Here is a 110784-nt window from a genome sequence, read left to right as displayed (position 1 = left end):
TGTATGAAGAAGTGCTTGATGATGAAGACTTAATGTCTTCTTTAGGCGATCTTCCTCCGGCGGAAAAAGACCCGTACACAGAACGAAAATAAACTTCTTGTATGCCAGCTGTTCATGAGACAGCTGGTTTTTATTTCCACAATTATTTTTACAGGCTATAATAAAAAAAGCTTATGCTGCAAAGGAGCTGGACAATGCACAGAGAAACCCACGCTTTTATTCAATAACTCATCTTGCATGTGGAGGGGAAAAAGATTGCTGATTGATTTCTTTGAAACGAAGCGGCTCATACTCCGCAAAGTAACAGAAGCAGATGCTGCTTCTCTGTTTTCACTCTGGTCTGATCCAGCCGTTACAAGGTTTATGAACATTGATACTTTTACTAATGTGGAACAGGCGGAGCAAATGATTCGTTTTTTAAACCAACTGGCAGACGAAAACAGAGCTGTCCGGTATACTTTAACCGAGAAGAAAACGGGCCAAGTCATCGGCTCATGCGGGTTTAACAGCCTTGATTTCGAAAATGCAAAAGCTGAAATTGGCTATGATCTTGGCCGGCCTTATTGGGGAAACGGATATGCGGGAGAAGCGATATTGTGTTTGATTGATTACGCATTTCATCATTTACAATTGATGAGAGTGGAAGCAAAAGCAGAGCCTGAAAACCTTTCTTCTATTAGAGTGCTGCAAAAAACAGGTTTTTCATTTGAAGGCATCCTTCGAAAAAGCGAAAAGTCAAAAGGAACATTTATTGACCTTGCTCTTTATTCACGTTTAAAAACAGATTGATTGCGGCTAATCGCTGTCCTCATCTCCTGATGAGGCGGCGATTGATAATCCGTCATAAAACATCCGTGTACTACTTGTTATCCTTCATCCCCTTTATCACTTTTTTATTTGAGACGGCTCCTTAGATTTGCCGAATGTACTTTCCTCCTCGAAATCCTTCCATTACATGACTCGTTTTCTTCGAATGAAATCCTGCCCTATGAATAAAACGAACAGGTCTCTGCCATGATAACGACTGAACAACCAATACGAAGAAATGAGGCAGGGATATATGTATTATTACAAGGAAGAATTAATCAATATTGTAGCACCAGACCAGCCCGATCCCGCTGCTGCAAAAGTGCTGCAGGAAATATTAGGCGGACATTTCGGGGAAATGCGGACAATGATGCAGTTTTTCTTTCAAAGCTCCAATTTCAGAGGCAAGGCCGTTCAATACCGAGATCTTCTTCGCGGTATTTTTCTTGAAGAAATTGCCCATGTAGAGCTTGTACAAAACACCATTAACCAGCTGCTCAATGGCTCCGGTGAGTCTCCTATGCCAGGCAATTCCGGAGCAGATGGAGCGCCGCTCGGTGACGTAGTCAAGCATGCGAATCCGCATCATTATATTATCGGCGCCCAGGCTTCTCTTCCAGTAGACGCAGCAGGAAATCCGTGGAATGGCTCCTGGGTGTACAGCCACGGAAACCTGATTGGGGATTTGCTTGATAACCTCGTTCTCGAATCAACGGGTGTTCTCCAAAAAACACGTATTTACGAAATGAGCAGCAACCAAACATTTCGTGAAACGCTGGCTTTCCTTATTGTCCGGGATAATGCCCATCAAAATGCATTTGCCAAAGCACTTGAAACACTGGGAGTTGATTGGGGCAAGCTGTTCCCGGTTCCAAACTACGATATCAATAAATACCCAGAATGCCGGAAGTATGTAGAAATGGGCTACCACAACGCGCTGTTTAACTTCAGAATGGATGAAACAAAAATAGCCCAAATTTTCCAAGGCGAGTCTCCAAGCCGAAATGATGGGACGCTTTCGGTTGTCGATCCTCCGGCAGGCTTCCCTGTTCCCCTTATGCCGGAGATGCCAAATGAACACAGCCCAGGAACAAACGACTTGAACGCTTAATCCATCATCATACACCTACACCCCGTGTTCAAACAAACCCGGGTTGTAGGTGCTTTTTTACTTGGTTCGGTCACTGTACGTATTGAATACAGATTTACCGTTAAAACTGTAAACAAACTTTCGGAACAGGAGTGAAGAAATATGTTAAAGCTGCAAACAGAGCTGGAAGGAAAAACGGCCCGCTTTGGCGATATAAGAGACAAAATGAATGAGCTTGGATACGACTTGGGCGGAAATTGGGAGTATGACGCTGGCAGCTTTGATCATACATTATGGAACAGTAAAAACGAAACCATTTATATTCGCCTTCCATTTACGGTACTCGACGGTATGCTTGATGAGTATGATGCTTTTATTTCGTTTCAATCTCCTTTTATTATTAAACATGTGATCAATATGGGCTTAGAAAAAGACGAGCATTCTTTACTGACAGCATCCGGCTGGAACCAATTTCAAGATCCCGTTTCTTCTGACGCGCCCATCAATCAAAAAAACAAATGGGAAGAAGCAGGAAAAGAAGCAGTCAGCCGGCTGATTCAATATTTGGAAAAAGGGCTAAGCGCCAGTTGATGTCCATAATGTTACTTATATTAATATGAATATTAGTACGATTTCTCCCGTTTTGCAGCAGCCTTGAATAAACTAAAGGGTCAAAGCAAAAAAGGGGGAATCACGTGATTCATACTGTAAAACGCGGGGAAACACTTTCCTCGATCGCAGGAGACTACCGAATTTCATTAGCTGCTCTCATTGCCAGCAATCCGGGTATTACACCCAATTTGATTTATGTGGGACAGCGCATTACCATTCCAGGCTTCCCTTCTCCCGCAAGCCTTCCTTTTTCCATTGTGGTCTCTCTTTCGAATCGGACTTTAACGCTATTTTACCGGGGCCAAGTCAGAAAAGTATACCCGGTTGGCGTTGGCAGAATGCTGCATGAAACACCTGTAGGAGATTTTATCATTATTAATAAAGCACCCAACCCGGGAGGGCCGTACGGAACGATGTGGATGAGTTTGTCGAAGAAAAGTTATGGCATTCACGGCACAAATGATCCTTCTTCTATCGGAAAGTATGTTTCTAGAGGCTGTGTTCGAATGCACAATAAGGATGTGGAAGAGCTTTCCCGGACGATTCCTATCGGGACTCCTGTGTCCATTCGGCCTTAGTATACTGAACTGAAAAAGCCTAGCTTGTGAGCTAGGCTTTTTCAGTTGATGTTCATTTGTTATTCATGGACGGTCGGAAGCTCGATTACAAAACACTTTCCTTTATTGACTTTGCTTGTAACCTGGATTCTTCCACCTAAACTTTGAATAATGCTAAAAGAAACCATCATGCCGAGACCGGTTCCATTTGCTTTTGTGTCATTCCTTTTCCCTGATCGCAAATACGGATTTTAGCAAGATGATGTTCATATGTTGTTTTGATCCTTATTTTACCGCCGTTCGGCATGGTTTCGATTGCATTTTTAATGATATTGATTAAAGCCTGCTCGAGCTTTTTTCGTTCGCCAAGAATATAACAGTGCTCTTTTTTTCTACAGACACGTCGAGCTCTATACTGTTCATATTGGCCAGCGGCATTAACACGTTCACAGCATGATTTATTGTTTCGTGAAGAATAATGGCTTCTGCCTCAGCGGGAGCGGGTTTTGCAAATGTTAAATAATCATTAATAATGCCAGTAGCCGTGTCCAGTTCCTGAATGGAAATCAGAATTTGCTCTTTTGTTTCCGATGGTATGTCACTTTCATAGGTAAGCTGCATAAATCCCCGGCTGGCCGTCAGCGGATTTCGCACTTCATGTGAAATGCTGGCGGCAAGGTTACTGACAATCTCTAATTTCTTCGCTTTCATCAGCTTTTGCAATACATCAAAATTGGTTTTAATCACCTCTAACAAAACGGCAGCAGTCAGTATAAAAACAATATTAAGTATGTAAAAGATCACCCACATACTTACCGTCATATGCATATCATATATTTGCCCGGCCACGTACGTTGTAAGCAGCAAAAAAGAGGGTAAGCACGCCCACCGAAGGGAGTTTTTGTTTTAACGGCATCTTTAAATAGTACTTCGAGAAAAACATCGCCAGCACGGCAATAGGCGTGAAGGTAAAAAGGGTATAAAAAAGCCGGATCCTCCTATAAAAAAGCGGGCAGCAAGCAAAGCCGGAAGCAGCCATGCAGCGAATCCCGGCCCTCCATATAAAATCCCCAGCAGAAAAGGAACCCGGCGAAAGTCAAAGTTAAATCCGTCTCCAAATGAAAAAGGAAACAGCATACATAAAACAAAAGATATAATCGCAAACACAACAAACCATGATGCCTTTACTTTTTCAAGACGGTATAAACAGGAAACAAGGTAAAGCATTTGCATAAAAAAGATCGGAAGAAGAACAAATAAAAAATTAATGAGTAGATCTTTTATGATAAGCTCCATCAAGGCACCGACCATTCTTGAATGTATAAAATCGGCTCATTCATGTTATTTTTTTAGAAATAATCGATCCTTCGCTGGAACTGCAACTGCTTTTCAAAAGCGTTTTCTACTTCTCAATAATCACTGCATTGATAGCCGGTGTCCCATCTTTCGCTTTTTCCACTGCCACTATTCCATACACCGTAACGCTCTCATCGATTTCGACTTCCGTCTGTGTGGCATTCATAATCACATATGTGCCATCCGATGCCTGAAGGGAAAATGAGCCCGTTAAGCCGGGTTCGATCACTTCCGTAACGCGTCCTGTCGCAGCCACTTTTTTACCGACTGGCGGCTTGTCAGCGTTTAACTCCGTAAATTTCGCCGGCACGGCTTCCTCTTTCATCTGTTCGGCCAACTCTTCCTCTGACGGCTCTTCAATAATTGATTCCGTCCCTTCTGAAAACGTGCTTTGAACCATTTCTTCTTCTGCCGAACAGGCACTTAATACGATAGCCGCTGCAGCCGCTGCGATCCATTTTTTCATTACAGCACCCTCCTTTTTTTCTGCTTGTCCTACATTATGAGCGAGCTAAGCCGGAAAGTACACGAAGGCAAGGTGTCACTCCGCCAATGAACGCATACTGTAACTATATAAAGGAGTGAAATCGATGGTACGGGAATATCCAAAGCCGCTTCAACACTCGCTGTTACCGCCAGGACATTATTTGTATTCTCCCCAATTTCCAGCCATTATGCAGCAATTATCACCGGTTTATACCGTAACAGCAGAACCCGTCTTTCTCGACCACCTTCTAATGCATAGCGGTAAAACGATTCAAGTATCCACAACTGGCGGGTTATTGACCGGAAAGCTGACTGGAGTGGCCATTGATCATCTTCAGTTAACCATCAATGATGTTCATCATCACATTCGATATCCGCACATTATTTCTTTCAGCATGGCACAACCGAACCAAAAACCTGAAAGTTTCCACTTTCAGGTTTTTGGTTAAACATGTTTTTAACGCTTGTGTATAAACTTCTTTTAAAAGGTCATCCTGCATGTATAACTGCGTTTGTTTATTTTTCAGCCGCTATCACCTTGATCGGCCCGCTTTTTTATGAAGGCTTCAGCCCAAACAGCAAATTAAATGCACCAGAGGAACAAAACCAGGAAGCAGACCATCTGCCCAACTGACGGCCGATGCCTTCTTCCAATTAAGTCGTTTGCGTCTTTCAAAAAACGGGTACGCCGGATATACATTCTCTTATCTGCTTTTTCCAACACATTTCTCCACTTTTTCAGATAAAAGAGAATAAAGAGTGGGAGGCGATCATATGAGGAGAGTTCAGAGCATTCCCAGCTTACTCACACATGAAGAGGTTGAGGATTTAATCCGAAAAAGACAATTTCCTCATAGAAAGCTGATGAACGGGGCGATGATCTTTGACTTAAATCATATTGACTAGTGGTTATCAGAAAACCGGATTTCAAAGAACAGTTGATTACATTGGGTTTGTATCATCTGCAATTTTATGAAAGCGAACTGATCTTCCCAAGTTACATAGCCGGATTCTTTCAAGCCGTCCGAATGGCCTTTTACAGTTGAAACAGATTTTAGTTCTACCGCTTCGCCAATCTCACGTACCGTAGGCGGATAATTTTTCGTGCGGACAAACTCATTTATATAAAGAAGCATTTTCTGCTGGCGGACGGAAAGCCGATTAAGCATATGGTTTTTCCTCCTTTTCGCAGGATTTCTTCGGCTGACACTCAAATAGCAGGACAAAAATGTTTTACTTCTTAACATGTAAAGCGATACATGTTTATATAATTCGCTTGATCTCCTCCTTTTTTTACCAAAACGAACAAACGTTTTTTTTAAATAAAATCCAACTGCATATTTCCACAATTAATGGAAAGCCCCCGCTTTTAAACAAAAAAAGCTCCCTTCATCAGGAGCTTTTCTTTGTTTTATATTCCCGGCTTTCATATATGGCTTGAAGCTTATCTTCGGCTTCCTGGGGACTCATCGATAAACCCGTTAAAAAAGCCAATAGGTCATCACGCTCTGAAAGCTTTCTCATAGAGTAAAACGCGATCGGCTTATGTTCTTTTAAAAGTGTCATAATTTCAATCGCAGGCAGTACTTCCCGCTGGGAGCAATCCCTTAAAAAAGAGCGTAAAAACCGCACAAAAACTAAAGCTGAATCTGTACTGTCCGGATATTTTTTCAATAAAACAAAAAATTTTTCTACATGTGCTTTTACGTCGTTTGATTTTCTCCGCATGTTTCCTCCTGCTTTAAACAGTTATTCAACCAAATACGGAGAAGCTTCCCCATTTGGCAACCCGGCTGTCGTTTTTCACTGGCTGAAAAGTAGACCCGTGGCTTTGCGTCCTTCCCTTTCGGAGAAGTTTGCCTTTATCTTTAGTCCCATTAAATCATGTCGAATTATGTCAAGTCAAGCCAAAATGAACTATATTCCAAACCTGATTAGCTTTTTATACCTATATATTATTCAACCTTTTGACTCAATGGCCGTCTGCCTTAACCTGTTCTGGTTAGCATAAATAGCGGATTCGTTTTGCCTGCCAAAAATTCTTTCGTTATCCTGCTCTTTTTGTTTACTTCTTCATACACTGGGCATGCTACCATTGACGACAACTTACTTAAAGGAGAATGCACACATGAAATTGACCGGCACAAAAGAACTTCTTGTCAGCGGACTAACGGCTTTGTTCGTACTCGGGCTGGCTGGCTGCGGCGGCGGACAAAATGACGACAACAATAATGAGCAGGATCAAATGCAAGAACAAAACAATACCGATACCCAAAATCAAACTGAACAAGATGAAACAGAAGGCGATTTAGATACCGAACTAAGAGATGAAAACGACAAAGGAAACGGCGTCAACGATGGGACGGATCAAGAAAACGGCGGCAACAACGAAGATGCTAACGGGATCAATGACGGAAAAGATCAGGATAACGGTATCGATGATGGAACAACCGATGACCAGCTGGACCCTGAAAATAATCCAACGGAAAACAATCAATAACATAGAAAATCCCGGCCTATATGCGGCCGGGACTTTCTTTTCCCAAAGGGTGTCTTAATCTCTTGAAGTGAAAAAGTTCAGCACCCGCAAAATATCCAGGAAGATATTAATAAAATTCAAATACAAATCAAAGACCGCTGCTGGCACGTCCGCTTCTTTAAACCCTGACTCCTTCATCCGGGAAATATCATATAGCATATAGCCGGAGAAAATAAGGATTCCAGCAAAAGCAAGACCAAGGTCCATAAAGCTGGAACCAATAAAAATGTTGGCAATGCTAAGCAGGATCAGTGTAAGCAGTGCAAAGAAGAGCATACCGCCCAAAAAGGAGAAATCTTTTTTCGTAAAGTATGTGTAAACAAACAATCCGCCGAATAGAGCGGAAGCAATACCGAACGCTGCTACAACGAGCGCCATCCCCATCGCATCGACATATAGATCGATAGCCGGATAAATAGAAAGTCCAACCAGCAGCGTAAACACGTACACGAGCCACATAGGAAGCCTCAATCCATACGTACTGAGTCCTTTCTTTCTTTTTCTTCCTGATGAAAATGATTTTATTAAAAGCAGCAGCAGTACAAGGATCGGAACCAGGCCTAAAGCAAGTGCTACTGTTTCTGGAATAAACATTCCGCCAGCTAATGTACCGATAAACGAAAGCAAAAGCGCACTGAAAAACCTCGGCAGCACATGGGACGTAATTAATGATTTTCCTGATTGCATGATAACCAGTCTCCTTCTCTTTGTTCATTTTTTTCTACGGATCAACCCCTCCTTTTGTTTCATTGTTTTTTTACTTTCTCTATCACTTAATGTTCCATTTCCGTTTTTAATAACCGGTAATAAAGCCGGTCAGCTGCACAAAAAAAGCTTCCTTTTTTATAAGGAAGCTTCAGGCTTGTAAAGGCAAAGTTAGAAGGCAGGCTGAGAGCAAGAGCATCCGAATGGATGCTCTTTTTGTTACGAGTGCTTCTGCTGAACGAGCTGCTGCCGCTCATGGTATTCATCAATTTCTTTCATGAGCTTTTTTTCAATCCACTGCCGGGTGCTGCTCTCTAGATTGCCAAATGAAGTGTTTAAACTATCTGCGACAACCTCACGTTTGTTTTTATTAAATGTAATAGTCCCATAAATAGGCACTGGCTTGATAAAAGGCTGATCCCGGTCTCTTTGTTCTGCCACAATGGCAAAACGGTAAAACGGACGGTTTAAAATTTCAATTAACATAATGTGCCCGGACAGCATCATGCGGCTGTTTGTTATCATCGTTTCACCACCTGTATCCGTCAGTATGGTCCATTTATTATTTTTTATTCAATAAAAGCCGCTTTTTTTAACCCGTTTAAAAAAACAAAGCCGCCTGCCTCTTCCATTGACAGACAGCTTTTCTCCTGTTTTGATACCCCTTTCATCAGAAGACGGAAATAAGCGGCGAAAAAAAGACCTCTCTTTTAAGGGACCGCATATAATGAGTTCGTCCGGAACGTGTTCTTGGCAAACAGGAATCACTGCATTCGTTTCTAGATAAGTGAACAGAAAGTCACTGCAGTTTCAAGGATGTATACTTATCGCTAGACAGAAACGGAGAGGATTTTATGCACTGGTTTCGATTTGTTCCAGTTGTGTTTTTTCTTTCTCCAGCCTGTGTTTAGTTGCTCTGCAATTCAAAGAAATTATGCGTTCTATTCGAGAAACGATGGCATTTTTACAAAAAGAAATTATCCTAGTCAAGCGCTGGTCATCCTCAAGGCAGAAATTCATGCTGATTCTGCCTCCTTTTTATTTCGCACACAATTGTTTGAATGTTTTCCTTCCTCTTCACATAAAATTTAAAAATAACCATTTTTATTTTTTGTCCTTTTCAACCTCTCCATGTTCACAGACAGTATGTAAAATGGGGAGAATTTATTTAAAGGAGAGTGTTTGCTCTGAAAGAGGTTGCCCTTCTTTTATCTGTTGAACTGGAAAGGCTCGTTGATGACTATTTAAAATGTCCTGATTTAATCATTAAAGAACAGATTCAAGATGATATCCAGCTTTTAAGCAAAGCTATAGTACAATGTAAACAGCCGATATAAAAAAGTTTTTTATTTTTATCTGGATGTATGGTAATCGAAACGAGCGGTGTCTGCTTCTGTGCGGGCTCGACCCGTTCATGTCGATAGATTGATGATAAAAAGTACGGCCCGACTCATTTGATCATTTCCCCATTTTATTTTAAACTCTTTATACAAGAATGGTTATAGCAGGAAGCCTTTTTCAAAAGGCTTCTTTTTCATCTTCATGGTATATTTAGGCACCTATTGGAGAAAATATCCTTTGTTCATTTTAACTTGTACAAAGGAGGATGTTCGATGAAAAAAGCATCAATGTATTTGGCGGCTTGTATGACTATCTTTTTCTTGGCCGGATGTATGAATAATAATGACGAAACGGCAGACAAAGCAGACAATAATGCAGCTGAACAGGATTCACAGAATGAGCAGACAATAAATGACGAAGGTAATAATGAAGCTCGCCTGTCTGTATTGGATAAAGCAGAGGGCAGCCTTGAGGACATGGATAAAGTAGAAGACGCCACTGTTCTGGCAACAGGAGAGCGTGCTTATGCCGCCGTTCAGTTAGAAAATGGCACTCAAGTAACGGACGAACTGAAAAAAGACATGGAAGACAAAGTAAAAGAAGCAGATACGTCCCTTGAAGAAGTGTATATTTCGGAAGACCCGGACTTCACTACTCAAATGAAGGATTATGCTGAGCGGATTGAAGCAGGCGAGCCTGTAGAAGGACTTGTTGATGAATTTAACGATACCGTTCGCAGAGTGTTTCCAAGCGAATAACAGATCATTTTTCACCCGGCTGGGCAGCCGGGTTTTTTTGTTTGATTGAAGGCATTTTTTTATTTTTCACATTTTTCACTAATCAAATAGAAGAAAAAAGCTCCTTCCATGTTATGATAAAAAACGTATCAGAGCTGGAGTGAAAAATTCCTTCACCTCTTACCACCTTACACGACTGGAGTTGCAAGATTAGATATTCTTCTTACTAATATTCAAAGCTTCTTATTAAACACTCTTTTGATTTATTTCGGTTTTATAATTTATTTTAAATTCCTGGAACGGAAAGTAAACCAGATTGCACATACCCTGATTATTATATTGATTTGTGGGATATCGATTGTGTTTTCAATGAGTTTTCCTATAATTATTTTAAAAGAAATACCCATAGACTTCCGCCAAATTCCTTTGATCATCGGAGCATTATACGGAGGACGCCGGGTTGTCTGCATTCTGACAGCCATTTTACTCGTCTATCGTTTTGTACTGGGAGTTCCAGACTTTCTATCCGCCCTCTTCGTTTATTCTCTGCTGCTGCTTTTATGGGTTGTGGTTCTGCCTTTTTTCAAAAAAACAGCCGTTCTTAAAAAGAAACTATGGATTGCTCTATGCATCTCCTTGACTGCAGCCCTATCTACACTGGCTCTTAATATACTTTTATTTCCATTAGCTGTTACGGCAACGTTTATTATGTTTGCTGTTTTGATCATAGTGCTTCAAACAATCGGCCTCCTCCTTTGCGTATGGATGATTGAAAAAGCAAAAAAGAGATGATATTGTCCGAAGAAATAGCGAAGCTCGAGAAATTAAAAACCGTCAGCACCATTGCCGCCAGTATTTCTCATGAAGTGCGAAATCCGTTAACCGTCACGAAAGGTTTTCTTCAGCTGCTGCGCGACCCGCAGCTTTCCAATCTAGAAAAGCACTATTACATCAGCACGGCTGTAGAAGCCTTAAACAAAGCAGAGTCAATCATTACAGACTACCTTACCTTTGCCAAGCCTTCATTGGAAAATGTAGAAATGCTAGATCTGGAGCATGAATTAATGAACATCTCACATTTTGTGGCGCCTTACGCAGCTATAAATGATGTAGAAATCAAAACAAATTTCCAGAAAAACAGCTTGCTGGCTGGAGAAAAAGAAAAGTTTCATCAATGCATCCTTAATATTGCAAAAAATGGAATTGAAGCCATGCCCGGTGGCGGCACTCTGACAATCGAATTGAACCGCTTTAAAGATCATGCAGTTATTACTGTAGCGGATACAGGCATTGGAATGAATAAAGAACAAATTGAACGGCTGGGAAACCCTTTTTTCACGACAAAGGATCTCGGTACAGGACTTGGGACAATGGTGGTCTACAGTACCGTCAAGTCTATGCGCGGCAGCGTTCAAGTAAAAAGTGAGCCTGCAAAAGGTACACGCTTTATTCTTTCCTTTCCTGCTGCTGAGCAGTCAGGCTCCGCTGGCTAGCCTGTCCCGTTTTTCTTTTAAAGCGGACATTCAAGAGGAAAGCGAAACGTTTTTTGGCTTTTTTGTATAAATTTTTATGGAGAGGTTCATAATAGGACTGTTAGTTCCCAACCCCAACTCCTACAAGTGAACATGACTTTTCAGCCAGGCATTGCCTGGCTGCTTTTTTTTTGCGTACATTCTGCTGCTGATCTGGAAAAGGCGGTATTACTCTTTCGTTTTTTCCCTTTCTGCTTGATATTCTTCGGCAGACACCCACCTTATCCCGTAACCAGACATCATAAATGCGTGAGCAGCCATATTAAAGTTTTGCCCCTTGCCTCGAAATGTTGCGACAACCTTATTGTCCTTCACAACAAAGCCATACTTCACGCATTCTGCTCCTTTCATGATTCCTCTAACATTTTTTGTTTCACTATGACCATTCGCACAAGAGCCGCCTTTACTTTCTCATATTATATGGAAAAGGAGGTGATCATGATGGGCTACAAAAACGGTGATGGATATGGATCTGGCTTCGCGCTGATTGTTGTTCTGTTTATCCTTCTTATTATCATTGGTGCGTCTTACGTTGGCGGAGGATTTTAATAGGTATTAAGAGAGTATGCACAAGATTTGTTTACATGACTCCTGCTTTTGCTTTGTGACCGGTTTTACCCGCCAAATCACTATGTTAACAGCTGTATGCCTGGTCATACAGCTGCTTTTTACATGCAGACAAAAGCCTTGCTGCTTCGCACACTGTGCCGATTTCTGCATACAATGTGAACGGATATACGCTTATTCCATTGGGAGAGGAGGCACATAGTGAATCAGCGTTATGTAAAAGCAGCTCAACAGGAAAACTCCTCGGCGTCTCTTGAAGTGAATGCAGCCAAGCTGACGGTTCTTGCTACAGCCCTTACAACCCTCGCGGATGCGGTTGCCACATTTGCCGCACTACTCGCTTTAGAGGAAGCAGCAAGCGCTGAGTCTTCAGCACCACGGCAGACAGATTCGATTCAAAAGCAATTAACAGCCATGCAAAAACAGCTTGATTTTTTAACAAGTGAAGCAGCTAAAAGACGGTAGACTTCCATCAAAACGCATGGTGTTTATGATACAATGCCAAAAAACACTCTCGTCCAGGAGTGCTATTTTTCCTTTTTAATCAAATTCTTTGTCGTTAAATTTCTTTGTTATATAAGCATGAAGGCCCTTTCTGCAAGCGGCTGACAGAGAAGACTTTTGGGGATGAATGCTGTCTCCAAACGGCCTGCCCCTTAAAAACTTAATGACTTCCTCGAATGCCTTCCCCTTTTCGGCATCGAAGCCCGCTGCTTTTACAAATAAAATGTGCTGCCCTGTCCATTCATAATCAACAATGTAAAAGGTGCTCTCCTGTTTATCGCTCATATAAAGATTCCTCCTATGTACTGTTTTTAGCTAACACTGTTCAAAAGAAAATAGCAACCTTTATCTATTATAAATATTGTTATGATTTGTCGGCTTAAAGGGCTGGCTTTTCTTTGTTTTTTGGATGAAATAAACATAACTATGTTCCCTCGTCAGCTGCCCGCTTCCAGCCCGGGTGTGAATTCACGGAAAATCACAGCTCGCTTGAAAGAAGGGATCGCTTGATTTTAGTTAGCCTGCTCGGACTTATTTTAATCGTTTTTGCTTGTTTATATTTTCTTTTTCACTTTTTGTGCAGCTTATTCAGCAGGAAGCATCGTGTGTTAAAGCGCATCTTTTACCCGGCACTTTTTGTGGGGATTTTTCTTGTTGCGCTGGCGATGCTTGGAAATGAAAACCATGATTTTGAAGCCGCTTTGGATGAAAACAACCGGCTTAAACAGGAAATTACGATATTGGAAGAAGAGATAAGCACATTAGAGGGAAAGATAGCGGGTGCCAAACAATACAGCATGGCTTTGGAGAAAGCCAATGCAGCGGCTCTTTCAGAAAAAAGATCATAACGGAAGACATCGCCGCGTTTAAACAGGAAGTGGCCCGTTTTAAAAAAGAAAACGAAGCACTTTCCGCCGAGCGGGACAGCCTCATAAAACAAAAAGCGTCTAATGAAGCCTAAAAGTAAGCCCGCCTTCAGCTAGTGGAGTGGCGGCTGCTTTCATACATGAGATTATCCACGATAGCAGGTAAATGGCTTACCTATGCCGGATCATTCACATACCGTAATCCTTTAAAGAAGTTTTTGTTTGAATGGATCAGGCGTTAAAAGATCTTTTAGCTATGGCGAACTTGTATGGCGTGTCTGCAAAAAAGTACGAGTATAATGACCAGCTTCATTTTCAATATGCTAATCAGGTGGAAAGGCATTGAAGGATGATGGAAAAGCCGTACCTTTGCCTTCATTATGGGACGTATTCAAACAAGCCGCGTGAACTTCTGATACACCCCTCCTCGTTTTACGCAGTCAAAACATTGGCAGCAGATACACTTTCGTTCACTTCACATCCGGCAGAATAAGGAACGCTTTTTAAGTAAACGTTAAAAGTGTTATCAAACAAAAGGAGGCCACAATGATGAATTTACGACGAGCTCAGGAAATCGCCGCTTCTCCTGTAATGGCTGACGTAACGTTTAACGAATTACCTATTTATATCCAACATGTAGACGAAGACAATGAGATGGCTCGTATTTATCCTCTGGATGAGCCCGAAAAAGAACAAAGTGTTCCCCTGGCTGCTTTAAAAGAGCATTAATTTCTTTGTGTTATCAGAAAAAGGTGTATCTGTGCGGGGTCAGATACACCTTTTCATTAGTTGTCGGCAAGCTCCTTTCCAGCTTACGAACCTTGTTCATTTGTTTCAGTTTCGCCATCATTCGGATCGACTTCTACTTGATCGTCTTCATTCGTGCCTGTATCGTTCTCTTCGCCCATTCCTTCATTAATGTCACTATGATTGTTTTGCTCAACTTCTTCCTGCTCAGTCGACGGATTTTCTTCGTTTCCACAGCCAGCCAGTCCAAGTGTAAACAGAACCGCTATTCCACTCATAAGCATTTGTTTTTTTCGGCTTACGCCCATTTTCAAGTCCCTCCTTAACGAGTTTCTTACTCAGTAGCATGTCCTTTCCCTTTATCTTCAACCCAAAAACATATCGATCCATACAGCTCCTTGAAAAAAGCACCTGGCCGACTGATAAATAATTTTTTTTCGTTTGTGCACGATAAAGCTCGGGAGGTGAAAAAGATGGCGAATCAAAATCAAAATCAAAACCAAAACAACCAGCAGAATGGAAACGGCCAGCAGAACGGCGGTATTTTAGAAACGATTGGCAAAGGCATCGAAAATGTTGTGGACACATTAACGGGCAATAACCAAAACCAAAACAACCAGAACCAAAACGGCCAAAACCAGCCGAAAAACCAAAACAACAATGAAGGCGCCCGGTATCAAACGAGCGGTCAAAATGTAAGCCGCAAGGGTCAAGGCGACAATCAACAAAACGGCTCCTACAGCAGCCAGGGTTCGCAGCAGCAGAACGGCAAGCAGCAATTTGGCGATGCCAATACGATACGGGTAGAGTAAACGTGCCAAGTCCTTTTTAAATGTTTGTATGTGAAACAGGCTTTATTTTTTCATCTGACCCTACTCCGTTAAAAAAGTGGTGATCATATGCTCCATTCCCGAGCAAAATGTATACTCTTAGGCGGTACGATCTTATCAAGTCTGTTAAATATTGTAATTTTAATTTTAACCGTTAATCACCATATAACCATTCAAGAACAGATGGATGACTTAAAAAAGAACAGCCGTTAAACTCATGTTTAAAATGGCAGCTGCCTTATGTATACGCAGCTGCCATTTTACATGGATCATTTAAAAATTGAATGACCAGGTATATAGCTGGGCCCAACAGGGTAAAAAGGTTTATATTCACTCATTTGATCCTTTACACAAGTTTTTCTCTCCCAAGCCTGGAGAAATATTTGTGGGAGGTGATGAAATGAGAAGAGTTCAAGGAATACAGAAATTAATCTCCTATCTTGAGTCGGTAAACTATCCAGTTGCTGAAAAGGATATTTATGATCTAACCACAAATAAGAAGCTTCCTCATAAAAAAGTTGGTTTAGACATCATTATTTTTGATTTAGATCAAATCGACTGGTGGATCGAACAAGATCAAACATAAAGTTGACAGAAGAGCCCCTCGTTATCGAAACAGGCGCTTATTCCTGTTGGCCATGTAAATAGGCAGAGAAGCACCTCGTTATGAGTTCGACTAAATAAAAAAAAGGAGGAACACCCGCCGATGGTGTTCCTCTTTTATTGATAAAGTTCCTTGTAAGCCAGCACTTTTAAAGCCTGTATTTCATCTTCAGTCAGCTTGCTCTGGAGTGTCTCTAATAATGCTTGTTTCTTTTCTTCTGTCAGGCCGCCTTGCACGGTCGATTGAATGTCTTTAAGCTCGCCTGGGCTGAACTTTTTCACCATTTCCCTTGCCGCTTCTTCTTTTGTCGTAAACGGCAGAGAAGAAGTGTCGGCATTGGCGCCTTCTTCCACCAGCTTTTTCAGCTCTGGATTGTTGTTAATTTGCTGCTTAATCTGTTCCACTTCTCCGCTGTTTTCAATCTGTTGTGCTACTTCATCCATTATTTTATCAGAGGCAATTTTGGTTCCGAAGTAATACAGTCCCGCTCCTAGAAGAGCCACAAGCAATGCCAGTCCGATGAAGAGCTTGAATAATGTCTTCACTTTATATCCTCCCAAATGTACATCATGCTTTTATTAACATAACAAATTTCTCTTTCTTTTCCCAGTGCTTTAACAGCTTTCAACCATGTCTTTTGTTCAAAGACCTTTTACATTTTATATAAATAGGTTTCCCCCCTTTCTTTTTTGGGTAACTGAACCTGCGAAGTACATAAGCTGCTGGCTTCCGCGGTTCAGTTCTATGGACTTTCTAGTGCAGAAGCGCTTTATTACAGTGAAGAATTAAATACATTAATTCTTCATGCCCAGCTTCAAAACAGGCAGGTGCTTCTTGTATAAGATTTTTTCAAATGGACATACTAGAACTGTTAGTTCCAAATCCTACTCCTATAAGTAAACCTTGTATCAGCCAGGTTCTCACCTGGCTGCTTTTTTATGCGCTCCCAGCCCTCCGGATCATTGAAAAACCAGACCGAAGCTTTTTAAGCTGAACCTTATTGGCTTTCTGCTGTCATAATGGAGTCAGGCCCTGCTGATGGTTCATCATAGCATTTTCTTTTTCGGCGGCCGGCCCAATGAGTTTTTTATTAAAAACCGGTCTGTTCATTTGCTTCATAAAATATAGGTAATTACAGCTAGTATATTAAACCTATTTTAGGTAAAATTAAATAAGGATTACGTAAAAACCTTTATCTAGGAGCGTTTACTATGGAAGATCTATCCATCATCCTGTCTAATGAGCTGGGAAAATTAATTAATGACTATTACCGATACGATGATCCAGAGATTAAAGAACTGATTCAAAGTGACATTCAGTTATTAAACGAAGCTATTTCTTTGTGTGAGCAATCAACGTAGGGCAGCCCTTTCGGCTGCTTTATTTTTTTGAATTTTGTACATTATTAATTTTACTTACTCCTTTGCTTGCAGTGTAGGGTATAAAAAAAGCAGCCGCCTCTTCGGTTCTTTTCTTTCGTATTGTACAATAGCTTTATACTTTCACAATAAGTCCTGTTATTGGAGATGAGCGGCTATAAAAATCTATAAATCGAATATGTACCTTTTTGTCCCCCTGCTTGCAGCACTTTCCTGTTTTTTGCTGCTTTTGAATGTTTTTTTAACAGACAAACTAGAGCAAAAAACCGAAGACGTAACAGCTGAACAAACCGAAACAATCGCACCGGAAAAGGAACAGCCTGCTGCCTCAAATGAAAACGATACACCAAGCAATGAAACAAAACAGGAAAAAGAAACAACATCCCAGACGTCTGAAAAGAAAGACGGCTATGTATCCGATTGGTTTAACCAAGCAAATACACAAAAAAAGGAGAAAGTGGATTCTACAGCTGACAGTAAAACGCTGAATCAAGCAAATAATGAACTGGCTGACCGAGAACAAACGGATCGGGAAACGAACGAGGCGGATACAACCTTATCTGATAACCAAATGAGTGACGAAGCGAGGGCAGAACAGCCTGTCCTGCAGCCTATTCTCCCGGCCCGGCCAGAGCAGCCTGAACTTTCCTTCGAAAAATAAGTTTTTTCAGCCAATAAAAAAGCACTCACGCCCTGTGAGTGCTTTTATTATGTGCGTACTATTTCGAAATGGATACTTTATATACACGGCTTACCAAACCATACTTTAGTGTACCCGTTGCAGCTGCTCATTAAACTGCCCCAAAGTCATGTACCCTCAATTCCTTATCTCTTTCCAATTTTTAAAAATGGGCGGTGTCCCCTTTCTTGCTCTTTCAAAGAATTCAGTGATCATACACAGCATCAAGCTTGTGATTACACCCCCTGTTGTTACAGGCTGATCGCCGGGAAGATTTCATACGGGCGTTCATTCTTTTAAATGTGTGCTGAAAGACCATTCGGGGTACATAATGAGTATAGCAGTTTCCTGCTCAAACGAATGCAGGTAACAATCAAAAAAGAAGGTGTTTGTATGGGATTTTGGAAAGGTGCTGCTTATATAGCAGGTGGAGTGGCAGCTGCAGCAGCCGCTCCGCTGGCTGCTAGCGCGATTGCCGCGACGGCTGCAGGAGCCGCCATCGCCGGCACCGCTGCTGCTGTCACAGGTACTGCTGCTGCAGCTGGAACGCTTGCAGCGACGGCGGCTGCAGCGACTGGAACGGCCGCTGCCGGAGCTGTGACCACAGCCGGGGCAGCCGTCGCTGGCGCAGCTGCGGCTGCCGGTGCGGCCGGATTAGCCAGTGCGGTAACCACTGCCACCGGAGCCGTCTCGGGAGCCGCGGTCACAGCCGGAACAGTGGCTGCCGGAACTGCTGGTGTTCTTGCAACGATTGCAGGAGCGGCTGGAGCAGACATATTGATGGAGCCTATTTCACCAAAAGGAATCCGAAAAAAGGGATTAAAAACCGTTATAAGTGGTGTTCAGGAAATGCATGCCTCCTGGAAAGAGAGGCATGCAGAAAAAGACACATCCGCCTAAAAACGTGAAAAGCTGTGTTTGTTAAAAGAACAGACACAGCTTTTTTATGGAGGTTTTATTTATGCTTCTTTAAAAAAGGGTTATTTTCCTTTTCCCGGCCAATCGTTGTCACACTATCATGACCCGGCAGTACATATGTATCGTCCGGCAGCGTTAAAAGCTTTTGACGAATGCTTTTCAACAGCTGGGTTTCCTCCCCGCCTTTTAAATCCGTACGGCCGATGCTTCCTTCGAACAGGGTATCCCCTGCAACAACAAAGCCTCCCTCTTTAAAATAAAAGCTGACACTGCCGGGAGAATGTCCCGGAGTTTCGTACACATCAAAAAAAAATCTGCCAATCGAAAGCCTTCCTTCCCTTGTGAACAGCTGATCAGCGGGGTTTACTACAATAGGCTCTATTCCCTCAAAAAAAGCCGATCCGTTCAAAGCCGGATTGAACAACCACTTTTTTTCAGCGTGATGAAGGTAAACCGGTATACTGTATTCTTTCCGAAGCGGTTCCACTGCTCCGATATGATCAAAATGGGCGTGTGTTAAAAGAATGGCTTCCGGCTGCAATTTTTTCTGCCGGATAAACCGCCGAATTTTATTCCCATCTCCGCCTGGATCGATCAGTAAGGCTCTTCCTTTCTCGTAAATCACGTATGCATTCGCTTGAAGCGCCCCTGCCGGCAGCCCAATCCATTCCATGTCTATCACCCCTTCTCCTCATTTTATCATGAAAGAACGGCTGTCCTTTTCCGGATGTGCTGCCCAGCAAAAAAGCGCCCGGATAGGCGCTTACACTTTTCCTGATTGTTTCCTGCGAAAATCGGCTATTTTTGATTCAACATCCATATAAATGTTTCTTGCTTCATCAGCGGAAATATTAAATTCACGGCTCACAAGTGCGGTAAGCTGAGGATCCTGAACTTTAGCATCATATGCATCACCGTAGCTCACCGTTCTTTCGTATTCGTCTCTCATAAAACGATACACGTCTTTTTCGTGCTGACTAAGCCCATCAATAACATTTTCTGTTCCGGAATTTATTTTCATTTTATTCACTCTCCTTTTTTAGCTTTATTCTTTATGTTCCCCCAAAAAGGGCAAAATTCACTTCTATTTTGCCGGCGCAAGAGAAAACCTTATACATAGCCGTTTTAAGTGTACAGTCAAAGAACAGGCATACGGCTTATACAAAGATTCCGTATTTGAATATCTTAAGGTAACTCTTTAAAGGAGGCTTTTTTTTTGAGATGATGGACCAAACCTTAAAAGATCTTTTGGATATGGCGAGTTTGTATGGCCTGCTGGCAAAAAGATATGAGTATGTAGATCCGCAAAAGCATATGCACTTTGAATTGCTTCACCTTAAATACGTCGATCAGTTAGAACGGAATTCCAAAATATAAAAAAAACCATGGTCCGTCTTCTTTTTCCTTTTCGCCTCATCCTAATACCATGTACTAATAAACAAGCAAGCCGGACAGGAGAACGGCTTGCTTGTTTTGTTTATTTCTCACTTAAGCCTTTAAAACGACGGCTCCATAATCCTTTTTACTTTTCTCAAGCAATAATTTTTTCATTTTGAAGATGTTGAATAAACTCCGTGTACTGGCGCTCATAGCTTTCCGGAAACTCATTCGTAATTGAAACGGCCACCTCTTTTATAAGCGGGATCTGGCTCTCGTCTACTGTATAAAAAATTTCGTTTTCTGTTTCCTCGGTGCTTAAAATATTCGTCAAGCCTATTTTTCTCTCCTCTTCAGAAGCAAGCTTTTCATAATGCTCAATATATCGGTGATAACACATTCCTCCGCCAATATCGATGGGCGGATCCAATGTTTCCGCTGCTGCAAACGCAATATGGTCCCCTGCCCGGTGCGCTTTTTTGTTAATTTGCAAAATACACTGTGTCATTCACAGCCGTCTCCTTCCTTACTTGTACAGTTCGTTTGTATTATTCACTTTCATGTCCATATTTTTCACCATTCGTTTTAAAATAAACAAAAACTCTTTCATTCACCACAGGGAACATGTCTTTTATCGCATTGAAGAAGCTTCCTTCTCCAATAAATGAATTTTTTATATATTTACGCATATTTTTTTGAGATCAGGGTATAAACATATAGGTTTGACTATTTTACTCTTTAGTAGTTTGATAGATATCACCCACACGTTCATCTGTCCCGCACCTTGGAAAAAACAAATTACCCAAAAAGGAGTGCTCATTCTGGAAGATACGATCATTCTTCTTTCCGCTGAATTGGGTCGTTTAATAGATGATTATAACCGGTGTCGCAGCTTGCGCCTTAAGAAATTAATAGAAGAAGATATCCAGCTTTTAAAAGATGCACTGCTGGAGTGTGAGCAACCAGTTTAAAAATATATTGGTTGTTCTTTTTTATTTCTTTATTTGAAATTTGCACATTGTAAAATATGTAATTTTTAAAAACACTATTTTTTACTGTGTTTAAAGACGAATATGTCCCGTGCAGGATGGGAAGAAGCAGCTGTATTCATTCTTTTCTTGAAACCATACATACTGGATACCCATCTAATAGGAATTGTCACTTTTTATAAGCCAGGGATTAAAAATTTGAATATTCTATTTACTTAATACTTTTTTGTTTACTTTTGTCATTCTATTTACTTTACATTTCTAAAAATAGAACAAATAATTTAATAAACATCCTTGTGATTACACTTTTTCTTTCAAGCCAAAAAAACCGTTCATCACGAACGGTTTTTTTGATTTGAAAAACGATGTATTGTTTTATGCAGGCAGTTAGCCAATCAGCCATGCGGCAATCAGCGCGGCCGATAAACAAACACCGCCTAAGCCGTTCTCATGGATTTTATCGAACTTATCAACGTTGAGCCTTAAGATTTAACTTTTAAGAGCTTTGATCTTTCACCTTTAAGGTTTGAACGTTTAACTTTGAGCTTTCAGCCTGATAACGCTCGCTCGCGTTTAAGTTTCCTGTATCCTCAAATGGATGAATGAAAAGTTAGCGGCTGTAAGGCCAAAGCCGCCGGCACCTGTTTAGTTTTGCTGATTTTCGACTGGCTAACCGCTTTATCTTATTCCGGCACTTCAATTTCCGTCAAAGTATTCGAGGTAGACAGCACAAAATCGACTTCTGATAAAAATTCATCAATTTCCTGCTCCAGTTTCTCGTATGTATGGCGGATTTTCAGCGGATCGATCATTTTAGCTTCGTTATCGTTTCGGTAGCTTTTCACAAGCTCATTGTTTTCGTCCACTTTCGTTTTTGCTTCGCGCCCGTACAAAGCATCGAGCTTTCGATTCAATTCTTCTTTGACTTCCTCATTTATTCTTTGAATGTTGTTTACCGCTTTTGTATACTCGTTTTTCATTTTTTGCATAAGCTGCACTTCATATTGAATAGATGTTTTTCGCTCGATGGCTTCCGCTACCGTATATTCTTTGTCCGCAATTTTCACCCTTGTCATGGCATTGGAAAGAACAATCGCAGACTTAATATCATTGCGTCGTTTCATCAAATCTTTCACAGACTGATAAGCTGATTGCACTTTATCCTCATATTCTTTGTTCGATGTGTATCCGTTCACCGCTTTTTCACCGATGGCAAAGTCAACGAATGCAGCCGAGTTCATTACTGTCTTGATACGCTTGTCCAGCAGCTTCAATTCTGCCAGCCCCCGGGTCACAGACATTTTCATACAAAAAAACCTCCATTTTTTCTCTCCTTTTATAGTAACACAAGCAGAGAAAAGAAGCTTTCTTTTCGCGACGGACTTGATCATACAAAAAAATCCTCCTGCAAAGAAATAAATTCGGCTGTTGTATACAAAAAAGCTGCATCAGCTGAATCGCTGATACGGCTTTTTTCGCTTCTTTTCTTTCTCTTGCTGTTCAGTTTATCTCTTTTTGTACAAAACACTTTTATTCAATGAGCCGGGCCTGGCGACAGGTATTCGACTACTTTTAATCCCGAGAGATCGGGCGCTCTGTATGGATTGGTCACTTCATACCTGGCCAGAAGCATTTTCACGGGAGTTTTGTGCAAAATCGATTCTTTCATCAGCTCTCTGACCCGGTCATTTAATGCTCTTTCCTCATCTGACGTTAGGGCTCTTTTTTCCTTTTGCACAAAATCAGCGGTGAGGGACCGGCTGATGGCAGCAAAGTAAAACCAATACTCCGTTGAACGTTGATCATGCGGCTTTCCCATTACAATATGATCCGGTACAACACCGATAATCTCGCCCGCTTCTCCCCAGTATTTTTTGTCGTCCCATTGCCAGCCGGATGAGTACTGAACGAGTGATTCATTAAAAGGAACTGCTTCACTCATAAGTCTGCCGCTTTCCTTATCTTTTCTTCGCCATTTACAGCAGCTTTCTCACCGATTCCGTTTCTGCCCACTTTTTTCATCCTTTCTTTACCAAGTTTCCATGTACGTTTCTACTTCGGCCATACAGCGGCGCAGCACACAGCTTGAGCGGATAGTATCACCGCTGCAGCCGAGCCATATTCATCGATCAGTGCTTAAGAAAAGCAACAAATAACGGCGGATTCATATGATAAAAGTACTGCATATGCCATTATCCAGTATCCGCTTTTTTGCGGCTGGCTTTTTAGGAGGGGTGTTTTAATGAGAAACTCACAAAAGCAGGAAACCACCCAAAAAAAGAATTTCTCTTTATTTTCTTTTATACATGGAGCAGATCTGACTGTTGTTTTCAGCCTGTTTTCTGTTCTGTCGGTTGCTTTTATGTATTTTTATACGGAAAGTCAATTCAGGTATTACGGTGTGCCGGCTGAACTGATTGAAATTAAATTGATTAACTTCACCGGGACCTTATTTTACCTGCTTATTTTATGCCTCGTGCTAGCACATTTTATTTCCCTATTTTCCTCATCAAAAGCTTATTCAAAAATGTATTCAAAAAGATGGTACACTAGAATCCTTTTCGTTTTTTCCTTCCTTATTACAGCCCTGCTTGTGCTTTCTAAATCCACTGATTTTTTTGTGACATCGGAATACGATAAAGCCTTTACCTTTCTTCTAACAATCGGCACGATCATTGTATTTCTGCTTATTTTCTCTGAAATCACCTATCTTGTAAGGCGAAAAAATTCAGGTACACACAATCAATCGGTTTGGTATTTATCAGCTGGAATTGGAGTGTTAATGTTAAGCAGCGCGCTCGGCTATTTTCAAGCTTATTTTAAAACGGCTTACTACGTAACGACAGAGGAACCCCGCCAGGTGGTGGTAGGAAAGTATAATGGCCATCTTATTGTAGCGCCCGTTGATTTAAAAAAAGGGGTAATCAAACGGCAGTATGGCATCTTGAAAATGGAGTCAAAGGACGGAAAGCCTATTCTAGAAAGTATGCACACAGGAAAATTAAAAGTAGAGGAACCGAGGATAAAATAAATCCCGCCTGGATGACCAGCGTTTAACTTCACTTCTCTTCCCTCTCATTTCTTGTGAATGTTACTTCAGACACTTCCCTTCACTTTCGTCAGATTTCCTCACAAACAACTGTTTCTTTTCTATGCAAAATATCCTATAATCAAGTTAGTTCCTATTCTTTTTGACAGGAGAATGCATATGGATACGAACCAGCCAATTCTTGAAGAATTATCATTCCAAATTAAAAAACTGCGCCATCTAATGATTCTCGCTGCTGCTATTTATGGATTCGGAAGTGAGGAAGTGCTAGGATACAGCCAGGAATTAGATAAATTAATTATCGAGTATCAGCTTCAAACGAGCTGACTATTTATAAAGCCGGAAAAATTCCCGGCTTTTTTTTTGCGTGTTTACCCGACATAAACTTATCTTTTTTCTCCTTTCCCTATAGCACCTCCGAATATTTCCGGGCGTTCAACAAACTCTATATAGAGGAGGTGACAACATGAAAAAGCAAGGGCAGGCGAAAAAAACGGGACAGAAAGATGAATCCATTAAAACCATGGATCAAGGGCTTAACTTGATTGTTCAAGCGGTTAACAACGCGACAGACATAGATAAAAGCAATGATGGAAAAAAGAATAAAGAAGGGTAAAGCGAGCGCCTTTTATGGCGTTTACCCCTTTTTTCTCCAAGCTTCAAAAAAAGCCACCTATAAAAGTGACTTTTGCCTTACTGAATAAAACCGAGTGGAATTTTTGGTTCTTTAGGGTTCGGCCTGGGCATGGCCATCAGCAAAAAATTAAGCTGCGATACGTGCTGAATCAACTGTACTTCCAGCCCACTCTCCGTAACGCCGCCAAAAATGATTAAACTCGGATCGCAATACCCTAATGCCGTGACCTGGAAAGTAACCGACTGTCCGGATGGAATCAGTTTCACACCCACCCCCTGGGTGCCATCCAGTTTGTTGTCAAAATCTTCAGCTCTCTTTTTTAAATGCTTATACACTTCACTTGCCAGGTTTTTTTGTCCCGGTGTGCTCATCGGTATAGGCAGCTCATTGCAAATGTCACTGTCGTTCATTGGTTGAAGTGAATCTGGCTTTTGTTCCACTTTATCATCTCCTTCTTCGAACCGGGTAAATCTGCTTTACATCCCGTTTTATTATCTCCTTTTTCGTAAAATTATTACCCGAGTCCTCAGAAGCGTTCTTCCCCTTTTAAACCGCTCGATATGAAAAAGCCTGCCGATTCAGTCGGATCAGTCGCCGTTGTGCAGAACAAAGGCCGCCTTATCCTGTAATAAGCAGCCCTGTGTTACTTCCTCCAAAGCCGTGTGTCGTCACCGCAACCGAGGAAACCGGCTTTTCTTGTTTTTCGGTTACAATCGGCAGTGATTCAAAGCCTTTTTTATCGGTTCCATATGTGGCAGGAATAAAGCCTTCCCGAATGCTGATAATGGAAGCAATCGCCTGTGTTACACCCGAGGCTCCGAAGGTATGGCCGAACAGCCCTTTTATAGACGTGATGGGAACACTGCCATCGAAGCAGTTTCGATAAGCGATGGCCTCCACCCGGTCATTTTCCTCTAAACCTAAAGCCTGGCTGTTCACGTATGACGGCAGGCGGCTGCCGCATATTTCCCGCAGCACTTGAGTCATGTTTTCTCCGGTTTGATCGGATTGAAACACTGAAATATTATCATGATTGGAAAAGCCTTTTTCGATAAAAGCATAAATGTCTGCCTCTCTTCGCACAGCATCTTCTTCCCGCTCCAAAACAAGCGCCCCAGCCCCTTCGGACACAACAAATCCTTGAGTCGATGTTGAAAACGGCATACCTGCCTGACGTACATCTCCTTCAACAGCAAGACCTCTTTGTTTTAAAAAACCGTACACGAGCGTTCGATTAATTAAAGAATCTGCTCCCCCTACTACACATATGTCCGTGGTATAACTTTCAAGAAGTTGTTTTCCGAGTAAAACAGCATCGGTGCTGGCAGTACATGTGTTTCCAAGCGTCAGCTGAAGATGATTGGCTTTTATGTATGAACCAATCCCCATCGCAAGTGACCCAATATTGCCATGCGTAACACCCGTCACCGGATAACGCCGCAGGTTTTGTTGTGCAGCGGATGCCACGAGTTCTTCGATTTCTGTGAGCCCGCCTACAGACGTCCCAAAAATCACGGATATGCGTTTACCTGGATGATTTTCTATATGGATACCTTTAAACGCCTCTTTCACTGCAGCGATGGCCAGTTTATTTATCCTCGAATACCTTTTAAAATAAGGATCACTCAGTATCTCATGATCAATCACACCCATAACTAAATCTCTGTGTTTTTGCGTTCCTATATTTCTTACAACCTGCAAGGGACAAATATTTTGAGCCAGCATTTCAGCAAAACGGCTTACACTGTTCGCTCCTGGAAGCTGCACGCCCATCCCCGTCACTGCTACTTTCATCCTTGATCTCTCGTTTCTAAAGTCCTGTTTTTTATCAGTATAACACTGAGGTTAGAAATGAATGAGTTATTTTTCCTCCTCCACCCGCGGAAAGAAAAAGAAAAACAGCCCTCCATTTTACCAACAAGGTGAAATGAAGAGCTATCAAAAAAAGCGGGCAAAAGCCCGCTTTTAATTAGAATTTTGCGTGGTAATTTTCGATTTCCCATCCATGAACGGCTGTACGGTAGCTGTCCCATTCTGCTTTTTTCAAAGAAACGTATTCGTTATAAACGTGTCCCCCTAATGTATTTACCGCAATATCGCCTGATTCCAGAGCTTCTACTGCTTCTTTTAAGCTGCCAGGAAGACTTTCAATTCCGTAAGACGCTCTTTGTTCTTCCGTCATGTGGAAGATGTCTTCATTAATAGACGCTGGCGCTTCTAGTTCTTTCTCAATTCCATCCAAGCCTGCAGAAGCAATAACCGCAAACGTTAAGTAAGGATTTGAAGATGGATCCGGGCAGCGTAGTTCCACACGCGTGGCAAGGCCTTTTTTCGCCGGGATACGGATAAGAGCAGAACGGTTAGACGCAGACCAAGCAAGATAGCAAGGCGCTTCGTAGCCAGGAACTAAACGCTTGTACGAGTTTACCAATGGGTTTGTTACTGCAACAAAGCTCTTCACATTTTCTAATAGACCCGCAATAAAGTGGTACGCTTCTTTTGATAATTGCAAAGCATCAGAAGGATCAAAAAATGCATTTTCGTTTCCTTTAAAGAACGACATATTCACGTGCATACCAGAACCATTGATTCCAAACTTTGGTTTCGGCATAAATGTTGCGTGTAAGCCATATTGTTTCGCAACTGTTTTAACGACCCACTTGTACGTAGTCGCTTTATCCGCTGCACCTAATGCATCTGCATATTTAAAGCTAAGTTCATGCTGGCCTTCTGCCACTTCATGATGCGATGCTTCAATTGTAAAGCCCATTGCTTTTAATGCACGGTAAATTTCCAGGCGAACGCGCTCACCAAGATCTTTTGGAGATGGCTCAAAGTAACCGCCGTTATCTGATAGTTCAGTAGTCGGGTTTCCATTTTCGTCTGCTTTGAACAAGAAGAATTCTAATTCCGGTCCAACTGAAATCGTGTAGCCATGTTCCGCTGCACGGTCAACTGTTTTCTTTAAAACGTTACGTGTATCTCCTTCAAACAAAGAACCATCTGGATTTACGACCGAGCAAAGAAAACGTGCTTCCGCGTAGCCTTCTTCTTCTGTCCAAGGAAGAACCGCAAATGTAGATAAATCAGGCTGAAGATAAAGATCTGAATTGTTGATAGCAGAAAAACCTTTAATAGATGAACCATCAAACATCATTTTGCCTTCTACGACATCTTCTAATTGTTCAGCTGTTACAGTGACATGCTTTAAGATTCCTTCGATATCTACAAACTGTAAGTGAAGTAAATCTACACTTTTTGTTTTAATAGTTTCTTTAATTTGTTCTAAAGCTGCTTCTGTTGTATTTGAAATAAGAGTTTCTGTCATGTCATCTTTTCCTCCGAGTTCACGTTATATAATATCACATTTGATATTTTGATTATAGTTCAGTCGACACGTTTTGACAATCATTTTTTTGAATATTTATGCTAGTTTAAGTAATGTTTTTTTTCTATAAAGTGAAATCTTCCAGATTTTCCGCTAAAAAATAAGAACCACTTAAAGCACTTTATTGTTTTCTTTTAAAACAAATAAAGCAGGATTAAACCCCGTTTTCCTCATGTATAAGATAGGAATCCAAAAAAAGCAGCCGCTATAAGTAGCGGCTGCTTCAGTGTGCAGACAAAGTCTTTCGCTTTTAAAAAAGAGCCGATAAGTGAAGCCTGCCGGACTTCGCGTTTCCCGGGCAGTGCGGGAGCCTTCTCGGCTGCGCCTGCGGGGTCTCCCGACTCCCTGTACTTCCCGCAGGAGTCTTCGTCCGGCAGGCTTCACTAAGTAGTGTTGAAGATCAATAAACAAGGGCCGAATAGACATTTTCTCTTTTTTTAAATAGAAAGATATGACCTTATTAAGCTCCATACAATTTTGCCGCAAGCCACTTGGCGGCGGGAGGGCGGCACAGACTCCTACGGGACTAGCGGGCAGCTGAGACCGGTGAAGCCTTCTCGCGGAGTCGGGCTCAGCGCCTGCTCCATGGAAAGCGGAGCTGCCCGGACGCCGACGATTCATCCCATTCATGTGCACAGTCATCCATATAATTTGTCTACAGTCTGAAGCAGCTGTTGTGAGTAGCAGCTGCTTTTTCCCTCAGTTTTTTCTTACCTTGTAATATTGGTCGATTAATTGGTCCATCCTCTGCAGGTGAAAAGAATATTCAACGATGGAAGAAGCAATAATCAATAAGCGAAACTTTTGGTCTTTGTTTTGCTTATAAATATCCAGCGCCTGCTCAAAAAAAGCCGCGCTTTCCTTTATTTCTTTTAGTTCGTGATCGTTTTCCTGCTGTTTGATTTTCCCTTCATATTTTAAAAATAAATATTCATGATATTTAATTAGTTGTTCAATATGAGTATCAAACAAATAATCCTCTGCTTCGTTTGCCCCGCTTTGGAAATAATGTTCTTCGATATTTTCTAATATTTCTTCTCCCTGCTGAAGCGTCTTGAGCATTTGCTTAAATAGGACAATCTCCCGCACATCAACCGGCTTTAATTTGGACAGCTTGGTGCGCTCTTCATCAAACATTTTGAACAAGTCCTCCAACTTTCGAATATCATCCTGGAGCTTTTTACTTTGCTCTTGAAAAGATGTTTCCGTTAATTCATTGGACACGGCCGTACGCAGCAGCAGTGACATATTTTGAAAAACCGTTCTTGTTTTTTCAAGGTAATTCTTTTTATAGTTTGGCGGTATAATCAGCAGGTTCACCACCAAAGCAGATCCAATACCAACTAAAATAATCAAAAAGCGGTTCAATATAAAATCGATATTTTCATTGTCCGGGGTACTCATAATAGCCAGTACTGTCACGAGTGTCAGTGGAATGGTGCTTTCCATTTTCATTTTCAAGCTTAATGAAATTACGAGCATCATCAACACCCCGATGATAATAGGGTTGTCCCCTATAAAGTAAATAGAAAAAAGGGAAATCGCAGCGCCAATGGTATTGGTCATTACCTGATCGAGCAGTTGCCGCCAGGACCGGTAAATCGATGGCTGAATTGTAAAAAGGGCTGCCACCGCTGCAAAAACAGCCGGCTCAAGATTTAAGAAAAAACATATGTATAGTGATAGTGTGACAGCAATGCCTGTCTTAAAGACACGCGGACCTAATGTCATTTTTCAATCCTCCTGTTTGACTTTTCAATATAAACAAAGACACTTTCATTTGATTTTAGTGGAATATGAAGTTTACTACAAATAATTCTCTTTAATCCATTTTAGAGGGTATGTATAGCAGTCTGGTTAGGATTGTGTATGTCTTCATGTGCACCTTAAAAGCCGGGCCGGGTGCCTTAAGCAGCCCGGAAGTGTCTTAAAACCTGCGTATTTCTGGAATAAAGAAAAAAAGCACCCCGAAGGCTGCTCGCTTGTTTTATATTTTCAGTATATTCTTCCCACCATTAATTAAGTGTTGTAGGGGAGTCAGCCATTTTTAGATACCAATCGATCAGGAACGAACTTGTTCTTTTCCAAAATTAACGTTTTCAATAGCTTTTTCGTCCCCTGGTCAATTTCAATGTTTTTTAATATTTTGTTCATTTCCTCTGCGGTCAATTCCGTTTGTTTAGTCATATCATCGTCTCCTTTTATTTACATTTCGGCAATAGAAGAATGATTTCCTGCTTGATCTCTTTCGCTAAGAGCTTTGTTTATTCGGATATAAAAAATAGCACCCGTTTATTTGGATGCAATTGTTTCTCTTTTTTCTTTTATAAATTTGTTTAGTTCCCTGTAAAATTCTTCTTCCGTTGCGATATTCTTTTCACTAAGTAAAGCAGACACGGCTGTAATGTGTGGTACGTGAAGATTACTTCTCTTGATATACATATGTTCTTTTTAAGTTTCCAAGCGAGAAAGCTGGTTATACACTCAGATAGGTCTGCTCTCGATTACTTCAAACCGATCTTTACTTAAGTGTAATTTCCTGCTTAAGGCGTCTCCTGCAAGTTCTCCTGAGTCGCCGATTGATTGATTATCGATTTCCACTATTTCGTAAGAATAATTGAGACTAGGCACTAATCGTCCTTCTTTCATATCAAATCTTCGATATTTTACTTCTATCTTCATTCGAAACCCTCCTTTACCTTTATTGTTTATTTCGATTAAAGCGGTCAACTTCCTTCAAACACTACTTGTCCTAATAGCTAACTTATTTAGTTTTTTACTTTACCCGCTTTGATTTAATATCATCCTAGTTCGCTAATTCACATCACCGTCACCTCCAAGATTTTTTGAACAAAGAAAAAAGCACCCCGGAGGATGCTAGTTATCTTTTCCCGCATTACATGTTTGCCGGTTCACCTTTTATACTGACCGGTTTTACAAATGAGATCTTTGTCACTAAATTCAAGTTAATTGCCTGGTTGTTTTCATCAATAATCCATTTCTCTTCATGATCCGTAAACATCTTCAATACTACTTTTTCCTTACCGGGTGGACCTTTGACTTCGATAATCTCACTATTGTCTTTATCGAATTGCAGCTTGACTTTATAGATGATTTTATCCATTGCACGCTCCCCCTTTTTCTAACATTTCGTCAAAAGGAGGTGATTCCCTTCTTTCTTAGCTGCTCTCTCATATGATATTGTACAAGGACCCAAAAGGAAGATGCAGCATGGAAACAAAACGAGAAATGGACTCAGAAGTTGTCCATGTATAGCCAGTCAATAAATTAGCAGCTTCTGCCTTTCGCACCTGTATTCATAACGGTTGAAGATTTAAAGAAATCCGCTTATTGCAGAAAAATAAACGAAAAGCTGGCAGCTGCTGACTAATCTACTTTCAAGAAAGCCTGTAGACTTCATCAACCTATCTATAAGCTTTTTTATTTGGCTTGTATAAAATATGATGAACTTGTCCATACTGACCGATAGCGAGAGACTCCTCTCTCCCATGTAATATTTACACCGCGCAGCCAGAGCCCCCTCTGGCTGTTCTTTTTTACGCACATCCCCATTATTTCTTTCCTTCTTGCTGCCTGTTACTTAATGAATGGCCTTACAAACGCTCCAATTACGACGGCGGTTACGATAGATGCTGATACACCTACGGGGTTAATATTCTCCTTTGTGTACTCGGCTACTGCAAAAAAAGTAGCAATTGCAAATACTAGAGACCAGTGTATCACTTTCAAGGTTGCTCCTCCGTTGCTTCGCATTTAGTGTTTCCTTGTATAACTTTGTTTGTTTTATTTGTCTCCAAAGATGAGTAATCCCATTCAGCGTGTTATGCTATCATGCTTCGCAAGTGAGTTTTAATCTTAGTAACGGTGTATTTATATCTAGTAGTTGCCTTCCTTATAAAGTAAGAACATTGATTTCGCATAATTTCTCCAAGCATAGGAAATGACCAATATCAGGGCGTTATATAATAGCGCCCTCTTCACTCATAACACCTCGTATCGACCTTGAAGCTCGGAAACCCCCCTGGCTTTTTTGTATAAATTTTCATCTAACGGCCCATAATGATACTGTTACAACCCAAACCCAACTCCGACAGCTCGTCACCATTTTTAAAGTCAGGCTCCCCGGCCTGGCTGCTTTTTCATGCAACCTGAAAATATCCCATCAACGATTTAACCTTTAAAGTTCATAATAAATATAAGCATTCAATAGCACATTATAGGCAGGTCGTAATATGTCAGCGTAAGGAGTGAACTACTTGAATAAAACACTTGAACAGTTTCAAACCGATATGATCCTGGCATCCAAAAAAGGATTTCCCATATTGTTATCTGGTTCCATCATTTTTTATTATTCACCTTTCTCCCCCTTGTCTTGCCCTTAAAACCAGTCTGCTTGATTTGGATTTTAGGTATGAGCGCGATGTTTCCATTTGGTCTGGTGCTATGTAAGATGATGAATATCCATTTATTATCAACCGATAATCCACTTAGTGTTTTAGGCGGTATGATTGCAGTTGCCCAGGCTTTTTTTATTCCTGTGTTTATCCTTGTGTATAGGCATATGCCTGAATACCTTCCTTTTACAATTGGCCTGCTTGGAGGCTCGCACTTCCTCCCTTACATGTGGATCTATAGAAGCAAGGCCTATTTGTTTATTACATTAGGCACCTGCTCTTCCGCTCTCATTTTAGGTGGTTACTTTGTTGAGCAGGCATTTACACTTGTACCCCTGGCCACTTCTATCGTATACGCAATCGGTATTTTATTGATTTTTAAGGAACTTAAAACTTATGCTGTTTAACTATTCGCGCAAGGATTGTTCCATGCGATATACTAACCAGCAGTCTTACTCACGACAGCTCGGATTCGCTTTCTGACGGTAATATCATAAACTAAACATAACCCTGCTATTTACAGTCAGAGCCCCCTGGCTTTTTATATTTAAATCCCCTTTTTCTTTTCTTGTCATCTCTTTAAGGCTGCATCTTTGCTGCCTGTCAGCTTACCTGCTAGGAAAGAAAAGTTTTAAAAGGTTACCTATTGGGCATACTTTAAACAGGTGCATATTACGACTGCGGTACTTAACCAATTTTTGAAGACCTCACGGCACCTGTGAGGTCTTTCTTTATATAAATCATCATTCAACATCTCGAGGATATATCATCTGCTCAGCACTTTAAAATAAAAGTCTCTTCTTTGCTGAGCATGCCTAAAAATTCACAATAATATTAGCCGCATATTCCTGAAAAAGTGATGCACACAAAATCGATACACGCGCCTTACAGCATATCGCTTCCTTCTTAAAAAACCTCAATCTGCCGTTTTATTATGCAAAAGCAGGCAATCTTCTTATACAACATAAAATGAAGTGAATACCCTACTAAGGTAAAGTTAAAAGGGGGAATTTTTAATGAAAATGGATGAAATGTTAAAGGATCTTTTAGAAAAAGCAAGCTTATATGGACTGCTCGCGAAAAAATACGAGTATGTAGATCCTCAAAAGCACATGTATTATTATCAAAAACATTTTCAGTACGTAATGAAGGTGGAAGAGCATTACATGATGCTTGAAGGGCGCAGCCACGCCCCCAAAAGAATGCCTAAAAGATGCGGATGTAACAAAGCTCCCCAAATGATGCCTGAAGGATATAACAATGCTCCTTATATGATGCCTGAGGCACCCAATAACAATGCTCCTTATATGATGGGGGAGGGACATGATAACAATGCTCCTCATATGATGCCTCAGAGCCATGATAACAACGCTCCTCATATGATGCCTCAGAGCCACGATAACAACGCTCCTCATATGATGCCTGGACAGTATCCAATGTATTAATTTTTATGAAGAAGCCGTTTTACACGGCTTCTTTTTAGTTAAAGAACGATTTTAGCGTTTTCTCTTACTCACCGCGACTGTACGCCACTGCTGTTGTCACTTCCGGCCCGGTCCCTCGCTCTAGAAGCTTTCTTCTGGGCGAGAGACTTGCCTCCAACATTAACAAAGACCTAACCTCCCTCTGAAAATGGCAAGGCTGCTCCTTTTATTCAAACGTTTTGTCATGTTTTAAATTAAAAAATAACGCTTTATTTTCTTTTAAATGGGTAAATAAATAATTCAAAGATTTCCTTAACAAGGAGGTTTCCAAAACATGCATCCAATTGAACTGTTCGGATGGTTTTTATCCGCGGTTTTAACGGTAAGCTTCATTGTTTCGGTCATTTTCCTATCAAGAAAATCCAAGTCCTTTTCTAAATCAAACGATAAGTGTTCAAAAGACAACAATCAAAAACTCAAAGACAAAGATGAACGATTTTATTAAAACGCTTCATTTTTTTACTATTGTCACTTCTTATCCACTCCCTTGCCCTTAATCGTCCTGCCGCCCCTTTTATTTAATTCGGAGCAACTACTTCATTTGTCAATTTGCAGGTTTTAAGCCTTTCGCTCAGCCAGAGACCAAAATCATTTAATACTTGCAAGGAGCTGATATGATGAACCCTGCTTTGTGGATTTTTATGTTCCTCCTTTTTTCAATTGCTATCACTTTCGGCTACTATTGGGAAAAAAATGATTAAATTCATTTACTGCAGCTCAATTGACTCAATGGTGTTTTCAACGCACGGTGTGACACTATCAAACTTTGAATCTTTCAAATCAACAACCTGACTGTCATCTACCTAAATGACCTGCTGTGGCTGCTTTCTTTTTTCTGAAGCTTTTCAGTGCTGGCTCGAATACCCGGTCAGTATTTCAAATGGACCTTCTAGAAGCTGAACGGGTCAGCGCTGGCAAGCAGCGAACTTTACGCACCTTGATTTTTGCGGATCATACATTTGAACTTTGCCATGAAAAGCCGAAGCTCTTGACCGGCCTGACGCAACCGGCTCTCCATATACCGCAAATGTAATGAACCAACTCAACCTCCTTTTCCACTCTCACCATACTTTTTATTCAAGAAAATCAACGATCATTTATGTCATCTGACTTATCTATATCTTTCAATGTTCAGCTTTTGTTTCCTCATAAAAGTTCCACACGTATTCATGCATAATACACCTGGAATGAAACAAGCTACTCAAAAATAGAAAGGAGCTGTTCACTCCGGAAGATCTATTCATCCTTTTTTCTGCTGAGATTGGCCGTCTTGTAGATGACTATCATAAATGTGAAGATGAGAACCTTAAGGAACTCATCCACAATGACATTCAACTTTTGAGCAAAGCATTGCTGGAATGCGAGCAAGAAAAGTAGGATATATTACCTCTTTTTTTCAGATTCTATTATTAAATTTTGTACAGTGTTTATTGTGTTCTCTATTTGGCCCATGTTCCTTTAGCTTTAAACTGCCGCCGATCTCTATTTAAGAACCGAATGTTAATAGTGGCTCGCTGAGTATTAGACGTCACTCCCATAATATTTTCAAGCCTCTATAGCTCCTGTTTTTTGTGTGTTATTAAAAACAATGATGATTCTGATGCGCTCGATTAAATAATTTGCAGCATCGGTTAAATACTTGAATTGGTCTCATGCCGGCTGCCTCCGACCGTCTAAATAACTGCTGAATTTATGAACAGCATCGATGATAGGAGCTCTTCACTGGCAGCTAAAATCATTTGCAGGGAAGTCATTGTATGACCTGTTTTTTATAATGCTCCTTGAGCATTTCGTACACTTCACGCCGACTCATCCCCTCATCTCCTTTCAAGATTTCCAAACTCGCTATATTCCTTCACGAAAGCAACCTTCACAGTACTAATTGGGTCATTCCATTGTTTTACTAAAATGAACTTTGCTTTCCTTACTCCACAAAAAATACCCGCTATCAATAACGGATAGTAGGCCTAAAAGAATCAAGTTAAAATAGTTATTTATTTTTTGCTGGTGTTTCTTCTGTTGGCTCAGTGGGTGTTTCTGTCCCTGTGTTTTAAACCCATGCTTCAAAAAAGCACCTGTCGCACATAGCAGGCCCGAAACCCTTGATATTTATACAAAGAGGAGCAAAGACGGCATTGCATGTGAACAATAAAATTAAGCAGTCAACTAAGTAAAGCTGCATCAGCCATGAATACTTAAACACCCAACCTCCAAAAATATCAGCAAATAATAAAGGACTTGCTCCACAAGTAAGCAAGCCCTTATCATTTATCTCTATCCATTATTTATTTGAAAGTCTCTAAAGATAAATCGTTGCTGGAGACTTTAGGCTTCGTACTAACAGGCTCAATTTCAATACGGCCGGCCAAAACGTCTTTTGCACGTTTTATATCGAGCAGTCTTTCCCAGCGTGCGATGACAAATGTTGCTACTGCATAACCAATAATGTTGACAGTTGTACGGTAATTACCCATAAAGCGGTCTGGAGCAAGCATCAATGCTACCGCAGCAACAGGAATAGAGCCTGTGGCAGCTGCGGTTGCAGATAACGCTACGAATGCAGATCCCGGGATACCTGCCATCCCTTTTGAGGTTAATAAAAGAACCCCTAAAATCATCGTTTGTTCCATTAAACTTAAATCTATCCCCACTGCCTGCGCAAGAAATACCAGGGCAAGCGACAGGTAAATGGAAGCACCGTCCAGGTTAAAAGAGTAACCAGTTGGGATAACCAGCCCGACTACCGCACGATCACAGCCTGCGTCTTCTAACTTGTCCATTAGTTGCGGCATGACAGCTTCTGTAGATCCTGTTGCAAAAGCGAGCATAATTTCCTCACGAATGTAGACAATTACCTTCCAAAGATTGATGCCAAGGAATACGCGTGTGATAATAGCTAGTATTAAAACAAAGGCAAGACACGCAACGGTCATTGCTATAAACAACTTACCAAAAGATAAAAGTGTTCCTATCCCATATTGACTAACGGCAAAAGCCATCGCACCGAATGTGGCAATTGCTGTTAGCTTCATAATGTAATCCATAATCTTAAACAGGACTTCATTCACTTTTTCTAGTAAATCAAGAATCGTTTCACTTGTACGCCCGCCTACATGAACAAGAGCAAAACCGAACAAGCAGGAAATAAGTAAAACCTGCAGCATTGAGTTTGTTGTAAAGGCACCTACCGCACTATCAGGAATAATACTCATTAAAAATTCAGCTTCACTCGGCAATTCAGATCCTTGGGTTTTTTCTTCTACTGCATCTGTAGTTAAAGTGGAAGGATCCACATTCATTCCTTGACCTGGGTTCATCAGGTTTGCCACTACCATGCCGATAATTAATGCAAGCGTAGTGACGATTTCAAAATACAAAAGTGTTTTTCCGCCTATACGGCCCACTGTTTTAATGTTCCCTACTTTAGCAATTCCGACTACGACGACACTAAACACAAGCGGAGCAATAATCATCTTGATCAGTTTTACAAAACCATCGCCCAGCGGTTTTAAAGCAAGTCCAATATCAGGAAATGCATAGCCAACTAAAATCCCCGCTATAATTGCAACCATAATTTGAAAGAATAGTCCTTTATAAAAAGGAACTTTCGCTTTTTCTTTCTTCATCTTCCTCTCCCCCTTTTACCATATTTCATTGATCGATTATGTAATGAAATGTAACATTAAATATCTCTTAATCATCTTAAACCATGATTAGTGAGATTTCATTGTTCATTATAGCTAATTTTTTTATAATTTTTGGTTGTTTCTTCTATTTATTTACCTGAATAAAACTGTATAGTAAACAATTGTAATTAGTATATGTAATATTTCATTCCACTAAATTTAAAATAATAAATAAAAAGCCGTACCAGCAAGGTGACTGGTACGGCTTTTACTCATAATTTAATGAATAGTAAAACCTATTCTCCGGCATAAGCGGCTAGTGCTGCATCTAAAAAAGAATCGTTTAAAAACTGCCTGATCTCCGCAAGAAGTACCCTGACAGCATGACAAAAGATGGATGCAGCCACAAAATAGTTTCCTTATAATTTTATCTACATTTCAACATTGAACTTTAAGATACCTTCTTTTTAACGCGACATAAAAGCGGACGTCCTGTGAAAAATGGCATAGATACGCACTAAGCCTTCCTTTCTTCTGTTCGTTATAGTTAATTTTCCTTACTGAAAATGAGAGGCTTTACCCTTTCTTGGCAAAACAGGAATCTGTTACACTCATGAAATAACAATTGAATACGGAGGTTGTCCCTTAATGTCTGTTACATTATGCGCGTCCTGTCATACAAGTCAGGCCGTTTTAAAAGAAAATGAAAAACCTTTTTGCCTGCCCTGTTATTCAACTCTAACGGGAATTAAGTTCCAAGAGGAATCAGAGCCTGCTGAATCTGATCGTCCGTCTTTCTTTTTCGACTCAGGCGCTATCCCCACATTAGAACTTCTTGCTGAAACATTGCGGTCATTAAAACAAGAAGAGATTGAGACAATCCGATCGGAAAACATGATGGATGCTGCAAAAGCCAAAAAGCAATTAAACCAATTTATTTATGAAGCAGAATCGCTTATCCAAAATTTCAAATAAGATTCTCTTATTTTTAGTGACTACATATTATCCAAACAGAAATTTTCTCTAAAGTTTGTTCATGATTGCGTTTGAGCCTAAGTTATAATATACCTTTGTTTTTTCTCAAGAGCCCCCTATAACATGGAGGCTCTTTGCGTATTATTTGTTTCATTTTGAGCGAATTAGAAAAAGACTATCCCTCCTCATCAATAGCGAACCAATCTTCACCTGAAAAATCAAATCCATTAATTCTAAAATCAAGCGACTGGTCATCGGGCATGTCAGCGTCACTAGTATTGAACTAGCTGAAAAAGCGCACAAGGCGGATCAAAACACACTTCATTTTTGATACAAATCTGTGCAAGAAATATACAAACAGCGTAAAAAAAGACCACCAAGCTTATGACAACTAGTGTGACTATGATAACAGCGGATAGGCTTGCAAAAGGTAATAAACAAGCAATGAATTTCCTAGAGTAAAAGCCGTATCAGTTAGCATGCTGATACGGCTTTTACTCATTGATTACGCTTGAGCAGATTCTCTTGGACTTCAATATATAAATAGTAAAGAATAAGCGTTACTAATATTGTGCCAGAATTGATAGATAAATACACACAATTGTCGCATTAAATAAGAAGACAGAATTCAGAAGGTTTCTCCGCATTTTAATGCCATATGCACACAAAAAAAAGATTGCTGCAGCTAATTTGGAGCTACTTTGGTAATAGGCATTGTTCAAGAAAAATGAAGTGCTACAAATAATAGAACTTAGTAAAGTAAGAGAGATTGGTATTTTAAACCACAAGGGCTCCGTTAAGAATTGTTTGGTTATCCATCTTAAAACAGTATAACTCCCTTTAAGAAGCTCTTGACCTAATTAAATATAAGATTCTTCTAATTATTTCATGCATATCTTTTAGAGTGGGACTCCACTTTTTTAAAGGCTATTCCTCTTATTTATTGAGCATATTAGACAAGTGTTTATCCTTTGAAAAACAAAAGGAACAGACACTTATTTCAACGGATCAAAAACCTAATGGACTACGGTCGAGACATTAAAAGTGCATAATAAAAAAACCTCAAAAAGAGGCCTTCTTATTTGAAAAATATTGATATCAAAACAAAGCTTATTAAAATTATAAGGATTATAATACTGACACCTTTCCAACCTAAACTACCTGCTAAATCAGCAAGGTTTTCATTAAATGCATCATTCATATTTCCAGTTGGATTTCTTTTTAGTTCTTCTTGTCTTAGTCTTTCTCTTGTTCTTTCAGGAGTTTCTTTATCTTTGCTCACTTTAGCACCCCCTATCCCCTATAATTTTAACATAATTTGTTAATTATCGAATACTCAATCTTGTCCACATGGCTATATAAGGTAATGATACAATGTTATAGAAAGTTCTCAATTACCTGTAGCCAAAGTAATATTCTTTATGAAAAATCCTTTTTAGGAAACAAAAAGCGGTATCAGCATGTGAACTGGTACAGCTTTTTCGCATAACTCAACAGTCAATAAAGTGAAATTGCAAAGAATTATTACTTATCTTTATAGTCAGCAGTTGACCGATACTGTTGAGCAGGGAAATAACGAGAGAAAAGCAAAACATATAAAAATAAAGAGCATGAAAACAACCATAAATATAAAAAAACAAAGCCGGAACTGTTGTTAAATCAATGTTACCGGCTTGTTTTTTTATAAAATTTTAATCTCAAAGAGATTTTTGGACAATTCCTTTATTACTGAATCAAAGTCTTGGATCTATAACAGGGTCCGATTCAAGAGCTAGCACCGCCAGTGTACATTCATGTATTCGTTCAATGGATTCTTTGTTAACGAATCGCTCAATGCCTTCTATCCCAAGTGCAAATTCTTTCAACGCCATTCTTTGCTTCTTGCCAGTATTTCTTTTTTTCAGCCTCTCCAGGTTCTGAGGCTCTAAATAATCCATTCCATAAATGATGTGCAGATACTTCTGGCCTCTCACTTTTATTGCTGGCTGCATGAGCTTTCCTTTACCATGGGCAACGAAGAATTCCGGCTTGATTACAATGCCTTCGTGCCCATCCTTCGTCATTTCCTCCCACCACTTGATTACCTCTTTTTCATCGTCCTCACTTGTGATCACTTTGTAGTCTGTTTCAATCAAATAGTCAGACATGCCGGCAAGCAAACGATTCATCTCCATATGCCATGTATGCGGCTGATCAAAAAAGGTCTTTCCACTATGAGCCAAAATGTGAAAAGGAGCAATTTGGATATCGTCCATTGTTTGGACATCCCAGCAATATTTCTGAAAAACTTGTTTGAACGTATGAGCGTTCTCAAGCTTTTGTTCGTACTCTCTCAGCCATTCCTGTACCTGCCCCTGGTTTCCATGTGAGGTGCCGAGTTTTTCAACTAATGCTGTCCGATCCAGCACAGCGTTTTCTGCCACATGAGCATACTGGCTGCTAATCAATTCTTTCGCTTTCAAATTCCATGGCATGATTTCCGCATCCATTAGAACAAAGTCGGTTTCATACTTGTTGAAATAGCCGCCTTTGGTTAAATCAGCGCATAGCTTTGCCAGCAGCTCTGTTTCCTGCTCACGGCTAAAAAAGCGTCGGCCGCTTCTTGTGTAAATCACACCAAGCGAATCTATTCCTATGTTTTTTTTAGAGGATTCACAGTCCTTAAACAGAAGCAAGACAGCCCGGCTGCCCATATGCTTTTTCTCCGCAATCATCGTAGGAATCCCATGGTCCCGATAATACCGAAACGCTTCTGCCGGATGCTCTAGAAAACCAGCTTCAGAAGAGGTCTCAGGTGTCGGGCTCATCGTCGGTGGGATATAGACAAGCTGCTCGATCGGAACTGTTACATGAGATACCGCATCGATAGCCGGCTTTACGATACCTTCCGCCACTTGAACTTCTCCCAGCTCTTTTGTCAGTACGCTGTAGCCGTTCAGAAATGCGCCGATATTTGGGGGATTTAACCGGGCTTTTACCCACTCTGTCAGCGGGTTATCCAATACTCCTGTGTAGTCTTCCTTTGCTAGGACAGAAACATATTCTTTCTCTGGATAACGAAATGCTGTCAACTCTCCGCCGAACACAACGCCTTGATCAATGTTAATTGTATTATTTATCACGAGTGGGCGCGGCTTCGGATCGTGGCCCCAAACAATAAGAGTTTGATGCTTATGACCAGTAAACCAATCTTTTCGTACAGGCTTTCCTTTTTCATCAAATCCATTCGTATCACCGTACCGGCAAAAGTCCTGCACAGCAGGTGATTGCCTGCCTATAAATTCATCTTTAATCCCCGCATGTGTACAAACAAGAACCGGAGACCCGTTTCTCGTTAAGACATAATGGGATGGTGCTTTTAAGAGAAACTCTTTTAAATCATTTTTTATTTCTTCCGTCTGCTCTTTTCCGTTCTGTGCTTCGAAAAGATCCAGTTCTTCTTTTACTCGCTCATCCCCATGGGACAGGGTAACCTTGCGCTTGTCGAGCCAGCGGGCAATCTTCCATCCATGGTTACTGTCGATCATATAGGCAAAGCCTTCCTTTACATGCCGGCAGAAAAACAGCATGGTCTCTAGTGACATTGGCCCGCGGCTCATAATATCGCCGAGTGATAAAAAGCGCCTCCCCTCGGGATGAACATAAAAATGCTGTTCATTTTTTACATACCCCAGCTTTTCAAGCAGCGCAATCATTTCCTCAAAGCAGCCATGAATATCACCAATCACATCAATGCCCTGACCGATATCGATTTCCAAAGGATTCGAATGGCGATGTACATGTATTTCTTCTGTTGTATTAATGGTATATACTGCCTTGTATCCTTCTTTTTTGACGAAGCGTTTTTCCCGTTTAAATGTTTGGTATTGCTGCCGGATCCGGCGCTTTCCTCGTGGATGCTTTCGCACTTCATCCCGATTTAACAAAACGGATTCTTCTGTATCCAACAGGATCGCTGTGATCGGCAAATGATGTTTCCTGGCAATGTCCACGTACTGCTTCCGGTCGTCTGGATGAAGGTTTGTTGCATCAATGATCGACAACTTATTTAAGCGGCACCTTGTTTCAATAAGCGCATCCATCATCGCAAACGCTTCCTGTGACACTCTCTGGTACAACTCTTTAGCATAAAGCGCTTCGTCTTTTGACAGATCACGCCACTCCATAAATTCCTCGTCGTTCACCAGCAGCCGAAAGGCATCCGAACTTATTACTTCTGACTGCTTGATTTCCCCCTGGTCAATCTTTGTTTGGAGAAGCGTTGATTTTCCGCTGTTTGACGGACCAATAAGCAGAACTATGCCTGCATGCGGCAAAGAAATGTTCATATTCCCGCCTCCTTTCTTGTAAATACACAGATCTGTGTCGGAAAACCGTGCTGCTCATGCTCTTCTCCTGCACCATCAAACCGAAGCTCGTAGGCTTGATCTTTGTTTCGTTCTTTACACCAGTACTCAAATTCAGGTCTTGTCCATTCAAAGCGGTGATCGGTGTGGCGAAGAGTTTCGTTCATGTCATAGACTTCGTTATATTCACGGTTAGGCGTTGTTACAATAAACGTGTTTGGCTTATATTCATGTAAAATCGTTTCAACGGCTTTTGGCAGCCTGTGTTCGTCAATATGCTCAATGACTTCACAGAGAATGATCACACCTTTTCCCTTTAACCGCTCATCGTAATAGAAAAGCGATCCCCACATGGAAATAGGCGGAACAAAGCCGCTTTTCTCTTGCGCTTTTTCAAATCGGCGGATCGCCTGCAAAGAAGCAGATTCAGAAGGCTCCACTGCCAAGATTTCCTCCACTCCGGGCAAAAATCCAAGCCGGACTGCTAACTTTCCTTCACCGGACCCGAAATCAACGACGGTTTTCGGCTTTACCTGTTTAACAAGATTAATAATTTTCTCATACCTTAAGTCATTCAGCCGCACTTTTTTTTCTTGTTTTACTGCCTCTTTTACTGCTTCTGTGTTCTCAATCATACTATACAAGTCTTTAAAACGAAGTGACTGACGGTAAATATACCCCCGCATCGGGTGATCTTCCAGCCAGCCTTCCCCGTAGCGCTCCAGCTTTTCAATTTCTTTTTCATCAATGTAATAATGCTTATAATTGTCCATTACAGGAATCAGAATAAATAACTGGCGCAGTGTATCACGCAATGTTTTCATCCCGCGTATTGAAAGAAAACGGGCCGTACTGCGGTCTTTTAATTTTGCTTTGTAATCTGTTTCTCCATATGTAATATCCACACTAAAGCCTAGTGGATCAAATAGCTCATGCATCTGCTTGTCGGAAAGCGATGAAACGATAGGGCCAAACTCCACATGAAGATCAAATGGATGATGAACCCATTCAGCATACTCCTCTTTTGGCTGACCGTTCAACGCTGTACCGAGCGCATTGCGGATAAATGAGCAAAAAATGCTGCTCACCGCAAATTCACGATCATTAATATAATGAGTAATATCGTATGGATTGGAACGGCTATTTGATAATTCAATAGGATCATGTGTGACAAATATCGTCGCCTCTACCTCTTTTTCTTTAAACAGACGATAAAAAAAGCGTACTAGATGCCCTTTTTGTTTTCGCTCGTACACATTGTTTGGATTTTTCGCCAGCAGGTGCGACAGAACCTGTGCGTTCTCTCCCACCGCTCGTATTGTCAGCTGCATATTAAATACCCCTTTTCCGCTCTCTTCTGTATTTTAGGTTATTAAGATCCATTATTGTCTTGTATTGTCTCAATAGCAAGGCTTTTACATATGATCTATGTCGGTATCGATCGCAAAATCAGCTTCTATCTCTTCATCACGAAACTCTCTCATACCACTCCAAAACGGGATATGTTTTGGCTGCGCATCGTTATCTTCTTTTCCTTTTTTAATCTTAAATTCCGCCCGAAAACATGAAGAAAGATTTGAGCATTAGTAGATAGAACATGAGGTTCAGAAGATAACTGAAGATGACTTTATCAGGAAAATAAATCCTTAACTGCTTACATTAGTAAGCATCAATTGTTTATTAAAGCAAGATCAGTATTATTTTTTTATATGGACATATAAATAGCATCAATCTTGGATCAGACGGAAGTTGACCAAAACTTTTGAGCAAAAACATAGATTAAAATGCTATTTCACCAGAGAGTAAGCCTAAAAAGAGGAACGCTAAAACAAGCGCCAAGAATGAAAGTGGAAGTTTTATTCTTAGGCGTATTACACTTACTCGATTTTCAAGTTTATCCGCTATACCAAAGGCTCACACGGCAAGTAAAACAGTTATAACTGTTTCAAATATACCGACAAGGCTAAACGGTTTGTGGATAGATTCATCAAAGTAAAAATAAAAGGCAGAAAGTATAGTAAACAATAAAAACTGATAAATAAAAAATCTAAAGACGCATGTATGAATTTACTCCTGTTCTACAAATATCTTGTATGTAAATTAATAGCTTCTCCTCAAAAATAACAAGTTAGCTTATTAGTTAACAGTTCGTCCACATGAATAAGCGATTATTTTTAATTATACATTTCTAAAGCTTAAAAACATTGTTATCCCTTTACAATTCTGATATGATATTTTTTTTGTGCTTGAAGTTGCTTATATACTAAAAAATGAGGAGAGAACTATTACTTTATGAGGAATAAAGACATTAAAAAAGAGGCACGAAAAGGCCTTGCAGGACATTGGGGCAAAGCACTTTTACTTACCTTTATATCGGGATTATTGTTTGTCCTTCTGCCTACTTCCGTAGAAGTTTATTTATCAGGCGGGTTTGAAGCATGGATATATACGACAAGTACGCCAGTTGCTTCTGATGTATTTAGCACCGTTCTTTCGATTTTACTCACTCCTTTTATGGTCGCTTCTTTATGGTTTTATCTAGCTATTTCCCGAAAAGAGAACCCATCTCTTTCAAATGTATTTAGGATTTATAAACATGGTCGGACTTCTTTCAAAACGATTATTGCCTGCTATTGGATGCTTTTGTTAACTTTTCTTTGGTCACTGTTGCTTATCGTACCAGGGATCATTAAAGGCTTTTCGTACTCACAGACTTATTTTATTTTAAAAGATCATCCTTCTTATACAGTTAATGAAGCTATCACAGAAAGCCGTAAAATGATGGACGGTTTAAAAAATCAGTATTTTACACTTTGGCTGGGCTTTATTGCTTGGGGATTTTTGTCCCTTCTTACATTCGGTATCGGGTTTTTATGGCTTTTCCCTTACGTTCAAGCATCTCTTGCCGTGTTTTATTCAGAGGTTGCCGCAAAACGTAATACTCAAGCAGCAGAAACGGTTACGTCTTAATTAAAAAAAGAACTTCACCCGAAGTTCTTTTTATTTGGCTCTATAAAATTTGAATGTTGATATTTTTAAAGAAATTAAGTGATTCTACTTCACTCGTCTTCTTCACTTCTCTTAAGCAGCTGCTCTTTAATCGTCCTGGCTTCTTCCTTAATGCTTTCCGTTTCCCCTTCTAAGAGTTCACCCCGAAGTCCTTCCGGAAGAGACTCGATTTTAAACAAGTCATATAAAGGTGGGGTGGCTATGAATTCTAAAGTGAAAAATAAAGGCGGGAAAACAAACTATAAGCCGTATGTATCTTCTGCTCTTTATAATGCTAACAAAGATAAAGATCGGGACAAAGATGGTATTGCTTGCGAAAGATAAAAAGTAAACAATACTCTATGGGAAAAAGCCGTATCGGTAAATAACTGATATAGCTTTCAGACTGTGGACAAACGCCTGCTTTTTTACTTCATCTACACTCCAAGACTGCTTACGAATAAACAGTCTTTTTTCAGAAAGAAAACATATTGACAATAAAAAATGAAATATGATATCATGTAAAATTTGAATAAAAATTCATATTGTGTTAATCTCAAGAAAGGAATCATCCATGGAGGTGGATTAGTTTGTTTGAGATTGGTGACAAGATTGTATATCCAATGCATGGGGCAGGCGTAATTGAAGCCATTGAGGAAAAAGAAATTCTAGGGAAAACACAGCAATATTTCATTATGGCTTTTCCTCTTAAGAAACTGCAGGTAATGATTCCAATCACGAAAGTGAGCGACTATGGGATGCGGCTCGTATTGAACATGACGGCGATTGAGCAGGTCATGGCCATGTTTGGGCAGGGAGAAATTGATCGGTCTATAACATATAAACAAAGATTTAAGATCAACACCGACAAAATGAAAACGGGTATGACGAAAGATGGAGCTGAGGTTATCCGCGATTTGGTTATGATCCAAAAGGAAAAACCGTTGAATTCAAACGAAAAAATAATGCTCCGCGATGCAATGCAGTTTCTTGTCAGCGAACTTGAGCTAAGTAACAGCATGACGCAGCCACAGGCGAAAGATTTATTACAGGATCGGCTTAGCCGGGTAAAAACCGCTGGCTAAAAATATATATAATAAAAAAGCTTGCAGACATCGTCTTCAAAATGAAGACTTTTTCTACAAACTGAAAGCCGTATCAGTAAATAACTGATACGGCTTTTTTCATTTTTTTTCTTCAGTTTGCTTGAGCAACTGTTCTTTAATTGCTCTAGCTTTTTCCTTAATACTTTCTGTTTCCTCTTCTAAAAACTCAACTTGGATCCCTTCTGGCAGAGACACGATTTTGATCAAGTTCCCTTCCTTTACATGAGTTCCAAGCTTTTCAGCCTCTACTAGCTCTTCAATCGATTCATCTTCCCGCCATAACAGCTTCGCCTGGCCTTTTTCAATGGAATCAATCGTATAAATACCGTTTCTCATCAGTCCATCACACTCAAGATTTCCCAATTTGAATCAAATAACTGTGCTGGATCTCCGATATTGGCCCACATGTTAGAAGTGGTCCATTTCAGATACGTTGGCAATTGTTCTTTTGCATTGGGTCCTGATGTCACGTAAACGGTCTTCCCTGCTCCGAGGATATAGCCACCTGGAAATGTATATGTTTGGTTTCCTTGAACACTGACAAGCTTCCATCCGGACAGGTCTACGCTGCTAGAGCCGCTATTCTTGATGCCAACTGTTTCTCCGCTTAAATCTTTGCTGGCAATTTCGACTGGGCTGCTGCCTTCCACTGGATCTTCTACAGTTGGCGGTATATCAATCCCTTGTGTGAAATGAATCTCCTGGCCTTCTGTCCACGTTTCGATGTTCCCTTCTGGTGTTTTCCACACATCAACGCCATACTCGAGCAGGTGGTTCAACACCTCTGAATGAGGATGACCACATGTGTTTCCTTCTCCATAAGACAAAATCGCATCAGTTGGATCGACGGCAGCTAAAAAGGCAGATGAAGTTCCCGTAGAAGATCCATGGTGTGAAACTTTCAATACTTCTGCATCCAGATCATATTTAGCCATGATTTCATTTTCTACTTCAATACCGGCATCCCCTGTTAATAAGTAGTCTGCAGCACCGTAGCTCACTTTAAGAACAATTGACCCTTCATTAAGATCCGCTGCCTGGCTGTCTGCGTGCAGCACCTTCACTGAAACAGATGGATCCGGCGAAATATCCTGGCCTTCTTCTGCTACCTTAAAGTCGGCACCTGACACCTGGATGGCTGCCAGATAATCCAGATACGTATTCGTCGTATGATCCTGACCGGAATCAATAACGGTTTTCACACCGAAATCTTTAATTACAGCATCAGCCCCACCAATATGGTCGGCATCTGGATGAGTGGCCACGAACGTATCAATCGTAAAGCCAGGACCAAATCCGCTGACTGCTTCCTTGATATCTGCGTCCGATCGGCCGGCATCGACCATCATCGTCTGCCCATTTGGAAATACAAGGAGAATAGCATCCCCCTGGCCAACATTTAAGAAATCTACATATAATGCAGGTCCTTCCGGCAGTGGCTTAGAAGTGTCTGCGGCATCTATAGCGCGTGACATAAACGCCGCAAATTCGCCGCGTTTCACTGCTGTATCAGGACGGTATGTATGGTCTGGATACCCTTGTGTAATACCAGCTGCAATAATCTTACCAATATAAGAATAAGCTGCTGAATTCTTTGATACATCTTTAAATACTACTGGTGCTTCTTCCGTCAGTTCATAAGCGCGTGTCAGCAAAATCGCCAGCTGTCCCCGGGTAACCGGCTCATTAGGACGAAATGTTCCGTCTGGAAAACCGCTAATAATGCCTCCTTCTACCGCTTGCGCAATATAACCGGAGGCCACACTCGATGGACTTACATCATTAAATACCGTCGATCGCTTCTTTCCACCCACATTAAATGCGCGGCCAATCATAATCGCCGCCTGAGCACGGGTTACCTGTGTATCAGGCATGAACCGGCCATCTGGAAAACCACTAATAACGCCTGTGTCTGATAAATAATCAATATCCTCATAGAACCTGTAACTTTCAGAAACATCCTTAAATGTTGCTGCCTGAGCAAGCGGAGCCGCAATGCCAAGCGAAAAAACAATACTGGATAATAAAGCTAATGGCTTTTTCAACTGTTCTTCCTCCCTCATTTACCAACCTGTTTATATTTTTAAATTATTTCTTTAGGTGTCAATATTTCAATTTAAAGAGAAAACCGCCAAACGGCTTGGCGGTTTCTCGTTTACTTTAATGTAGTCATGCCTGCTGCCTCCATGCGCTGGAAGAAAGCAGAGATTTGAGCACGGGTTAACGGTTCATTAAAGTGATAGTCTTCAAATGTTTTAGCACCCGTTGTGCCGGAAGAAAGATTATTTTTGTACATAAATCCGACTGCTGAATATGGTCCATAAGCAGCACCCTGAGAAGCCGCAATGACTTGTGCCAATTGGCCGCGTGTTACAATACCGTTTTTCGCAGTATCATTCGCGTACCCTTTAAGCGGCAGATTGTACGGTTTAAGGAAATCGTAATACTGCTGAGCCCGGTGGCCATAAGTAGCACCTGGCTTAAAGCCGAAATACTTAGCCGCAATTACAGTGAAGTCAGATTCCTTCAATAAAGAAAGTGGCTGGAACCGGCCATCTGGGAACCCTTGAATCAATCCCGTGCGGAATGACCACGTAATATTTTCACGTGCCCAATGGTCTTTTCGAACATCGATAAATGCTGGATATAGCAAGTTTTCCAGTTTCCAATGCAGTCTGCCCGGATCGTAACTCAATTTTGGCGTGCCGCCAGACGTTAAAAAGAGCACACCGCGCATATGATATCTTGCTTCTTCATCAAGCTCAACGCCATTTACTGAACCCCATCTTGAAAATACATTAGTTTCGCCGACTTTCAGCAGGTCCACTGGCAATTGTTTATACCAGTCGAAATCAGACACAGCAAATTCATACACTGTTGTACCTTCTGGAATTAGAAAATCCTCATTTAAAAATACATCGCCAACTAAATCTGCTGCTTTTGGCTGGCCGAAATGAAAATAGCCATACTGGTTATCTTCATCCCAAATATCTTCAAAGGCATAATTTCGCAGTGTACGCCAAAGCATCGAACCATTTTCAGCGTCAACAGCTGCCCCTTTTTCTTTTGATGTGTAAGCAGCATAAAATCCATCTTTACTTACAAGCATGTAATCTTTTGTATTATGAGGCCGGGCGATAATATAATTAGGAGTTTGCTCATAAATGTTAGTAAACCCATACTTCATATTATTAAAATCAACCGGCTTGTGCGTATGAGTGTAAACAGTCATTCCTGCTCTTTCTCGTAAAATATTATAAATCTCAGCTGGAACTTCCCATTCTGGTTTCTCTGTCACATTTTCCTGTGCCGAGGCAAAAGCTGGAACGAACAAAACAAGCGAAAAAAGCAAAGATGACAAAAACAATGATGTGACAAATTTTTTCAAACTATACTCTCCTTATCAATTTTACAATATATTACCTTAGAATATAGCGAGTTTAATGAGCTTAAATACCTATTATTGTTACAATTTATATTATTTTTTAAAAATAATTGTTAAACATCATAATACTGTAAAGTACAAGCGGAAATTCGGGTAATTAAATATAAGTTTCTTTAAATTGCTGCAAATTCGCCAATTATATTTTGCAAGGAAACATGTTCATCAATATCCTTATTTTACTTTTTTGTATACTGTCCTCGAATACATACTCCTATATAAATCAAAGGAAGGAAAATTTAAAGAGATGGTCAAAAAATACTTCTGACTGGCTGTGGCTGGTCTTTTCCCAGATAAAATTATCTTTCATTAAAGACACGATATAAGAAAGAAATTAATGAATAATTGATCCCTTACTCCGCAAAAAAAAAAAAAAAAAAAACACGCCCCCCATTAATAGAAGATAGTGGGCTTAAAAGAATCAATTTAAAATAGTTATTTATTTTTTGCGGGTGTTTCTTCTGGCAGCTCAATGGGTGTTTCTGCAGGTGGTTTTGCCGGCGCTTCAGCTGGCGGCTCTACTGGTGTCTCTACTGGTGACTTTGTCGGTGCTTCCACTGGCGGCGGCTGTACCGGTGTCTCTGGCGGTGACTTTGTTGGAGTTTCTTCTGGTTGTTTTGGTATTTCTGCAAAATCGCTCATATTGATTCTCCTTTTCTTTAGCAGCATGTAGTATGGCTAATTAACTCTATCCTTGTGTTTTAAACTTTTTCAAAAAAGTGCCCGTCTTACATAGCAGTCCGGAACTCTTAGTATTCACAGCAAGCGCACCGTCTAACCCGAAAATCTGATCTGCAATATTAGCTGCCATTATCACCATGAACACGCCCGCTTTTCTAGCGCAGCATAAAATACTGTCCAACTGCGCAGTCCACCAAGCTTTTCAGCCTCTACTGCCTCTTCAGCCGATTCGTCTTTACACCATAACCGTTTCGCCTCGTCTTTTTCAATGGATAATAAAAGCCACGGTATTCTTACTTTTCCACAAAAGTTTAACAATAAAAAAGCTGGCACAAAAGCACGAATGCTTTTATGACAGTTTAATCTGGGTACTCCTATAAACATTATTCAAATGACAATCGATAGAGGAAAACGGCCAGCTGACCGCGGATAATATGACGGGAAACCCCACATTGCGTTGGAGGGTAATTTGTTGAGAGCGGATAATTGCAGCAACACGGTTGCAACCTTTCCACTTTTGGCTGCATCCTTTTTCGTTCGATCCCCCGGCCATCCTTTTCGGCTTTTTAAGGTACCGAGTTTTATACCATGCTTTTCCGCTAATGCAGAAAGCACAGTCTTGGCTGTTTCCCATTCTGATCTAATGTTATCCCCGTTCGCCGCCTCACATCACCACCACTTCCATTGTTTCTCCAAAATAAAAAGGCCCCCTTCCAGGAGCCTTTTTATTAAACCTTCTTTTAATGCTTAATACCGTTTTTTATTCCTATCTTTAAAAAACAACTAATACTCAGATATAAAACCATCATTTTAAAAGGTGTTCAATTAAAATATGATAGGTGCAAAAGTTTTTTCTAAATACCCTTCTAAATGTTCTATTTTAAATTCCTCACCATGCCTCTCGCTAAAAAGCTTGCCGCTCTTAACAATGAGCTCGTCTAAATATAGTTCTTTTTGATGCTGAAGAATTTTTATTTTGTTCGTACTTTGTTTTACCTTAATATGTAGTTCTGCATCTTTAATTCTAATTTTCCCGCCTGTTTCAGGTGACATCCTAAAGCTATAACTTCTATTCTCTTCAGAACCTATTTTACTGTTTAATTCATAGAGATACGGGAATAACACCTCTTTAAATTCTTTCTTTAAAACAGCTTTATCAGGATCTTCAACCAGATGCTCTTTAACTTTCCCGGCAAAAATATCTTGAAAACTCAAACGAATCACTCCTTCTGCTGTTTTATAATCATAAGTTCGGCAAAAGGAGATAATTTCCTGCTCTTCACTAGACACAAAATTTATTATCATGTTCAACTGACTTCATAAGAAAGAGTGAGCAGCATTAATGGAAATAAAACAGGAAATCAATTTGAGCATCACTTACAATATCCCAGAAGTACCTGACAAAGTCAGCGGTCGTTGCGGGAATTGTAATAATGCGCAGTTTAAGCGTTCAATAAAGGATATAATCTTTCTTCTTGAATGCCGGAATTGCGGCATCAAGAAAATAATTTAACCCTGCCAAATGACAGGGTTTTTATTTGGGCAAAGAAAAAAGCCACCTCTTGCCAAGGCGGTTGCTATTAATTTTTGTTTAAATTTTTATAAATAACTAAAGCAGTGCAATGAATTTTGCATTGTACATCAGTCCCTTTGTGAGTACTAATTGATAAAGGAACGATATTGTACTTTATATCAATTAATTGCCCTTCACATAACTCGTGATAAATAAAAAGATTAATATGTCTAGTTAGTTCATCAAATTTATTGCTTTCAAAACTTTTTACTGAATAATGTCGTTTATTCATTTTTCCCCTCTCTTTCCTTATGCTATTTCGGTAAAAAAAGGCTAATATCCTACAAAATCGTTACTTGCACTTATCCTTGTTTTTGTCATTTCAAAATTGTTTTAAGCTATTGGGGGCAACCTCCTGCTTGCTTTTGTACTTACTGCTATTATCACTTTATTGGAATTAGGAACTTTTTATGTTAGCTAATTAAATGAATGATAACACCAGGAGAATTATTTCCTTTTAATGATTCTGCGTTCGATAAAATCCAAGCTGTGGCCCAATGCTCGGTCGATCTGTTTTACTTTAATTTATTCAATTGATCCTGCTTCCTTACAGAAGGAAAAAGGTCTACGATTCCTGCTGTTTCCCGCCCCTTCTTATTTTTTTTTGATTTGTACGCTTAGGGCCTGTAGTTGCGCAGCTCTATAATTACGTGATTTTGCATTTCTTTTTCATCTATGTTTACAAAGAGCGCCAGTTGTTTTTCCGTCACCTCTCTTCTCCCTTTCCCTCCTATTTGTGTGCAAATAAAAAGGACACTAAACAGCACATGGGTTTCCGCGTCTGTTCAGTGCCCTTGGGGTTTCCAATAAGCGTATTCATTTAGTTATACTGTACCAAACTACCCTTCTTTTTGGCCGTTGCCATTACGTCACCAAACAACATTTTTTCTTTTGCATCCAGCAGCATACCGACAGCCACGCCGATACTTTCTACCTTTTCAAAAATCATCGGGATCGGTGTTTCTTCTGCAATCTATTAACCTCGCCGGTGTTCAAGTCATGATGAACAACCCCCATTGCCGCTCTATTCCCTTTATTTTCTTCAAGATATTTACGAATATCCCTCCTGAGTGTATAAAATTTTCCATAACTGGACGATACTATATTTATAGGAGGGGAGGTTGGCCCCTCTTTACTTTTATCCAAAATAATTTCACCCCCGTCAGACGGCTCACCATAAACAGTGAATGGAATCACTTAACTACTTCCTCCTGGTTTTATTATTGAAATTTGCACAATGTTTATTATGTTTTAAAAGGAGTTGCATTTTATTAATACCATGTCTTTTTGCCGTAAATTGCCGCTGCTCTCCATTTAGGAAACGCAAATGCATAGCAACTTGTTATGGCTTGCTTTCACCTCAACAACATTCCCAAGCCTATACTGCTGTGTCCACCAGCTCACGAATATTTTGCAGGCTAGGTTTTTCTTCTCTCATCACCCACTTTTCCTGCTTTTTTCACCTATATGGGACTCCCTTTCTGTTTTCTCTCCACTCATTGTCATAATCAGAACAAAGGAAAAAGCACCCACTAGCATTCGTGAGTGCATCCTTCTATTTAGGATATTTATAAAGAAGCTTATAAAATAAAACTTATTCAGTAATGGTGAAATATGCCGCTATGGACACCTTTTCTCCTTCATCCGTTGATGGATAAAATGTATGACTGACTCTGTATTCTCCCGCTGTTATTAATGTTTTAAATTCCCCAAACCAAAGATTTATTTTTGGGGTTTCACCAGCTTCTATACGTGGCATGTCGGCCGGGAACTGAAGTCCCGTAACGTATTGTATTTGTCGCCACTTATCTCCTTGTTTCTTTTCCAGCCTGTACATCCGATTTCGTTCATAAGAAAACGCTGCTGTGTTTGTAAGGGTCAAGCTTACAGATGTATCAGACGGTAAACGATAATGCTTCTTTTCAGCTTCCATCATCAGCCCTCCTTCTGAAGAAGGCAGGTCACCGTAAGAGGAAGGAGGAGACAAAGCGGGATCACTCAGCCGGGCTACCATTATCGCAAAATGACCTCGTTGTATAGGGATATTTGTGCCGAACCGGTCAGGCGTTACTCCATTTACAATGCCAGTAGCAACCAGCTTGTTGATAGCCTCCGCGTACCGGCCTGTTGCATCTGTGAAATGATGCACTGGCTTGATAGGTGTTACTAGCGCACCTCTATATGCTCTTGAGAGAATGATAGCGGCTTCTCCTCTTGTGATCGTATCATTAGATCCGAAAAAAATTTTCGTTTAAAAATATGATCTTTCTTCGTGAGTGCCGGAACTACGGTATGAAGAAAATTATTTAACCCCGCCGGCTGGCAGGGTTTATTTTTACTCTCTCATATATACGGTATTTGTACGACAATGCAAAGGGATTTTATTCTTTAATCTGTCTTTTGAAAAAGTCTAGATTTTTATCGAAATGTTTTTGGTTGAAATGAACGATGATAAACATAACAATGTTTACGATTAAAATAATAATACAAGGAATATTAACAACGTCGGAATAAAACACAGCTAAAGAAGCTACAGTCATAATTGATAAAGCATGACTAGTTTTAAGAGCTCTTAATTCATGTACTCTGGATAAGAGATGTCTGTAACGCTCTCTTATTTTCCCGCCTTTATTTTCAGAATCAAAGATAATCCTATCCAGTTCATACTCTTCTTTAAAAAATTTGTTCTTATTTGGTGTCCATATAATGAAACCAAAAAACATACTCACCTGATGAATTAAGTATCCAACCGGAACACCTAAACCAGCCAAAATAGCCCCTAAACCTATTAATGATAAGCCCTCTTTTCCTTTAAGGTCCGATATATAATTAGGATTGTCAGTAAACACATAAAATATAATCGTGATTAAATAAACCCATCCCGGAATTCCCCATCGGATCAAGTGTTTTGTGTCAAAGTTCATCCTATTATACTCCCTCTCTTTATCTATGCATTTATATTCTAGTAATACAGATACTATTCCTTCTTAATGATAGCTTGTTAGAACAGAAAAAGCCTTTCTCACGAAACAAGAAAAAGGCTGCCGTTTTTGCTTTCTTCAATTTTCCGTTCGGCTCTCTCAAAATACGTTTGGACAGATGATTTAGTAAGCCCCGGCAACTCCGCAGTGTACTCGTAGGTCAATCCTTCTGCTTTTACTAAGGTAAATATATCTCTTTCCCTTACTGTTAAATCAGCCAATACATCATCCAGCAGACATTGTTCATGCGGTGTGAGTTTTCTCTCTTAACTTACCGTGCGGATTGGTACAACTGCTTCTATCAGTTTCGGATCTAATGTATGAACTCCTGTTCGATCTGCCCCGCGTCTTGTATCTGGATTCCGGCCAGATGTCATCCATTGAATCGCAAACTCCATTTCGCTAATCATGCTATTAATAAGCGTCTTATCCTGACTATCTTGCCCCGACAATTCCGGTTTAGCTCCGATAGCTGCCTTCATTTCTTTGAGCACTCTAAGTGATTGTTTATATTCATAAATGAGTGTCCGCATGTTCATTCTCCTTTATCTTTTTATTTATATGCTCCACCGCGGCCGCGACGAAGTGTTTTCATGTTTATATTCATCAAGTAGCGTAAATCTCTATCGGATACCTTTTCTGTCTTTTTAGCAGGGTTTCTTTCTCGGATTACGATTGTTCTGTTTCTTTTTCGTTGATGCCGGTAGCGAATTCACTCTCTGCCACTGCTCCAGCTGCTCTTTCATCGTTTTTATCGGCTTCTCTCCTCTTCGGCAAATAAAAAAGGACACCAAACAGCGCACGAATTTTCGTGTCTGTTCAGTGTCCTTCGGATGGCTGAGAGAACTTTTATGGTGTGAATTTTGCATTAAATAGTTCTTGAAAATCTTCAATAATTGAATCTATATTTTCGTTTCCAATAGGTGACAAACTAACATAATTTTTCAGCTTTTTAAGAGAGTAGTTCTCAAAAATAAGCAGGTAATAAAGATAGAATAATGATATATCATATGGAAGCGCGGTTATTAAATTTTTCTCGACTATATCCTTGTTCCATTTTAGATAGAAATTAATTATTTTTTCTTTCTTTTCCTTAAGAAGTTCATCCAATTGTGCAATAGTACTAATACCAAAAAACTCAAGTGAATCCAAATTCGCTTTTGCTTCAGTTCCATCTCTTATTATCTTTGTCAATCCAGTCTTAGTACTGATCTCTTGATTAATCGATTCAATAATAGATGATTTTTCTATATATTCTGTAAGCGTAATTTTATCGATTAGAATTTCTAATGATTTATTTTCTATTTTCTTCTCAACTTCCTGTTCATAATTTTTCAAAAACTCCTTGATTCTTAAAAACTCGTTATCTGCAATTTCTAACAATCCGGCAATTCTCGAAAAGTCCCTTCTAATTTCTCTAGGTATTTCTTTTTTTGATTTATATCCAATATCATGCTCTATTTCAGCCCATGCGTGTTGCAAAATTGATCGAATTTGTATTTCGAATTTGATTCCTTTAAAGTTTTTGTATTCAGGAGATCTTAACTTTTCGTCATTAAATTCCACCACATAGTGTAAAGAAGAATAGCCGAACCTGTCAGGATCCATTACTCTTTTATCCACAGAATTTTGTTCATCAATTTTAAATTCTTTCTCAATAACTTTTGCCATTTTATCAAGATCATCATTAAAATACGTAATTACCCTAATACCAACTACATCCGTAATATCGTTTATATTTTTATACTTTTCTTGTTTTTTTTCTATTTTCTTTTTTAAGCTATCTTTTTCTTTTACTCTTACTTTTACATCATGTACTTCTATATTGTTTTCTTTGCTTAGAATTTCAATTAAAGTTTTTAAACGCGGTTTAAGTAATTCGAACAATTCCTTTTGGCTTTCATAAACTTCAAGAATGCTTTTGTTCAATAAAACTCTTCCCCTTCCTCCCGTCCCATCCGCTTCACTTTACCCTGGTGCGTGACGATCTTGTATTCCCCGTGTGTTGGCAGTTCTCTAACTTTAACCTTACTGTCACAGATAACCAAAACACATGTACCTGGTATTTCCATTATATCCAATTCCAGCTTCATTGTGGAAGGATCAATTATAATGTCTTTCATAGATGAAAAGCCCCCAGTCTGTTAAAATAGAAGTGCGAGTAATACTTTAAAGGCCGGGGACTTGTTCTCGGCTTTTTCTTTTGATGAAAAATACATTTTTCGACAAATAACTATTTCCTTTTTTATATATATGTTCTATAATCTTCCTAAAGATGGTTACTATGAACTCAGGAGGAACGTCATGAATTATACCCAAGGCGCTTTTTGTGACTTACTTGCTCGTATTAACAACCTTCGCCATCTAATGATTACAGCTGGACAGCAATATGGCCTTGGTAGCCAGGAAACGTTGCGTTACAGTGAACAGTTAGATGAGCTTATCCTTCAATATCAATTTCAAAATAGATGATTCAATTTAAAGCCGGATAAGTTTCGGCTTTTTTTATTTAATTTCAAACCAATAGTTTCTTTCTTTTTTATATGGGTATATATACCTTAGCAAAATAGAAATAGAGAAACAAAAGTATGGAAAAAGAAAAAGATGGAATCAATTATTTACTTCTAGAAATAGAAAAGAATCGTGAATTATTGAACGTTGCCATTCAGTTACACGGAATTTCTAACAAAGAAGCATTGAATCACAGTGAAGAGTTGAATAAATTGATTCTCCATGTCCAACTTCATAATCGAAAAGCTCCTTATTGTACTTAACGAGGTTGCCCAACTTTACATATTAAATTAGACAGTCAGATTCCATACTGACTGTTTTTGAATATTGTTCTTTAATTCGGGTAAATGGTCAATATCCAGGCGTTAAATAATAAGCCCCCTGCAGTTATGTAACGCCCTTGGTATTATCTTTGGCCTTGGAGCTTGGAAACCTCCTTGGCTTTCTTGTATAAATTTTTCTTGAATGGTCCATACTGTGGCATGGGTAAGCCACCCCTCCTGCAGTCAGGTTTTTTACACCTGGCTGCTTTTTTATGCACATCCCCACCGATTCTTCACCATTTCGAGATGTTTCAGCGTTACTTATCCTCCTGGCAAAATATCATTATCAGTATCCGTGCCTTGCATATCGCTTCCTCCATAAAAAACCCCCAATCTGTTTCTTTATTATCTAAAAGCAGGCAATCTTCTTATACAACTTAAAAGTAAGCGAATATCCTACTAAGGTAACTTTAAAAGGGGGACTTTTAATGAAATTGGATCAAACGTTAAAGGATCTTTTAGCAAAAGCAAATTTATATGGACTGCTTGCAAAAAAGTATGAGTATCTAGATCCTGAAAAGCACATGTATTATGATCTAAAACACTTTCATTACGTAACGAGGGTTGAACAGCATTACATGATGCTCAAAAGGCGTAACGACGCCCCTCATATGATGATGTCTGAAGAATATAACAATGCTCCTCATATGATGATGCCTCAAGGCCACAACAATGCTCCTAACATGATGCCTGGACAGTTTCCAAGGTATTAATTTTATTGAGAAGTCGTTTTTCACGGCTTCTTTTTAGCTAAAGAACGCTTTTATCGTTTCTTCCTCCGCGACTGCACTCCATTACTGTCACTTCCATCCCAATCCCCATTCTCATTGAGGACACCAGACCACTTCTTTTACTTAATTTTTAATGAACCATTAATTACAGTAAACTGAAAAACATGATATAATTCCAACATGTTCCAAATACAACTGCCGTGTAAGGTGCAAAACTTTGTTAAATAAAACTACAATTAAATTCTTCATTCTGATTATTGGATTATTTCTTGCAATCTTCACTAAAAAAATAGAATACGTTGGACTGGCAGCAATTCTTATGATTACTATTGAGACTCTTCATTGGTATAGAAAAAAAGATGATCCTTCGGCTTGAAAAAACATCTGATAAAACCACCCTTTATGTTTAGTCATCAATTATGGATTAATGCTACTAAGGAGATGTACATATGTTTGAAGCACTTTATCTAATCGGATATTATCTTTCACCTGTTTTGTGTGTAGTTTTTATCCTTAATGCTATTTCATTAGCCAAAAAGATTAGAGATCGTAACCCGAATACCACTCGAAATACTTTTTTCGTAACATTATCCTTCACATTACTCTTTTGTTCCCTTTGGTGGTCAGCAACCTTTTTTAGGTGATGCTCAAATGCAATTCCATTTCTCTTTTCGAGTTTATTAACCGTCTCTGTGTACTATTATGGAGGGGAACCCGCCTCTGCTGATTAAGCAGCACGGGTCTAATCGCCTTCTTCTTTCTGAAAAGTAACTTTTCGCCCCTCTTTCCACCTCTTATCAAGGCTTCCACCCCTTTTATTCAATTTTTTGGACGCACTGTTGATTAGCTATTGAGTTTTAGGCACCTTCTCTTTATGGTACAATTATCCAATGCGAAAGGAGGTCTATAAAATGATGAACGGTGATGCGTTTTTCACTATTTTCCCAATTGTTTCCTTGTTGTTTTACATAGCTCCAGTTGTATTTGTATTTTGGTTTTTAATTAAATTCCTTAAAGTACAGCAGGAAAAGAATCAAATTCTAAGATCTATTTCTAACAAGTTAGATAAGTTAAACAATTAGACAGGGGAACCTGTCTTCTCCCTCCAATTATTGGTACAATAAGACGGGAGTGATAATGATGCATAATTCTACGTATTTCATAGCGGCCTATTTAGTAGTAGGAGCGCTTCTTGGTTATATGATTACGGGTCCGAATGGCCTTCTGATTGGTAGCATAGCTGGTTTGCTTCTCGTGATTGCTAATCAATTAAATAGGATTATTGAAAAACTAGATTCATTGCGGAAAGATGCAGAGAAGGCTAAGAAGTGAAGGTCTTCTCTTCTCAACCGTTTCGGTCTATTGTTAAGGGGGTGAAGACCTCTCCCATGTTGATTAAGCAGCTCCGTCCTTCTCGTCTCCTTTTTCAATACAACTCTTCATACTAATCCCAACTCTTGTCAAGGCTTTCACCCCTCTTACTCAATTTTTGGACATACTATTTCATACGAAAAAACGAATTTAAACCATTAAAATAATTGACAAAAAAATCAATATATGCTATAATTTACAAAATTATTATTCCTGTATATAATAAGGTTCTCCTGGCCAGGGGAACCTTATTTTTGTTTTATACGGGAGGATAATTGTATGAAGCCAAATGAGTCCAGTGTAACTTCCTTAGTATCAGCTTTTGGTCGAGCCTACCACAGCAAATATGACACACCGAAAATTTTTGATGATTTTATTGCAATAGAGCTAATTTCCCCAAAAGAGTTCTCTGACATCAAAGAGAATATGATTCAAGGAATACAATTTTTCAACAAAGATATTGCCTTAAAATTTCAAGATGATCCCGATAAAATTCTAAAATGGATTACACAAGTCCAGCTTTCTCCAACGACCTTGTCACGTTCAGCGTTTTGCGAAAAAGTGTTGCTTAATGAAGTTACTTTAGGTGTGCAGCAGTATGTCATACTTGGAGCTAGGTTAGATTCTTTTTGCTTTCGGCATCCAGGGTTAAAAAACAGCTTAGAAATATTTGAAATTGACTATCCAGCTACACAGGAGTTTAAAAAGAAAAGGCTGGAAGATGCTAGTCTTGAAATTCCTGATAATCTTCATTTTGTTCCTATGGACTTCACCAACGAATTTTCTTCTCAAGATCTTATCAATGAAGGGTTTGATAACAAAAAAACTTTTTTTAGCCTTTTGGGTGTTTCTTATTATTTGACTAAAGAAGAAGTTTCAAACTTAATAAATAATTTATTTGCCAAAGTCCCACCAGGCAGTTCTATCGTTTTTGATTATGCTGACGAAAAACTTTTTGAAGAAAAAGGATTATCTAATAGAGTTGAAAATATGGTAAAAATGGCTTCAATAGGTGGAGAACCAATGAAGTCATGCTTCACTTATGATGAAGTCGAAAATATGTTAGAAAAATCGGGTTTACTCATTTATGAACATTTATCACCGACAAAAATAAACGATCTTTTCTTTAATAATCGAACAGATTATTTGTCTGCATTCGAAACAATTCATTACATCCATGCTGTGAAAAAATAACATGCTATTACGTTCCCCGCTCAATGCTTAGGATGATTGAGCGGTTTTTAATCATTCATATTCAGCATGCATTTCCGATCAACTGCCGATCAGTCTTGTTATATCTCTTCAACCAGCACTTCTATCCTTGGCGATTCACTATAAAACTTGGAGACAGTCAGATCGACTACCTGGCTGTCATCATTCCAGATTACCTTGTTCAGCGCGTCTTTTATTCCCTTTACATAATTGTCCACGTCTGGTTTTGTGACTGGTCTTAGTATCCCGGCCTCTGCTTCAGCTAATTTCTTCTTGCTGAACCTTTTCAGCATTGGCTTGTACACTTTCACCTTGACCTGCAGCGGCCCTTCCAGCAGCTTAGCTGGCCGGTGTTGTGCCGCCACTATCTTTACATACTCCTTAAAGTTTCTTGATTTAGCCGGATCGTATAAAACGGTGTTTCCACTCCAGTCCTTACCGGCGCGGGGTCGGCCCTGTGCAACCGGCTCGCCGTAAACAGTGAATTGAATCACTTAACCACTTCCTTTTGGTTTCTGATATTGAAATTTGCACAATGTTTATTATGTTTAAAAAGGGATTGTACCTTATTAATACCAAATTCCTTTTGCTGTGAACTGCCGCTGTTCTCCGTTTAAGAATCGAACGTCAATTGCAGCTTGTTGTGGGTTAGATTTCACTTCAACAACATTTCCAAGCCCATATTGCTCACGTTCTCTCCTTGTTAGAGATGATAAATGCTTCTGATGTGCCCGAATGAACCACCTGCGCTCGGCATCTGTTAAATGCTCATAGCCTTGAATCGGTGTCATGCTGTTTTCCCCCTTTGTTGATCTAAATACCTGCTGAACATATGAACAGCCTCTATGATAGAAGCTGGCTCTGTTTCTTCTCCTGCAGCTAAAATCATTTGTACAGGAGCCATTATATGTCCTGTTTTCTTATGGTGCTCCTTCAGCATTTCATACACCTCATGCCGGCTCATGGTTCCAGCTCCTTTCAAGATTTACAAATTTGCTGTATTCCTTCACGAAAGCTAGCTCAACGGTACCAATAGGGCCATTCCGCTGTTTGGCTAGAATGACTTCCACTACATTCTTCGCTTCACTTTCCTTGTTGTAATACTCGTCCCGGTAAAGGAATGATACGATATCGGCGTCCTGCTCGATGGATCCTGAATCACGTAAATCAGACATCATTGGCCGCTTATCCTGACGCTGTTCGACCGCTCGGCTTAACTGGCTCAGGAGCATAACCGGTATATCAAATTGGCGTGCCATTTGCTTAAGCTCTCGAGTAATGTATCCGATGGCCAAGGCATACCGTTCAAACTTGCCAATCGGCGTAATCAGTTGCAGATAATCAATTACCACAATATGCTTCTTGCCTGGATGCTCCCGTTTCGTTTTTCGGACAGCTGCCCGTATATCAGCCACTGTCTGGCGAGGATTGTCAATGTAATAAAGTAAATTAATGACTTTATTATACAAAGATAAATTAGATAAAAGATTAGATAAAACCAATTCTCCTAGTTGAACTACCTTTTATCTATACTTAATTCTCACAAAGTTCTTTCTCTCTATTCGTCCTTAAATCAGATAGTAAAAAAGCCGCCTCAGCATGCTCACTGATACGGCTTTTTTTCATTTGTTTTCTTCACTTCGCTTGAGTAGCTGCTCTTTGATCATTCTAGCCTTTTCCTTAATACTTTCTGTTTCTCCCTCTAAAAGCTCTACCTGAAGCCCTCCTGGAAGAAACTCGATTTTAATCAAGTCCCCTTCCTTCACATGAACCCCGAGCTCTTCAACCGATTCATCCTCACGCCATAACAACTTCGCCTGGCCTTTTTCAATAGAATCAATCGTATAAATACCGTTTCTCATCAGTCCATCACACTCACGATTTTCCAAGTTGAATCAAATAACTATGTTGGATCTCCAATATTGGCCCACATGTTAGAAGTTGGCTTTAGTTAAAATTATTATATAGCTCCTACTGAACAGGTATATTTTCCACTGCTACTTCATTACAAAAATTTTTCCAGCCAATATACATCTGATTACTGTAGTCATTGTTTCTAAGTAAGAAAAGTTGAATACCTTCTATTAAACAAATAAGATTTATTGTTAAATCAACAGGTTTTAGATCTTTGAAGACTTTTCGCCGAATTCCCTCTTCAAAAACAGATTGGATCAATGTTATATAAAGATCACTCTGTTTTCCTATAAGCGAATGTATATCTATAGATGCGGGCGGAAAGTATTTAGCTCTTTTCCAAAACTGCACAATGTCTCTGTTTTGTGCAGAAATCTCTATAAGGCCTTTATATATATTGTATAATTTTTCATCTGGTGAAAGATCATCATTATACTTTAATACTTTGTCTGCTACTATACTCTCCCATACGTCAACACAATTCTGTAATACTCCACAATACAAACTTTCTTTATCTTTAAAATGACTGTACATCGTAGATTTAGATATTCCTACGGCATTAGAGATGTCGAACATTGACGTTCCTTCATATCCTTTGATAGTAAATTGTTCAAATGCTTCTTTTATGATACGTTCCTTTGTTTTCAATATTTTCACCTCTGTGTATAACCAAATGATCGGTTAATTGTTTTACGAGTTTTTTTAAACTATTTTTTCATTGGAAGCTTGATCAGGAACTGTGTCCCTTTTCCCTCTTGGCTTTTTACTACAATTTCCCCACCCATTTTCTGAAGGATACTAAAAGACACCATTAAACCAAGTCCTGTACCATTGCTCTTACTTTTTGTCGTAAAATATGGTTCACCTAAACGATTAACTTGTTTTTTGGTCATTCCTTTACCTTGATCAATAATAGTAAGATGTATGAAATCTAACTTCTCGACCATCCCTACTGTGACCTTACCACCAGCCGGCATGGCCTCAATCGCATTTTTGATAATATTTAGTACCGCTTGTTGGAATTTTTTCTTTTCTCCCTGAACATATAGGTTATCTCCTTCTATTTTAGAAAAGCTAATCTGCACGTTCGTTCTGCTAGCTAAAGGAGTCATAATTTCAATTACTTGATAAACTTCTTCAAAGATGAAAAGATTTTCTGTCTTTTCAGGAGCTGCTCTTGCGAATATCAAATAGTCATTAATAATTTCTGTTGCCTTGTCCAATTCTTTGATGGAAAAAGAAAGGTATTCCTTAATTTCTAGATGTTCTTCTTTTTCGTAAGATAATTGAATAAAACCTTTACAAGATGCTAAGGGGTTTCTTACCTCATGTGAAATACTCGCAGCTAAATGACTAACAACTTCTAACTTTTCTGCTTTTGATACTTTTTCGAGTATTGTAAAACTTTTGTTTATGCTCTCACAAATAAAAGTTGCTATTAACATTACGATAATGCTTATTAAAGAATATTCGATCCACATTATGTCTGTTAAATTGTTATTCGTCATTATCATGGAAGCAATGTATGTAATTAGTAATGAAATGAGTACTGTTAATCCGCTTGTAAGCATCTTCATTTTAAAAGACATTTTAATGAAGAACGGAGATAAAACACTTGTCAAAATGGCCATTCCAGCGTAAGTACAGACTGTAATATAAAACCCTACTCCTGAAATTATGTAGCGAAAGAGGAGTACAAAAGCTAAAAGGAAGAGACCATGTCTATACCCACCGTACAAAAAACCTAACAGGAATGGAATTCTTCGAAGATCCCAAGTAAGACCCTCTTGTAAAGAAAAAGGAAAAGACATGCACATTCCAATAGATATTAAAGGACAAATAACAATCCACGATTCTTTTAACCATTCAAGATTGTATATATATTTTATAAAATAAGCGACGTGCATTAACAACATTGGTAACAGAATAAATAGTACATTTATTAAAAGTTCTTTTGTTATTAAATCCATGAACCCCACTACTCTTCACCTCCATTAAATCACAAAAGTAGAAAGTCAATCATTTAATCTTCACAACCGATCGATCGGTCGGTTTTCAAAACTTATTTTATTATAACCCTTAACTAATTTTCTGTCTAAGTCTTTTCCTAGAGTTATAAAAAGTGATAAACCTTTCCTTTTTAGTTGATTTATTATATACCCATACCAAACATATATTCTCATATTTGTCAATTGGAAAAGAGGCGGTTACTTTGGGCTATACGAAAACACATCTAGAAGAGTTTGTGGAGGCATTATACATGAAGATTGGTGTCTCAAGACCAGCAGAATTAGATATTGAGTTAATTGCAGCACGAATGGGAATTATAGTAGACTACATACCCGGCCCTAGCAAAGGCGTAGAAGTGGGTTCACATTCAATTATTATGTTAAACAACTCTCTTTCTCCTGCCTTGCAGTGGCAAGAATTCGCACATGAGTTAGCACATATTCTTCGTCATTCTGGAAATCAATACATACTTCCTCATGATTTTAGGATGTTACAAGAATGGCAGGCAAGCCACTTCGCTTTATATTTCTGCATACCTGGTTCAATGCTTCAGGATATTGACCTTCCTAATTCCAAGCAAGAAGCCATTTTAAAAGTAATGGATACCTTTCACGTTACCCCTACTTTTGCATCTGCTCGAATTGATCAATGGTTTAACCATATATTTTTTTAACTTAAAAAGAACGTATATTCCGAATAAGGGGTTGTTACAACATTTTTATACATAATGACATGAAGCTCTTTGCTTTTTGTATGATATATAGCGTTTCATGGATATATATTGGGACGACTTGTATTCATCTGTATATTGAATCATACAGCGTAAAGCGAAATGATAAAGAAAAGGAGTGGGATCAATGGCCAGCTTTCGAAAACGCGGCGAAAAGTGGGAATACCGGATCGTTTTTAAAGATCCTTATACTCAGAAGAAGCGAGAAAAAACAAAAGGTGGATTTGCAACAAAGAAGGAAGCACAGCTTGCTGCACGAAATATGGAGATACAATTAGAAGAAGGAATAGTAGAGACAAGCATTTCTTTACAATCTTATCTACATGAATGGCTGCATGAGCATAAAAAAGATTCGGTCCGGCGAAATACTTTTGATCTTCATGAAGCTAATATTCGAAATCATATCAACCCATATTTTAAAAATTTATTATTGAAGGATTTATCCCCTTCTAAATATCAAAAGTTTTTAAATAATCTTTATCAGGCGAATTATAGTAGGCGTACTATTGAAATCATTCATGGTACCCTTTTTAATGCAATGAAAAAGGCTGTAACACAGCGCAGACTTTCCTTTAACCCTTGTGAAGGAGCCACAATAAAGGGTTCCATAAAGAAAAGAGAAGTGAAATTTATTGATTCAGATAATATCCCTTCTTTTCTAAAAGAAGCTTACCAATACGGTTATGTATACTGGCTCTTCTTCCTTGTATTGATTGAAACAGGACTTCGAAAAGGTGAAGGTGAAGCTGCTGCTCTGCAGTGGCCAGATATTAACTTAAAAGACCAAACTATTACAGTATCGAAGACCTTAGATTTTAAAGAAAAAACAAAAGACAAGCTCTTTGGAGACACGAAGAATTATAACTCTCGTCGTACCATCACTATTAGTAAATCATTAACACGCATTCTTCAGGATCATTTTAAAAATCAAAATCAGAACAAGCTAGCACTTGGCGATTTATATCATCATGATTTGAATTTAGTTCTTTGCCGTAGTGATGGAAACTACATGCCGAAATCTTCACTATTTAATGCTTTTAAAAAGATATTGGCACGTATAGATCATCCTCAGCTCCCTATTCATTCACTTCGCCATACGCATGTGGTATTGCAAATGGAGGCTGGTGCAGATTTAAAGTATATCCAGGAACGATTAGGCCATGGAGGAATTGAAATAACAGCTGATGTTTATGCCCATCTTTCAAAGAAATTAGAGGAACAGCAAATGGGCCGTTTCGAGGAATATACAAAGAACCTTTTCGGGCAAAAAAACTCGTAGAAAAAAAGATGGGCAAATGATGGGCAAGCAGCTATTAAGCTACCTGACCTATTAATTTGCCCAACAAAGAAAAACCCCTTGAAGCCATATGGCTCAAGGGGTTGTCCATCTTAGTACATTGACATGTACTGTTCGCGCTCCCATGGGTGTACTTGTGTGCGGAACACATACTGCTAATCATTCTTAATCATTCTTACCTTCAAAACCCCTCTATATCAACAAACCCAAGAAAATCCCCTTCATCTTAATGAATCTTATGACCAAAAATTTTGGTCATTGCTTGGACAAAATTTTGGTCATTAACCTAAAAGCCCTTTTGCATTTTCCTTCTATATTATATAACACTGTTTTAAAACTACTATATACATCATATTTCGATTTGTGATAACAAAATGGGGATCGATTGATTTATCATGACTTTACTCATAAAGAAGCACCCTGTTACCTTATATGTAAGGAGTGATCTTTATGTGGCGTAAAAAAGAAGAAATAGTAATGATCTGCTCTTTTTGCCAAGTTGAAATAAAAGAAACTGACCATGTAGGTATTACACCGATACACAGCGTGGTCATTTACTTTGTGATGCTTGGCCAATGCCTGGAGAACATATTATTAATGAGGGTTCATTTAGGGATAGACTGGCTACGGCTAGTCTTCTTTAAGTTATCAGTGATAAACAAGCAAACAACTTTAAGATATTTGTTATCACAAGGACAGACATATGACTCTACATTAAATAGGATGAAAACAATTCTGTCACTTATCTAACTATACATACTTCTTCGAACTGAAATACCTTTACGCTTCCCCTCTTTTTCCTGCTGACTCAACATATAATCCTTTCATAAGTTTGTTGAATTTTACGGGATATTATTGTTTTTTTTTCCAAAATCGTTGTTTTATCTAGGTATAAAGCATTAAAATGTAGAAGAGTCTTTTTAAGCTACACTTTCTTGCTTTATATTGAGAAAATAATGTATACTTTTTTATTTTCTTGATCGATAAAAATACTCTACATATCGATTTTGAATTTATATGTAGAAAGGAACAAACATAATGAAAAACATTATTGACTTATTCTCGGGCGTGGGAGGCTTAAGCTTAGGAGCTACACACGCCAACCTTAATTTAGTTGGGGCTGTTGAATTAGACAAAGAAGCGATAGCAATGCATCAACTAAATTTCCCAGATGTTAAACATTTAAAAGAAGATGTATCGATTTTAAAAGGAAAAGATCTTCTGCAAAAGTTTAACCAGAATGAATTATTCGGATTAATCGGCGGCCCCCCCTGTCAGGGGTTTAGTGCAATGGGGAAACAAGATATAAATGATCCTAGAAATCAGCTATTTATACACTTTTTCCGTTTAGTTAAAGAAATTCAACCAGTTTTTTTCTTAGCAGAAAATGTTAGAGGGATTCTTCATCCAAAATTTAGCCCCATATTAAAAAGTGCTTTTCAAGAAGTTAGTGGTAATTACCATCTTTTTAATCCTATAGAGCTAAATGCAAGAGATCTAGGAGTACCAACGTCTCGACCTAGGGTATTTTTTATCGGAATCAGAAAAGACATTAAACATTCTTTAAAAGAAGAGCAGCTTATATCCTTAAAAAAGGAAAAGGTTACTGTGGCGCAAGCATTTCAAGGTCTTGAATTTGATGATTTATTTATGGGTGACTCGCGCAATAAAAACCAATGTTGGACACCTTTGAATGAAATAGAAAGTAATTCATATGCAGAAAGAATATCCTTAATGTCGCACAATATAATAGGTAATGAAGAAAGCAAAAACAAATATTTTCATGAACAGCAAGTGACTGGAATGATTGGGACAAAACATACCCCGAACGTTATAGATAGGTTTAGTATCCTCTCTCCCGGGCAAACTGATAAAACTTCCAGAAGTATGAAATTAGATCCTAATGGTTTTTGTCCAACTTTAAGGGCAGGAACAACTTCAGAAAAAGGAAGCTTTCAAGCAGTACGTCCAATACATCCATTTTATAATCGTGTTATTTCACCAAGAGAAGCAGCCCGAATTCAAGGCTTCCCAGATTGGTTTTTATTTCACCCCACAAAATGGCACAGTTTCAAACAAATTGGAAACAGTGTTAGCCCGATAATGGCGAGTGCAATATTTGAGACAATTATTAAAAACTTGGAGGTACAATAATGGAAGACGTTAAAGCCTTTCCTGCAAAATCATTCTTTGTAAATATGCTCACTAGAGACATTAATCTGTCAGATGCAATTTTAGATTTAATTGATAACTGTGTTGATGGAATTGTGAGAACGATCAGTGGTGATGCTCAAGGCGATAAACCATACGATGGATATTTTGCAAAAGTAACTATTACAAAAGATATGTTCAGTATTGAGGATAATTGCGGAGGTATCCCTTTAGATATCGCTAAAGAGTACGCTTTTAGGATGGGACGTCCAGATCATGAGCAACAATACTTTCGCACTGTAGGTTTATATGGAATCGGCATGAAACGTGCTATCTTCAAACTTGGAAAGAATGCTCTTGTATCATCTTATTCAAATACTGACAAATTCCAAGTAAAGATTGATTCTGATTGGTTACAAAATGATAATAATTGGTCACTTCCTTTAGAGCATACTGAAGATATTGAATTAGAAACACCAGGAACACTTATAAAAGTCACTGATTTATATGAAAATATTTCTGAAGAATTCTCTGTAGATACTTATATAAATAATCTAAAAAAACTTATTTCAAATCATTATTCCTTTATCATTAATAAAGGTTTTAAAGTATACGTCAATGACGAGAGAGTAACCCCTCATAACATTTTATTTATTTATACAAACGATCCAAGTGGAGAAAATATAGCTCCGTATATTTATCAAAGTGAAATTGAAGGTGTAAAAGTCGATCTTAAAGTTGGAATCTATCGAGAAACTCCTTCCGATGAGGATTTAGATGAAGAGCAAGTTGTAAAAAGAACTTCAGAGGATTCTGGTTGGACAATCATTTGTAATGACAGAGTGGTTGTATATAATGATAAAACAATTCTAACTGGATGGGGAGAAGCTACAGTACCAAATTTTCACAATCAATTTATAGGGATAACTGGTGTAGTTCATTTCCAATCAAGCGATGTAAAAAAATTACCTCTTACCACTACTAAAAGAGGTATAGATGCCTCATCAAAAGTTTATTTATATACAAAAAAATACATGCGTGAAGGAACGAAAACTTTCACGAATTATACTAATAAAGTAAAAAAAGATTTACGAAAAGAAAAAGAATTTATGGAGAAAAGCTCCAAAATTTCCTTTGAAGAATTAAATAAACCCGAGTACGTTTCTGCAGAAAAATTTAAACCTATAAGAAATGCTGAACCGATTGAAGTTAATGCAATCAGATTCAAGCCAACTTTACCTGTACCAGAACTCTCCAGCACAAGTAGATCAATTAGATTCTCGAAAGAATTAAGTGAAATTGAAACAGTTTCTAATTATTTATTCGAAGCTCCTGATAGGTCACCTAGTGAGGTGGGAACTGAATGTTTTGATACAATATATAGAGAAGCGTTAAAAGCTCTAAGGGGGGAGTAGAATTGAGTGCAACTACCCTCCCCTATAATTTAAGAACTAACAAAGCTGTTGACCGTTCAATTTTCATGGAATTTTTAATGAAAATGAACGCCTACAAGCCAATTGAGCAGTATACATATATTGGCTTCGGAGCAACACATATGGAAGATTTCAAATTAGTCCACTCTTTATTTGGAATTTCAGATCTTATTTCTATAGAAATGGATTCTTCAATTTTTCAAAGGCAAAAATTTAATAAACCCATAAACTGTATCCAACTAAACAATTGTACTTCAGGGACTTTTATTGATGAATATGATTTCGACAACAACTGTATTATTTGGTTGGATTATGTAGTTCCACGGCAACTTTCAGAACAAATTAGAGAATTTCAATCTTTAATAAAAAAATGTGGCGCTTATGATCTTATCAAAATATCTGTCAATGCTAATCCTGATGCTTTAGGCAATTTTGAAAACGGCGTTTCAAGACAAATCACATTTGAAAAAAGACTTGAAAAGCTAAAATCGAGGATAGGCCAATTTCTTGATGAGTCGGTATCCCCAGAAGATATGACGAAAGATAGGTTGCCAGGCGTCCTTGCAAAAGCATTATTAAACGCTGCAAATGATATAAACAGACGTAGTCATCTTCAATTTTACCCTGTTTCTTCTTTTGCCTATACAGATGTTAACCACCAAATGCTAACTCTTTCTGGGATACTTTTAGAAAAGGATTCAGAATTTCTTTCGAAAATTGAATTAGAAAAATGGCCTTATTATTATGGAACGGATAGAAAAATTCACAAAATTAATCTTCCTGATTTAACTTTTAAGGAACGGTTAATCATTGATTCGCTTCTTCCATGCCAGGATACTGAGGAGATAACAACCCAATTAGATTACAAAGGTATTACTAGCTTTGAGCAAGATCTTATGAATTATATTCAATACTACAGGCATTTCCCTAGTTTTTCTAAAGTTATTTTGTGATTTATTGTGAACCTATTAACTATCGTTCTATTAATTCTTTTCATTTTAAATTATCATCTATAAAAACCTTAAAAAAGCCCCGGCAAAAACGGGGCTTTTTTTACTATGCACTATATGATTTAATTCTTGGATTGTAGCCATACTCAATGGCAATGAGCGCCCGTGCTTCCTCTGCCGACTCAAGCGACGTGAAGACACCAGTATACACACGATTGTCGTTTGCTCCTTTTCTGGCATTGAATCCAATTTCTTTTGCCGCAACTTCTGCCGCTTCTGGCGTGCCGAATGTGCCGGTGACAACACGGAATTCGCCTGGCGTTCCGACCAGTGATTTCTTTTCAAGAAGCTCGTCAATCTTGGCCAGGGTTGCCTTTCTTGCCACTCCATCGATAGTTAGACCAGTACGGCGCTGCAAGATCATAACCGCATTTGTTGTTCCTTTACCGTAAATGCCATCGACACCGTTTGTATCCAGGCCGAGCTTTATAAGCTTTTTCTGCAGGGCAAGAGTCTCTTCTTTACTCATGACATTGATCGGCGCTGCAGCTGCCACGGTCAATCCCTTATCTGTGCCATAGCCTTTATAGTTAAACTGCAGATGAGGACTATCCAAGAATGTTTCATCTCGCCAGTTCCCATCACTGTCCCAGTCACCGCCCCACGTAAATCCGAGCTTCTTGGCATAATTAATCGCACCCATGACCTTACCGCTAACATAAGCATTAACGGACCACTGTGCTTTGCCGTCTACGATCGGCACAAAATCCAAAGCTTGTCCAACTAAATGATAGGATCTCATCGTTCGAGAGGCGCCTTTTGCTATGTTTTCCCGCTGTTGTGCGGCGGTCCGGATCGTTTCATAAATCAGTACATCGATTTTATTGTTTAAACAGTATTGATACCACTTCATTGCCTGCGCCTTTGTATTTGGTGCTAAATCATCTAGGTTTCCAAGGTTTCTTTGATGATACGTAGGTACCCAGCTCATTTATTTACACCGTCCTCTAATTCTTTTTGTGTGATCTCTGTTTTGGTGGTCACTTCTACTTTTTGGATCGTTTTTACGTCTGGCTCTTCTTTTAACTGCGCAAAAACGTTACTGATCTGTTTCGGCACTTTCACGCCAAGATTGCCGAGATTTTCAATAATGCTGATCCCTTCCATTCCGATTAAAAACATGATCATCGTATTTCTCATAAAGTTGCCGCCGGTACCCGCAACTAAGTCCAGCTGCACGGCTAGGATCACTGCGAACATCGAAGCGGCTTTCTTCATAATGCCTTTGAAAGCCACTTTCGAGCCGAATGTTCCGGTCATGATGCCGACCATCCCGCCCGTTATATAATCAGTCGCCATAAAAATTACGAGCGCTTGAGCCAACTGATCAATCCCTCCAATTAAATAAGCGAGAGCTGATAAGCCCCCGCCAACAATGGTGCTATACAAAGTGTCTGTATTATGCTGCATCTGCATGATTTCCACGTCCCTCCTTTTATATAAAATGTCTTGCGCCTTGTTGGTTCGTTAATGCCCTATACAGCTCGTTTGGTGTGCTGTTTTTCAGGTCTTCTCTGCCTAATATCTCGGCAATTAACTCTGAGCAAATTAAAGCATTTGGATTATTTAACACGCCCAGCCGGAAAAGCCGTTTCATTGCATAGCTTAAAACCTGCAGGTAATCATATTTCTTTCCGATAAACGAGTAGGCATTTTGGGCAAGAAAAAAAGCATCCTCTGGAAAGGATACAATCTCATAGTCTGTATAGTGCATATGCTCAATCGATACCCGCTTAAAGCGGTCCGCTTCAATTACATGCTTATCGTCCAAAGCCAGGGCAACATGCGTAAATTCACCTTTGTCAAAATACTGGATCAAGCGGGAAACAAGCGAGCTTCCTTTCACAAAAACAATATCTCCTGCTTTCATGTGGATCACCTACCAGGTTACAGCATCGATTTCGGCGTTCGTTTCAGCTGCAAGGATCTGAGCTTCCAATGCCCAGTATTTCTTTTGCTTGGCTATTTTATGGGCTTCTGCATCATTAATTGCTGTTACGAATTCCTCTTTTATCAGCGAAACGACGCCTGCATTTTTCGTTTTCCAATCAAACGGGCCGACTGCCCCGGCAACGATCGTCAACATACGCTGTGTAAAGTTCTCCTGATCCCGCTCATTAAATCCGAATTTATACTGGCCAGAAGTAAATCCTTCATAAATAGCGGCAGAACATTCTTCTTTCAGCTTGGCAATGCGCAACTCTTTTAATTCGCTTAGTGGAGTAGCCTCCTTATCCAAGGCATCGTATTTTTCTGAAGCTGTTTTGAACTTTGCTTCCAGCTCTTCATTCTTCTTTTTAAGAAAAGCTAATTCTTCGTTTTCGGTCAATGGCCGGTCCCTGTATTCGTAATAAAGTGTTTTCGTCACCTGGTCAACCTTTAAAAATGGATCTTTCCCTTCCGGGTATTCTGGATTTGGTAGGAAATCCACAAAGAAACCCTCTTTTTCTAACTCCTCTTTGGTCTTTCCTAACCCGTTTTTTTCATCAAACGGTTGATAGTGAATACGGGTAACTTCCCCTTCATTTGTTGCAGCAATATAAATCACTTGTTATTCCTCCTTATTTCATTTTGAAAACGTTCAATCTTCCCATCATACACATTTGTTGTAAGCCGCCGACGATTAACTTATCGTCCCCATACGGCGTTATGGATTTAAGTAAATTTCCTGCCATTCCTTCGGTGTTGTATCTCATAGTCATATCAGAAAGCCGTACCCTAACTACCTCTGTGGCGCTACTTCCGGTAGATGTGGCGTTTGATGCCATTATAATGTGTCCCTGTTTATCGAATATAAATCTTACGGCGGCGCTTGACGATCCAAATGTTTTAGAACCCACCCTTGGCATTTTAAGACCTGTCGCGGGATCTAATTCCCATATTACGTATTGTATCCATGTGTACAATTTCCCTGTGTAAGGATTGACACCTATTCTAGTTGTCGGATAACTGCCGTATTCTGCTATCTTATTGGAGTAAATAAGGTTTCCAGCCGCGTCATATTTAAAGAACACCGGGTATGATGAGCTGGTGCTTGTGTTGCTGGCGCTAACATAGATACTGCCGTCATTTCCAATAGCGACAAATTTGTTGCTAGTTTGGATGCCTTCCTTCTGCCATACAAGTCCGCCATCCTTAGTTAACACCAATACACTTACCTGCGCCAAATTCCCTGTGGTCCCTATTACAACTCTATCGCCGGAAATAGCTAAATCATATCCGTAACATGTTGAATCGCCAAATGGATACGTCCACACTTGCGTTAAAGTCCGTAAATCAAATTTGTATACGCCGCCATATCTCACGCAAAAATACATATAATAATCGTCGCCAACCGCACAAATGACGCCTTGTGTCCAAGTGCCAATCTGTGTATAAGATATTACGGCCAAGTCTGCCGGATTCACTTTCACTATATAAGTTGGATAAGGAGAACTGCTTGCAGATGTTATGACGTATAGATAACCGTCCGGCGCTAAGTGTGCCCCTTGAATATTCGCGCCATTGGAGATATTGCCCGGACCGTTAAACGAGATTTGACCGCCCGTCGTAACCACTTCTAAGCTATCGTCTTCGTTTATAACGCTTCCTTTTCGGTACTTCCCAGCGCCGAATGGTCCGCCGTGTTCTCTTAAATCAATCATTTTTACACCTCACTTACTAAATCGTCGTCTGCATCATAGGTCAGCGTATAAGTTTCTGTTTTTGATACAGTAGTACCATTAGCTGCATAATACGTGACGGTTCTTGTTGTGTACTGCGGGCTTGTTCCGCCGCTCAATACCGATTTGATTAACAAGGTATCGTCTGATTTTCTCCGATACTCAACGGTTGTAAAAACGCCGTTTGCATCTTTTCCAGACTTCGTTGTTTTATGACTTGCGTGTTCTGCCGCTAGTAATGCTTCGGCGGGCGTTGTGGCAGCTGCCGCTAAATCGTATGCCGCCTTCACAGCGGATGCGGTAGCTGCCAGTGTTGTACTTGTGCTGTTTGTAGCTGTGGAAAGTTGGACTGTTCCTCTAGCTGCTGTTGTGGCAGCTGGAACATCTGTCCCTGCCAATGTCACAGCTCCGGTTTTTCCGGCAACCGATGTAACATCATTCACTTGTGCGCCTGTTTCAATACCGTTTAATTTTGTTCTTTCTGCATCTGTCATAAAACGATTGCTTGCATCCTGCGCAATAATCGAAGGAGAAGCCTTACCGCTTGCATCCAATTTGAGCACGTTATTAGCCCCTGTGCCTGCATGCGCCCCGTCGATCATATCTGCATTTAAGTTTGATACTGCAGTTGTTGAGGCCACTACTAAAGGTGCTGTGCCTGTGGCAACGGTTGATTTGAATTGCCCTTCTGTGGTGATCCCTGCCACAAATGAGACTGTATTATTGGAATATCCAGACGGGATAGATCCGGCCGTGTTCGGCGCTAATAATGACCATCCCAAAGCACTGAAAAGCTGAATGTTTACGGTGATCGCTAAAGCTGTTGCATTGTAAACTTCCAAGTAAGCCCGTGTACCTGCATAAGTCGTGTGATAGACAATTCGCGCCTGCGTTAAGCCGTTTGCGGTGTTATAAGTGCTGTATTGCGTTTGATTCAAAACAGCCGAAGCCGCATTCCCATACATAATGCCGGCATTTAAAATAACCTGGCCATGACTTCCGGAAGCCGTCCAGTCAATTTCAAACCGCCCTGCACTTCTTGCTACATCCACTGGCGTTTGAGCGACACGGTACCATCCCGCCGTTGCCGGCAATGCAGCTGAAATACTTTGCATCAGACCGTCCAATTTAGACTTATCTCCAGAAGCCATCAAACCATTTGCAGAAGAAGTTGCTACAGCTGTACTGGCTTTACCATTCCAAGCCGTTCTTTCTGCGGCCGTGATGTGTTTTATCGTATCAACTGCATGGTCATTCCATCCGGCTCTTTCCGCAGCCGTGATGTGCTTTACCGTGTCCCCTGCATGATTGTCCACTTTCGCCTGGGCACCTGCTGTCGTTTCAAGCTCTACCCATTCTCCCCATGCAGTTTCATCGGCGGATCCTAAACGAGTGAAAACTTTTCCGGAATCCGTAAATGCCATTTGGTTTTTACGTCCGCCAGAAGATCCGATCCATCTTGCATCTGTAACGACTGTGGCATAAGTTCCTCCTGCACTGACAGGTAATCCGACTGTGGTAATTCTTTTAAATTCAACGTGAAGGCGTCTGCCATTGGTTGAATCGGTATAATCACTTGGAAGGGAAGCAGTATCCCGTGTGTCTTTGCTGTTTATAGAGTTCAAAGCAAAAGCGTAATTTTGCGCGTTTGTTTGAGCTGTATCAGCTTTCGTTTGGGCGCCAGACGTTGTTTCCTTGCCATTCCATGCAGTCTTTTCACCATCCGTCACAAAGCGGTTGCTGGCATCCTGCGCGATGATGGAAGGCGGGTGAGTGGCAGGGTGAGTATAATTGTTTGCACCTACCGCGATCCCGTCCAATTTGCTTTTATCAGTAGAGGACATTAAGCCGTTTGCAGATGTTGTCGCGACCGCTGTACTTGCCTTGCCATTCCAAGTTGTGCGCTCTGCCGCTGTAATATGCTTGGTTGTGTCTCCTGCATGCGTATCTACTTTCGCCTGTGCCCCTGCAGTCGTTTCGTAATCAAACCATGCTGTCCAGGCAGTCCCTTGGTATTTAAAATAGCGATATTTAATACTTGTGCCGCCGTATTGATCGCTGTAAGGGACATAGACTTGAAGCGTTCCACCTGTTCCAGAAGCATAGCCGCGATATGTTGTAACAGTCCCGTAAGTACCCGGCCATCCTGTTTGAGTGTTACTAACAAAGAATTGGCTGATCCCGTTAGGGTAAGTATCCGCTAAAGCATCCCCATTTTTAGCGGTAATTTGGTTCACTTGTGCAGTCGTGACGCCGTGAGGATTGTCTTTTTTATTGGCGTGAGTGTCGATCATCCCTTGAATTTTGGTATCGGAAGGGATCTCGGTTTTCAATGCCGCCTTAGCGTCAATCGTGTCCAAGTTGTCATTAATCATCGTTTTTACATCGAAATTCGTATTTGCATCTGCAACGGGATCTTTTTTATAGAGCCCAAAACGCGAAGTTGTACTTGCCATTCATCAAACACCTCCATCTAATTTTGAAAGCGGCTGCTGGTTCATTTCAGTGATCGTCAATTCATTTACATCCGCAATGGTAAGCTCCCATGCTTCTGCTACCACTTCGATCTTGAAGGCTGACCCTGCATTGACCGTCTGCGGTGTAATTACCACACTGGATATGATCGGCGCCGCCATCAGATTTTCTCCACTTTAATCGGCACTTTTGCCTTTAGCAGCTCGTTTCCAATTTCGTATGAAAAAATCAACGTGTGGCCTGTCGCTTCTGTTGGCTGAATGACGGCCGATATATCTTTATCAATCAGGGCACCGCTGCCAGCTGCCACTTCTTCTCCTGTTACGTTTTTGATCAGAGAATATTTGACGTTTCTAATCACAAAAGGATCTGTTTTTCTGCTTGTGATCCGAATGGTGACCTCTCTTTTTTCCCCCAAGAGAAAATTCATTTTCATACCACCTTTGCCGTGAAATTAGGCGGCAATTCCACATAATCAACATGCGAACCTACCATGTAAAAAGTGTATTCTGACTGGATTTCTACTTCTGAAAATCCTTCGTTGACCACTTTGTAAGCATACAAAAGAGGGATCACCTGAAAAGATAGATCCCCCGGATTAATGGAAAACAGCATGGCTGTACTGTATGCGGTGTTCCCTGCTTCATCCCATGCTGTGACTTCAACTACAAATTCGCCATACACATCGGGCGGGACTGTGGCACTCCATTGGCCGTTTTCCATCAAGGAAAAGATCACTTCCGCGCCATCAATACGGCCGGTCATTCTCACGACAGCCATGAGCTTAATCCGTTGCCGTAACTTTGATAATGAAGGTTGCTCCTGCATCCACTGGGTTGGGAATCAGCTCAATGCCTGTGATCGTCGGCGCCACTGTATCGAGCGTGACAGCACGTGTAACGGTCGTTTCCAATCCTGCGCTGTCGCGGGCTTTAACCACAATGCTGTTGGATCCTGCCCGCAATGTGACCGCTTTGCTGAAGGCTCCAGAAGAAACGGTAACAGCTCCGGCGTCCGTTCCATTGACCGTAATTGTAACGGTAGTAGGATTTGATGTAGCATCGCTTGTCGTACCTGTGACAGTGAAGTTTGTTTGATTTGTGATCAAATTATTTGTTGGCGCTGTTACGTTTAATGTTGGTGCAACGGTATCCACTGTAAACGATACAGACTGCTGCGTAGCCGCATTTCCATCATTATCCTTCACATCAACGGTATACGTATGAGCTCCCTGCGCCAAACCGCTTGCTGTGTAGCTGAAATTGAAGCCGCCGGTGATCGGTGTAAACGTAACGTTTGCATTATTGATGGCCACACCGTCAACTTTCAGCACAAATGAGCTTGTGTCAACGCCGGATCCATTTGTTTCATCTTTCAGCGTGCCCGTAATGGTTGGGGCAGCCGTTGTAATCCGCGCACTTGCAGCTGGCGACAATGCCGAGATAACTGGAGGCACTTTCTCCTTTACAACTAAGCGGTTTGCAGTGTTTGTTGAATCCTGCGTAGTGCTATTTCCTGCCTGGTCCGTTGCCGTGACGGTGACAGGGTAATATCCGCCATCTTGATTGTATGAAGTAATCGAGGGCGCTGTAATGGTGGCTTCATATTTTCCTGTTGTTCCATTATAAGTAAGTGTGTAAGTCTGGCCATTTAATGTGGCTGTGACTGTTTGAATTGCCATCTGTTCATCTCCTTCTTATCGGCTCATTGAGAGCCTGCTGAAAACTTGTTTAATGGCTGTTGGTTCATTTGTGCAATCGTCATGGACTGCACTTCACGAATTAATAAATAACGGAATTGGAAGCGAACCAAACGATGTGCCGGCAGAATTTTTCTTAAAGCGTTTTGAATGTCCTCTAAATTCTCCGGAATGCCATAATTATCGTTAAAAGTGATAAGGAAAGTAGATTCCCCCTTGAGGGGCTGAACGCTTACAGAGCCATTTTTAAATGATTCTGCAACACTCTTAATAAGTCTCGCGCTCAGTGTGCCATTTCCTCTTTTTCGAGCCTTTAGAATGGACCGGCGCTGTTCAATCGGCTTGGATAGATCCGGCATGATCCGATATTCTTTCTCCAGGATGTTTAATCCCCAGGTAGCCCGGTCAATTAAGGTATTGTCCAAGACTTCTGCAATGTGCGTTTCAAGCCTGTCCCATATTTTCCCTTCAACACGGCACATTTCTTGAAAATCGGGTGAATTTCTAAGCACTTCTGGCAGGCTGTCCAGCATAATCTGCTCATTAGACACTTAACGTCACCGTCCCGATCACTGGTGCCTGGGTATCGGTCAGCGTGACATTGTTTGTCTGTCCATTGATTAAAAGGTTTGTATAATCAATCACGCCTTCGATATTAAACAGCAATGAACCGACTTGTTTTGAGCGGATAACCGGCTCGATTCCTTCCTGGAAGGTGATCTTTTTTAAATAGGTATTCAAAGATTCTAAGAAGGCAGCCTTTACGGTTTCCAGTGTTGTTTCCGAAGAAATTTCAACCGTTGCTGTGATATTGACCGTCAGTGCTGTGGCACTTGTCACTGTCACAAAAGCGCCGGCCGGTGCCTGGCCTTCTCCCATTCCTGGTACTGGATCAATATAATTTTGTGCCTGCTCTACCAATAAAGCAGAAGCAGGGCGTAAATCTTCATCTACAATCACGACTTTCACGGTGTCAGCTCCATCCCAGTTAGGGAACACTTTCACAGCGCCCACACCGTTTACTTCTTTGGCCCATTCTCTATAGTGAGCGGCATTTCCGCTTGCCACCGGATCGGTTACCCGCTCCTCGTAACGCAGTTTCAAAGCCTCTTCCGCTTCTTCATCCTGGCCAAGAATCAAGGTTTCTCCTAATATAGCCGTCTCTAATCCGTTAATCGTTTCGAGCGGCAGGAGGACAGATCCTTCCGGAACCGTATTTCCGATTGTGCCAGGTGTCTCGCATTCTAATAAAACGGGTTCTTCCTGGATGACTTTAAAATACACATCATTCACAAAAAAACGGCTGTCAACGGGCGGGGTGACATTGAAGGTACCGGACCGAACCGCCGGTGTCGCTGCTTCTGCCACTACGTCCATTTCAGCCGTGCGCATTTTTAAATAATCACCCTCACTTGTTGCGACAAACACCAATTCAAGCACTCGATCTAAAGCGCGGTAAGCATCAGCTGCCCTGGCTGCTGTTTTGGCATAAGAAGCATAAAGCAGGGATGTTTCCGTTGTATCAAACTCTTCTTTTGTGTCCAAAAGCATTTCATCAAGCAGGGACTCATAGGTATACTGTTCAAACATTATGCGGATAGCACCTCCTCAAAGCCCAGTTCTCCTGCAGCTGTATCGACAATGAAGGAGACATGAAATGCATCATCGATGTGTTGGATCTCGAAGGTATGCACCTTATTAATCCGCTCATCGTAAATAATCGCTTCGGTCACAAGCCGCTCAATCTCCATCATCTTGTATTCTGGCGTTGTGTCCGGATCTGAAAGCATTTCACCCAGCTCATTTCCGGTGTCAGCTGAATAGATGGGGTGGGCATAACGGGGAATCCGAAGCGCCATCATGACAAACTGACGGACCGCTTCAAGCCCGGAAATCAATTCAGCTGTCGCCCTCCCTTTCTCAAAATCAAACTTGTACGTTTTTTGAGAAAGCAGGGCTTGTTCAATAGATATTTCTTCGTTTTCATCTTCTTCCGGTATTGAAATTTCCGGCGCCAATGCCATGTAGACCACCTCCTACTCCCATTGATTGACCTTATCTAAAATAAAATACTTAGATGATTCTAAGCCCTGCACAGCTGCCACCATCAGCTCGTCCCCCGCCTGCAGATCGTTATTAAAGGTGCAATTTCTTGTCACCCCGTCGATAACTACCTGCTTTGTATGTGTGGTAAGTGTTTCAGGAACGATAAAATACTCAGCTGAGTAAATCTGGCGGTCGTCATTCGCCAGGCGGATTTTTAAATTTGGGGCAGGCGAAACAACATCTGCAGGGATCAAACGTACAGGCCGGTTGGCTTCGTTATGCCCTTGTGCAGCCAGTAAAATTGTTGCAAGCATCTGCAATCCCCCTTATAGAACCCTTCGGATATGGTCGTAAAAGCCGCCCCAGTAAGAATTTGTAGACTTGGTATATCCGTGCTCCTTGCAGCCGCTGTTGCCCAGGCTGATACAATAGCCAGGGCGTGTAACAATGCCAACGTGACTGATCGCGCTTGCTCCACGTTCCTTAATGGTGCCATGAAAGAATACTAAATCGCCTGCTTTTGCATCGGAAGCAGAGATTTTCCGCCCTTTTTTCACTTGGTTTGCGGTACCATCTCCTAAATTCACTCCGACTTTCAAATACACATGCTTGGTAAAACCGGAACAGTCGCCCGATCCCCCTGCAATATTCTTCCCGCCGTATTTATAGGTGAGCTTCCCGATATAGCTTTTGGCATAATCCACAACTTCCGCCGCGTCCCCTGTCGCCGCTCCTGTTAAAGAAGTGGACGATGAAGTGGCAGCTGTCGGCTCTTCCATTTCCGGATATTCATTTTTCTCAATCAGTTTCAAGCTCATAGTGTGCTTGTTTCCTGTAAAAGTGTGTGTGTCTGTATCCACAAAGAAGGTCCGGGTAAAGCGCAGCTCAGGGATCTTCACATAAACAGCCGAGCTGCTTGTCAGCGTTTCAATACCTATTGCTTCAATGTCGAGTGTCCGTTTAGCCCCTTTTTTCTCTGCTAATACCTTATTGGCTCTTTCTTTTAATGCTGCTTGATTCAAGTTATCTGCAATTTTTTCATAGTATTGCAAAGTGCCTAATTGCTTTTTGCCTTTTTCGTCTGTGACTGTCACTGTGACAGGCTTAGCCCCTTCACCCGATACCAGTTTTACCTTTGTGGCTGTTTCCTGGATGGATGTGGTGTAATTAAAATCAGTTACGTTATGGCCATACTCAAGCACCCACTGAATACTGGCAGTGGTTAATTCATTTAAATGGACTTTTCCAAGCCGGGAATAGATCGCGTAGCGTGTTTTCGTCGCCTTGTGGGTTTGGATCATGCCCCGAAGTAAAATATCGTAGAGGGTTGTTTCTGTGTCCACAAGGAGCGACTTGATTTTATGCTTGGTATTCGGGAAAGAAGCATGTGGAATATCAAAATCTTTGCAGATCCTTGAAGCTACCTCATCCAACCGTTTGCCAGCAAATGAAGCTCCATATACTTCTTTATTCAAAATGAAATACTGCAGCAAATCATAAGCAGTTACATTAATTGTGCCAGCTTTTGATATAAACCGATCCATAACGGTTCCCCGAAACAGCTCTTTGCCTTTCCACTTGAATAAAACTGTATCACCTTCGATTACAGTTGGCGGGTTGTGATAGCCGGTTCTGTTGTAAAAAATAGTGGCATCAATTTTTCTAGCAGCTTGGTACCGCTGGCCGCTCCAGGTAATACTTTCAGTAGGAATCTCCAACATATAGCCATCTTTAACGAGAAATAATTGCTTCATGGTATCGTCAGCACCTGGCCAGGATAAATCCACTTACCGGGGTTCTGGACGTTCCGTTTATCCCGCTTAATGAGCATATCTTTGTTGGCATTCCAGATCTTTTTCCATTGTGAGCTGTCTTTATAAATATCTTTAGCGATATTCCAAAGCTCATCGCCCTTTTTCACCTTATAGGTTTTGGGCTTTGTCGTCGCTTTGGCATCTGGACGCTTGGAAGTGGTTGTCGTTTTCTTTCGTGTATCAATTTTCTGAGCTGTAATGAAGTTATATTCCTGCAGGGTAATGGTGTAATTAAGATCCCCAATCGCCCCGCCTTCTTCCTTCACATCGAAACTTTCAATCGAGACAGCAAAATTAATCGGTGTTTTTGTGACGATAAAGCGGCAGGGAAGCCCTGTCCGGCGCCATTGATCAATTGTGTCCTCATAATTCCACGGCTTTGATATTAACGTTGGCCGCATTTCTGCCAACGGAATGTTTGCGATACGCGGAAAATAGGACGAAAACGTAAATGTTTTCGCCCCTGGCATCTGCAAAACGGTTATATCGCCAAGCTTTGGCAGATAAATCTTTTCGTTATTGGATGGTGTGCTAATTTCAATAGAAGAAGGCAGGATGGGGATCCGGATTTTCTCGTCTCCCTGTGACAGCCAAAATTCATAAATGCTTTTTCTGCTACTCATTGACTGCCAGACCTCCCATTGCAAAGTATTCGTTTTCCAGGTGTTTTTCTACGGCCTTAACCGCAATTGTGCCGACTTTTTCAGCGTCCATGTCATTGTGATAGTGGCTTTCGCCCATAATCTGCACAATCACATCGCGCACACCGCTTTTCACAGCCTGTACGCCGCGGCTCATCGCTGATTGGACATTTTGCATATCAGCATCAGGCAGTTTGACCGGCGCAGGTGCTGCACCTGCAGCTACAATAGCTGGATCAGATGATACACCTAAAGCATTTTGTGCATATTGCAGAAGACCAAGAGCGCGGTCACGGTACCGTTCAAGAGGGATAATGACCTCTTTCTTTCCCTGCTCCCCGACACGGGCAATGTGATCATGTGTGATCAAGCCGCCTTTGGCGTAAGGTTTATAGCCGCCGCCCCCTGCCATGCTTCTGAGCCCTGGATGATTCAAGACGCCACCATAACGACCATCCATGTACCGGATGGCTGCCAATGCAGAATGAAGAGGATTTGTCCGATCATTCGCGCCTGGATACATCCATCTGCGGAAGGTTGACCCTATAATTTGGAACAATCCAATGGAAGGATCTCCACGCTGGGCGTTAATATCCCAGTCGTTTATTGCTCTTGGATTGAAGCCAGACTCATGTTTAGCGACAGCCATTAATGGATTGAGCAGGCTCATCGGCTTACCTAACATCATTAAGGCTTGCATAATAGCTTGTTGAGCCATTTGCGCCCCGCCGCCGCTGTAATTCCCGCCGAATGCCATCATCAATTCATCGGCTTTACTCTTCGCAATGTTAGAAACATCAACACCACTGAATCCTTTCACAACCCCCATCGCGGACCAGTAACCGAGATCGGCCATAACCCGGGAAGGCGAATGGATGCCAAGCTCTTTACGGAACGCTTCTTCAACTCGTTTTGCAAGGTTTTGCGCCGTTTCAGTGACATTGCTGCCCTGTCTGTTCATACCGGTCACAAAGTATCCGATCATGCCGGATCCCCAGTCCATCGCTTTTGGCACAAATTCTCTTGATGGTGTTTCAACATGGTTTTTCAGCCAGACGCTCATGCCGACTGGGATAGCTTTAATGCCTTCTTTAAAGTTATAAACGAGTGCAGATCCGTATGGACGTGCCCCTGCAGCTGCACTGTTAAGCGGTCGATAAATATTGGCACTGATCCAGGCGTCCATGTTAAGTGTTCCTGTGCCCAGTCCTATCATAAAGCCGGTCGAGAAGGCATAACCAAAGTGCTTGGCACTTGTGGCCGCATTGCCAAAAGGCTTGTACACATAATCGACAAGCCAGCTTGTTACATTAATAGGCGTTGTGCTCATGCCGTTTACAAAGCCATAGCCAAACGCATACCCGAAATGGTTTGCGCTCTGTGCTGCATTTCCCATCGGCGTATAGACTTTATCGATCAACCAGGTTGTGACATTGATTGGCGCTGTGTTTAAGCCGTTTGCAAAGCCATATGAGAAGGCATAGCCAAAATGATTGGCACTTGTAGCGGCATTGCCCATTGGTGCATACACCTTTTCGGAAAGCCAGCTTGTCACGTTGATTGGTGCTGTATTCATGCCGCTTACAAATCCGTATGAGAAGGCATAGCCGAAATGATTAGCGCTTGTAGCAGCGTTGCCCATTGGTGCATACACCTTATTGTTCAGCCATGTGGTAATTGAAACGACCGTGGTGTTTAACCCGTTTGAAAAGTTGGTCGCAAAGGCTTTCCCATATGTGGTTCCTTTATCAGCCAGGGATTTCAGCTCTTTTTCAACTCCTGCAGTAGCACTGCCAGACTGCGCGGATCCGGAAGCTGCTGCTTTATTTTCTCCGCTCCCAAACAGACCGCCGACCCATCTGCCCAGCTTATCGCCGCCAAAATAACCGGCTGCACCACCAACAAGGCCGCCAATTCCGGTACCAATAACAGGCACAACAGAACCGATTGCCGCCCCTGCAGCTGCACCACCCCAGGCGCCCCCAAGACCACCGACTGCACCGCCGATTGCCTGGTTTCGTTCCTGTCCAGCGGAAGAAGTGAAAATTTCATAGGCACTTAAGCCAAGCCCAACCGGCAATAATAAACGGCCGGCTCCTTTTGCAAGCCCACCCAGCTTCCCACCTGTTTTTGCAGCTCCTCCAGTTTTGGTTGCTCCGCCCCCAAAGAGCGGGCTGTCCTTTGGTGCTTTGATTTTAAACAGGTCTTTCAGCTTCTGGGAGAGAGACCCCACAGATTTTGCGCCGCCTCTTGTTTTTCTCTCCATCCGGCTCATGCTTTCGGTGACATCATCTAGCCCTTTTTTATCGATCTTGCCACCCTTGCCGCCTTTTCCACCACCGAAAAAGCTAGCTGCATCTTTAAACTTGTTAATCATGCCTACAGTGGCCAATGCTGTGCCGCCAAATATGGTTAAGGCTCCTCCTGCCAGGGCAAGCGGTCCCACCCAGTTAAAGTTTTCAACGGTAAACTGAGCGGCTGGAGCCAAGGTGCCGCCTAAGAATGTAGCAAGCCCGACGACTGTGTCTTTCATATCTTCAAGCGCCTGCTGGCCTTCTTTGGTATCTATCCATTTATTAAATTTCTCGAAAGAAGGAGCCACATTTGTAATGATCTCGCTTCCTATCTCAGATAGAATGGCTTTTACTTCCCTGCCTGCATCATTGATCGGTGTCATCGGGTTATTATCTCTTAATGCAGTAAATTGTTTATTTAATTCTCCTGTTGCTTTAACCGGTTCATCAATCGCGCCGGCCATATCCAGGATCGGCTGCTTTAAATCTTCATATTTTGTACCGATCAGCGTGGTCGCAATAGCGGCGCGATCTGTCTCGCTTTCGATTTTAGAAAGCCCATCAGCCAGCCTGTACATGGCTTCCTGGCCGGTATACGAGCCATCCGCAAAGCCCTTAAACATTTTCTTGGCTTCATCTGCACCAAGTACCTTTTTAAAGGCAGCCACTTGATCATCTGACATTTCATTGCGACGGATATTAAATTCCCGCATAGAATCAGCCATATCATCAAAGTTTCTAGCACCCTTTTTGGTCCCGGCTACAAAGGCAGCTGAGACTTGTTCTGGCGCCAATCGCAGATCCGCAAATGTAGAAGAGTACTCATTAAATGTGTCGAGCAAATCGTCATATTGATCTCCTGCGTTCCTGAATACATAAGCCATGTTATCGCCAGCACGGGCAGAATCAATGTTAAAGTTTTTGATCATGCTTCCCAAAGCACGATCCACTTCCGGCACATCTTTTTGGTAAAGCTGTGCAATCTGATTGGATGTTTTGGCTGCATTTTTTAAGGCATTACCGCTTAAATCGGTCTGCTGAGCCATATTTTGGAGAGATACAGCCACTTCTTCCCGGGAATTACCGGTTTTTTGGTTGTAATAAATATCGTTGACGTATTTATTCACACCAGCTGCAGACATGCCGGTAACCGCACTTGTCCGAGCATTCTGCTCCATTGTAGAGCTTCCACTGCCTAAAATGCCGGCCCCTGTGATTCCTCCTGCTGCTCCAATCGTAACCACTGTCCCTCTGATGGCATCGATTTTCGCCTGAATGTTTTCAAGTACAGACGTGGCCTGGTCGTCCGCTGTAACGGTAGCGGTTGATTTAGAGCCGTCAATGTCATCCATTTTCTTCTGGACTTTATCGGTTACAGCACTGGCTTGATCATCAACGGCAATGATCGGCTTTGCTTTTGTTTTATGAAGCCGGTCCACATTTCCCTGTATTGTGCGCACTTTGCCAGAAGCAGTATCAATTACCGAAAGGATTGGACGAGCTTTGGACTTATCAAGCTTATCAATCGCTATGCTGGAAGCCTCTGTCATCGACTCTACTTTTTCCAGGCTAATATATAATCCTTTAAGCTTACTGGAAATATTGTCTTTCATTTCAAACGTAGCGGTTAGTTTGGCCAAGCTGTCACCCCCTATGTTTTCGGCTTATTGTCTTTAAAATACTTTTCAAGAGAGGCATACACGTAAGCTTTCATCTGCTTAGGAAGCTCCCATAAGTCCCGTAGATCATGCGGCTTCCAATTACGTTCATGAATTAAGAAGTGTGCGTAGACGGCGTCTCTGTCTCCGCTTTCGATAAGTTTTTTGCCTCCTCCACCAAGTCTTCAAAGTCTTCTTCAAATCCGTTAATACGTTGCGTCACACCGATCCACTCTGCATATTCACCGCCAACCGACAATACCTTTTTAACTGCTTCCAAAGAGCTCACTACGTTATAGGATTTTAATAAATCCTTATCTTTAAAATCTGGATAAACCGTTGACTCAATGCCGATACGCGCCAGCCATTTCGGGCGGTTAAACTTCTCGCCTACCTTTTTTCCTTTTTCAAAAACAGGCTCCACACAGTCTTTTTCCAGCTCCTCGATTCGATCTGTTGAAATGGCCTTCATAATAAAAGGGATAACCTTCCCATCGTTGTCTTTAATCCGTTTTGAAACGTAAACTTCTTCCTCTGTAACTTTCTCAATCTTATCTGCCATGAAAAAGCTCATATCGCGATTTGTTGTTGCCATTGTTTGTATCCTCCTGTTAATTGAATGATATTTTGTAATAAAATCCTGCTAAAAAAGAAAAAAGACGACTGATTAAAAGTCGTCTCGCAATTCTTCTGGAAGATCGATGCCTTCCCAAGTAAACGGAAGTTCTTCTTCTAACACTTCTCCTTCGGCGTTAAGACCGGCCACTTTTGCACTGTCAAAATTGACATCATAAAGCGTTACACGTTCTGTACCACGCCCAGAGGATTTATCATCCAACACTTCCTGGAAGGTAAAGTAAGCATCTTCCCCTTTATTAACGTAAGCAGCCATTAAGCGGACAAATTTTGATGTTACTTTGTATACGACAAGCGTTCCAGATCCGCTTGCACCAATCGTTTTGTGCCCGGTCATACGGCGGCCCAGCACAGATACTTCCGTTTTGTTTTTTTCTAAATTGGCTTCAAATGATTTTGCATAAGCCAGTTCTTCACCATCGAGATAAATCCGGCCTTCTTTCCCACTGATCGTATTGCCTGAACGAAATGCCATATCTTACCGTACCTCCATATCAAAGTAGAATTTTTCTGCAGCGTCCACCGGCTGCGCCCCAACGTTGATGTAGAAGCCATCGGCTGAATCCGTTAGATTGATCGTAATATCCGTTTGAGGATCAAAATTCATCAGTGCGCCGCCTGCCTGGAGCTCTGAAAGGTAGATTGTTACAGCTGTACGGACGATTTGAGCACCATCAGCGTTTGCCGGAATGTCTTGCCCTCTCTCTTTACGCTCCTTGATCATGGCCCGCAGGTTCGCGATTAAATCCATTTGGATAGAATCCAGAATTCGGATGATCTTGTTTTTAGAGAAGCGGCGGTTTTTCTCGCTTGTGAAAGACACAAACGAGTTAATATCCTGCTCAACAGATACCGTTTTTTCGCGGGCATTGAACGTCAGCATAAATTCGCCTTTTGCTAAACGAGCAATCGTTTCATCATTGTCATAACGTGGCGCTACATCCACAGCTCCCTCGTATTCCATGAATGTGAGAGATTGATACATAGTCGTCCCTGCGCTTGCACCTGCGACCCATGCGGTTGTTTGCGCCGGTGTCAGTACCGTGCCATCTCCCAATACAGCGCCGTTTGTAACATTGATAATTCCTTCATGATCACTCGCATGTTCCGCGACAACACCCACGATTTTCACGCCGTTATTGTCGCGAAGACGTTTAACGAATGAAGCGAAAGTTGTTTTCAGTTCTGTATCAGAAGCAACCGGCAAAGCGATTGTATTAAAGTATTCCGATTCAGCAGCTGCAAAGAAATCCGCGTAGTCTTGGTTTGTCACGGTTCCGTCTGTACCAGTGGATAAAGAAACGCCTGCCGTATTGGTTAAAGCGCCCGTTCCGGAAAATGTGACCCATTTGTTTGCTTTCAGCTGGGAAGCGTTAGAAACGGTCTGCTTATCCGCTTGCATCGTGCCACCATATACCGTTACATCCTGCTTTGTTGAATCCAATACATTCGTCTGTACAACCAAACGAATGTTATTTCCGAGCGTGCCCGGATGAACGGCTGTCGCGGTCACGCCTGTTCCGATTGTTGCTGTTGCCTTTGTACCGTTGTTCAGGCGGTATACAAGAACCTTTTGGCTTTTTTTCTTTGCCTCTTTTACAAGAAGAAGAGACGGATCGCTGGCATCAAGACCGAGCTTGTCCAAGAAATCCGTTTGCGAAGTGATTTCAGTAAAGGCTTTGGCAGCTCCCCACTTCATTGCCACTGGTACCACCGTGATACCTCTTACCCCGTCTGTTAATAGGCTTTGTGCCGATGATGTGAATCGGAAGTAAATCCCTGCCCGTTCTTTTTCGACTCCCGGCATAAATGTTCCGCTATTCATTATTTAACCTCCCGTTTGAGAAATGCCGTGATCCGGCGTTTTGCCTCGGTCTTTGTCATTTCTGTTTCTTTGGCGCCATGAAATACGCCGTCAAAGATTTCTACCTTTACGCCGAATAGCTCCTGTGAATGTTCACGGAGCTGATACAGTGGAAAAGCAGCCTCTTTCTCCGCTTTACTTTCTTCTGTTGCTACTTCAGTTTTCGTTTTTGTTGTCATTTTTTCAGCCCCCTTTCCAAGACACGTTATTGAGCGGGTTAACAGCTTCCTGTTCATAAAAATAGCGGCTGTCCCATGTTAAAACAATGGGGGCCATGCCACTGCTGCCTTGCCTTGATTCAATTCGATTTAACCTTACGTATTCGCCTGTTTGAGTCCCCTCTAAATCAAGGAGAGGCACAAGCAGGCGGCGGGCGCGAATAGCATCTGCAATTCGTTCTGCTTCTGCATGAGCCTGCTGTGTGCTCTCATGAAAAATCTTGACCTGTAGGCTGTATGTTTTGGTGAAGGTAGATAGCGAATCTGGACCATCAAACGAAAACGCTGGCGGAAAATACATGGACGGTATAATTAAATCTTCCGGCACCTCTTCCTCGTAAATCATTTCCGGAAAGAGCTGATGAAAAGCCGTTCTGATCGATGCTAATTCTGGGTTCATCGGACACCCCCTAATGAATCAAGCCATCCCTGCAGGCGTTTTTCCAGGCTCTTTTCAAATATCTTTTCAAAGATTGCCATCGCATTGTCCCAGTACCCGGATCCAACCACCCACTTTACTTTCAGCAACATGCCACTTTTCCGCTCGTTCGGATCATATTCAAAGCGATCACCCTTCCAGCGGCCCGGTACCCAGCGACGGTCTTTTCCGGAATCCAGGTCAACCGTTGTGTGGCCCTCGTTCGCAAAGCTCGCATACATAACGTTTGTGCCGATCTCAAGAGTCAGCCCGCCTTCTGAAATGTTCCACACACCTTCATTATCACCACGGTTAAAAGAATTAAGCAGGCGGCGGGTATCAACCGTTTCGGTACGAATGATTTCATCCTGGATGATTTCTAAAAATTCCATGCCGGAAGCTTCCATCCACAATTTGAACTCTTTTTTCGCTTCCAAATCGGCCGCCTTTTCAACTTGCTTCATAAATTGCTTGAATCCTTTCATTTTCACGCTCATAGCCGTACCTTCCTTACTGCCGTAACTTCCTGGTGATGATTACGGATCTTTCGCGGCTTCTGCAGAATAAACTCATCTCCATCCCAAACAACCTTATCATTCATGCCAATGTCTGCATCCGGCAGGAAGTGGACCAAGAAGCTTTGAACGAGCGCCTGGGCAGGCTCTCCCTGAACAACTGACTGGCCCTTTTCTGTAAAGTAGCAGGGTACATCTTGATCGATCGGGATTTCCTCATATTCTTTCTTTTTCACAACAGAAGAAGTCGGAATGCCATAAGTAGGAGCAGCCGTTTCCTTCTCTTCCAGCCGGTAGATGTTACAACGATGATTAAGCAGCTTTCTATAACTCATAGTGCCCTCATTCTCATACGGGCCGTTCCTGGATCCGCAGGTTCTTCTTTTTTAATAAAGGGTTTAAGCAGATTTGATACATTAGGCATCGAGCTGCCAATTGCCTCTGAGACTGTGTAGGAGTAATCACCGACCTTCTCACTCTTAATGCCTTTTGTGAGTGATTCATCTGTATTGACTAAAGCAAAATACTGGGCCAGTTTAAGCACGGCCAATCGGGCTTCCGGCGGGAGCGGCTGATAGGCTTCATCCGTGAAATCATGGCCGACGATTTCCCTCACTTCCACTTCCGCTTCCAAGATGTCCTGTCCGAGAAGATCTCCTTCCCTGTTTTTCACTTCATCAAAGGATGTGTAATTTACTAATTCTTCCGCTGTAATCAGCAAAGAAATCACTCTCCTGCTTCATCTTGAAGCTTAAGAATAAGTGCGATACGTTCTTCTTCGTTCTTTGTTTCGTCTGGATTGCCGCCAAGGGTTGAAATGACTTCTTTTTGTTGTTCTGCATTCAACTTTTTTAAACTAGCTGGTGTGTGAAATTGATCCGGCTCATCAACTGCTACCTCTTCCAGATCTTCATATGTTTCAAGTAGCTGATCAATCTCTTCGTCCGACACTTCTACAGGTTCAGCAGCATAAAAAAAGCGCCCTCCACCAATATGAAGGGCCCCTTTCTTGTGTTTGTACTGTACTTTGGGCATTGTGATATCCTCCTAGCCACTTTAAATTTAATTATTGATTTTTGAATAAAGAAAAAAAGGCCGTAATGACCTTTTGATTACCCCTTGTTAAACTAGAGTCCTCGTTAGTTAAATAAGAACACTCGTTTCACTTAACTAATTCTCTTCCAAATTTATTATTCAATCGCCCTTTACATTCATCCCAAGAAGGCTTATTATCTGCTTCCCAATTGATTGATTCTAATTCGTCTGCAATATTTCTGGATACTTTCATTGCTTTTAAATGACTTCCTTTATTTCTATACTCTTTCATACTATTTTTGTTTTCCCAGATAGTTAGGGTCCAGTAAGTATCCCAACCTTCTCTATTAAACGAAGAATACAAAATACCTTCAGCTTTCCTTGATTGACTAATTGATTTGACAGTATACCAAATAAAAACAGGTAACTTTCTCTTTCCTTTTAAGCGCATTCTTGTAACGGAAACAAGCATATTCAGCCTCCCTTTTGTAAAAAATGCTTTCTATATTATTCAATTTCTCGATTTAAAATCCCTTTTTATCAAACATGCTCCTATGGTTTAACAAGAAAACCGACATTGTCCTTTAACAAAGCCAAATTTTTTAAAGCTTGTCACCTGTCATATATGCTACGGCATCAATTTCACGTACAACTGCATCTAGATAAGCATAGAGAACATGGTATGTTGCATCTTTAGCAGCTGCGGTCGCGCCGTCTGCTGTTCGGATGTAACGGAGCTGGCGTGTAAATACTGGCTTTAAATTCCCCCGTGGTGTAAGAGCCGCAAAACCATTTTGCATTTCAGCCACTACTTCAACTGGATATCCAGCTAACCGTGTAATTTTTCCGTCTTGGAGAACGGCATCACCAAAGCCGGTCTGACGGCTTGCAATCATCGCGACAAGTTTGTCATTGGTCTTCTGCGTAATAAACCATGCTATATCTGAAAAGCTTTTATAACGTTCAGGAAGCAGTTGAATATGATTTACAAAGTCCAAGATCGTTGGTTCTGCTGTTCCTAAAGCTGTTTTATTGGTAGATGCTTTCATCTTCTTAACAAAGCCATCTAGAATGGATAAAAACGGATCCGGTGTAACTCCATCCGCAAGAGTGGCTTCCGCATCTCCATTAAAAATGAGATCCTGCAAATCTACACCAAACTGCTGCTGAATCATACTAATTACTTTTTGTTCCACGTTATCGCTGCGTGATTGAACGGAATAAAAGACATCATCGTTTTGAAGCCATTCATCCCATTTCACTTTATGAACGGAATAAGGAATTTGACGAGGTACGATCGCACCGGTGCCAGTAGGAATATCTTCTTTGCCTGCTTCACGAATTTTTCTACGACCAACGGACAATGCATCGATTTTACCTGCTGCTACATCACGATAAATTGGATCGAGCTTTGGCAGAGTTGAAGCAGTATTAATTGTATCTATCAAGAAGGCCTGGGCATCACTGACTGCCATAGGAATGTCAAGATTCTTCTTAATTGTTGCTACTGTCGCTTCTTTCGTTAAAATTTGCTGATTAGTTGCCATTTAATTTTCTTCCCTTCTCCTGTGTGTATGAATTACTCAAAGTGGCGCATGTAAGATGTGCCGGTTGATTTCTGGAATTCAGCAGCTGGTGGCGTGGCGTCTCCAGGTACCTGACGTGAAACACCACGTGCTTTTTCTACTGCTTCAAGCCGGTCGTTAATCGGTGTTAACTTTTCATCTAATGCTTCTGAAAACTGCTTAAGCAATGTCTCCTCCGCAGACAGCTTGCCAGTTACTCCTTCTTCTTTTTCAATGTCATCCAACCGTTTTGTAATTGGAGTCAGTTTTTCGTCGAGCATTTTTTCAATGTCTTCTTTTTTCATTTCCTCTTCCTCCTCTGTTTCTTCTACTTCATCTTTCAGCTCGGAAAGCGCCATAAAGGCAGCATTGATTTTGTCCATTCGAGCACCAGAAATTTTTCTGCCGGCTTTTTCCATAGGTACAGGCGGTTTACCTATGGCTTTTGCGATATTCTCCTCAAGCAAAACGGTTTGAGCAATATCTACGAAATCTTGCAATGCCTCACGTATCTTTTCTTGGTCTGATTCCATGTCTTCGTCATACCAGCTATCCCAGTTAAAAATGACAGAATTGAGTGCATCCTGGGCCGCCCAAAACTCACGTCGGCGGCGGTCACTATTGTACTTATCTGCCACTTCTCCCTTTTGAATCTTCTCTCCACCTGTAAAAAAGCTTTTCATGGCATTAAAAAAGCCCTTTACTTGATCGTCACTTGACGTAGTAAGAGGCTCTTGCTCATTCTTGTCAATTGTTTCAGCGGTACCGGCCATAGAATAGCCTGTTATACTGCCTTTTTGAATTTCTTCCCATATTTCATCGGATGCTTTTGTAACCATTACCCAGGATCCCTTTGTAATTGTTTCTTCTCCGATAGTAAAATCAGTGGGTGCAATATACGACTCGACCACTTCACCAACACCTGCGTTAAAGTCATGCTGCTTATCAATGTTGCGTGCATCTTTCATAAATCCGTGTGCTGCCTTTTCAATTTCTTCGGCGGTCATAAAATCGCCATGAGCATCTTCCACTCCCGGTTCATAAACAAGGCCGTATACAAGCTGCTGGGCCGCTTCCTCTTTATTGATAAAGACCTTTATTTCTTTTTGAAATGTTGGCACCGTTTGATTAGCTGACTTTGTAAAGAAAAATTGTTTTTGATTTGCTGCCTTATCAACGTATGAAACGTGTGTAATTTCTGCGTTTACCAATTGTCTTGCCATCGAGTTTCACCTCCTTTCAACCTATCGATATCAGTAGCAACTAGTTTTTCCATTTCTACGCCTCCTTTAATAAATACCTGTGAATAAAAGTTTCATTTACACATATTTAACTCAGATATATAATTTATCTACTATGCAGGGGGGAATTATTTTGAGCAGTAAGATTTTAATTAAAAGTTTAGTGGCCTTATTTTTCGTTATAATAGCAACACTGCAATTCGGCACTTTAAACTCTAATGCAGCTGCAACGTCTAAAGTCGGCTGGGTAAGTACCAATAATGATACGGTTACAGTTAAAAGCGGTCCTGGAGCAAGCTATAAGACAGTTGGCTCTTTAAAAAATAATGCTTCTGTTTCTGTATATTCACATATCAAAAATGGTTGGACAGAAATCGGTTATAAAAGCAAAAGAGCATATATCGCGACCCAAAATGTAAGAATGTATAGTTATCTTATGGATAAGAAAAAAGTTTACACTTACAAAAGTGGCGGTGAAATTTTTACAGTTAAGTACCAAGGAAAATACTTTGTCTGGGATCAATGGATAGACGATGACGGTAATATCAGCGCCGTAAAAGAAAACAACAAAGGTTTGTATTCCGGATGGCCTGATGATCGTGAATACTTAACTAATCTCGTTTATCCATTAAAAGTCGGAAAAGAGTGGGTAACATCGGGTATAACCTACAAAATAATTAGTATCGATGGGACTTTAAAAACACCAGCTGGTACTTTTAATAATGTTGTTACTACAAAGTCATCATTCGGTTTTATTGACTATTACGCTCCAAATGTGGGTTCTATAAAGGTCATACTTGATGGAAAAGTCATTGGTGAATTAATTCACTTAGAGAACAAATAAGTTTGAAAGGGACAGATTGTTATTTAACAAAAATCTGTTCCTTTTTTAATTAGTTTAGTCTTTAAGAGCCTGCTTTCTCATTTCTTCTTTCTCCTCTTTACTTAAACCTAAAATTTTTTCATTTACCACCGCCGAAAGCACACAATGACAGTTCACCCGTTCACCTGCAGGCAAAGCGGTATCACGCGGGTGATCTGCTGCATGACCGTTTACATCGAACATTTCATCAAGACCAATTTCTTCTCCATCCAGATCCATATGTGCTTCACGCGGGTTGTTTTTCTTGCTACCGGAATGCCGCCATCGTTTTTTCTCTACGGCTGGGCTTTGCTTGTAAGATTCCACCTGAGCAACAGAAGAAGCGGTCAGTATCTCAGTAACAGCAGTTGTACGCGCCCGCGCTCGATCAAACTGTGGCAGATCTTTTATAGCCAGCTCTGCCTCCTGGATAGATCCGCCGTTTTCAATAACCTTTTTTAGTTCCTTTTCTAACGCTTCGTGAGAGTTCAATTTCATCAGTTTTCCTAATTCAGCGGACCATTCTTCAATCCAGGTAATCGAGCGGTTAGACAGTACTTCAAAAGGTACATCCTTGTCGATTTCCTCCATAATAATGGCGGCTAACCCGGCCACTGTTAGTTGCAAAAACTCGGATGTTTCCTCTTCCATTTCTTCTGCAAACTCATCGCTGGCAAAAAGGTTACTGGTGATAAAAACAAGCAGGGCTTCCAGTGTAATATCCTTACTAACAAAGGATTTCACGCCATCTAAAAAATGCTTTCGCTGTTTACGCAGAAGCTTGGCTACTTTCTTTTCGTAATCCTCTACATATTTGGGCATCATATCAAGACCGGGGAAGTCAGGGATCATCTCGACGAGCTTTAATTCATCATCTTCCTCGGCTTTAGCAATGTAGTTATTCAAACTTTTTAAAAGCTTTTCCACTTTCCTCATTGCTGCAACTCCTCAAGTACATCTCGAAGATCTTTCATAATGTTTAGAAGCTCATTGCCTGGAGCCTCTTTAGATTTCAATATCGAAGCGAGCGGATTGGTTTGCTGGGCTTGTTGCAAAGCGTTCATTACTACCGGGAAAGGTAAGTTGTATTCGTCAGGGAGCGCTTCAAGCTCTTTCCCTAACATTTCTCCTAGTAAATCCCTCAAATCATTTGGAACAGCAGCTCCAGCAGTTACAAGTGGCGACAATGCTTTCGCTGTTTCAAGAGGGTCCCCAAAGTTTGGACCCTTCAGTGATATTTCTACTTGGAAGATATCCAAATCAGTAAGAAAAAGTGTATTAAGCTTCCCAGTAATGGTCTTTCTCTCAGGCTCAAATACTTGCTCTTCCGTAATTTTTCGTGCGGTGTCAGCGGTGGCTTTGTTATAGTCCTTTGACTCTCCCGTATAGATCGGAGGCAAGCGAAAGGAAGAGCGAAGTTTATCTCTGCTTTTCTCATCATATTCAAGGAATAAAGCATCCTGCTGAAGGATTTCGGCAAGTGACTTAATTTGTACTTTTACTGGAGCTACTATTTCCTCACCAGTGTCTTCTTCACTTGAGAGACCGGCCGCTTCAAGTATTAAGAATTTGTGAGCATTATCCACGCCTTCAATATCGTTCATATACTCTTGCAGATTTGTATAGGCCTCATCAGTAAGCATTCCATTTTCAACAACAACAGCTGCAGGTACATGTCTGCCCTGTTTAAAGTACAGATAATTCAACTCTTCCGCTTTCCTGGCACCGTATTGATGAACGATATGGCCAACCCAGCGTGGAATACCGTATGTGCCAGAACCTAACTTTAAATGAACAATCTCAGATGCCTGCAAATGAGCAGGTGTCGCTTCATCGAATTGACCCGTTGAAAGGTTCATCGGACGTGGATCCCCATATTCTTTGAAGTAGACTTTTTTACCGTTAATCATTTGAACGTATTTACGGAAAGTACGCCATCGCTTAATCTTTCTCAGCTGACCGTTTTCAGTAATTGTATATTCCACTTCCTCGGGTACAGTGTGCTTGCAAACACGAATATACTGACCATCTATATACTCCATTCCTGCGGGACGATTCAGTGCATCCCGCAAAACTTCAACATAGCCATTACCCATTTTTTCACGGTCTTCTAAGGCATAACCCAGAATTGTTTCCACTTCTTCATCATAATTAAGATAGCGGAGAAACTCTTCCAACCGGGTCCACTCAGTATCAGCAGCTGTTTTCAGCTCTTCCTTTGTGTCTTTTGCGTTATAGTCAAAACGGTATTTTGGCTCGAACCCGAACCCTAAGATATTTACCCGGTATGCTTCTACACATTGCTGCAGAATCGTCGAGTATTCACCTATCAGCTTAAGCTCTTTTAAGTTATAAGGTGGCTCAATAATATCGTCATTATAGGCCGTGCTGAAGGGGTCGTCATAAATCTGTTTTGTATTTGATGAAGCAGTTTGCGATTTGATAATGGTTGCCTTCATTCTTTGCTCTCCCATGCGTTACCTCCTCTCTCTAATTGGTCTTCTACTACTAGGCCGCTCACGCTGACCTTTCTCTTTCAAGTCAGTTACCTCATAGTTATCAAGCCCATACCAAATAGCCGATAAAGTGTGTGGGTCAATTTTAAATTCGTCCTCAATGATGTCTCCGTTCTTATCGATTGCATACGTTAAATCTTTCAGCTCATAAATCGTATTGGTACATTGCTCAGAACAAATGATTTTCCTAAAGCGTTTCACCTTTTTAATGTACTGAAGCCGGGATCCTTTAAACTTCTTTGCGCCAACCATATTGAACCCCATCCGCCTAAAATACTTGATGGTTTTCGGCTCAGCGCTGTCCGCTTTAATCAATTCTTTCGTTTCAGCAAACTCCTTTAATTCCTCGGCCGTTTGATCATCTGTCATTTGGTTTTTATAGTACTCCCAGTAGATATAGAGAATTTTCTTCTCATGGTCTACTGCTAAACGAAGCAGAGCATTGTAGGAGTCAACAAAGCCGAAGTCCATTCCAGCCCTCATTAATGGTTTATTAATTAGAGCGATGGCTTCCATAACCTCTTCATGAGGTGCGACAGTAAACTGCGGCAGTACCTTAATTCCATTCACGCCAAAACGACCTTTCCGGGCAATTCGGTAAAGGTCTGGATCATATTCTTTCAGTTCATCTAGTTGAGCGATATAACTCTCCGGCAGAAAAAGGTTATCTTTAGCAGTTGAATGGTGATAGTACGTATCATTGGTGACAATCGTTCGCTTTTCATATAATTCAGCGTCATCTAATATGAGACGCTTGTTTATATCATCCCGGAAGAAGTGTTTAAAGGACCAGTTATCTTCCCCAACCGGGTTAGTGGAAAGTATCATGTGCAACTTTAAAGTTGGATGCCTTAAGCGGCCCAGGAGCTCCTTAAAACCTGCGTATTTTACTTCCGAACACTCTTCAATCCAAATGACTGAAATGTTGTTAATGGATTTTAACTTAGCTGGCTTATCCATTCCTTTAAAAATAATCTTACTGCCATTCGGAAAGCGGATTTGCATTGGAGATGTCATGCACTTTACATGATCCTCCAATCCCAAATCGATAACTAGCTCTTCTAGTAAAGAAAACGTGGAGTCACGGTGTGTATCGTACACTTCACGGACAATTAAAGCCGTTCGTTTTTCTTCAAGCAGCTTCAAAATAATTTTTAAAGCTACATGATAGCTCTTACTGCTGCCATAACCACCAACAAGAAACTGAAATTTCGTGGACCAATCAAACAAGAAGTCGTCAAAATGAGGATTGACCTCTTTTTCAATTGCTAAGGCACTCATGTTTGATCACCTTTTCGCTTAATCATAATTTGAATTGGTCGCTCTTCCATGTTTTTACCCAGCTTATCGATTTCCGTTTTCGTTTTGTCGAGTGTGAGGCTCATTTGCTTTAACTTCAAGCGGCGCTCATCGTAAATATGCGCCAGCTCGTCAAACTGTTTAATCAAGGCGCGGAGTTCGGCCATCGCCCTTGATTGAGCGTTTAAAAAGGTTGCCTGCCGATCCCAAGCAAATTGAAAATCCCATTCCTGCTTTTCTCCTGTTGAACTGTCACTAGAATGAGTTTCTATTTTCTTAAGCTCTTTGATCATTTCCGCTTTATCCTTCACCCACATAATCTGCTGGGAGCGGATGATCGCAGCAAACTGAATCTGTATCTGTTGCCAAATCAAATCAACGGCAGACATCTCAGTCATTGCATCCATAATTTCTTTTGTTTCATCGGGCAAGAACTTTGAGAACAGTCCATGCTTCTCTGCTGCTTTGTTGCGTTTCGGAAATTTAGTTGAAGGATTAGGATTCCCTCTGTTACCCGGCTGACCACCATGCTTTTTCTTGGTTGCATCTTTTTGTTTAATGGTTGCAACCTTTTCACTTTTGGTTGCATCCTTTTTCGTGGGATCCCTCGACCATCCTTCACGACTTTTTCGGCTTTTTAAAGTACCGAGTTTTATATCATGCTTCTCTGCTAGTGCAGTAAGCGTGACCTTGGTTGTCTCCCATTCCGACCTGATAGCATCCCATTTCGCCACTTCACATCACCACCACCTCCGAGATTGTTTTTAAGTAAAGCAAAAAGCATCTCAAATGAGATGCACAGGCTGTCGACAAAGTCGACAGTCCTTTTTAATATTGAATGAGCAATCAAGATTTTGTGTTGTTTTAGTTACAAGTCAACTAAATAAGCTAAAACAAGAAGACGAAAACCCCATTTTCGCAGAAGTTCTTTTCGAAAATAGGGTTTGTCTACACTCTGAGCATCTCAAATGAGATGCACAACTTATTGTAAATATTTATAAATATCCAAAATTATTTCTTGCAGTTTAAAATTATGACCAACGCTATCTAATTTACTATCTAAAAAATAAGTATCGCCATTATCAAAATGAAGAGTTATGGATGAAGAATGTCTATCTTTGTGTAATAACTCAACCCTTGAAACAGTATTTAAAGTCCTATCCATTATAGAAACATATCCACCTTCCAAGAAACTAATGATTCTTATCTTTTCTTTTTCGAATAAAAAAATCTGTGCTTCATTAAAAGACTTGTCTTTAAAAAGATAATTCTTAGGATAAAAATGCAATATCTTAGACTCATCGACAATATCATTTAACGAATAGTACTGATCTTCAATATCAGAGTTGTAAAAGCCTAATCTTTTCATGCCCTCCAAAAACTCACTATAAATAATATCCATAATGGTAACCTCCCTTCGCTTACTCATTTCAACAAAAGGAGATATTTTCCTTCCTCTGCTCCTTACGCTAATCGCTTTGTGTATTTGGGCATAAAAAATAGCACCCTTGGAGGATGCCGATTTATATGACTCGACTTACTATGAAACGCCAGTCATTATCCACTTGGAAGAAATCACCTCGCATGAATTCTTTCAACCCAAAATAAACTGTCATGTTTCTTATGACACTTATTGTAAAATCTAAAACATATTTTCTGATACGAATATCTAGCGCTTCGTTATATTCAAATTTACTGTAACTAAATGTCTCATTATCTTTAGCCACTCCATAAGAGTGTCTAGTCTGCGGGTTATAATGAACATAACCGCTTAACATTGTATACACTTCCGCATATAGTTCAAATTGATATGTTTTTTTAGATAAATCCTTTATGCTTTCGAGATGCTGAACTCTATTTCTTTTAGGCTTGTCTTCAAAGAAAGACTGAATATACTCATCATAATCATGTATTTCTTTCGGCGACTCTTCTTTCAGTTCATTCAGGGTTCTCCCAAGTCTCCATTGTTGATACGCAAGATGATCCTTATACTCTTGCTCCACTCTATCTCCATCGCTCTTATTTAGCCTAATATAATTACTATGAAGATATGATTCCAATATTATTCTTAATTGCGGCAACACTTCAATATAATTATTTGGTATATCCGAATTGAGTATAACGTTGCTTGTTTGAAAAGCTCTTTTTGTTTTCGAATAAAGATCGTACATTATCCCGTTCAACCATCCTTCTGATGAACGGAACCCATCTTGTTTCTCCATACTTTCAAATAGATCAGTAATTCTGTCATTAAACAAAATTAACCCATCGACATTGCTCACCTTACCACTCCCCTCTAACAAAACCTTTCGATAAGAACCTTTATTTTCCTGCCCTCCACTCGACATAAAATCTGCTATTATGTTCAAGTAACTTCAAAGGAGTGTGCAGCATGGAAACGAAACAGGAAATCGATTTGAGTGTCACATATAATATTCGTGAATATCCAGATATTAAAAGCGGACGCTGCGATAACTGCGATAATGCTCAGTTTAAAAGCTCTATTAAAAATATGATATTTCTTCGCGAGTGCCGACATTGCGGCATGAAGAAGATTGTTTAACCCCGTCTCTGATGGGGTTTTATTTCTATTCTTATATTTACATGTATTTACCAACGTAGTATGATTGACCCATAAAAGGCAGGAGGTATTTACATGTCCATAAAAATAGTGAACAAAGTTTTATTAGCCTTTGTTCTAATTATTTCAGCAGTATTGGCATTCCAAATTCCAGAAAGTAAGGCTGCATCAACAAAGAATGGCTGGGTTAGTATTAGCAGTGGTACTCTAAACGTACGAAGCGGTCCAGGTACTAACTATAAAAGTGTTGGTTCACTAAAAAACAATGCTCAAGTAACCGTGTATTCACAAACAAAAAGTGGATGGTCTGAAATTAGATATAATAACAAAAAAGCCTATGTTTCGTCTAAATATCTAAGAATGTATAGTTATTTAAGAGATAAAACAAAGCTTTATACATATGAAAGTGGCGGCCAGCGTTATACAGAACGGTTTATAGGAACTGAAGAGGGCTGGGATAAATGGACATCTTCCGGGCAAATATACGTATATAGAGAAGATAACCGAGGCTTGTACGCCGGATGGTATGATTCAGAATTTTTGACTGAACTTGTTTATCCTTTAAAAGCCGGAAAAGAATGGACTGATATTGAGACCGAAAGAAAATGGAAAATAACCGCTCTTAATGGTACTTTAAAGACACGAGCGGGGACTTTCAAGAATGTAGTTACTGCAAAATCACAGGATGGTTACACAGATTATTATGCTCTAAACGTTGGTCTTATAAAATCTGTATACAAAGGAGAAACCTCTTACGAACTGATTAAGCTTGTTAAAAAGAAATAATTTTAACCCTGCCAACTAACTGGCAGGGTTTGTTTTTTTTGCTCTCTCATATATACGGCATCTGCACGACAAAATTAGTTAGAAAGCGTATAATTTCACTTCATCTTTCCTTCAAAATTTGAAAATGTACTTTAAGAATAATATAGAACTTTACGCGTTACTTGTCCCATCTTCCTGTTTCTTTAATTCTCTCAACAATTGGTCAACAGCTGTTTGGCCAGGGACAAGAGCCTCAACGTTTTCAACAATTTTTTCTCTTGTTGTTTTTTCACCTGTTGATTCAGACTGATCAGCGAATTCATTATGAACTTGAGGTTCATTCATTTTCCCATTGTAAAATAAATTATTTGTTGGATCGCTATCTGGTACTGTTCGCACATGCTCTTCTACGAGTATCAATTCATCATTTAGCATTTCTTTATTTGAACCATCATAAGATAAATTGTTTGTTACATCCCCATCCGGTACAGTTCGTACATGCTCTTTTACCAATATCAATTCTTCGTTTGGCGCTCTTTTATCTGGACCATCATATGATAAGTTGTTTGTTGGATCCCCATCTGGTGCTGTTCGCACATGCTCTTTTACAGATACTAACTCTTGATTTGGTGCTTTCTTATCCGAGCCGTCGTACGATAAGTTATTTGTCGGCTCCCCATCTGGTACTGTTCGCACATGATCATTTACATGAACAAGAGGTTGTTCGGTAGGTATAACCGTTCTTGTCGCTACTACTTCTCCAGTTCCTATTTTTGTTTCTGTATACGCCTCGCCGCTAACTGGTTTTGTTTCTACAGTTGTTTCAGCAGAGAAGAAGTCGCCACCAATGTGTAATTTTAGGAACGGTAAAACAAATGCAATAATTATAACAGGGACACTTCCCATAATCCCTAGTGCTGCATAACTTGTATAGTTGAATTGATAAAGCCAACGTAATAGCAATCGAAGACAAACAAAACTAAGAACGCTAATTATAACTCCTTCGATAACTATACTTGGCGATAGGAGGCTATATGTATGTAGGTAGGTGGATCTTCCAATTAACCCTCCCGAAACTCCATATAAAAGTAGACCTGCCACGAAGGGCCTCCAGTTGCTTACTACATACCCAATCCTTTTAATAAATAGCACAACCATTATTATGAAAATAACAGGAGCCAGAAAGGGCAAAACAGCTGAAATTCCTCCCAAAATAAGCATCCAAAAAAGCATGGATTTTAACAACTTAAATGAAGTTACAAGAAAGAATATTATCAAACCAATACTGAAAAGAATAGGGTGTAAATAACCCAGAAAAACTACTAAAGGAAATAAATAAATTGCCGTTTTGTGATGAGTCGTTTGGGATTGATCTGCTACCCAATCTTGATTCACTATTTAACCCTCCTTTTATTTTGTGCAAAAAGACCTACAACAACTTTACTATTGCACCAAACTGTCCCAAAAATGGGTACCTTTTTCGAAATTTATAAAGTAAAAAAGAAAAAGCACCCCTTAAAGAAAGGATACTTTAGTTCTAACTTATCTAGGCGAGAATGCACCACCTAAATAAGTTTTAGGAGCATAGAATTTATCACATACATTGTTCGGAGACACTTCTACTTTATGTTTTGCACACATATTTTTTCTATTTAGGTTCAAACAATTATTACACCGCTTAAAAGAAGTATCTTTAGCGTTTCTAATTTTTGAGTAATAGACAGTATCGTTTTTCTTAACTGCCCGCCCTTCAGAGCTTTTCAAGTCGTTATCCATTAACGCTTTTTTCCTTGCTATGCGACTTGCTTCTTTTATTTCTTTTCTGCTTCTTAATGGTGGTAAGAGCTTCTTTCTACGAGCTTCCTCAGCACTTCTTTGGAACTCCTTTAATGCTTTTAACTGAGCTGATTTTTTTAACTGAGCTAATTCTTTTTCTCTAGCTATTAGCTGACCTGCTCTTTCAACTGATGCAAGCTCAGCCTTTCTTTTATTCTCCCATAACTTCTCTTTTATAGCCTTTTCTCTTGCCTTTTCTCTTTCCAACTTTTTAGCTTTTTCTCTTTTCCGGATAGCTTCTTCTTCGACTCTCCATTTTACCCTTGGAAGGTTTAATATAATTTTTTCATAATAAAATGTATTAGGTACTGTATATATAATAGAAATATCAATATCAACGATATCCAAAACTGTTCTATGTACTTCTTTTTTTATTCTATTCCGGTCGACAGTTACATAATAGCGAAAATCATACTTATCATTCTCACGCTTTATTACTCGGAAGAAGTTATAAGCCATAAGTTTATTTATTGATCCCTCAGCACTTCTTTTTGGAAAGTTCAAATGAGCTGTCAACTTGGCTTGGTTATCAAAATTTTTCTTATTAACAAAAACTTTATATTTATCATCAGCTTCTTTAAAGTCAGACTTAGCAACCCCTAAAATATCCAACATAAAATAAACTTCATTTTTCAACAACTTGAGTTCCACTTTAATTTCTGGTTCCATTTAAGAGTTTCCCTCCCTTTATTAATACATGCCTTGCCAAAAACCTCTAAAAAATAGCCATATATTATTATCTAACAAAAAGGTCTAATTACCTATATTTTTCTTTCGGCAAATTTCGACACAACTAAATTTCACTTCTTAACAAACAAAAAAAGGCTGCTGTTTTTTCTATCTTCAATTTTCCGTTCTGCCCGTTTCAGGTACGTCTGGACAGATGATTTTGTAAGTCCCAGCAACTCCGCTGTATACTCAAACGTTAATCTTTCAGCTTTAACCAATGTAAATACATCTCTTTCCCTTGCCGTTAGATCAGCCAACATATCATCCAGCAGCCATTTTTCCTCCTCTGTTAGCTTTCTCTCTTCACTAGTCACTTTATTTGGCACTACAACTTCAATTATTTTTGGATCTAACGTATAAACGCCTGTCCGATCTGCCCCGCGTCTTGCATCAGGATTCCGGCCGGACGCCATCCATTGAATCGCAAACTCCATTTCGGTGATCATGCTGTTAATGAGCGTCTTATCCTGGAGATCCTGCTCTAACAATTCTGACTTGGATTCGATGGCTGCTTTCATTTCCTTGAGAGCTCTTAGCGACTGTTTGTATTCATAAATGAGTGTTCGCATGTTCATTCCCCATTTCTTGTTATTAGACAAATAAAAAAGGACACTAAACAAACGCCGCTTGTGCGTTCATTTAATGCCCTCGGTTTTTCCGTAAGGTTTTATTGTTTATGCAATTTTTCGTAAGTGATATAGTCTTCTTTGCCGCGGCAGAAAAAACAATCTTTTTCTTCATCAATTGTAAGCTTATCAAAAAGCAATGTATTAAAAGCTTTTTTCTTTGCAATACAGGAACGATGCTGCCCATCATCAAATTGAATATGACCACACTTTTTCCTTGTCGCTTCAATTGACAAAGAGCTCGTTAAATAATTATCACTTTTCATTATCCGGAGTAATACCCGACAATAATCTACTTTTTCCGTATCCACATCTGTTTTCAAATTTAACCGTTTTTCATACTCTTCGGGCGTTAAATCAAATGTACATGTACCACTGACAAGCTTATGACAATCTTTTTTTCCAAACAGATAACAAAAAGACTCGTCTTCGGGATCGACTAGTACATTTTCAAAAGTTTCTTTTTCCACTTCACATCTCAGTTCCTTTGTTTTTTCATATTTACTATAGAGCGTTTGATTATCAAGATAAGATTTGTTCTTTATCTTTTTATATTGTTCTCTTTTGAGAAATTCGAACTCTTTCACTTCTAATCACATCTAAAACTTTTCCATTTTGCCAAACAATTGTATCCTCCCCAAAAGATTTAGCTGTTATTTTTGTTGGCTGGCCATCGATTATTATATATACTGCATTTTCCATTAAGCTTATTTCTGCTGTCAACATTTCTTGATTAATTTTCATGCCGTAGAAGCCCCCAGTCTGTTAAAATAGAAGTGCGAGTAATACTTTAAAGGCCGGGGACTTGTTCTCGGCTTTTTATTTTTATAAAAAATACATTTTTCGACAAATAGTTATTCCCTTTTATATATAAATATTCTATAATATCCCTAAAGATGGTTACTATAAACTCAGGAGGAACGTCATGAATTATACCCAAGGCGCTTTTTGTGACTTACTTGCACGTATTAATAACCTTCGCCATCTAATGATTACAGCGGGACAGCAATATGGCCTTGGCAGCCAAGAAACGCTGCACTATAGTGAACAGTTAGATGAGCTGATTCTTCAATATCAACTTCAAAATAGATGATCTACTCTAAAGTCGATAATTTTTTGGCTTTTTTTTATTTATAAAAATACAGTTTCCTTCCCTTTCGCTTGGGTATATATACCTTTATAACAGAAAGGAAAAGGGTTAACAGTATGAGCAAAGATAAAGAAAGTATTGATTATTTGTTACTAGAGATAGAAAGAGTTCGTGAATTACTAAATAACGCTATTCGATCCTATGGGCTCTCCAGCGAAGAAGCATTATTTTGCAGTGAAGAGTTAAATAAATTGATTATTCATGTTCAGCTTCACAATCGGAAAGTCTCTTGTTATACATAACCCTATATGCAAGATCACGCAGCCAAAGTTTTTCTGGCTGTTTTTTTATATAAGGCCCACCATTTGATTGCCTGTTCACCCCTTGCAATAGTATTATAGTCCTTAGTAACAAAAACCTATTCAATGCATTACGCTTACAACGGAGGAAAACATATGAGTATTTATGACTTTTCAGCAAAGGCAATGAACGGACAGGAAATCAGCTTAGAAAAGTACAGGGATAAAGTAGTATTGATTGTTAACACAGCCAGTCAATGTGGCTTTACATTTCAATACGAGGATTTACAGCGCCTGTACGATCGCTACAAAGAAAAAGATTTTGTTATTTTGGGTTTCCCATGCAATCAGTTTGCAGGGCAAGAGCCTGATAATAATGATAAAGTTCAATCGTTCTGTACCCTGCGTTATGGTGTATCTTTTCCAATGTTCCAGAAAGTAAATGTGCGTGATGAGGGTGCTCATCCGCTATTTGAGTATCTTGCTTCTAAAAAACCATTTGAAGGTTTTAATGAATCTCATCCAGTTGCAAAAGTCTTAATCCCTTTATTGAAAGAGAAACATCCAGAATACCTCTTTGGCGATGCGGTTAGATGGAACTTTACTAAATTTCTAATTGATAAAAAAGGAACTGTCCTTAAGCGTTACGAAGCAACTACTGACCCAATTGATATGGAAAAAGATATCGAATTACTTCTTAAATTCTAGTTATTGAAATAGAAATTCCTTGTATAAAAGGAGTTTCTATTCTTCTTCACAAGAAAAAATCCTCCCTGCAGTCAGGTTCCCGCCTGGCTGCTTTTTTGTTTTCAATTTCTATTACGCATATTTTTTCTTCTGATGAAATACACTTTATCAATGCTTACTCCAAGCAGGCACCTCAGTTCGCTATGCTAACTCTAAACCCGGGCGTACCCCGGGGGTTTTTTTATGCAAATCCCCACCGCCTTTTCGCTTCCTCCAGCCAACCAGACGGTAAATGAGGATATCGATTAATAATGTTTTTTTCCGTTAAACCCTGTTTAAGATAACGCTCGTACTGCTGCTTGTTTGGCCGCGTCAGACAGAGATCATTCCTTTTTCGCTCACTACTTTTTGAAAATCGAAGAGCATCCTCTTGTTCTGCTATCTTCACATAAGCCGGTCGCTTTGACCCAAACTTTTCAGCACAATAAGCTTGTACTTCCTCTGGTGTCCATTGCTGAACTATTACTGCTCCACGATATGCCATTAATTGTTCACTCCAATTCTCGACCTTAATTCTTTTAAACTAGTCGTTTTATTTTGATTAACTTTCTAAAATGAAAGAGCTTCTTCAAGTTTTTGCTTCATTCCTGTAATAATCTAATCCTCTAAACAATAGGATTAGGTTAGTACAACAACTTGGAGGTGCATCAAATGTTTAATGAAAAATTCGAATTAGAAGCTCTTTATGATGTAAGAGAAAAACTACATGAAATTCAAGAATGGTCCGTTGCTCAAACATACGACAATCAAGAGCTTTACGATATAATTGATGGGCTGTGCCGAGTTGCAAACATGTATAATGATGTTGTAATTCAAGCTGTCAGGGATAAGGGGATTTTCACAGCAAACCCACAAGACTACATTGAGAGCAAGCTGGGAGCGTCTTATGGCGCCTATAAATATAGAGAAGACTAACCAAGAGCCCTTTCGCTAAGGGCTTTTGTTTTTTAATCCACCCAAATACTATTTATTAATTCTTTTCGATAATTTAATGAATTTTGCACAATGTTAACTATGTTTTAATTAGTGCAAGATACCTTTAACTGT

138 protein-coding genes, 3 pseudogenes and 1 riboswitch (2 of these 142 cut by a window edge) are annotated in these 110784 nt (G+C 40.3%); of the genes and pseudogenes, 49 read left to right on the top strand and 92 right to left on the bottom strand.

Going from position 1 to position 110784, the window contains the following annotated elements; all coding sequences use genetic code 11:
* From RIN81_RS03450 to RIN81_RS03430, 5 genes are all read left to right on the top strand, one after another.
* Positions 1 to 92: the end of a TraR/DksA C4-type zinc finger protein gene (locus tag RIN81_RS03450; protein WP_309087408.1), read on the top strand. Its footprint begins 658 nt before the window's first position; 92 of the gene's 750 nt are visible here — the last part of the coding sequence; its start codon lies beyond the left edge, outside the window; it ends in the stop codon at positions 90 to 92.
* 166 nt (positions 93 to 258) lie between these two features.
* On the top strand, positions 259 to 789 hold the full coding sequence (locus RIN81_RS03445) for a GNAT family N-acetyltransferase (RefSeq protein ID WP_375164491.1): 531 nt from the start codon (positions 259 to 261) through the stop codon (positions 787 to 789).
* Between the two features lie 271 nt (positions 790 to 1060).
* Entirely contained in the window at positions 1061 to 1918 is an 858-nt protein-coding gene (locus RIN81_RS03440; protein ID WP_242233061.1) for a manganese catalase family protein, read from the top strand.
* A gap of 141 nt (positions 1919 to 2059) precedes the next feature.
* Positions 2060 to 2488 (top strand): YugN family protein, encoded by a 429-nt coding sequence (locus RIN81_RS03435; RefSeq protein ID WP_309087404.1) that lies wholly within the window; start codon positions 2060 to 2062, stop codon positions 2486 to 2488.
* 104 nt (positions 2489 to 2592) lie between these two features.
* Positions 2593 to 3087: a L,D-transpeptidase family protein gene (locus tag RIN81_RS03430; RefSeq protein WP_309087402.1), complete on the top strand. Its 495-nt coding sequence runs from the start codon at positions 2593 to 2595 to the stop codon at positions 3085 to 3087.
* 59 nt (positions 3088 to 3146) lie between these two features.
* Here RIN81_RS03430 and RIN81_RS15750 read toward each other — a convergent pair.
* The 4 genes and pseudogenes from RIN81_RS15750 to RIN81_RS03415 all read right to left on the bottom strand — a co-directional run bounded on the left by RIN81_RS15750 (position 3147) and on the right by RIN81_RS03415 (position 4888).
* Positions 3147 to 3373: pseudogene (locus tag RIN81_RS15750) on the bottom strand (ATP-binding protein).
* 29 nt (positions 3374 to 3402) lie between these two features.
* Positions 3403 to 3888, bottom strand: a complete 486-nt coding sequence (locus RIN81_RS03425) for a histidine kinase dimerization/phospho-acceptor domain-containing protein (RefSeq protein WP_309087400.1) — start codon at positions 3886 to 3888, stop codon at positions 3403 to 3405.
* Positions 3889 to 3895: 7 nt separating this feature from the next.
* Positions 3896 to 4105 (bottom strand): hypothetical protein, encoded by a 210-nt coding sequence (locus tag RIN81_RS03420; RefSeq protein ID WP_309087398.1) that lies wholly within the window; start codon positions 4103 to 4105, stop codon positions 3896 to 3898.
* Positions 4106 to 4468: 363 nt separating this feature from the next.
* Positions 4469 to 4888, bottom strand: coding sequence for a hypothetical protein (locus RIN81_RS03415; protein ID WP_309087396.1), 420 nt, complete (start codon positions 4886 to 4888; stop codon positions 4469 to 4471).
* Between the two features lie 124 nt (positions 4889 to 5012).
* On the opposite strand from RIN81_RS03415, the gene RIN81_RS03410 reads away from it, so the two are divergent.
* Both RIN81_RS03410 and RIN81_RS03405 read left to right on the top strand, forming a co-directional pair.
* Entirely contained in the window at positions 5013 to 5357 is a 345-nt protein-coding gene (locus RIN81_RS03410; protein WP_309087394.1) for a DUF2642 domain-containing protein, read from the top strand.
* 2 nt (positions 5358 to 5359) lie between these two features.
* Positions 5360 to 5542 carry a hypothetical protein gene (locus RIN81_RS03405; RefSeq protein ID WP_309087392.1) on the top strand — a complete coding sequence of 61 codons (183 nt, stop codon included), beginning with the start codon at positions 5360 to 5362 and terminating at the stop codon, positions 5540 to 5542.
* Between the two features lie 268 nt (positions 5543 to 5810).
* Here RIN81_RS03405 and RIN81_RS03400 read toward each other — a convergent pair whose 3' ends face one another.
* A complete protein-coding gene (locus RIN81_RS03400) occupies positions 5811 to 6077 on the bottom strand; it encodes a LexA family protein (protein WP_309087390.1) in 267 nt (88 codons plus the stop codon).
* Between the two features lie 223 nt (positions 6078 to 6300).
* A complete protein-coding gene (locus tag RIN81_RS03395) occupies positions 6301 to 6636 on the bottom strand; it encodes a hypothetical protein (RefSeq protein WP_309087388.1) in 336 nt (111 codons plus the stop codon).
* A 52-nt stretch (positions 6637 to 6688) separates the two neighbouring features.
* Positions 6689 to 6779, bottom strand: a riboswitch (cyclic di-GMP riboswitch).
* Positions 6780 to 7036: 257 nt separating this feature from the next.
* Here RIN81_RS03395 and RIN81_RS03390 point away from each other — a divergent pair.
* Positions 7037 to 7408 carry a hypothetical protein gene (locus RIN81_RS03390; protein WP_309087386.1) on the top strand — a complete coding sequence of 124 codons (372 nt, stop codon included), beginning with the start codon at positions 7037 to 7039 and terminating at the stop codon, positions 7406 to 7408.
* Between the two features lie 54 nt (positions 7409 to 7462).
* Here RIN81_RS03390 and RIN81_RS03385 read toward each other — a convergent pair whose 3' ends face one another.
* Both RIN81_RS03385 and RIN81_RS03380 read right to left on the bottom strand, forming a co-directional pair.
* Positions 7463 to 8134, bottom strand: a complete 672-nt coding sequence (locus RIN81_RS03385; protein ID WP_309087384.1) for a Bax inhibitor-1/YccA family protein — start codon at positions 8132 to 8134, stop codon at positions 7463 to 7465.
* Positions 8135 to 8371: 237 nt separating this feature from the next.
* Positions 8372 to 8677, bottom strand: coding sequence for a hypothetical protein (locus RIN81_RS03380; RefSeq protein WP_309087382.1), 306 nt, complete (start codon positions 8675 to 8677; stop codon positions 8372 to 8374).
* Between the two features lie 1088 nt (positions 8678 to 9765).
* Between RIN81_RS03380 and RIN81_RS03375 the strand changes: the two genes are divergently transcribed.
* From RIN81_RS03375 to RIN81_RS03365, 3 genes are all read left to right on the top strand, one after another.
* The gene (locus tag RIN81_RS03375) at positions 9766 to 10251 is read left to right on the top strand and encodes a YhcN/YlaJ family sporulation lipoprotein (protein ID WP_309087380.1); all 486 of its coding nucleotides are present in this window, start codon (positions 9766 to 9768) and stop codon (positions 10249 to 10251) included.
* Between the two features lie 237 nt (positions 10252 to 10488).
* A complete protein-coding gene (locus RIN81_RS03370) occupies positions 10489 to 11022 on the top strand; it encodes a LytS/YhcK type 5TM receptor domain-containing protein (RefSeq protein WP_309087378.1) in 534 nt (177 codons plus the stop codon).
* A 2-nt stretch (positions 11023 to 11024) separates the two neighbouring features.
* On the top strand, positions 11025 to 11723 hold the full coding sequence (locus RIN81_RS03365; RefSeq protein WP_309087376.1) for an ATP-binding protein: 699 nt from the start codon (positions 11025 to 11027) through the stop codon (positions 11721 to 11723).
* A gap of 207 nt (positions 11724 to 11930) precedes the next feature.
* Here the strand turns inward: RIN81_RS03365 and RIN81_RS03360 are convergent, their stop codons facing one another.
* Positions 11931 to 12095, bottom strand: coding sequence for a hypothetical protein (locus tag RIN81_RS03360; protein ID WP_309087374.1), 165 nt, complete (start codon positions 12093 to 12095; stop codon positions 11931 to 11933).
* 108 nt (positions 12096 to 12203) lie between these two features.
* On the opposite strand from RIN81_RS03360, the gene RIN81_RS03355 reads away from it, so the two are divergent.
* Complete coding sequence (locus tag RIN81_RS03355; protein ID WP_285881603.1) at positions 12204 to 12311, top strand: YjcZ family sporulation protein; 108 nt, start codon at positions 12204 to 12206, stop codon at positions 12309 to 12311.
* Between the two features lie 219 nt (positions 12312 to 12530).
* On the top strand, positions 12531 to 12794 hold the full coding sequence (locus tag RIN81_RS03350; RefSeq protein ID WP_309087372.1) for a hypothetical protein: 264 nt from the start codon (positions 12531 to 12533) through the stop codon (positions 12792 to 12794).
* 75 nt (positions 12795 to 12869) lie between these two features.
* Here the strand turns inward: RIN81_RS03350 and RIN81_RS03345 are convergent, their stop codons facing one another.
* Positions 12870 to 13118, bottom strand: a complete 249-nt coding sequence (locus tag RIN81_RS03345; RefSeq protein WP_242233080.1) for a hypothetical protein — start codon at positions 13116 to 13118, stop codon at positions 12870 to 12872.
* A 320-nt stretch (positions 13119 to 13438) separates the two neighbouring features.
* Here RIN81_RS03345 and RIN81_RS03340 point away from each other — a divergent pair, with 320 nt between their 5' ends.
* On the top strand, positions 13439 to 13681 hold the full coding sequence (locus tag RIN81_RS03340) for a hypothetical protein (RefSeq protein WP_309087370.1): 243 nt from the start codon (positions 13439 to 13441) through the stop codon (positions 13679 to 13681).
* 567 nt (positions 13682 to 14248) lie between these two features.
* Entirely contained in the window at positions 14249 to 14428 is a 180-nt protein-coding gene (locus RIN81_RS03335; RefSeq protein WP_251273586.1) for a small acid-soluble spore protein H, read from the top strand.
* Between the two features lie 83 nt (positions 14429 to 14511).
* Here the strand turns inward: RIN81_RS03335 and RIN81_RS03330 are convergent, their stop codons facing one another.
* Positions 14512 to 14754: a hypothetical protein gene (locus tag RIN81_RS03330; protein ID WP_309087368.1), complete on the bottom strand. Its 243-nt coding sequence runs from the start codon at positions 14752 to 14754 to the stop codon at positions 14512 to 14514.
* Positions 14755 to 14919: 165 nt separating this feature from the next.
* On the opposite strand from RIN81_RS03330, the gene RIN81_RS03325 reads away from it, so the two are divergent.
* Both RIN81_RS03325 and RIN81_RS03320 read left to right on the top strand, forming a co-directional pair.
* Complete coding sequence (locus RIN81_RS03325) at positions 14920 to 15258, top strand: hypothetical protein (RefSeq protein ID WP_309087366.1); 339 nt, start codon at positions 14920 to 14922, stop codon at positions 15256 to 15258.
* 418 nt (positions 15259 to 15676) lie between these two features.
* Entirely contained in the window at positions 15677 to 15862 is a 186-nt protein-coding gene (locus RIN81_RS03320) for a hypothetical protein (RefSeq protein ID WP_309087364.1), read from the top strand.
* 134 nt (positions 15863 to 15996) lie between these two features.
* On the opposite strand, the gene RIN81_RS03315 is transcribed toward RIN81_RS03320, so the two are convergent.
* On the bottom strand, positions 15997 to 16425 hold the full coding sequence (locus tag RIN81_RS03315; RefSeq protein WP_251273590.1) for a hypothetical protein: 429 nt from the start codon (positions 16423 to 16425) through the stop codon (positions 15997 to 15999).
* Positions 16426 to 17091: 666 nt separating this feature from the next.
* Between RIN81_RS03315 and RIN81_RS03310 the strand changes: the two genes are divergently transcribed.
* The 3 genes from RIN81_RS03310 (at position 17092) to RIN81_RS03300 (ending at position 18838) form a co-directional block, all read left to right on the top strand.
* The gene (locus RIN81_RS03310; protein WP_242233089.1) at positions 17092 to 17241 is read left to right on the top strand and encodes a hypothetical protein; all 150 of its coding nucleotides are present in this window, start codon (positions 17092 to 17094) and stop codon (positions 17239 to 17241) included.
* Between the two features lie 238 nt (positions 17242 to 17479).
* The gene (locus RIN81_RS03305; RefSeq protein ID WP_309087361.1) at positions 17480 to 17920 is read left to right on the top strand and encodes a hypothetical protein; all 441 of its coding nucleotides are present in this window, start codon (positions 17480 to 17482) and stop codon (positions 17918 to 17920) included.
* 411 nt (positions 17921 to 18331) lie between these two features.
* On the top strand, positions 18332 to 18838 hold the full coding sequence (locus tag RIN81_RS03300; protein WP_309087359.1) for a hypothetical protein: 507 nt from the start codon (positions 18332 to 18334) through the stop codon (positions 18836 to 18838).
* Positions 18839 to 18893: 55 nt separating this feature from the next.
* On the opposite strand, the gene RIN81_RS03295 is transcribed toward RIN81_RS03300, so the two are convergent.
* Positions 18894 to 19529: an MBL fold metallo-hydrolase gene (locus tag RIN81_RS03295; RefSeq protein WP_309087357.1), complete on the bottom strand. Its 636-nt coding sequence runs from the start codon at positions 19527 to 19529 to the stop codon at positions 18894 to 18896.
* Positions 19530 to 19619: 90 nt separating this feature from the next.
* On the bottom strand, positions 19620 to 19877 hold the full coding sequence (locus RIN81_RS03290) for a hypothetical protein (protein WP_309087355.1): 258 nt from the start codon (positions 19875 to 19877) through the stop codon (positions 19620 to 19622).
* Positions 19878 to 20077: 200 nt separating this feature from the next.
* Here RIN81_RS03290 and RIN81_RS03285 point away from each other — a divergent pair, with 200 nt between their 5' ends.
* Entirely contained in the window at positions 20078 to 20233 is a 156-nt protein-coding gene (locus tag RIN81_RS03285; protein WP_309087353.1) for a hypothetical protein, read from the top strand.
* 154 nt (positions 20234 to 20387) lie between these two features.
* Here RIN81_RS03285 and RIN81_RS03280 read toward each other — a convergent pair whose 3' ends face one another.
* The 3 genes from RIN81_RS03280 to RIN81_RS03270 form a co-directional block, all read right to left on the bottom strand.
* On the bottom strand, positions 20388 to 20741 hold the full coding sequence (locus RIN81_RS03280; RefSeq protein WP_309087351.1) for a hypothetical protein: 354 nt from the start codon (positions 20739 to 20741) through the stop codon (positions 20388 to 20390).
* A gap of 1164 nt (positions 20742 to 21905) precedes the next feature.
* The gene (locus RIN81_RS03275) at positions 21906 to 22529 is read right to left on the bottom strand and encodes a hypothetical protein (RefSeq protein WP_309087349.1); all 624 of its coding nucleotides are present in this window, start codon (positions 22527 to 22529) and stop codon (positions 21906 to 21908) included.
* 227 nt (positions 22530 to 22756) lie between these two features.
* Positions 22757 to 23164: a hypothetical protein gene (locus RIN81_RS03270; RefSeq protein ID WP_309087347.1), complete on the bottom strand. Its 408-nt coding sequence runs from the start codon at positions 23162 to 23164 to the stop codon at positions 22757 to 22759.
* Between the two features lie 300 nt (positions 23165 to 23464).
* Between RIN81_RS03270 and RIN81_RS03265 the strand changes: the two genes are divergently transcribed.
* From RIN81_RS03265 to RIN81_RS03255, 3 genes are all read left to right on the top strand, one after another.
* Complete coding sequence (locus RIN81_RS03265) at positions 23465 to 24253, top strand: hypothetical protein (RefSeq protein WP_309087345.1); 789 nt, start codon at positions 23465 to 23467, stop codon at positions 24251 to 24253.
* 177 nt (positions 24254 to 24430) lie between these two features.
* Entirely contained in the window at positions 24431 to 24598 is a 168-nt protein-coding gene (locus RIN81_RS03260) for an aspartyl-phosphate phosphatase Spo0E family protein (protein WP_242233099.1), read from the top strand.
* Positions 24599 to 24737: 139 nt separating this feature from the next.
* A complete protein-coding gene (locus RIN81_RS03255) occupies positions 24738 to 24887 on the top strand; it encodes a hypothetical protein (protein WP_309087342.1) in 150 nt (49 codons plus the stop codon).
* Between the two features lie 77 nt (positions 24888 to 24964).
* On the opposite strand, the gene RIN81_RS03250 is transcribed toward RIN81_RS03255, so the two are convergent.
* The 7 genes from RIN81_RS03250 to RIN81_RS03220 all read right to left on the bottom strand — a co-directional run bounded on the left by RIN81_RS03250 (position 24965) and on the right by RIN81_RS03220 (position 31420).
* Positions 24965 to 25348, bottom strand: a complete 384-nt coding sequence (locus RIN81_RS03250; protein ID WP_309087341.1) for a DUF6173 family protein — start codon at positions 25346 to 25348, stop codon at positions 24965 to 24967.
* Between the two features lie 178 nt (positions 25349 to 25526).
* The gene (locus RIN81_RS03245; protein ID WP_309087340.1) at positions 25527 to 26702 is read right to left on the bottom strand and encodes a beta-ketoacyl synthase N-terminal-like domain-containing protein; all 1176 of its coding nucleotides are present in this window, start codon (positions 26700 to 26702) and stop codon (positions 25527 to 25529) included.
* Positions 26703 to 26877: 175 nt separating this feature from the next.
* Entirely contained in the window at positions 26878 to 28236 is a 1359-nt protein-coding gene (locus RIN81_RS03240; protein WP_309087338.1) for a glutamine synthetase family protein, read from the bottom strand.
* A 759-nt stretch (positions 28237 to 28995) separates the two neighbouring features.
* A complete protein-coding gene (locus tag RIN81_RS03235) occupies positions 28996 to 30027 on the bottom strand; it encodes an FUSC family protein (RefSeq protein ID WP_309087336.1) in 1032 nt (343 codons plus the stop codon).
* Between the two features lie 306 nt (positions 30028 to 30333).
* Complete coding sequence (locus tag RIN81_RS03230; protein ID WP_309087334.1) at positions 30334 to 30483, bottom strand: hypothetical protein; 150 nt, start codon at positions 30481 to 30483, stop codon at positions 30334 to 30336.
* A 297-nt stretch (positions 30484 to 30780) separates the two neighbouring features.
* Complete coding sequence (locus RIN81_RS03225; protein WP_309087332.1) at positions 30781 to 30978, bottom strand: hypothetical protein; 198 nt, start codon at positions 30976 to 30978, stop codon at positions 30781 to 30783.
* Positions 30979 to 31192: 214 nt separating this feature from the next.
* Positions 31193 to 31420: a hypothetical protein gene (locus RIN81_RS03220; protein ID WP_309087330.1), complete on the bottom strand. Its 228-nt coding sequence runs from the start codon at positions 31418 to 31420 to the stop codon at positions 31193 to 31195.
* A 1197-nt stretch (positions 31421 to 32617) separates the two neighbouring features.
* Between RIN81_RS03220 and RIN81_RS03215 the strand changes: the two genes are divergently transcribed.
* The 3 genes from RIN81_RS03215 (at position 32618) to RIN81_RS03205 (ending at position 34640) form a co-directional block, all read left to right on the top strand.
* Positions 32618 to 33118, top strand: a complete 501-nt coding sequence (locus tag RIN81_RS03215; protein WP_375164490.1) for a DUF7010 family protein — start codon at positions 32618 to 32620, stop codon at positions 33116 to 33118.
* A 609-nt stretch (positions 33119 to 33727) separates the two neighbouring features.
* A complete protein-coding gene (locus RIN81_RS03210) occupies positions 33728 to 34156 on the top strand; it encodes a hypothetical protein (RefSeq protein WP_309087326.1) in 429 nt (142 codons plus the stop codon).
* Between the two features lie 313 nt (positions 34157 to 34469).
* Positions 34470 to 34640: a hypothetical protein gene (locus RIN81_RS03205; protein WP_309087324.1), complete on the top strand. Its 171-nt coding sequence runs from the start codon at positions 34470 to 34472 to the stop codon at positions 34638 to 34640.
* A 1840-nt stretch (positions 34641 to 36480) separates the two neighbouring features.
* Here RIN81_RS03205 and dctA read toward each other — a convergent pair.
* Positions 36481 to 37821 (bottom strand): C4-dicarboxylate transporter DctA, encoded by a 1341-nt coding sequence (gene dctA, locus RIN81_RS03200; RefSeq protein WP_309087322.1) that lies wholly within the window; start codon positions 37819 to 37821, stop codon positions 36481 to 36483.
* A gap of 648 nt (positions 37822 to 38469) precedes the next feature.
* On the opposite strand from dctA, the gene RIN81_RS03195 reads away from it, so the two are divergent.
* Positions 38470 to 38796 carry a hypothetical protein gene (locus RIN81_RS03195; RefSeq protein WP_309087320.1) on the top strand — a complete coding sequence of 109 codons (327 nt, stop codon included), beginning with the start codon at positions 38470 to 38472 and terminating at the stop codon, positions 38794 to 38796.
* Between the two features lie 1078 nt (positions 38797 to 39874).
* Here RIN81_RS03195 and RIN81_RS03190 read toward each other — a convergent pair.
* The 3 genes from RIN81_RS03190 to RIN81_RS03180 all read right to left on the bottom strand — a co-directional run bounded on the left by RIN81_RS03190 (position 39875) and on the right by RIN81_RS03180 (position 44473).
* Positions 39875 to 40078 (bottom strand): DUF6366 family protein, encoded by a 204-nt coding sequence (locus RIN81_RS03190; RefSeq protein ID WP_309087318.1) that lies wholly within the window; start codon positions 40076 to 40078, stop codon positions 39875 to 39877.
* Between the two features lie 451 nt (positions 40079 to 40529).
* On the bottom strand, positions 40530 to 43124 hold the full coding sequence (locus RIN81_RS03185) for a polynucleotide kinase-phosphatase (RefSeq protein ID WP_309087316.1): 2595 nt from the start codon (positions 43122 to 43124) through the stop codon (positions 40530 to 40532).
* Positions 43121 to 44473, bottom strand: a complete 1353-nt coding sequence (locus RIN81_RS03180) for a 3' terminal RNA ribose 2'-O-methyltransferase Hen1 (protein WP_309087314.1) — start codon at positions 44471 to 44473, stop codon at positions 43121 to 43123. The genes RIN81_RS03185 and RIN81_RS03180 overlap by 4 nt, the downstream gene beginning before the upstream one ends.
* A 961-nt stretch (positions 44474 to 45434) precedes the next feature.
* Between RIN81_RS03180 and RIN81_RS03175 the strand changes: the two genes are divergently transcribed.
* The 3 genes from RIN81_RS03175 to RIN81_RS03165 all read left to right on the top strand — a co-directional run bounded on the left by RIN81_RS03175 (position 45435) and on the right by RIN81_RS03165 (position 47215).
* The gene (locus RIN81_RS03175) at positions 45435 to 46112 is read left to right on the top strand and encodes a DUF975 family protein (RefSeq protein WP_309087312.1); all 678 of its coding nucleotides are present in this window, start codon (positions 45435 to 45437) and stop codon (positions 46110 to 46112) included.
* A 150-nt stretch (positions 46113 to 46262) separates the two neighbouring features.
* Positions 46263 to 46475: an excalibur calcium-binding domain-containing protein gene (locus RIN81_RS03170; RefSeq protein WP_309087310.1), complete on the top strand. Its 213-nt coding sequence runs from the start codon at positions 46263 to 46265 to the stop codon at positions 46473 to 46475.
* A 278-nt stretch (positions 46476 to 46753) separates the two neighbouring features.
* On the top strand, positions 46754 to 47215 hold the full coding sequence (locus tag RIN81_RS03165) for a CarD family transcriptional regulator (RefSeq protein ID WP_375164489.1): 462 nt from the start codon (positions 46754 to 46756) through the stop codon (positions 47213 to 47215).
* A 99-nt stretch (positions 47216 to 47314) separates the two neighbouring features.
* Here the strand turns inward: RIN81_RS03165 and RIN81_RS03160 are convergent, their stop codons facing one another.
* The 5 genes from RIN81_RS03160 to RIN81_RS03140 form a co-directional block, all read right to left on the bottom strand.
* Positions 47315 to 47572, bottom strand: coding sequence for a DUF3006 family protein (locus RIN81_RS03160; protein WP_309087306.1), 258 nt, complete (start codon positions 47570 to 47572; stop codon positions 47315 to 47317).
* Positions 47572 to 49281, bottom strand: a complete 1710-nt coding sequence (locus RIN81_RS03155; protein WP_309087304.1) for an S-layer homology domain-containing protein — start codon at positions 49279 to 49281, stop codon at positions 47572 to 47574. The genes RIN81_RS03160 and RIN81_RS03155 overlap by 1 nt, the downstream gene beginning before the upstream one ends.
* A 110-nt stretch (positions 49282 to 49391) precedes the next feature.
* Entirely contained in the window at positions 49392 to 50624 is a 1233-nt protein-coding gene (locus RIN81_RS03150; RefSeq protein ID WP_309087302.1) for an S-layer homology domain-containing protein, read from the bottom strand.
* A gap of 489 nt (positions 50625 to 51113) precedes the next feature.
* Entirely contained in the window at positions 51114 to 51320 is a 207-nt protein-coding gene (locus RIN81_RS03145) for a hypothetical protein (RefSeq protein ID WP_309087300.1), read from the bottom strand.
* Between the two features lie 864 nt (positions 51321 to 52184).
* Positions 52185 to 52664: a DUF3942 family protein gene (locus RIN81_RS03140; protein ID WP_309087298.1), complete on the bottom strand. Its 480-nt coding sequence runs from the start codon at positions 52662 to 52664 to the stop codon at positions 52185 to 52187.
* Positions 52665 to 52701: 37 nt separating this feature from the next.
* On the opposite strand from RIN81_RS03140, the gene RIN81_RS15820 reads away from it, so the two are divergent.
* Positions 52702 to 52872: a DUF8096 family protein gene (locus tag RIN81_RS15820; protein WP_483863896.1), complete on the top strand. Its 171-nt coding sequence runs from the start codon at positions 52702 to 52704 to the stop codon at positions 52870 to 52872.
* 67 nt (positions 52873 to 52939) lie between these two features.
* Here the strand turns inward: RIN81_RS15820 and RIN81_RS03135 are convergent, their stop codons facing one another.
* The 10 genes and pseudogenes from RIN81_RS03135 to RIN81_RS03095 all read right to left on the bottom strand — a co-directional run bounded on the left by RIN81_RS03135 (position 52940) and on the right by RIN81_RS03095 (position 58036).
* Positions 52940 to 53164: a sporulation protein Cse60 gene (locus RIN81_RS03135; RefSeq protein ID WP_309087296.1), complete on the bottom strand. Its 225-nt coding sequence runs from the start codon at positions 53162 to 53164 to the stop codon at positions 52940 to 52942.
* A gap of 588 nt (positions 53165 to 53752) precedes the next feature.
* A complete protein-coding gene (locus RIN81_RS03130; RefSeq protein WP_309087294.1) occupies positions 53753 to 53881 on the bottom strand; it encodes a hypothetical protein in 129 nt (42 codons plus the stop codon).
* Entirely contained in the window at positions 53878 to 54129 is a 252-nt protein-coding gene (locus RIN81_RS03125; RefSeq protein WP_309087292.1) for a hypothetical protein, read from the bottom strand. The genes RIN81_RS03130 and RIN81_RS03125 overlap by 4 nt, the downstream gene beginning before the upstream one ends.
* 397 nt (positions 54130 to 54526) lie before the next feature.
* Positions 54527 to 54865: an immunoglobulin-like domain-containing protein gene (locus RIN81_RS03120; RefSeq protein WP_375164488.1), complete on the bottom strand. Its 339-nt coding sequence runs from the start codon at positions 54863 to 54865 to the stop codon at positions 54527 to 54529.
* Positions 54866 to 54961: 96 nt separating this feature from the next.
* Positions 54962 to 55081 (bottom strand): annotated as a pseudogene (locus RIN81_RS15745) (S-layer homology domain-containing protein); the annotation flags it as partial.
* A 232-nt stretch (positions 55082 to 55313) separates the two neighbouring features.
* Positions 55314 to 55856: a BA5345 family protein gene (locus RIN81_RS03115; protein WP_309087288.1), complete on the bottom strand. Its 543-nt coding sequence runs from the start codon at positions 55854 to 55856 to the stop codon at positions 55314 to 55316.
* Between the two features lie 98 nt (positions 55857 to 55954).
* The gene (locus RIN81_RS03110; protein WP_309087286.1) at positions 55955 to 56134 is read right to left on the bottom strand and encodes a sigma factor-like helix-turn-helix DNA-binding protein; all 180 of its coding nucleotides are present in this window, start codon (positions 56132 to 56134) and stop codon (positions 55955 to 55957) included.
* 45 nt (positions 56135 to 56179) lie between these two features.
* Positions 56180 to 56446 carry a hypothetical protein gene (locus RIN81_RS03105; RefSeq protein ID WP_309087284.1) on the bottom strand — a complete coding sequence of 89 codons (267 nt, stop codon included), beginning with the start codon at positions 56444 to 56446 and terminating at the stop codon, positions 56180 to 56182.
* A gap of 316 nt (positions 56447 to 56762) precedes the next feature.
* Positions 56763 to 57842: a GTP pyrophosphokinase gene (locus tag RIN81_RS03100; RefSeq protein WP_309087282.1), complete on the bottom strand. Its 1080-nt coding sequence runs from the start codon at positions 57840 to 57842 to the stop codon at positions 56763 to 56765.
* On the bottom strand, positions 57839 to 58036 hold the full coding sequence (locus RIN81_RS03095; RefSeq protein WP_309087280.1) for an XtrA/YqaO family protein: 198 nt from the start codon (positions 58034 to 58036) through the stop codon (positions 57839 to 57841). The genes RIN81_RS03100 and RIN81_RS03095 overlap by 4 nt, the downstream gene beginning before the upstream one ends.
* 181 nt (positions 58037 to 58217) lie before the next feature.
* Here RIN81_RS03095 and RIN81_RS03090 point away from each other — a divergent pair, with 181 nt between their 5' ends.
* From RIN81_RS03090 to RIN81_RS03070, 5 genes are all read left to right on the top strand, one after another.
* Entirely contained in the window at positions 58218 to 58385 is a 168-nt protein-coding gene (locus RIN81_RS03090; protein WP_309087278.1) for an aspartyl-phosphate phosphatase Spo0E family protein, read from the top strand.
* Between the two features lie 116 nt (positions 58386 to 58501).
* Positions 58502 to 58687: an aspartyl-phosphate phosphatase Spo0E family protein gene (locus RIN81_RS03085; RefSeq protein ID WP_309087276.1), complete on the top strand. Its 186-nt coding sequence runs from the start codon at positions 58502 to 58504 to the stop codon at positions 58685 to 58687.
* Positions 58688 to 59175: 488 nt separating this feature from the next.
* Positions 59176 to 59460: a hypothetical protein gene (locus tag RIN81_RS03080; RefSeq protein WP_309087275.1), complete on the top strand. Its 285-nt coding sequence runs from the start codon at positions 59176 to 59178 to the stop codon at positions 59458 to 59460.
* A 929-nt stretch (positions 59461 to 60389) separates the two neighbouring features.
* Positions 60390 to 60560 (top strand): hypothetical protein, encoded by a 171-nt coding sequence (locus tag RIN81_RS03075; RefSeq protein WP_309087273.1) that lies wholly within the window; start codon positions 60390 to 60392, stop codon positions 60558 to 60560.
* A gap of 568 nt (positions 60561 to 61128) precedes the next feature.
* A complete protein-coding gene (locus RIN81_RS03070) occupies positions 61129 to 62043 on the top strand; it encodes a class I SAM-dependent methyltransferase (protein WP_309087271.1) in 915 nt (304 codons plus the stop codon).
* A 98-nt stretch (positions 62044 to 62141) separates the two neighbouring features.
* Here the strand turns inward: RIN81_RS03070 and RIN81_RS03065 are convergent, their stop codons facing one another.
* From RIN81_RS03065 to RIN81_RS03035, 7 genes and pseudogenes are all read right to left on the bottom strand, one after another.
* Complete coding sequence (locus RIN81_RS03065; protein ID WP_309087269.1) at positions 62142 to 62555, bottom strand: RusA family crossover junction endodeoxyribonuclease; 414 nt, start codon at positions 62553 to 62555, stop codon at positions 62142 to 62144.
* Between the two features lie 75 nt (positions 62556 to 62630).
* The gene (locus RIN81_RS03060) at positions 62631 to 62852 is read right to left on the bottom strand and encodes a hypothetical protein (RefSeq protein ID WP_309087267.1); all 222 of its coding nucleotides are present in this window, start codon (positions 62850 to 62852) and stop codon (positions 62631 to 62633) included.
* The gene (locus RIN81_RS03055; RefSeq protein WP_309087265.1) at positions 62849 to 63025 is read right to left on the bottom strand and encodes a hypothetical protein; all 177 of its coding nucleotides are present in this window, start codon (positions 63023 to 63025) and stop codon (positions 62849 to 62851) included. The genes RIN81_RS03060 and RIN81_RS03055 overlap by 4 nt, the downstream gene beginning before the upstream one ends.
* A pseudogene (locus RIN81_RS03050) lies at positions 63012 to 63506 on the bottom strand (replicative DNA helicase); the annotation flags it as partial. The gene RIN81_RS03055 and the pseudogene RIN81_RS03050, both read right to left, overlap by 14 nt.
* 177 nt (positions 63507 to 63683) lie before the next feature.
* Positions 63684 to 63923 carry a hypothetical protein gene (locus RIN81_RS03045; RefSeq protein ID WP_309087264.1) on the bottom strand — a complete coding sequence of 80 codons (240 nt, stop codon included), beginning with the start codon at positions 63921 to 63923 and terminating at the stop codon, positions 63684 to 63686.
* A gap of 109 nt (positions 63924 to 64032) precedes the next feature.
* On the bottom strand, positions 64033 to 64623 hold the full coding sequence (locus RIN81_RS03040; protein WP_309087262.1) for a TetR/AcrR family transcriptional regulator: 591 nt from the start codon (positions 64621 to 64623) through the stop codon (positions 64033 to 64035).
* 59 nt (positions 64624 to 64682) lie between these two features.
* On the bottom strand, positions 64683 to 65945 hold the full coding sequence (locus tag RIN81_RS03035; protein WP_309087260.1) for a HAMP domain-containing sensor histidine kinase: 1263 nt from the start codon (positions 65943 to 65945) through the stop codon (positions 64683 to 64685).
* Positions 65946 to 66235: 290 nt separating this feature from the next.
* Between RIN81_RS03035 and RIN81_RS03030 the strand changes: the two genes are divergently transcribed.
* The 5 genes from RIN81_RS03030 (at position 66236) to RIN81_RS03010 (ending at position 72549) form a co-directional block, all read left to right on the top strand.
* The gene (locus RIN81_RS03030; protein WP_309087258.1) at positions 66236 to 66658 is read left to right on the top strand and encodes an ImmA/IrrE family metallo-endopeptidase; all 423 of its coding nucleotides are present in this window, start codon (positions 66236 to 66238) and stop codon (positions 66656 to 66658) included.
* A gap of 184 nt (positions 66659 to 66842) precedes the next feature.
* The gene (locus RIN81_RS03025) at positions 66843 to 67994 is read left to right on the top strand and encodes a tyrosine-type recombinase/integrase (RefSeq protein WP_309087256.1); all 1152 of its coding nucleotides are present in this window, start codon (positions 66843 to 66845) and stop codon (positions 67992 to 67994) included.
* Positions 67995 to 69050: 1056 nt separating this feature from the next.
* The gene (locus tag RIN81_RS03020) at positions 69051 to 70166 is read left to right on the top strand and encodes a DNA cytosine methyltransferase (protein ID WP_309087254.1); all 1116 of its coding nucleotides are present in this window, start codon (positions 69051 to 69053) and stop codon (positions 70164 to 70166) included.
* Complete coding sequence (locus tag RIN81_RS03015) at positions 70166 to 71578, top strand: ATP-binding protein (protein WP_309087252.1); 1413 nt, start codon at positions 70166 to 70168, stop codon at positions 71576 to 71578. The genes RIN81_RS03020 and RIN81_RS03015 overlap by 1 nt, the downstream gene beginning before the upstream one ends.
* Positions 71579 to 71580: 2 nt before the next feature.
* A complete protein-coding gene (locus RIN81_RS03010; RefSeq protein ID WP_309087249.1) occupies positions 71581 to 72549 on the top strand; it encodes an O-methyltransferase in 969 nt (322 codons plus the stop codon).
* Between the two features lie 103 nt (positions 72550 to 72652).
* Here the strand turns inward: RIN81_RS03010 and RIN81_RS03005 are convergent, their stop codons facing one another.
* The 29 genes from RIN81_RS03005 to RIN81_RS02865 all read right to left on the bottom strand — a co-directional run bounded on the left by RIN81_RS03005 (position 72653) and on the right by RIN81_RS02865 (position 96369).
* Positions 72653 to 73537, bottom strand: coding sequence for a peptidoglycan-binding protein (locus RIN81_RS03005; RefSeq protein WP_309087247.1), 885 nt, complete (start codon positions 73535 to 73537; stop codon positions 72653 to 72655).
* Positions 73534 to 74022 (bottom strand): phage holin family protein, encoded by a 489-nt coding sequence (locus RIN81_RS03000; RefSeq protein ID WP_309087245.1) that lies wholly within the window; start codon positions 74020 to 74022, stop codon positions 73534 to 73536. Before RIN81_RS03000 ends, RIN81_RS03005 begins: the two co-directional genes overlap by 4 nt.
* A gap of 19 nt (positions 74023 to 74041) precedes the next feature.
* Complete coding sequence (locus tag RIN81_RS02995; RefSeq protein ID WP_309087243.1) at positions 74042 to 74476, bottom strand: hypothetical protein; 435 nt, start codon at positions 74474 to 74476, stop codon at positions 74042 to 74044.
* A 9-nt stretch (positions 74477 to 74485) separates the two neighbouring features.
* Positions 74486 to 75154 carry a DUF4376 domain-containing protein gene (locus RIN81_RS02990; protein ID WP_309087241.1) on the bottom strand — a complete coding sequence of 223 codons (669 nt, stop codon included), beginning with the start codon at positions 75152 to 75154 and terminating at the stop codon, positions 74486 to 74488.
* A gap of 13 nt (positions 75155 to 75167) precedes the next feature.
* A complete protein-coding gene (locus RIN81_RS02985) occupies positions 75168 to 76250 on the bottom strand; it encodes a YncE family protein (RefSeq protein ID WP_309087239.1) in 1083 nt (360 codons plus the stop codon).
* A 2-nt stretch (positions 76251 to 76252) separates the two neighbouring features.
* Positions 76253 to 78724, bottom strand: coding sequence for a tail fiber protein (locus RIN81_RS02980; protein ID WP_309087236.1), 2472 nt, complete (start codon positions 78722 to 78724; stop codon positions 76253 to 76255).
* A gap of 3 nt (positions 78725 to 78727) precedes the next feature.
* Positions 78728 to 78904, bottom strand: a complete 177-nt coding sequence (locus RIN81_RS02975) for a hypothetical protein (protein WP_309087233.1) — start codon at positions 78902 to 78904, stop codon at positions 78728 to 78730.
* Positions 78904 to 79173: a hypothetical protein gene (locus RIN81_RS02970; RefSeq protein WP_309087231.1), complete on the bottom strand. Its 270-nt coding sequence runs from the start codon at positions 79171 to 79173 to the stop codon at positions 78904 to 78906. Before RIN81_RS02970 ends, RIN81_RS02975 begins: the two co-directional genes overlap by 1 nt.
* 2 nt (positions 79174 to 79175) lie before the next feature.
* Positions 79176 to 79523, bottom strand: a complete 348-nt coding sequence (locus tag RIN81_RS02965) for a PF13754 domain-containing protein (protein ID WP_309087229.1) — start codon at positions 79521 to 79523, stop codon at positions 79176 to 79178.
* A gap of 4 nt (positions 79524 to 79527) precedes the next feature.
* The gene (locus RIN81_RS02960) at positions 79528 to 80424 is read right to left on the bottom strand and encodes an Ig-like domain-containing protein (RefSeq protein WP_309087227.1); all 897 of its coding nucleotides are present in this window, start codon (positions 80422 to 80424) and stop codon (positions 79528 to 79530) included.
* A gap of 23 nt (positions 80425 to 80447) precedes the next feature.
* Positions 80448 to 80993, bottom strand: a complete 546-nt coding sequence (locus RIN81_RS02955) for a putative phage tail protein (RefSeq protein ID WP_309087225.1) — start codon at positions 80991 to 80993, stop codon at positions 80448 to 80450.
* On the bottom strand, positions 80986 to 82032 hold the full coding sequence (locus RIN81_RS02950) for a baseplate J/gp47 family protein (protein ID WP_309087223.1): 1047 nt from the start codon (positions 82030 to 82032) through the stop codon (positions 80986 to 80988). The genes RIN81_RS02955 and RIN81_RS02950 overlap by 8 nt, the downstream gene beginning before the upstream one ends.
* On the bottom strand, positions 82032 to 82466 hold the full coding sequence (locus tag RIN81_RS02945; protein WP_309087221.1) for a DUF2634 domain-containing protein: 435 nt from the start codon (positions 82464 to 82466) through the stop codon (positions 82032 to 82034). Before RIN81_RS02945 ends, RIN81_RS02950 begins: the two co-directional genes overlap by 1 nt.
* Before the next feature lie 12 nt (positions 82467 to 82478).
* Entirely contained in the window at positions 82479 to 82802 is a 324-nt protein-coding gene (locus RIN81_RS02940) for a DUF2577 family protein (RefSeq protein WP_309087218.1), read from the bottom strand.
* 12 nt (positions 82803 to 82814) lie between these two features.
* Positions 82815 to 84242, bottom strand: coding sequence for an XkdQ/YqbQ family protein (locus RIN81_RS02935; protein ID WP_309087215.1), 1428 nt, complete (start codon positions 84240 to 84242; stop codon positions 82815 to 82817).
* Positions 84239 to 84925: a LysM peptidoglycan-binding domain-containing protein gene (locus tag RIN81_RS02930; RefSeq protein ID WP_309087213.1), complete on the bottom strand. Its 687-nt coding sequence runs from the start codon at positions 84923 to 84925 to the stop codon at positions 84239 to 84241. Before RIN81_RS02930 ends, RIN81_RS02935 begins: the two co-directional genes overlap by 4 nt.
* Positions 84918 to 88877, bottom strand: a complete 3960-nt coding sequence (locus RIN81_RS02925) for a phage tail tape measure protein (protein WP_309087211.1) — start codon at positions 88875 to 88877, stop codon at positions 84918 to 84920. The genes RIN81_RS02930 and RIN81_RS02925 overlap by 8 nt, the downstream gene beginning before the upstream one ends.
* Before the next feature lie 133 nt (positions 88878 to 89010).
* Positions 89011 to 89490 (bottom strand): phage tail assembly chaperone, encoded by a 480-nt coding sequence (locus RIN81_RS02920; protein WP_309087208.1) that lies wholly within the window; start codon positions 89488 to 89490, stop codon positions 89011 to 89013.
* Positions 89491 to 89562: 72 nt separating this feature from the next.
* Positions 89563 to 90006, bottom strand: coding sequence for a phage tail tube protein (locus RIN81_RS02915; protein ID WP_309087206.1), 444 nt, complete (start codon positions 90004 to 90006; stop codon positions 89563 to 89565).
* A gap of 3 nt (positions 90007 to 90009) precedes the next feature.
* The gene (locus RIN81_RS02910; RefSeq protein WP_309087204.1) at positions 90010 to 91356 is read right to left on the bottom strand and encodes a phage tail sheath family protein; all 1347 of its coding nucleotides are present in this window, start codon (positions 91354 to 91356) and stop codon (positions 90010 to 90012) included.
* Complete coding sequence (locus RIN81_RS02905) at positions 91356 to 91574, bottom strand: YqzN/YkzM domain-containing protein (protein ID WP_309087202.1); 219 nt, start codon at positions 91572 to 91574, stop codon at positions 91356 to 91358. Before RIN81_RS02905 ends, RIN81_RS02910 begins: the two co-directional genes overlap by 1 nt.
* 4 nt (positions 91575 to 91578) lie before the next feature.
* On the bottom strand, positions 91579 to 92013 hold the full coding sequence (locus tag RIN81_RS02900; protein ID WP_309087199.1) for a phage portal protein: 435 nt from the start codon (positions 92011 to 92013) through the stop codon (positions 91579 to 91581).
* The gene (locus RIN81_RS02895) at positions 92010 to 92522 is read right to left on the bottom strand and encodes an HK97 gp10 family phage protein (protein WP_309087516.1); all 513 of its coding nucleotides are present in this window, start codon (positions 92520 to 92522) and stop codon (positions 92010 to 92012) included. The genes RIN81_RS02900 and RIN81_RS02895 overlap by 4 nt, the downstream gene beginning before the upstream one ends.
* A gap of 2 nt (positions 92523 to 92524) precedes the next feature.
* On the bottom strand, positions 92525 to 92881 hold the full coding sequence (locus tag RIN81_RS02890; protein WP_309087197.1) for a DUF3599 family protein: 357 nt from the start codon (positions 92879 to 92881) through the stop codon (positions 92525 to 92527).
* Positions 92878 to 93267: a protein YqbG gene (gene yqbG, locus RIN81_RS02885; protein ID WP_309087195.1), complete on the bottom strand. Its 390-nt coding sequence runs from the start codon at positions 93265 to 93267 to the stop codon at positions 92878 to 92880. The genes RIN81_RS02890 and yqbG overlap by 4 nt, the downstream gene beginning before the upstream one ends.
* Before the next feature lie 5 nt (positions 93268 to 93272).
* Positions 93273 to 93581 (bottom strand): hypothetical protein, encoded by a 309-nt coding sequence (locus RIN81_RS02880; protein ID WP_309087192.1) that lies wholly within the window; start codon positions 93579 to 93581, stop codon positions 93273 to 93275.
* Positions 93582 to 93708: 127 nt separating this feature from the next.
* Positions 93709 to 94053 carry a hypothetical protein gene (locus RIN81_RS02875; protein ID WP_309087190.1) on the bottom strand — a complete coding sequence of 115 codons (345 nt, stop codon included), beginning with the start codon at positions 94051 to 94053 and terminating at the stop codon, positions 93709 to 93711.
* 130 nt (positions 94054 to 94183) lie between these two features.
* The gene (locus RIN81_RS02870) at positions 94184 to 95128 is read right to left on the bottom strand and encodes a phage major capsid family protein (protein ID WP_309087188.1); all 945 of its coding nucleotides are present in this window, start codon (positions 95126 to 95128) and stop codon (positions 94184 to 94186) included.
* A 32-nt stretch (positions 95129 to 95160) separates the two neighbouring features.
* Entirely contained in the window at positions 95161 to 96369 is a 1209-nt protein-coding gene (locus tag RIN81_RS02865; protein WP_309087186.1) for an XkdF-like putative serine protease domain-containing protein, read from the bottom strand.
* 151 nt (positions 96370 to 96520) lie between these two features.
* Here RIN81_RS02865 and RIN81_RS02860 point away from each other — a divergent pair, with 151 nt between their 5' ends.
* The gene (locus RIN81_RS02860; RefSeq protein WP_309087184.1) at positions 96521 to 97231 is read left to right on the top strand and encodes an SH3 domain-containing protein; all 711 of its coding nucleotides are present in this window, start codon (positions 96521 to 96523) and stop codon (positions 97229 to 97231) included.
* A gap of 54 nt (positions 97232 to 97285) precedes the next feature.
* Here the strand turns inward: RIN81_RS02860 and RIN81_RS02855 are convergent, their stop codons facing one another.
* The 6 genes from RIN81_RS02855 to RIN81_RS02830 form a co-directional block, all read right to left on the bottom strand.
* Positions 97286 to 98185: a phage minor head protein gene (locus RIN81_RS02855; protein ID WP_309087182.1), complete on the bottom strand. Its 900-nt coding sequence runs from the start codon at positions 98183 to 98185 to the stop codon at positions 97286 to 97288.
* Complete coding sequence (locus tag RIN81_RS02850; RefSeq protein ID WP_309087180.1) at positions 98182 to 99723, bottom strand: phage portal protein; 1542 nt, start codon at positions 99721 to 99723, stop codon at positions 98182 to 98184. The genes RIN81_RS02855 and RIN81_RS02850 overlap by 4 nt, the downstream gene beginning before the upstream one ends.
* 3 nt (positions 99724 to 99726) lie before the next feature.
* The gene (locus tag RIN81_RS02845) at positions 99727 to 101031 is read right to left on the bottom strand and encodes a PBSX family phage terminase large subunit (RefSeq protein WP_309087514.1); all 1305 of its coding nucleotides are present in this window, start codon (positions 101029 to 101031) and stop codon (positions 99727 to 99729) included.
* An 11-nt stretch (positions 101032 to 101042) separates the two neighbouring features.
* Complete coding sequence (gene terS / locus RIN81_RS02840; RefSeq protein WP_309087179.1) at positions 101043 to 101798, bottom strand: phage terminase small subunit; 756 nt, start codon at positions 101796 to 101798, stop codon at positions 101043 to 101045.
* A 248-nt stretch (positions 101799 to 102046) separates the two neighbouring features.
* Positions 102047 to 102466, bottom strand: coding sequence for a DUF3908 family protein (locus RIN81_RS02835; RefSeq protein ID WP_309087178.1), 420 nt, complete (start codon positions 102464 to 102466; stop codon positions 102047 to 102049).
* Positions 102467 to 102587: 121 nt separating this feature from the next.
* Positions 102588 to 103346, bottom strand: coding sequence for a DUF5677 domain-containing protein (locus RIN81_RS02830; RefSeq protein ID WP_309087177.1), 759 nt, complete (start codon positions 103344 to 103346; stop codon positions 102588 to 102590).
* A gap of 110 nt (positions 103347 to 103456) precedes the next feature.
* Here RIN81_RS02830 and RIN81_RS02825 point away from each other — a divergent pair, with 110 nt between their 5' ends.
* Positions 103457 to 103627 carry a DUF8096 family protein gene (locus tag RIN81_RS02825; RefSeq protein ID WP_309087176.1) on the top strand — a complete coding sequence of 57 codons (171 nt, stop codon included), beginning with the start codon at positions 103457 to 103459 and terminating at the stop codon, positions 103625 to 103627.
* 93 nt (positions 103628 to 103720) lie between these two features.
* Positions 103721 to 104431 carry an SH3 domain-containing protein gene (locus tag RIN81_RS02820; RefSeq protein WP_309087175.1) on the top strand — a complete coding sequence of 237 codons (711 nt, stop codon included), beginning with the start codon at positions 103721 to 103723 and terminating at the stop codon, positions 104429 to 104431.
* 150 nt (positions 104432 to 104581) lie between these two features.
* Here the strand turns inward: RIN81_RS02820 and RIN81_RS02815 are convergent, their stop codons facing one another.
* From RIN81_RS02815 to RIN81_RS02795, 5 genes are all read right to left on the bottom strand, one after another.
* The gene (locus RIN81_RS02815) at positions 104582 to 105805 is read right to left on the bottom strand and encodes a hypothetical protein (RefSeq protein WP_309087174.1); all 1224 of its coding nucleotides are present in this window, start codon (positions 105803 to 105805) and stop codon (positions 104582 to 104584) included.
* Between the two features lie 147 nt (positions 105806 to 105952).
* Positions 105953 to 106915 (bottom strand): cell envelope integrity TolA family protein, encoded by a 963-nt coding sequence (locus RIN81_RS02810; RefSeq protein ID WP_309087173.1) that lies wholly within the window; start codon positions 106913 to 106915, stop codon positions 105953 to 105955.
* A gap of 131 nt (positions 106916 to 107046) precedes the next feature.
* Positions 107047 to 107544: a sigma-70 family RNA polymerase sigma factor gene (locus tag RIN81_RS02805; protein ID WP_309087172.1), complete on the bottom strand. Its 498-nt coding sequence runs from the start codon at positions 107542 to 107544 to the stop codon at positions 107047 to 107049.
* Between the two features lie 98 nt (positions 107545 to 107642).
* On the bottom strand, positions 107643 to 108188 hold the full coding sequence (locus tag RIN81_RS02800) for a hypothetical protein (protein WP_309087171.1): 546 nt from the start codon (positions 108186 to 108188) through the stop codon (positions 107643 to 107645).
* Complete coding sequence (locus tag RIN81_RS02795; RefSeq protein ID WP_309087170.1) at positions 108151 to 108345, bottom strand: DUF3954 domain-containing protein; 195 nt, start codon at positions 108343 to 108345, stop codon at positions 108151 to 108153. Before RIN81_RS02795 ends, RIN81_RS02800 begins: the two co-directional genes overlap by 38 nt.
* A 181-nt stretch (positions 108346 to 108526) precedes the next feature.
* Here RIN81_RS02795 and RIN81_RS02790 point away from each other — a divergent pair, with 181 nt between their 5' ends.
* From RIN81_RS02790 to RIN81_RS02785, 3 genes are all read left to right on the top strand, one after another.
* Positions 108527 to 108694, top strand: coding sequence for an aspartyl-phosphate phosphatase Spo0E family protein (locus RIN81_RS02790; protein WP_309087169.1), 168 nt, complete (start codon positions 108527 to 108529; stop codon positions 108692 to 108694).
* A gap of 113 nt (positions 108695 to 108807) precedes the next feature.
* Entirely contained in the window at positions 108808 to 108993 is a 186-nt protein-coding gene (locus RIN81_RS15740) for a Spo0E family sporulation regulatory protein-aspartic acid phosphatase (protein ID WP_375164476.1), read from the top strand.
* Between the two features lie 153 nt (positions 108994 to 109146).
* On the top strand, positions 109147 to 109698 hold the full coding sequence (locus RIN81_RS02785; protein WP_309087168.1) for a glutathione peroxidase: 552 nt from the start codon (positions 109147 to 109149) through the stop codon (positions 109696 to 109698).
* 220 nt (positions 109699 to 109918) lie between these two features.
* On the opposite strand, the gene RIN81_RS02780 is transcribed toward RIN81_RS02785, so the two are convergent.
* Entirely contained in the window at positions 109919 to 110221 is a 303-nt protein-coding gene (locus RIN81_RS02780; protein WP_309087167.1) for a hypothetical protein, read from the bottom strand.
* Positions 110222 to 110388: 167 nt separating this feature from the next.
* Between RIN81_RS02780 and RIN81_RS02775 the strand changes: the two genes are divergently transcribed.
* Positions 110389 to 110652: a hypothetical protein gene (locus tag RIN81_RS02775; protein ID WP_309087166.1), complete on the top strand. Its 264-nt coding sequence runs from the start codon at positions 110389 to 110391 to the stop codon at positions 110650 to 110652.
* Between the two features lie 108 nt (positions 110653 to 110760).
* Here RIN81_RS02775 and RIN81_RS02770 read toward each other — a convergent pair whose 3' ends face one another.
* On the bottom strand, positions 110761 to 110784 hold the 3' portion of the coding sequence (locus RIN81_RS02770) for a hypothetical protein (RefSeq protein ID WP_309087165.1). 198 nt of this gene lie beyond the right edge of the window; 24 of the gene's 222 nt are visible here — the last part of the coding sequence; its start codon lies off the right edge, out of view — the gene reads right to left on this strand; the stop codon is at positions 110761 to 110763.

This window comes from Domibacillus sp., from assembly GCF_031181085.1.
GTDB lineage: Bacteria > Bacillota > Bacilli > Bacillales > Domibacillaceae > Domibacillus.
The sequence above is the reverse complement of the archived record's forward strand: the minus strand, read 5'-3'. Positions and strand labels throughout refer to the sequence as shown.

What these genes read in the sequence shown, in the direction of transcription:
- RIN81_RS03345 (WP_242233080.1), bottom strand. Translation starts at nt 13,118, where the DNA reads ATGAGCGATAAACAGGAGAGCACCTTTTACATTGTTGATTATGAATGG.
- RIN81_RS03105 (WP_309087284.1), bottom strand. Translation starts at nt 56,446, where the DNA reads ATGCGGACACTCATTTATGAATATAAACAATCACTTAGAGTGCTCAAA.
- RIN81_RS03000 (WP_309087245.1), bottom strand. Translation starts at nt 74,022, where the DNA reads ATGCAGATGCAGCATAATACAGACACTTTGTATAGCACCATTGTTGGC.
- RIN81_RS03030 (WP_309087258.1), top strand. Translation starts at nt 66,236, where the DNA reads ATGAAGATTGGTGTCTCAAGACCAGCAGAATTAGATATTGAGTTAATT.
- dctA (WP_309087322.1), bottom strand. Translation starts at nt 37,821, where the DNA reads ATGAAGAAAGAAAAAGCGAAAGTTCCTTTTTATAAAGGACTATTCTTT.
- RIN81_RS03235 (WP_309087336.1), bottom strand. Translation starts at nt 30,027, where the DNA reads ATGACATTAGGTCCGCGTGTCTTTAAGACAGGCATTGCTGTCACACTA.
- RIN81_RS03015 (WP_309087252.1), top strand. Translation starts at nt 70,166, where the DNA reads ATGGAAGACGTTAAAGCCTTTCCTGCAAAATCATTCTTTGTAAATATG.
- RIN81_RS03290 (WP_309087355.1), bottom strand. Translation starts at nt 19,877, where the DNA reads ATGAAAATAAATTCCGGAACAGAAAATGTTATTGATGGGCTTAGTCAG.
- RIN81_RS02915 (WP_309087206.1), bottom strand. Translation starts at nt 90,006, where the DNA reads ATGGCATTTCGTTCAGGCAATACGATCAGTGGGAAAGAAGGCCGGATT.
- RIN81_RS03130 (WP_309087294.1), bottom strand. Translation starts at nt 53,881, where the DNA reads ATGATTTTTGAAAAGGTAGAAAGTATCGGCGTGGCTGTCGGTATGCTG.
- RIN81_RS02870 (WP_309087188.1), bottom strand. Translation starts at nt 95,128, where the DNA reads ATGGCAACTAATCAGCAAATTTTAACGAAAGAAGCGACAGTAGCAACA.
- RIN81_RS02975 (WP_309087233.1), bottom strand. Translation starts at nt 78,904, where the DNA reads ATGGCGGCGCCGATCATATCCAGTGTGGTAATTACACCGCAGACGGTC.
- RIN81_RS02930 (WP_309087213.1), bottom strand. Translation starts at nt 84,925, where the DNA reads ATGAGTAGCAGAAAAAGCATTTATGAATTTTGGCTGTCACAGGGAGAC.
- RIN81_RS03375 (WP_309087380.1), top strand. Translation starts at nt 9,766, where the DNA reads ATGAAAAAAGCATCAATGTATTTGGCGGCTTGTATGACTATCTTTTTC.
- RIN81_RS15820 (WP_483863896.1), top strand. Translation starts at nt 52,702, where the DNA reads ATGGAAATAAAACAGGAAATCAATTTGAGCATCACTTACAATATCCCA.
- RIN81_RS03425 (WP_309087400.1), bottom strand. Translation starts at nt 3,888, where the DNA reads ATGACGGTAAGTATGTGGGTGATCTTTTACATACTTAATATTGTTTTT.
- RIN81_RS02865 (WP_309087186.1), bottom strand. Translation starts at nt 96,369, where the DNA reads ATGGCAAGACAATTGGTAAACGCAGAAATTACACACGTTTCATACGTT.
- RIN81_RS02780 (WP_309087167.1), bottom strand. Translation starts at nt 110,221, where the DNA reads ATGGCATATCGTGGAGCAGTAATAGTTCAGCAATGGACACCAGAGGAA.
- RIN81_RS03070 (WP_309087271.1), top strand. Translation starts at nt 61,129, where the DNA reads ATGAAGCCAAATGAGTCCAGTGTAACTTCCTTAGTATCAGCTTTTGGT.
- RIN81_RS02795 (WP_309087170.1), bottom strand. Translation starts at nt 108,345, where the DNA reads ATGAAAATTAATCAAGAAATGTTGACAGCAGAAATAAGCTTAATGGAA.
- RIN81_RS03440 (WP_242233061.1), top strand. Translation starts at nt 1,061, where the DNA reads ATGTATTATTACAAGGAAGAATTAATCAATATTGTAGCACCAGACCAG.
- RIN81_RS03265 (WP_309087345.1), top strand. Translation starts at nt 23,465, where the DNA reads ATGAGAAACTCACAAAAGCAGGAAACCACCCAAAAAAAGAATTTCTCT.
- RIN81_RS02880 (WP_309087192.1), bottom strand. Translation starts at nt 93,581, where the DNA reads ATGCCCAAAGTACAGTACAAACACAAGAAAGGGGCCCTTCATATTGGT.
- RIN81_RS03405 (WP_309087392.1), top strand. Translation starts at nt 5,360, where the DNA reads ATGTTTTTAACGCTTGTGTATAAACTTCTTTTAAAAGGTCATCCTGCA.
- RIN81_RS02890 (WP_309087197.1), bottom strand. Translation starts at nt 92,881, where the DNA reads ATGAGTTATAGAAAGCTGCTTAATCATCGTTGTAACATCTACCGGCTG.
- RIN81_RS02980 (WP_309087236.1), bottom strand. Translation starts at nt 78,724, where the DNA reads ATGGCAAGTACAACTTCGCGTTTTGGGCTCTATAAAAAAGATCCCGTT.
- RIN81_RS03280 (WP_309087351.1), bottom strand. Translation starts at nt 20,741, where the DNA reads ATGACACAGTGTATTTTGCAAATTAACAAAAAAGCGCACCGGGCAGGG.
- RIN81_RS03185 (WP_309087316.1), bottom strand. Translation starts at nt 43,124, where the DNA reads ATGAACATTTCTTTGCCGCATGCAGGCATAGTTCTGCTTATTGGTCCG.
- RIN81_RS02965 (WP_309087229.1), bottom strand. Translation starts at nt 79,523, where the DNA reads ATGGCTGTCGTGAGAATGACCGGCCGTATTGATGGCGCGGAAGTGATC.
- RIN81_RS03210 (WP_309087326.1), top strand. Translation starts at nt 33,728, where the DNA reads ATGAAAATGGATGAAATGTTAAAGGATCTTTTAGAAAAAGCAAGCTTA.
- RIN81_RS03270 (WP_309087347.1), bottom strand. Translation starts at nt 23,164, where the DNA reads ATGAGTGAAGCAGTTCCTTTTAATGAATCACTCGTTCAGTACTCATCC.
- RIN81_RS02820 (WP_309087175.1), top strand. Translation starts at nt 103,721, where the DNA reads ATGTCCATAAAAATAGTGAACAAAGTTTTATTAGCCTTTGTTCTAATT.
- RIN81_RS03355 (WP_285881603.1), top strand. Translation starts at nt 12,204, where the DNA reads ATGGGCTACAAAAACGGTGATGGATATGGATCTGGCTTCGCGCTGATT.
- RIN81_RS02970 (WP_309087231.1), bottom strand. Translation starts at nt 79,173, where the DNA reads ATGAATTTTCTCTTGGGGGAAAAAAGAGAGGTCACCATTCGGATCACA.
- RIN81_RS03320 (WP_309087364.1), top strand. Translation starts at nt 15,677, where the DNA reads ATGAGAAGAGTTCAAGGAATACAGAAATTAATCTCCTATCTTGAGTCG.
- RIN81_RS03090 (WP_309087278.1), top strand. Translation starts at nt 58,218, where the DNA reads ATGAATTATACCCAAGGCGCTTTTTGTGACTTACTTGCTCGTATTAAC.
- RIN81_RS02805 (WP_309087172.1), bottom strand. Translation starts at nt 107,544, where the DNA reads ATGCGAACACTCATTTATGAATACAAACAGTCGCTAAGAGCTCTCAAG.
- RIN81_RS03020 (WP_309087254.1), top strand. Translation starts at nt 69,051, where the DNA reads ATGAAAAACATTATTGACTTATTCTCGGGCGTGGGAGGCTTAAGCTTA.
- RIN81_RS03175 (WP_309087312.1), top strand. Translation starts at nt 45,435, where the DNA reads ATGAGGAATAAAGACATTAAAAAAGAGGCACGAAAAGGCCTTGCAGGA.
- RIN81_RS02910 (WP_309087204.1), bottom strand. Translation starts at nt 91,356, where the DNA reads ATGAATAGCGGAACATTTATGCCGGGAGTCGAAAAAGAACGGGCAGGG.
- RIN81_RS03295 (WP_309087357.1), bottom strand. Translation starts at nt 19,529, where the DNA reads ATGGAATGGATTGGGCTGCCGGCAGGGGCGCTTCAAGCGAATGCATAC.
- RIN81_RS03140 (WP_309087298.1), bottom strand. Translation starts at nt 52,664, where the DNA reads ATGATAATAAATTTTGTGTCTAGTGAAGAGCAGGAAATTATCTCCTTT.
- RIN81_RS03380 (WP_309087382.1), bottom strand. Translation starts at nt 8,677, where the DNA reads ATGATAACAAACAGCCGCATGATGCTGTCCGGGCACATTATGTTAATT.
- RIN81_RS03420 (WP_309087398.1), bottom strand. Translation starts at nt 4,105, where the DNA reads ATGGCTGCTTCCGGCTTTGCTTGCTGCCCGCTTTTTTATAGGAGGATC.
- RIN81_RS02785 (WP_309087168.1), top strand. Translation starts at nt 109,147, where the DNA reads ATGAGTATTTATGACTTTTCAGCAAAGGCAATGAACGGACAGGAAATC.
- RIN81_RS15740 (WP_375164476.1), top strand. Translation starts at nt 108,808, where the DNA reads ATGAGCAAAGATAAAGAAAGTATTGATTATTTGTTACTAGAGATAGAA.
- RIN81_RS03255 (WP_309087342.1), top strand. Translation starts at nt 24,738, where the DNA reads ATGAAAAAGCAAGGGCAGGCGAAAAAAACGGGACAGAAAGATGAATCC.
- RIN81_RS03145 (WP_309087300.1), bottom strand. Translation starts at nt 51,320, where the DNA reads ATGAGCGATTTTGCAGAAATACCAAAACAACCAGAAGAAACTCCAACA.
- RIN81_RS03075 (WP_309087273.1), top strand. Translation starts at nt 60,390, where the DNA reads ATGATGAACGGTGATGCGTTTTTCACTATTTTCCCAATTGTTTCCTTG.
- RIN81_RS03120 (WP_375164488.1), bottom strand. Translation starts at nt 54,865, where the DNA reads ATGGAAGCTGAAAAGAAGCATTATCGTTTACCGTCTGATACATCTGTA.
- RIN81_RS03225 (WP_309087332.1), bottom strand. Translation starts at nt 30,978, where the DNA reads ATGAAGATAGAAGTAAAATATCGAAGATTTGATATGAAAGAAGGACGA.
- RIN81_RS03300 (WP_309087359.1), top strand. Translation starts at nt 18,332, where the DNA reads ATGGGATTTTGGAAAGGTGCTGCTTATATAGCAGGTGGAGTGGCAGCT.
- RIN81_RS02855 (WP_309087182.1), bottom strand. Translation starts at nt 98,185, where the DNA reads ATGAGGAAAGTGGAAAAGCTTTTAAAAAGTTTGAATAACTACATTGCT.
- RIN81_RS03330 (WP_309087368.1), bottom strand. Translation starts at nt 14,754, where the DNA reads ATGGGCGTAAGCCGAAAAAAACAAATGCTTATGAGTGGAATAGCGGTT.
- RIN81_RS02825 (WP_309087176.1), top strand. Translation starts at nt 103,457, where the DNA reads ATGGAAACGAAACAGGAAATCGATTTGAGTGTCACATATAATATTCGT.
- RIN81_RS03410 (WP_309087394.1), top strand. Translation starts at nt 5,013, where the DNA reads ATGGTACGGGAATATCCAAAGCCGCTTCAACACTCGCTGTTACCGCCA.
- RIN81_RS03095 (WP_309087280.1), bottom strand. Translation starts at nt 58,036, where the DNA reads ATGAAAGACATTATAATTGATCCTTCCACAATGAAGCTGGAATTGGAT.
- RIN81_RS03180 (WP_309087314.1), bottom strand. Translation starts at nt 44,473, where the DNA reads ATGCAGCTGACAATACGAGCGGTGGGAGAGAACGCACAGGTTCTGTCG.
- RIN81_RS03160 (WP_309087306.1), bottom strand. Translation starts at nt 47,572, where the DNA reads ATGAGAAACGGTATTTATACGATTGATTCCATTGAAAAAGGCCAGGCG.
- RIN81_RS02790 (WP_309087169.1), top strand. Translation starts at nt 108,527, where the DNA reads ATGAATTATACCCAAGGCGCTTTTTGTGACTTACTTGCACGTATTAAT.
- RIN81_RS03310 (WP_242233089.1), top strand. Translation starts at nt 17,092, where the DNA reads ATGGAAGATCTATCCATCATCCTGTCTAATGAGCTGGGAAAATTAATT.
- RIN81_RS03240 (WP_309087338.1), bottom strand. Translation starts at nt 28,236, where the DNA reads ATGACAGAAACTCTTATTTCAAATACAACAGAAGCAGCTTTAGAACAA.
- RIN81_RS03325 (WP_309087366.1), top strand. Translation starts at nt 14,920, where the DNA reads ATGGCGAATCAAAATCAAAATCAAAACCAAAACAACCAGCAGAATGGA.
- RIN81_RS02935 (WP_309087215.1), bottom strand. Translation starts at nt 84,242, where the DNA reads ATGAAGCAATTATTTCTCGTTAAAGATGGCTATATGTTGGAGATTCCT.
- RIN81_RS02905 (WP_309087202.1), bottom strand. Translation starts at nt 91,574, where the DNA reads ATGACAACAAAAACGAAAACTGAAGTAGCAACAGAAGAAAGTAAAGCG.
- RIN81_RS02900 (WP_309087199.1), bottom strand. Translation starts at nt 92,013, where the DNA reads ATGAACCCAGAATTAGCATCGATCAGAACGGCTTTTCATCAGCTCTTT.
- RIN81_RS02950 (WP_309087223.1), bottom strand. Translation starts at nt 82,032, where the DNA reads ATGTTTGAACAGTATACCTATGAGTCCCTGCTTGATGAAATGCTTTTG.
- RIN81_RS03230 (WP_309087334.1), bottom strand. Translation starts at nt 30,483, where the DNA reads ATGACTAAACAAACGGAATTGACCGCAGAGGAAATGAACAAAATATTA.
- RIN81_RS02945 (WP_309087221.1), bottom strand. Translation starts at nt 82,466, where the DNA reads ATGGCATTGGCGCCGGAAATTTCAATACCGGAAGAAGATGAAAACGAA.
- RIN81_RS03275 (WP_309087349.1), bottom strand. Translation starts at nt 22,529, where the DNA reads ATGAAAATGTCTGTGACCCGGGGGCTGGCAGAATTGAAGCTGCTGGAC.
- RIN81_RS03170 (WP_309087310.1), top strand. Translation starts at nt 46,263, where the DNA reads ATGCTTTCCGTTTCCCCTTCTAAGAGTTCACCCCGAAGTCCTTCCGGA.
- RIN81_RS03400 (WP_309087390.1), bottom strand. Translation starts at nt 6,077, where the DNA reads ATGCTTAATCGGCTTTCCGTCCGCCAGCAGAAAATGCTTCTTTATATA.
- RIN81_RS02985 (WP_309087239.1), bottom strand. Translation starts at nt 76,250, where the DNA reads ATGATTGATTTAAGAGAACACGGCGGACCATTCGGCGCTGGGAAGTAC.
- RIN81_RS03060 (WP_309087267.1), bottom strand. Translation starts at nt 62,852, where the DNA reads ATGACACCGATTCAAGGCTATGAGCATTTAACAGATGCCGAGCGCAGG.
- RIN81_RS03205 (WP_309087324.1), top strand. Translation starts at nt 34,470, where the DNA reads ATGCATCCAATTGAACTGTTCGGATGGTTTTTATCCGCGGTTTTAACG.
- RIN81_RS03165 (WP_375164489.1), top strand. Translation starts at nt 46,754, where the DNA reads ATGCATGGGGCAGGCGTAATTGAAGCCATTGAGGAAAAAGAAATTCTA.
- RIN81_RS03415 (WP_309087396.1), bottom strand. Translation starts at nt 4,888, where the DNA reads ATGAAAAAATGGATCGCAGCGGCTGCAGCGGCTATCGTATTAAGTGCC.
- RIN81_RS02850 (WP_309087180.1), bottom strand. Translation starts at nt 99,723, where the DNA reads ATGGGAGAGCAAAGAATGAAGGCAACCATTATCAAATCGCAAACTGCT.
- RIN81_RS02810 (WP_309087173.1), bottom strand. Translation starts at nt 106,915, where the DNA reads ATGGAACCAGAAATTAAAGTGGAACTCAAGTTGTTGAAAAATGAAGTT.
- RIN81_RS03115 (WP_309087288.1), bottom strand. Translation starts at nt 55,856, where the DNA reads ATGAACTTTGACACAAAACACTTGATCCGATGGGGAATTCCGGGATGG.
- RIN81_RS03385 (WP_309087384.1), bottom strand. Translation starts at nt 8,134, where the DNA reads ATGCAATCAGGAAAATCATTAATTACGTCCCATGTGCTGCCGAGGTTT.
- RIN81_RS03085 (WP_309087276.1), top strand. Translation starts at nt 58,502, where the DNA reads ATGGAAAAAGAAAAAGATGGAATCAATTATTTACTTCTAGAAATAGAA.
- RIN81_RS03435 (WP_309087404.1), top strand. Translation starts at nt 2,060, where the DNA reads ATGTTAAAGCTGCAAACAGAGCTGGAAGGAAAAACGGCCCGCTTTGGC.
- RIN81_RS03035 (WP_309087260.1), bottom strand. Translation starts at nt 65,945, where the DNA reads ATGGATTTAATAACAAAAGAACTTTTAATAAATGTACTATTTATTCTG.
- RIN81_RS02835 (WP_309087178.1), bottom strand. Translation starts at nt 102,466, where the DNA reads ATGGATATTATTTATAGTGAGTTTTTGGAGGGCATGAAAAGATTAGGC.
- RIN81_RS03135 (WP_309087296.1), bottom strand. Translation starts at nt 53,164, where the DNA reads ATGAATAAACGACATTATTCAGTAAAAAGTTTTGAAAGCAATAAATTT.
- RIN81_RS03195 (WP_309087320.1), top strand. Translation starts at nt 38,470, where the DNA reads ATGTCTGTTACATTATGCGCGTCCTGTCATACAAGTCAGGCCGTTTTA.
- RIN81_RS03395 (WP_309087388.1), bottom strand. Translation starts at nt 6,636, where the DNA reads ATGCGGAGAAAATCAAACGACGTAAAAGCACATGTAGAAAAATTTTTT.
- RIN81_RS03335 (WP_251273586.1), top strand. Translation starts at nt 14,249, where the DNA reads ATGAATTTACGACGAGCTCAGGAAATCGCCGCTTCTCCTGTAATGGCT.
- RIN81_RS03260 (WP_242233099.1), top strand. Translation starts at nt 24,431, where the DNA reads ATGGATACGAACCAGCCAATTCTTGAAGAATTATCATTCCAAATTAAA.
- RIN81_RS03390 (WP_309087386.1), top strand. Translation starts at nt 7,037, where the DNA reads ATGAAATTGACCGGCACAAAAGAACTTCTTGTCAGCGGACTAACGGCT.
- RIN81_RS03220 (WP_309087330.1), bottom strand. Translation starts at nt 31,420, where the DNA reads ATGGATAAAATCATCTATAAAGTCAAGCTGCAATTCGATAAAGACAAT.
- RIN81_RS02995 (WP_309087243.1), bottom strand. Translation starts at nt 74,476, where the DNA reads ATGAAAGCAGGAGATATTGTTTTTGTGAAAGGAAGCTCGCTTGTTTCC.
- RIN81_RS02920 (WP_309087208.1), bottom strand. Translation starts at nt 89,490, where the DNA reads ATGGCAACAACAAATCGCGATATGAGCTTTTTCATGGCAGATAAGATT.
- RIN81_RS03005 (WP_309087247.1), bottom strand. Translation starts at nt 73,537, where the DNA reads ATGAGCTGGGTACCTACGTATCATCAAAGAAACCTTGGAAACCTAGAT.
- RIN81_RS02875 (WP_309087190.1), bottom strand. Translation starts at nt 94,053, where the DNA reads ATGCTTGTTTCCGTTACAAGAATGCGCTTAAAAGGAAAGAGAAAGTTA.
- RIN81_RS02940 (WP_309087218.1), bottom strand. Translation starts at nt 82,802, where the DNA reads ATGCTTGCAACAATTTTACTGGCTGCACAAGGGCATAACGAAGCCAAC.
- RIN81_RS03045 (WP_309087264.1), bottom strand. Translation starts at nt 63,923, where the DNA reads ATGAGAAACGGTATTTATACGATTGATTCTATTGAAAAAGGCCAGGCG.
- RIN81_RS03055 (WP_309087265.1), bottom strand. Translation starts at nt 63,025, where the DNA reads ATGAGCCGGCATGAGGTGTATGAAATGCTGAAGGAGCACCATAAGAAA.
- RIN81_RS02775 (WP_309087166.1), top strand. Translation starts at nt 110,389, where the DNA reads ATGTTTAATGAAAAATTCGAATTAGAAGCTCTTTATGATGTAAGAGAA.
- RIN81_RS03285 (WP_309087353.1), top strand. Translation starts at nt 20,078, where the DNA reads ATGATGGACCAAACCTTAAAAGATCTTTTGGATATGGCGAGTTTGTAT.
- RIN81_RS03025 (WP_309087256.1), top strand. Translation starts at nt 66,843, where the DNA reads ATGGCCAGCTTTCGAAAACGCGGCGAAAAGTGGGAATACCGGATCGTT.
- RIN81_RS03080 (WP_309087275.1), top strand. Translation starts at nt 59,176, where the DNA reads ATGAAATTGGATCAAACGTTAAAGGATCTTTTAGCAAAAGCAAATTTA.
- RIN81_RS03245 (WP_309087340.1), bottom strand. Translation starts at nt 26,702, where the DNA reads ATGAAAGTAGCAGTGACGGGGATGGGCGTGCAGCTTCCAGGAGCGAAC.
- RIN81_RS02960 (WP_309087227.1), bottom strand. Translation starts at nt 80,424, where the DNA reads ATGGCAATTCAAACAGTCACAGCCACATTAAATGGCCAGACTTACACA.